Annotated in this window: 87 protein-coding genes (1 of these 87 running past the window's edge); 56 read left to right on the top strand and 31 right to left on the bottom strand. The window is 73.6% G+C overall.

Annotation, left to right across the window (positions count from 1 at the left end):
- Both ACWDXC_RS15815 and ACWDXC_RS15810 read left to right on the top strand, forming a co-directional pair.
- The coding region (locus ACWDXC_RS15815; protein ID WP_449982023.1) for a DNA-directed RNA polymerase subunit beta at positions 1–852 on the top strand (852 nt) is incomplete at its 5' end.
- A gap of 63 nt (positions 853–915) precedes the next feature.
- A complete protein-coding gene (locus ACWDXC_RS15810; protein WP_375073093.1) occupies positions 916–1,260 on the top strand; it encodes a VOC family protein in 345 nt (114 codons plus the stop codon).
- 4 nt (positions 1,261–1,264) lie between these two features.
- Here the strand turns inward: ACWDXC_RS15810 and ACWDXC_RS15805 are convergent, their stop codons facing one another.
- The 3 genes from ACWDXC_RS15805 to ACWDXC_RS15795 are packed head-to-tail and all read right to left on the bottom strand — an operon-like array spanning position 1,265 to position 2,775.
- Entirely contained in the window at positions 1,265–1,879 is a 615-nt protein-coding gene (locus ACWDXC_RS15805; RefSeq protein WP_449982021.1) for a dihydrofolate reductase family protein, read from the bottom strand.
- A gap of 3 nt (positions 1,880–1,882) precedes the next feature.
- Positions 1,883–2,176, bottom strand: a complete 294-nt coding sequence (locus ACWDXC_RS15800) for a hypothetical protein (protein WP_449982019.1) — start codon at positions 2,174–2,176, stop codon at positions 1,883–1,885.
- Entirely contained in the window at positions 2,173–2,775 is a 603-nt protein-coding gene (locus ACWDXC_RS15795; protein ID WP_449982017.1) for a TetR/AcrR family transcriptional regulator, read from the bottom strand. The genes ACWDXC_RS15800 and ACWDXC_RS15795 overlap by 4 nt, the downstream gene beginning before the upstream one ends.
- A 157-nt stretch (positions 2,776–2,932) precedes the next feature.
- Here ACWDXC_RS15795 and ACWDXC_RS15790 point away from each other — a divergent pair, with 157 nt between their 5' ends.
- From ACWDXC_RS15790 to ACWDXC_RS15770, 5 genes are all read left to right on the top strand, one after another.
- Entirely contained in the window at positions 2,933–3,823 is an 891-nt protein-coding gene (locus ACWDXC_RS15790; protein ID WP_449982015.1) for an alpha/beta hydrolase family protein, read from the top strand.
- 35 nt (positions 3,824–3,858) lie between these two features.
- Positions 3,859–4,710, top strand: a complete 852-nt coding sequence (locus ACWDXC_RS15785) for an LLM class flavin-dependent oxidoreductase (protein ID WP_449982013.1) — start codon at positions 3,859–3,861, stop codon at positions 4,708–4,710.
- Between the two features lie 114 nt (positions 4,711–4,824).
- On the top strand, positions 4,825–5,277 hold the full coding sequence (locus tag ACWDXC_RS15780) for a cupin (protein WP_449982011.1): 453 nt from the start codon (positions 4,825–4,827) through the stop codon (positions 5,275–5,277).
- Positions 5,278–5,287: 10 nt separating this feature from the next.
- Complete coding sequence (locus tag ACWDXC_RS15775; RefSeq protein WP_449982009.1) at positions 5,288–6,079, top strand: integrase; 792 nt, start codon at positions 5,288–5,290, stop codon at positions 6,077–6,079.
- A 506-nt stretch (positions 6,080–6,585) separates the two neighbouring features.
- Positions 6,586–7,065, top strand: a complete 480-nt coding sequence (locus ACWDXC_RS15770) for a carboxymuconolactone decarboxylase family protein (RefSeq protein ID WP_449982007.1) — start codon at positions 6,586–6,588, stop codon at positions 7,063–7,065.
- A gap of 4 nt (positions 7,066–7,069) precedes the next feature.
- Here the strand turns inward: ACWDXC_RS15770 and ACWDXC_RS15765 are convergent, their stop codons facing one another.
- Positions 7,070–8,113: a PucR family transcriptional regulator gene (locus tag ACWDXC_RS15765; protein WP_449982005.1), complete on the bottom strand. Its 1,044-nt coding sequence runs from the start codon at positions 8,111–8,113 to the stop codon at positions 7,070–7,072.
- 95 nt (positions 8,114–8,208) lie between these two features.
- Here ACWDXC_RS15765 and ACWDXC_RS15760 point away from each other — a divergent pair, with 95 nt between their 5' ends.
- Genes ACWDXC_RS15760 through ACWDXC_RS15750 form a run of 3 tightly spaced genes read left to right on the top strand, consistent with a single transcriptional unit; the run spans position 8,209 to position 12,660 of the window.
- On the top strand, positions 8,209–9,105 hold the full coding sequence (locus ACWDXC_RS15760; protein WP_449982003.1) for an alpha/beta hydrolase: 897 nt from the start codon (positions 8,209–8,211) through the stop codon (positions 9,103–9,105).
- A gap of 31 nt (positions 9,106–9,136) precedes the next feature.
- Entirely contained in the window at positions 9,137–10,942 is a 1,806-nt protein-coding gene (locus ACWDXC_RS15755) for an ABC transporter ATP-binding protein (RefSeq protein WP_449982001.1), read from the top strand.
- Positions 10,939–12,660 (top strand): ABC transporter ATP-binding protein, encoded by a 1,722-nt coding sequence (locus ACWDXC_RS15750; protein ID WP_449981999.1) that lies wholly within the window; start codon positions 10,939–10,941, stop codon positions 12,658–12,660. The genes ACWDXC_RS15755 and ACWDXC_RS15750 overlap by 4 nt, the downstream gene beginning before the upstream one ends.
- Positions 12,661–12,664: 4 nt before the next feature.
- Here the strand turns inward: ACWDXC_RS15750 and ACWDXC_RS15745 are convergent, their stop codons facing one another.
- Positions 12,665–13,246, bottom strand: a complete 582-nt coding sequence (locus ACWDXC_RS15745; RefSeq protein ID WP_364183846.1) for a GrpB family protein — start codon at positions 13,244–13,246, stop codon at positions 12,665–12,667.
- Positions 13,247–13,338: 92 nt separating this feature from the next.
- On the opposite strand from ACWDXC_RS15745, the gene ACWDXC_RS15740 reads away from it, so the two are divergent.
- Both ACWDXC_RS15740 and ACWDXC_RS15735 read left to right on the top strand, forming a co-directional pair.
- Positions 13,339–13,977, top strand: a complete 639-nt coding sequence (locus ACWDXC_RS15740; protein WP_449981997.1) for a TetR/AcrR family transcriptional regulator — start codon at positions 13,339–13,341, stop codon at positions 13,975–13,977.
- Positions 13,978–13,980: 3 nt separating this feature from the next.
- A complete protein-coding gene (locus ACWDXC_RS15735; RefSeq protein WP_219517702.1) occupies positions 13,981–14,265 on the top strand; it encodes a DUF6204 family protein in 285 nt (94 codons plus the stop codon).
- A gap of 23 nt (positions 14,266–14,288) precedes the next feature.
- Here the strand turns inward: ACWDXC_RS15735 and ACWDXC_RS15730 are convergent, their stop codons facing one another.
- The gene (locus tag ACWDXC_RS15730; RefSeq protein ID WP_219517703.1) at positions 14,289–14,786 is read right to left on the bottom strand and encodes an FBP domain-containing protein; all 498 of its coding nucleotides are present in this window, start codon (positions 14,784–14,786) and stop codon (positions 14,289–14,291) included.
- Between the two features lie 58 nt (positions 14,787–14,844).
- On the opposite strand from ACWDXC_RS15730, the gene ACWDXC_RS15725 reads away from it, so the two are divergent.
- The 3 genes from ACWDXC_RS15725 to ACWDXC_RS15715 all read left to right on the top strand — a co-directional run bounded on the left by ACWDXC_RS15725 (position 14,845) and on the right by ACWDXC_RS15715 (position 17,213).
- Entirely contained in the window at positions 14,845–15,414 is a 570-nt protein-coding gene (locus ACWDXC_RS15725) for a WHG domain-containing protein (protein ID WP_449981994.1), read from the top strand.
- 75 nt (positions 15,415–15,489) lie between these two features.
- The gene (locus ACWDXC_RS15720; RefSeq protein ID WP_449981992.1) at positions 15,490–16,428 is read left to right on the top strand and encodes an ATP-binding cassette domain-containing protein; all 939 of its coding nucleotides are present in this window, start codon (positions 15,490–15,492) and stop codon (positions 16,426–16,428) included.
- Complete coding sequence (locus ACWDXC_RS15715; protein ID WP_219517705.1) at positions 16,425–17,213, top strand: ABC transporter permease; 789 nt, start codon at positions 16,425–16,427, stop codon at positions 17,211–17,213. The genes ACWDXC_RS15720 and ACWDXC_RS15715 overlap by 4 nt, the downstream gene beginning before the upstream one ends.
- Here ACWDXC_RS15715 and ACWDXC_RS15710 read toward each other — a convergent pair.
- Genes ACWDXC_RS15710 through ACWDXC_RS15695 form a run of 4 tightly spaced genes read right to left on the bottom strand, consistent with a single transcriptional unit; the run spans position 17,203 to position 20,253 of the window.
- Positions 17,203–17,817, bottom strand: a complete 615-nt coding sequence (locus ACWDXC_RS15710; protein WP_449981990.1) for a PadR family transcriptional regulator — start codon at positions 17,815–17,817, stop codon at positions 17,203–17,205. The two genes, ACWDXC_RS15715 and ACWDXC_RS15710, sit on opposite strands and share 11 nt — an antisense overlap.
- 28 nt (positions 17,818–17,845) lie before the next feature.
- On the bottom strand, positions 17,846–19,033 hold the full coding sequence (locus ACWDXC_RS15705; protein ID WP_364183830.1) for an RNA polymerase sigma factor: 1,188 nt from the start codon (positions 19,031–19,033) through the stop codon (positions 17,846–17,848).
- Positions 19,030–19,368, bottom strand: a complete 339-nt coding sequence (locus ACWDXC_RS15700; protein WP_449981988.1) for a YciI family protein — start codon at positions 19,366–19,368, stop codon at positions 19,030–19,032. Before ACWDXC_RS15700 ends, ACWDXC_RS15705 begins: the two co-directional genes overlap by 4 nt.
- A gap of 60 nt (positions 19,369–19,428) precedes the next feature.
- Positions 19,429–20,253 (bottom strand): alpha/beta fold hydrolase, encoded by an 825-nt coding sequence (locus ACWDXC_RS15695; protein WP_449981986.1) that lies wholly within the window; start codon positions 20,251–20,253, stop codon positions 19,429–19,431.
- Positions 20,254–20,309: 56 nt separating this feature from the next.
- Between ACWDXC_RS15695 and ACWDXC_RS15690 the strand changes: the two genes are divergently transcribed.
- Complete coding sequence (locus ACWDXC_RS15690; RefSeq protein ID WP_449981984.1) at positions 20,310–20,876, top strand: hypothetical protein; 567 nt, start codon at positions 20,310–20,312, stop codon at positions 20,874–20,876.
- Positions 20,877–20,976: 100 nt separating this feature from the next.
- Positions 20,977–21,372, top strand: coding sequence for a hypothetical protein (locus ACWDXC_RS15685; RefSeq protein ID WP_449981982.1), 396 nt, complete (start codon positions 20,977–20,979; stop codon positions 21,370–21,372).
- A gap of 20 nt (positions 21,373–21,392) precedes the next feature.
- Here ACWDXC_RS15685 and ACWDXC_RS15680 read toward each other — a convergent pair whose 3' ends face one another.
- A complete protein-coding gene (locus tag ACWDXC_RS15680) occupies positions 21,393–23,114 on the bottom strand; it encodes a right-handed parallel beta-helix repeat-containing protein (RefSeq protein ID WP_449981980.1) in 1,722 nt (573 codons plus the stop codon).
- A gap of 18 nt (positions 23,115–23,132) precedes the next feature.
- Between ACWDXC_RS15680 and ACWDXC_RS15675 the strand changes: the two genes are divergently transcribed.
- Positions 23,133–23,966 carry a TetR/AcrR family transcriptional regulator gene (locus ACWDXC_RS15675; RefSeq protein WP_449981978.1) on the top strand — a complete coding sequence of 278 codons (834 nt, stop codon included), beginning with the start codon at positions 23,133–23,135 and terminating at the stop codon, positions 23,964–23,966.
- Here ACWDXC_RS15675 and ACWDXC_RS15670 read toward each other — a convergent pair.
- Positions 23,963–24,583: a TetR/AcrR family transcriptional regulator gene (locus ACWDXC_RS15670; RefSeq protein WP_449981976.1), complete on the bottom strand. Its 621-nt coding sequence runs from the start codon at positions 24,581–24,583 to the stop codon at positions 23,963–23,965. The genes ACWDXC_RS15675 and ACWDXC_RS15670 overlap by 4 nt on opposite strands.
- A 69-nt stretch (positions 24,584–24,652) precedes the next feature.
- Here ACWDXC_RS15670 and ACWDXC_RS15665 point away from each other — a divergent pair, with 69 nt between their 5' ends.
- The 4 genes from ACWDXC_RS15665 (at position 24,653) to ACWDXC_RS15650 (ending at position 29,353) form a co-directional block, all read left to right on the top strand.
- Complete coding sequence (locus ACWDXC_RS15665; RefSeq protein WP_449982051.1) at positions 24,653–25,609, top strand: NAD(P)-dependent alcohol dehydrogenase; 957 nt, start codon at positions 24,653–24,655, stop codon at positions 25,607–25,609.
- 186 nt (positions 25,610–25,795) lie between these two features.
- Entirely contained in the window at positions 25,796–27,010 is a 1,215-nt protein-coding gene (locus ACWDXC_RS15660) for a PP2C family protein-serine/threonine phosphatase (RefSeq protein ID WP_449981974.1), read from the top strand.
- A 52-nt stretch (positions 27,011–27,062) separates the two neighbouring features.
- Positions 27,063–28,133 (top strand): MerR family transcriptional regulator, encoded by a 1,071-nt coding sequence (locus tag ACWDXC_RS15655; RefSeq protein WP_449981972.1) that lies wholly within the window; start codon positions 27,063–27,065, stop codon positions 28,131–28,133.
- Complete coding sequence (locus ACWDXC_RS15650) at positions 28,130–29,353, top strand: MFS transporter (RefSeq protein WP_449981970.1); 1,224 nt, start codon at positions 28,130–28,132, stop codon at positions 29,351–29,353. Before ACWDXC_RS15655 ends, ACWDXC_RS15650 begins: the two co-directional genes overlap by 4 nt.
- Here ACWDXC_RS15650 and ACWDXC_RS15645 read toward each other — a convergent pair whose 3' ends face one another.
- Entirely contained in the window at positions 29,354–30,175 is an 822-nt protein-coding gene (locus ACWDXC_RS15645) for a nitroreductase/quinone reductase family protein (protein WP_449981968.1), read from the bottom strand.
- A gap of 239 nt (positions 30,176–30,414) precedes the next feature.
- Between ACWDXC_RS15645 and ACWDXC_RS15640 the strand changes: the two genes are divergently transcribed.
- From ACWDXC_RS15640 to ACWDXC_RS15615, 6 genes are all read left to right on the top strand, one after another.
- The gene (locus ACWDXC_RS15640) at positions 30,415–31,038 is read left to right on the top strand and encodes a helix-turn-helix domain-containing protein (protein ID WP_219514496.1); all 624 of its coding nucleotides are present in this window, start codon (positions 30,415–30,417) and stop codon (positions 31,036–31,038) included.
- Positions 31,031–32,458, top strand: coding sequence for a pyridoxal phosphate-dependent decarboxylase family protein (locus ACWDXC_RS15635; RefSeq protein ID WP_449981966.1), 1,428 nt, complete (start codon positions 31,031–31,033; stop codon positions 32,456–32,458). Before ACWDXC_RS15640 ends, ACWDXC_RS15635 begins: the two co-directional genes overlap by 8 nt.
- Before the next feature lie 126 nt (positions 32,459–32,584).
- On the top strand, positions 32,585–33,355 hold the full coding sequence (locus ACWDXC_RS15630) for a putative protein N(5)-glutamine methyltransferase (RefSeq protein WP_449981964.1): 771 nt from the start codon (positions 32,585–32,587) through the stop codon (positions 33,353–33,355).
- 178 nt (positions 33,356–33,533) lie between these two features.
- A complete protein-coding gene (locus tag ACWDXC_RS15625) occupies positions 33,534–33,917 on the top strand; it encodes an ArsR/SmtB family transcription factor (RefSeq protein WP_219514564.1) in 384 nt (127 codons plus the stop codon).
- Positions 33,914–34,525 (top strand): SRPBCC family protein, encoded by a 612-nt coding sequence (locus ACWDXC_RS15620; RefSeq protein WP_357592895.1) that lies wholly within the window; start codon positions 33,914–33,916, stop codon positions 34,523–34,525. The genes ACWDXC_RS15625 and ACWDXC_RS15620 overlap by 4 nt, the downstream gene beginning before the upstream one ends.
- Before the next feature lie 3 nt (positions 34,526–34,528).
- Entirely contained in the window at positions 34,529–34,924 is a 396-nt protein-coding gene (locus ACWDXC_RS15615; RefSeq protein WP_449981961.1) for a VOC family protein, read from the top strand.
- A gap of 5 nt (positions 34,925–34,929) precedes the next feature.
- On the opposite strand, the gene ACWDXC_RS15610 is transcribed toward ACWDXC_RS15615, so the two are convergent.
- Positions 34,930–35,715, bottom strand: a complete 786-nt coding sequence (locus ACWDXC_RS15610) for an SDR family NAD(P)-dependent oxidoreductase (RefSeq protein ID WP_449981960.1) — start codon at positions 35,713–35,715, stop codon at positions 34,930–34,932.
- A gap of 89 nt (positions 35,716–35,804) precedes the next feature.
- Here ACWDXC_RS15610 and ACWDXC_RS15605 point away from each other — a divergent pair, with 89 nt between their 5' ends.
- The 4 genes from ACWDXC_RS15605 to ACWDXC_RS15590 all read left to right on the top strand — a co-directional run bounded on the left by ACWDXC_RS15605 (position 35,805) and on the right by ACWDXC_RS15590 (position 38,553).
- Positions 35,805–36,377 (top strand): TetR family transcriptional regulator, encoded by a 573-nt coding sequence (locus tag ACWDXC_RS15605; protein ID WP_449981958.1) that lies wholly within the window; start codon positions 35,805–35,807, stop codon positions 36,375–36,377.
- A 79-nt stretch (positions 36,378–36,456) separates the two neighbouring features.
- Positions 36,457–36,828: a hydrophobin family protein gene (locus ACWDXC_RS15600; protein WP_449981956.1), complete on the top strand. Its 372-nt coding sequence runs from the start codon at positions 36,457–36,459 to the stop codon at positions 36,826–36,828.
- Between the two features lie 58 nt (positions 36,829–36,886).
- Positions 36,887–37,387 carry a SigE family RNA polymerase sigma factor gene (locus tag ACWDXC_RS15595; RefSeq protein WP_449981954.1) on the top strand — a complete coding sequence of 167 codons (501 nt, stop codon included), beginning with the start codon at positions 36,887–36,889 and terminating at the stop codon, positions 37,385–37,387.
- Positions 37,384–38,553, top strand: coding sequence for a hypothetical protein (locus tag ACWDXC_RS15590; protein ID WP_449981952.1), 1,170 nt, complete (start codon positions 37,384–37,386; stop codon positions 38,551–38,553). Before ACWDXC_RS15595 ends, ACWDXC_RS15590 begins: the two co-directional genes overlap by 4 nt.
- Here the strand turns inward: ACWDXC_RS15590 and ACWDXC_RS15585 are convergent.
- Both ACWDXC_RS15585 and ACWDXC_RS15580 read right to left on the bottom strand, forming a co-directional pair.
- Entirely contained in the window at positions 38,546–39,649 is a 1,104-nt protein-coding gene (locus tag ACWDXC_RS15585) for an SWIM zinc finger family protein (RefSeq protein ID WP_449981950.1), read from the bottom strand. The genes ACWDXC_RS15590 and ACWDXC_RS15585 overlap by 8 nt on opposite strands.
- A complete protein-coding gene (locus ACWDXC_RS15580) occupies positions 39,646–42,408 on the bottom strand; it encodes a DEAD/DEAH box helicase (protein WP_449981948.1) in 2,763 nt (920 codons plus the stop codon). The genes ACWDXC_RS15585 and ACWDXC_RS15580 overlap by 4 nt, the downstream gene beginning before the upstream one ends.
- Positions 42,409–42,508: 100 nt before the next feature.
- Here ACWDXC_RS15580 and ACWDXC_RS15575 point away from each other — a divergent pair, with 100 nt between their 5' ends.
- The 6 genes from ACWDXC_RS15575 (at position 42,509) to ACWDXC_RS15550 (ending at position 46,277) form a co-directional block, all read left to right on the top strand.
- Complete coding sequence (locus tag ACWDXC_RS15575; protein ID WP_449981946.1) at positions 42,509–43,126, top strand: DedA family protein; 618 nt, start codon at positions 42,509–42,511, stop codon at positions 43,124–43,126.
- A complete protein-coding gene (locus ACWDXC_RS15570) occupies positions 43,110–44,207 on the top strand; it encodes a sensor histidine kinase (RefSeq protein ID WP_449981944.1) in 1,098 nt (365 codons plus the stop codon). Before ACWDXC_RS15575 ends, ACWDXC_RS15570 begins: the two co-directional genes overlap by 17 nt.
- Positions 44,198–44,842, top strand: a complete 645-nt coding sequence (locus ACWDXC_RS15565; RefSeq protein WP_219514606.1) for a response regulator — start codon at positions 44,198–44,200, stop codon at positions 44,840–44,842. The genes ACWDXC_RS15570 and ACWDXC_RS15565 overlap by 10 nt, the downstream gene beginning before the upstream one ends.
- 97 nt (positions 44,843–44,939) lie before the next feature.
- Positions 44,940–45,476, top strand: a complete 537-nt coding sequence (locus ACWDXC_RS15560; protein WP_449981942.1) for a dihydrofolate reductase family protein — start codon at positions 44,940–44,942, stop codon at positions 45,474–45,476.
- A gap of 1 nt (position 45,477) precedes the next feature.
- Complete coding sequence (locus tag ACWDXC_RS15555) at positions 45,478–45,879, top strand: hypothetical protein (RefSeq protein ID WP_449981940.1); 402 nt, start codon at positions 45,478–45,480, stop codon at positions 45,877–45,879.
- Positions 45,880–45,893: 14 nt separating this feature from the next.
- Positions 45,894–46,277, top strand: coding sequence for a hypothetical protein (locus ACWDXC_RS15550; RefSeq protein ID WP_449981938.1), 384 nt, complete (start codon positions 45,894–45,896; stop codon positions 46,275–46,277).
- A gap of 18 nt (positions 46,278–46,295) precedes the next feature.
- Here the strand turns inward: ACWDXC_RS15550 and ACWDXC_RS15545 are convergent, their stop codons facing one another.
- Together ACWDXC_RS15545 and ACWDXC_RS15540 are read right to left on the bottom strand one after the other, a co-directional pair.
- Complete coding sequence (locus ACWDXC_RS15545) at positions 46,296–47,402, bottom strand: ABC transporter substrate-binding protein (protein ID WP_449981936.1); 1,107 nt, start codon at positions 47,400–47,402, stop codon at positions 46,296–46,298.
- 124 nt (positions 47,403–47,526) lie between these two features.
- Entirely contained in the window at positions 47,527–48,216 is a 690-nt protein-coding gene (locus ACWDXC_RS15540; RefSeq protein WP_449981934.1) for a MerR family transcriptional regulator, read from the bottom strand.
- Between the two features lie 100 nt (positions 48,217–48,316).
- On the opposite strand from ACWDXC_RS15540, the gene ACWDXC_RS15535 reads away from it, so the two are divergent.
- From ACWDXC_RS15535 to ACWDXC_RS15525, 3 genes are all read left to right on the top strand, one after another.
- On the top strand, positions 48,317–50,608 hold the full coding sequence (locus tag ACWDXC_RS15535) for an ATP-binding cassette domain-containing protein (protein ID WP_219514629.1): 2,292 nt from the start codon (positions 48,317–48,319) through the stop codon (positions 50,606–50,608).
- Between the two features lie 162 nt (positions 50,609–50,770).
- Positions 50,771–50,971, top strand: coding sequence for a hypothetical protein (locus ACWDXC_RS15530; RefSeq protein WP_449981932.1), 201 nt, complete (start codon positions 50,771–50,773; stop codon positions 50,969–50,971).
- A gap of 27 nt (positions 50,972–50,998) precedes the next feature.
- Positions 50,999–51,688 (top strand): phosphotransferase, encoded by a 690-nt coding sequence (locus ACWDXC_RS15525; RefSeq protein WP_449981930.1) that lies wholly within the window; start codon positions 50,999–51,001, stop codon positions 51,686–51,688.
- Between the two features lie 7 nt (positions 51,689–51,695).
- On the opposite strand, the gene ACWDXC_RS15520 is transcribed toward ACWDXC_RS15525, so the two are convergent.
- Positions 51,696–53,273, bottom strand: a complete 1,578-nt coding sequence (locus ACWDXC_RS15520; RefSeq protein ID WP_449981928.1) for an ATP-binding cassette domain-containing protein — start codon at positions 53,271–53,273, stop codon at positions 51,696–51,698.
- A gap of 55 nt (positions 53,274–53,328) precedes the next feature.
- On the opposite strand from ACWDXC_RS15520, the gene ACWDXC_RS15515 reads away from it, so the two are divergent.
- A complete protein-coding gene (locus tag ACWDXC_RS15515) occupies positions 53,329–53,967 on the top strand; it encodes a TetR/AcrR family transcriptional regulator (protein WP_449981926.1) in 639 nt (212 codons plus the stop codon).
- The gene (locus ACWDXC_RS15510; protein ID WP_449981924.1) at positions 53,964–55,034 is read left to right on the top strand and encodes a winged helix DNA-binding domain-containing protein; all 1,071 of its coding nucleotides are present in this window, start codon (positions 53,964–53,966) and stop codon (positions 55,032–55,034) included. Before ACWDXC_RS15515 ends, ACWDXC_RS15510 begins: the two co-directional genes overlap by 4 nt.
- A gap of 50 nt (positions 55,035–55,084) precedes the next feature.
- On the opposite strand, the gene ACWDXC_RS15505 is transcribed toward ACWDXC_RS15510, so the two are convergent.
- A complete protein-coding gene (locus tag ACWDXC_RS15505) occupies positions 55,085–55,930 on the bottom strand; it encodes an alpha/beta fold hydrolase (protein WP_449981922.1) in 846 nt (281 codons plus the stop codon).
- Positions 55,931–56,068: 138 nt separating this feature from the next.
- Here ACWDXC_RS15505 and ACWDXC_RS15500 point away from each other — a divergent pair, with 138 nt between their 5' ends.
- Positions 56,069–56,962, top strand: coding sequence for a sigma-70 family RNA polymerase sigma factor (locus tag ACWDXC_RS15500; RefSeq protein ID WP_449981920.1), 894 nt, complete (start codon positions 56,069–56,071; stop codon positions 56,960–56,962).
- Positions 56,963–57,034: 72 nt separating this feature from the next.
- On the opposite strand, the gene ACWDXC_RS15495 is transcribed toward ACWDXC_RS15500, so the two are convergent.
- Genes ACWDXC_RS15495 through ACWDXC_RS15480 form a run of 4 tightly spaced genes read right to left on the bottom strand, consistent with a single transcriptional unit; the run spans position 57,035 to position 60,678 of the window.
- Positions 57,035–58,012, bottom strand: coding sequence for a glycine betaine ABC transporter substrate-binding protein (locus tag ACWDXC_RS15495; protein WP_449981918.1), 978 nt, complete (start codon positions 58,010–58,012; stop codon positions 57,035–57,037).
- On the bottom strand, positions 58,009–58,785 hold the full coding sequence (locus ACWDXC_RS15490; RefSeq protein ID WP_449981916.1) for an ABC transporter permease: 777 nt from the start codon (positions 58,783–58,785) through the stop codon (positions 58,009–58,011). Before ACWDXC_RS15490 ends, ACWDXC_RS15495 begins: the two co-directional genes overlap by 4 nt.
- Complete coding sequence (locus ACWDXC_RS15485) at positions 58,782–60,038, bottom strand: betaine/proline/choline family ABC transporter ATP-binding protein (RefSeq protein WP_449981914.1); 1,257 nt, start codon at positions 60,036–60,038, stop codon at positions 58,782–58,784. Before ACWDXC_RS15485 ends, ACWDXC_RS15490 begins: the two co-directional genes overlap by 4 nt.
- Positions 60,031–60,678: an ABC transporter permease gene (locus ACWDXC_RS15480; protein WP_449981912.1), complete on the bottom strand. Its 648-nt coding sequence runs from the start codon at positions 60,676–60,678 to the stop codon at positions 60,031–60,033. The genes ACWDXC_RS15485 and ACWDXC_RS15480 overlap by 8 nt, the downstream gene beginning before the upstream one ends.
- Positions 60,679–60,739: 61 nt before the next feature.
- Here ACWDXC_RS15480 and ACWDXC_RS15475 point away from each other — a divergent pair, with 61 nt between their 5' ends.
- Positions 60,740–61,906: a sensor histidine kinase gene (locus ACWDXC_RS15475; RefSeq protein ID WP_449981910.1), complete on the top strand. Its 1,167-nt coding sequence runs from the start codon at positions 60,740–60,742 to the stop codon at positions 61,904–61,906.
- Positions 61,907–61,913: 7 nt separating this feature from the next.
- On the opposite strand, the gene ACWDXC_RS15470 is transcribed toward ACWDXC_RS15475, so the two are convergent.
- Positions 61,914–62,642: a CTP synthase C-terminal region-related (seleno)protein gene (locus ACWDXC_RS15470; protein WP_449981908.1), complete on the bottom strand. Its 729-nt coding sequence runs from the start codon at positions 62,640–62,642 to the stop codon at positions 61,914–61,916.
- A gap of 71 nt (positions 62,643–62,713) precedes the next feature.
- On the opposite strand from ACWDXC_RS15470, the gene ACWDXC_RS15465 reads away from it, so the two are divergent.
- Complete coding sequence (locus tag ACWDXC_RS15465; RefSeq protein WP_449981906.1) at positions 62,714–63,571, top strand: LysR family transcriptional regulator; 858 nt, start codon at positions 62,714–62,716, stop codon at positions 63,569–63,571.
- 80 nt (positions 63,572–63,651) lie between these two features.
- On the opposite strand, the gene ACWDXC_RS15460 is transcribed toward ACWDXC_RS15465, so the two are convergent.
- From ACWDXC_RS15460 to ACWDXC_RS15450, 3 genes are read right to left on the bottom strand one after another with little or no spacing between them, the layout of a single operon-like run.
- Complete coding sequence (locus ACWDXC_RS15460) at positions 63,652–64,986, bottom strand: serine hydrolase domain-containing protein (protein ID WP_449981904.1); 1,335 nt, start codon at positions 64,984–64,986, stop codon at positions 63,652–63,654.
- Positions 64,987–65,019: 33 nt separating this feature from the next.
- Positions 65,020–65,979, bottom strand: a complete 960-nt coding sequence (locus tag ACWDXC_RS15455; RefSeq protein WP_449981902.1) for an alpha/beta hydrolase family esterase — start codon at positions 65,977–65,979, stop codon at positions 65,020–65,022.
- Positions 65,980–66,007: 28 nt separating this feature from the next.
- Positions 66,008–66,334: an ArsR/SmtB family transcription factor gene (locus ACWDXC_RS15450; protein ID WP_449981900.1), complete on the bottom strand. Its 327-nt coding sequence runs from the start codon at positions 66,332–66,334 to the stop codon at positions 66,008–66,010.
- A gap of 64 nt (positions 66,335–66,398) precedes the next feature.
- On the opposite strand from ACWDXC_RS15450, the gene ACWDXC_RS15445 reads away from it, so the two are divergent.
- Positions 66,399–67,532: an NADH:flavin oxidoreductase/NADH oxidase gene (locus tag ACWDXC_RS15445; RefSeq protein WP_449981898.1), complete on the top strand. Its 1,134-nt coding sequence runs from the start codon at positions 66,399–66,401 to the stop codon at positions 67,530–67,532.
- Between the two features lie 27 nt (positions 67,533–67,559).
- Here the strand turns inward: ACWDXC_RS15445 and ACWDXC_RS15440 are convergent, their stop codons facing one another.
- Entirely contained in the window at positions 67,560–68,948 is a 1,389-nt protein-coding gene (locus ACWDXC_RS15440; RefSeq protein ID WP_449981896.1) for a cytochrome b, read from the bottom strand.
- A gap of 130 nt (positions 68,949–69,078) precedes the next feature.
- Here ACWDXC_RS15440 and recD2 point away from each other — a divergent pair, with 130 nt between their 5' ends.
- Together recD2 and ACWDXC_RS15430 are read left to right on the top strand one after the other, a co-directional pair.
- Positions 69,079–71,310, top strand: coding sequence for an SF1B family DNA helicase RecD2 (gene recD2 / locus ACWDXC_RS15435; protein WP_449981894.1), 2,232 nt, complete (start codon positions 69,079–69,081; stop codon positions 71,308–71,310).
- Between the two features lie 170 nt (positions 71,311–71,480).
- The gene (locus ACWDXC_RS15430; RefSeq protein ID WP_449981892.1) at positions 71,481–72,626 is read left to right on the top strand and encodes an Ig-like domain-containing protein; all 1,146 of its coding nucleotides are present in this window, start codon (positions 71,481–71,483) and stop codon (positions 72,624–72,626) included.
- 102 nt (positions 72,627–72,728) lie between these two features.
- Here the strand turns inward: ACWDXC_RS15430 and ACWDXC_RS15425 are convergent, their stop codons facing one another.
- Positions 72,729–73,718, bottom strand: coding sequence for a radical SAM protein (locus ACWDXC_RS15425; protein ID WP_246646704.1), 990 nt, complete (start codon positions 73,716–73,718; stop codon positions 72,729–72,731).
- A gap of 17 nt (positions 73,719–73,735) precedes the next feature.
- On the opposite strand from ACWDXC_RS15425, the gene ACWDXC_RS15420 reads away from it, so the two are divergent.
- The 3 genes from ACWDXC_RS15420 (at position 73,736) to ACWDXC_RS15410 (ending at position 75,666) form a co-directional block, all read left to right on the top strand.
- Complete coding sequence (locus ACWDXC_RS15420) at positions 73,736–74,290, top strand: GNAT family N-acetyltransferase (protein WP_449981890.1); 555 nt, start codon at positions 73,736–73,738, stop codon at positions 74,288–74,290.
- A complete protein-coding gene (locus ACWDXC_RS15415) occupies positions 74,287–74,598 on the top strand; it encodes a DUF952 domain-containing protein (protein ID WP_449981888.1) in 312 nt (103 codons plus the stop codon). The genes ACWDXC_RS15420 and ACWDXC_RS15415 overlap by 4 nt, the downstream gene beginning before the upstream one ends.
- Positions 74,599–75,411: 813 nt before the next feature.
- Complete coding sequence (locus ACWDXC_RS15410) at positions 75,412–75,666, top strand: hypothetical protein (protein WP_449981886.1); 255 nt, start codon at positions 75,412–75,414, stop codon at positions 75,664–75,666.
- A 325-nt stretch (positions 75,667–75,991) separates the two neighbouring features.
- Here ACWDXC_RS15410 and ACWDXC_RS15405 read toward each other — a convergent pair whose 3' ends face one another.
- Positions 75,992–76,771 (bottom strand): TetR/AcrR family transcriptional regulator, encoded by a 780-nt coding sequence (locus ACWDXC_RS15405; RefSeq protein WP_449981884.1) that lies wholly within the window; start codon positions 76,769–76,771, stop codon positions 75,992–75,994.
- A gap of 160 nt (positions 76,772–76,931) precedes the next feature.
- Here ACWDXC_RS15405 and ACWDXC_RS15400 point away from each other — a divergent pair, with 160 nt between their 5' ends.
- From ACWDXC_RS15400 to ACWDXC_RS15385, 4 genes are all read left to right on the top strand, one after another.
- A complete protein-coding gene (locus ACWDXC_RS15400) occupies positions 76,932–77,663 on the top strand; it encodes a CPBP family intramembrane glutamic endopeptidase (protein ID WP_449982049.1) in 732 nt (243 codons plus the stop codon).
- A 261-nt stretch (positions 77,664–77,924) separates the two neighbouring features.
- Positions 77,925–79,619 (top strand): enoyl-CoA hydratase-related protein, encoded by a 1,695-nt coding sequence (locus ACWDXC_RS15395; RefSeq protein ID WP_449981882.1) that lies wholly within the window; start codon positions 77,925–77,927, stop codon positions 79,617–79,619.
- 16 nt (positions 79,620–79,635) lie between these two features.
- A complete protein-coding gene (locus tag ACWDXC_RS15390) occupies positions 79,636–81,165 on the top strand; it encodes a helix-turn-helix domain-containing protein (RefSeq protein ID WP_308126251.1) in 1,530 nt (509 codons plus the stop codon).
- A 67-nt stretch (positions 81,166–81,232) separates the two neighbouring features.
- Positions 81,233–82,162, top strand: the 5' portion of a protein-coding gene (locus ACWDXC_RS15385) for a tyrosine-type recombinase/integrase (RefSeq protein WP_219519098.1). 90 nt of this gene lie beyond the right edge of the window; the window shows 930 of its 1,020 coding nt (coding positions 1–930); its start codon is at positions 81,233–81,235; its stop codon lies off the right edge, out of view.

The raw sequence follows: 82,162 nt of genomic DNA, 5'->3' as shown, positions 1-82,162 counted from the left end.
GGCGTCATCTCCAAGATCCTGCCGGTCGAGGACATGCCGTTCCTGGAGGACGGCACCCCGGTCGACATCATCCTCAACCCGCTGGGCGTGCCCGGACGGATGAACATCGGCCAGGTCCTGGAGACCCATCTCGGCTGGATCGCGGCCCAGGGCTGGGACATCTCCGGCATCGAGGACGCCTGGGCCGAGCGGCTGCGCGACAAGGGTCTCGAACGGGTCGAACCGCGGACCAAGATGGCGACACCGGTGTTCGACGGGGCCGGCGAGCGGGAGATCATCGGCCTGCTCGGCAGCACGATCGCCAACCGCGACGGCGACCGGCTGGTGGAGCGCAGCGGCAAGGCGCGGCTGTTCGACGGCCGCAGCGGCGAGCCGTTCCCCTATCCCATCGCCGTGGGCTACATCTACATCCTCAAACTGAACCACCTGGTCGACGACAAGATCCACGCACGTTCGACCGGCCCGTACTCCATGATCACCCAGCAGCCGCTCGGCGGTAAGGCCCAGTTCGGCGGCCAGCGCTTCGGTGAGATGGAGGTGTGGGCGCTGGAGGCGTACGGCGCCGCCTACGCCCTGCAGGAGCTCCTGACGATCAAGTCCGACGACGTCGCCGGCCGCGTGAAGGTCTACGAGGCCGTCGTCAAGGGCGAGAACATCCCCGAGCCCGGCATCCCCGAGTCCTTCAAGGTGCTGATGAAGGAGATGCAGTCGCTCTGCCTGAACGTCGAGGTGCTCTCCAGCGACGGCATGTCCATCGAGATGCGCGACGCCGACGAGGACGTCTTCCGCGCCGCGGAGGAGCTCGGCATCGACCTGTCCCGGCGCGAGCCGAGCAGTGTGGAGGAAGTCTGAGGCGATGAGTTTCCGGCGCGGGGCGGGTCTCACCCCGCGAACGGACGGAAGGAGCTGGTTCCCGTGGACCTGCACAGCGTGGTGTGCGTCAGCGACCTGGAGAGATCGCGGAAGTGGTTCGAGGCGTTCTTCGGGCGGCCCGCGGACGAGATCATCGGTGACGAGCTGCTGTGGCAGGTCGGCGAGAACGCGTGGGTCGTCCTCGACGACCGGCCGGTCCGGGCCTCACGGGTGGGCGGCACGATGATCACGTTCGGGGTGACCGACCTCGACGACATCCTGGCCCGGCTGGCCGCGCACGGCATCGGGCACGAGCCCGTGGAGACCTACGGCAACGGCGTGCGCCACGTGGAGATCATCGACCCGGACGGCAACAGCCTGTCGCTCGCCCAGGCGCCCGCCCCGTGACCCGTCAGCCGACCTCATAGGTCAGGTGCGTCGCCGTCGAGGTCACGGTGACGCTCCGCCTCACCAGCGGGCGCGGCGGCCCGCCGGCGAACAGCGGCGTCCCCGAGCCCAGCATCACGGGCGCGAGGTGCAGCGTCAGCACGTCGACCAGCCCGGCGGCGAGCGCCGAGCCGACCGTGGCGCCGCCGCCCATGAGGAAGACGTCGAGGTCCGCGCCGCCGGCCGCCGACGCCGCCTCGGCGCGCTCGCGGGCGGCGTCGACGGCGTCGGCCAGGCCGGTGGTGACGAACGTCCAGTCGAGCTCGTCGAGCCGCACTCGCTCCGGCGGCGAGCTCGTCACCACCACGAACGCCGGCTTGCCGACCTCGCCGGCGCCGTAGCCGGAGGTGTCGTCCCAGCCGTGCGGCCCGTCCACCACGTCGAAGAGCCGGCGGCCGAGCACGACGGCGCCCGAGCGGGCGGTCGTCTCGCGCAGGATTCGGCGGTCGTCGGGGTCGTCGGAGAACGCCCAGGTGTGCAGGGCCTCGCCGCCGTCACCCAGCCCGTTGTCGGGGCCGGGGCGCGGTCCGGTGACGAAGCCGTCGATGGAGACCGAGATGTCGGCGATGATGCGCGTCATGCCTCAACAGACTAGGCCGCCACCCGCTGTCAGGGGCGGCCCGTAAGGTGATCGGCCATGGGCGTTCTGGTCGACTACTTCACCACGGACTCCGAGCAGGTGGCCCGCCAGGCCCTGACCGGCGGGCCGGCGGGCCGGCGGGCCGGCGGGCGCGAGGCTGCCGTATGCCAGGAAACCGGTGAAGCGGAGGCCGGAGAGGTCCACGTTCGACAGCCGGGCCCGGTCGAAGATCACGCCGCGGGAGTCGCCGGGGAAGCGCTGGTCGCGCAGCTCTCCGCGGATGACCTGGTCGGTCATGATGGCCGGCCCGGGGGAAGGCGGAGGCCGGCGAGGAGGAGGGCGACCAGGCGGCGGGCGTCGTAGCGGGGGTCCTTGCCGGCGCCGATGCACAGGTTGCCGACGCCGCGCATCAGCTCCAGGGCCTCGATGTCGGCGCGGATCTCGCCGGCTCGGGCGGCGGCGGCGAGCAGGTCGGCGCAGACCGGGACGAGCCGGTCGAGGAAGTAGGCGTGCAGGGCCGCGAACGTGGTGTCGTCGGACTGCAGCGCCTCGGCGAGGCCGTGCTTGGTGACCAGGAAGTCGACGAACAGGTCGATCCAGCGGGTCAGCGCGGCGTGCGGGGAGTCGCTGCCGGCGAGCAGGGCGGGGCCCGCCTCGGCGCAGGCTTCGACCTGGTGGCGGTAGACGGCGACGATGAGCTCGGCCCGCGTGGGGAAGTGGCGGTAGATCGTGCCGACGCCCACCCCGGCCCGGGCCGCGATGTCGCGTACGGGCACGTCGACGCCGGAGGCGATGAACGCCTCGGCGGCCGCCTCCAGGAGCGTCTGCTCGTTGCGCCGGGCGTCGGCCCGTTTGCGGGGGGCTGTCGACTTCGATCCGTTGCCTGTGCCGGCCACTGCGCTGCTGCCTCCATCACCCATGTTGCTAAACGGAACGCTGATCCGTATATTCATAAGCGGAACGCCGATCCGCTTGGCTCATGATGCCAGATCAGGCGCTCTTTCGCCAGGCCACACCCGTGCCGGCGACCTTCAGCCTCCCCAGGAGAGACCCATGTCCCGACCCGTTCCCGTCCTCTCGCTGCGCCCCGTGCCGCTGCCCGCCCCGCATCGGGGCGACGACCTGCACGTACGGGTGTCGGCCCCGCTGACCGGCGGCGACCTGCCGGTGATCGTCTTCTCGCACGGCTTCGGCGAGTCGCTGGACGGCTACGCCCCGCTCGCCGACCACTGGGCGGCGCACGGCTTCGTCGTCGTCCAGCCCACTCACCTCGACTCGCGGAGGCTCGGCGTGACGCCGGACGACCCGCGCCACCCGGAGATCTGGCGCCTGCGTGTCGGGGACCTGCAGCTCGTCCTCGACCGGCTCGACGTCCTCGAAGCCGCCGTCCCCGGCCTGGCGGGCCGCCTCGACCACGGCCGCGTCGCCGTCGCCGGCCACTCCTGGGGCGCCCAGAGCGCCAGCATGCTGCTGGGCGCCCGGGTCCTCGACGCCGGCGGCGTCCCGGGCGAGGACCTGACCGACCCCAGGGTCAAGGCCGGGGTGCTGCTCGCCCTGCCGGGCACCGGCGGCGCCGACCTGACGCCGTTCGCCGCCGAGCACTTCCCGTTCATGAACCCGGACTTCACCGGGATGACCACGCCCGCCCTGGTGGTCGCGGGCGACAAGGACCAGTCGGCGCTGACCGTACGGGGACCGGAGTGGTTCACCGACGCCTACGCGCTGAGCCCGGCGCCCAAGAGCCTGCTCACCCTGCACGGGGCGGAGCACTCGCTGGGCGGGATCTCCGGCTACGCCGTCACCGAGACGACCGACGAGAACCCGGAACGGGTCGCCCTGATCCAGCGGCTCACCACGGCCTACCTGCGCGGCGCGCTGCACCCGGGCGACCCCGCCTGGCAGGCGGCGAGCGCGGGCCCGCTCGGCCGGATCACCTCCAAGTGACGGAAGCCCCCGCCGCCATGACCAGTTTCGGGATCATGACCGCGCCCATGCAGGTCGGCTACGACGACGTCCTGCGGGTCTGGCGGGAGGCCGACGCCGTCCCGGAGATCGAGCACGCGTGGCTGTTCGACCACCTCCTGCCGATCGGCGGCCCCCTGACCGGGCCCGCCTTCGAGGGCTGGACGCTGCTCGCGGCGCTCGCCGCGCAGACCCGGCGGCTGCGCGTGGGCGTGCTGGTGACCAGCAACCGCTTCCGGCCGCCCGCGATGCTGGCCAAGATCGCCGCGACGGTCGACGTCGTCTCGGGCGGGCGGCTCGACTTCGGCCTCGGCGCGGGCTCGCGTCCCTCCCACCCGCTGGCCCGGCGCGAGTACGAGGCGCACGGCCTGCCGTTCCACGACTTCGCCCACTCGATGGAGAGCCTCGCCGAGGCGTGCGCCGTCATCCGGCGGCTGTGGACCGAACCGGAGCCGTTCGACTTCGACGGCCGCCACGTCCGGCTCACGGGGGCCTTCTGCAACCCCAAGCCGGTCCAGCGGCCCGGCCCGCCGATCGTGCTCGGCGGGCGCTCGTCCGCGCTGCTGCGCGTGGCCGCCGAGCACGCCGACGTGTGGAACATTCCGGGCGGCGACCTCGGCGACGCCGTCCGGCGCGGCGCGCTGCTGGACCGCTACTGCGCCGAGCTGGGCCGCGACCCCGCCTCGATCACCCGCTCGATCCACCTGCCGGTCTCCTACGACCGGCCCGGGGAGACCCGGGAGGCGATCGGCGCGGCGGTCGCCGCCGGGTTCGGGCACGTCGTGCTGGGGCTGCCCGCCCCGTACCCGGACGGCGTCGCGCGGTGGGTCGCCGACGAGCTCGTCACCGCGACGACCGGCCGCGTCTAACCGGCAAGTAGCCGACAAGGGCAGGGATCGCGTCGCCGAACGGCGCGCGTTCCCGGCGAGATGCCCGACGGATGGCGGATGTCCCGGCGGGCGGCGGCGGTGAGGATGGGCCGCATGGACCCCGACTCGCCGCCGCCCCGCCCGGACGGGCGGCAAGCACGCTCCGGCCCGACGATCACCCCGATCGACCTGTACGCCTCCGCCGTCCACCTCGGACAGGGTGGTGAGATCCACGCCGGCGATCCGGACGCGGACCCCGGCCGGGACTGGTGGCGCCTCACCGCCACCTACGCCAGGTCCGGCGACGACCGGCTCGGCCGCTGGACCGTCCACCCCGAGGCCGAGACCGTCGTCTCCTGCCTCATCGGGAAGATCCGCCTGTACGTGCGCCCGGAACGGCCGGGGGAGAGCGAGGAGGTGGTCAGGCTGGTGGCCGGCACGGCCGCCATCGTCCCGCGCGGGCGGCGGCACCGCGTCGAGCCCGACATCCCCAGCGACGTCCTGACCGTCACGCTCCCGCATGGCAGTCTGTGGGAGAACCAGGCCGGACCGGTCGCGAAGGGGTGACGAGCGCGGCATGCGGGTGACGATGGCGACCGACCCCCACGCGGGCCGGGCGAACGAGGACTTCACCGGCGCCGTCCCGGCCGCGGCGGTGCTGGTCGACGGCGCGGGCATCCCCGGCGCCGGATCGCTCTGCCGCCACGGCGTCGCCTGGTACGCCGCCCGGCTGGGCGGCGGCCTGCTCACCCTGCTCCGGCACGCGCCGGGGCGCGGCCTGGCGGACCTGCTCGGCGAGGCCATCGAGCAGGTGACCGGCGAGCACCGCGACACCTGCGACGTCACCTCCCCGATCAGCCCGTCGGCGGCCGTGGCCGTCCTGCGCCTGACCGGCGGCCGGGCCGAGCACCTGGTGCTCGGTGACGCGACCGTCGTGCTCGACCGCGCCGGCAGCGCGCCGCTCGTCGTCACCGACCGGCGCGAGGTGGTCATCAGCAGCCGGTACGAGACCGCGCTGCGTGACGTTCCCCAGGGAAGCGACGAACACCGGCGCATCCTGGGCGACCTGCGCGCCCACCGCAACCGGCCGGGCGGCTTCTGGGTGGCCAAGGACGACCCCCGGGCGGCGGCCGAGGCGGTCACCGGCTCCTGCCCGGTCGCCGGACTGACCGGCGCGGCGCTGCTCAGCAACGGCGCGAGCCGCATCGTGGACCGCTTCGCCCTCACCGGCTGGCCGGAGGTCATGGCCGCCCTCGCGTCGGACGGCCCCGGCGCGATCATCGGCCGCGTCCGGCAGGCCGAGGCACGCCACGCCGTGGCGGCCGACGACGCGACCATCGCCTACTGCACCGGCCTGGACGCTCCCTGACCGCCACCCGTGCACGAAAACCTGGGGGGGAAGCTTCGGCCCACAGTCGCAGACGGCTGGGAGCAGGCTCCCACAGCCCGACCCTTCTTGGTGCTGAGGAAACCCGGCGGAAGGGCAGGGAGGCTGGGAAGCATGATCGCCAAGACCTTGGGGCCGGCCCTCGCCGCGGCCCTGCTGCCCCGCCCCCTCCGACCGGCCTGCATGAGTGCGCGACCGCGACCACACGCTGCGACGGCAGCATCGAGGTCCCCCTCGACAAGGTCAGCGGCCGGATCGCCTTCACCCCGGACGGCCACGCCACCGCCACCCTCACGGCCGAGACCGTCGGACGCGCGCACGAGGTGACGCTGTCCTGGACGGCGTTCTCCACACGGCAATCCGTGTCCGGCACCTTCGACGGCGCCCCCTTCGCGTAGGGCCCACACCGGTCACGCCCGACCGGACCTCACATCCCGCGCCGCCGTCCCGTCGGGTGAGAGACAGCCTGGAACGGCAAGGAGACTCACATGGAAGCCAGATTCGACTACCTCGGCAACCCGGTCGGGGCGAAGTTCGCCAAGTACATCGTCTCGGCGGGCAAGGCCGCGCTCGAGTCGTCGCTGCCCGCCACGACGCAGGAGCTGGTCAAGATCCGCGTCAGCCAGATCAACGGCTGCGCGTTCTGCGTCGACATGCACACCAAGGAGGCGACGGCCGCGGGGGAGAGCCCGGTGCGGCTCCACCTCGTGGCGGCCTGGCGGGAGGCGACGGTGTTCACCGACGCCGAGCGCGCCGCGCTGGAGCTGGCCGAGCAGGGCACCCGCATCGCCGACGGGGCCGGCGGGGTCGGCGACGACGTCTGGGCGAACGCCGCCAAGCACTACGACGAGGACCAGCTCGCGGCCCTGGTGTCGCTGATCGCCCTGATGAACGCCTTCAACCGGATGAACGTGATCGTCCAGCAGCCCGCCGGCGACTACCAGCCGGGCCAGTTCGGTCACGCCTAGCCCGTCAGGCGTCGAGCAGCCGCCAGGCGGTGAGGGCGAGGCTGGCCCTGGTCAGCCCGGTCGGCTCGGTGAGGTCGATGCCCAAAGTCCGGCCGAGCTGCTCGATGCGGCGGGCGACGCTGCTGTGGTGCAGGTGCAGCAGGTCGGCGGCGCGGCGCAGGGAGCCGGTGGCGCAGTAGGCGTCCAGCGTCTCCAGGTCCTCCGGGGTCTCGGCCACGCGGATGATCGCGCTCACGTCGGCGTTGCCGCGGGCCGAGTCCCGGGAGATCTCGGCCAGCAGCGCCAGCGCGCCCAGGTCGTCGTGGTGGACGACGGGCCGGCGCGGCGTGGTGAAGCGCAGGGCGGTGCGGGCCTGCTGCCAGGACCGGTCGAGGCTCTCGGCGGCGCCGATGCCCGCGCGCACGCCCTCGGGGACCCGGGCCGGGTTGACGGTGGTGGCCAGGATGACGCCCACGTCGGCCAGCGGCGCGGCCTTGACCGGGCGGGCCGGGCAGATCGCGCCGCCGACCTTGTCCAGCGGGAGGTGTGAGCGCACGGCGAGCACGTGCACGGGCTGCCCGGCGGCGAACCCCAGCAGGCGCAGCGCCCTGGCCCTGGCGGCCTCGTCGCTGTCGGGGCTGATCGCCAGCTCGACGAGCGCCGGGTCGGCCATCGTGGTGCGGGCCGGGCCGTACCTCTCGACGACGGCCATGACCGCGATGCCGAGCCGGTCGAGCAGCAGGTCGTCGAGCGAGCCCGGCAGGCCGGGCGGGCCGGGACGCTCCAGCCACACCGCGCCGATCTCCTCCTCGTCGAGGACGAGCGGCGAGGTGGTGGACGCGGGGGCGGGCGGGCCGGACGCCGGCCTGCCGTCGGGGCCGAAGCGGATCACCCGGCCCGTGTCGTGCAGCCGGATGCCGACCACGCACTCGGCCAGGCCGGCCGAGGCGCGGGCGAGCGCGGGGAGATCCACCCGGCGGCGCATCAGCGTGTCGTAGAACATGACGACCCGGATCGCCCCTCCGGCTTCCGCGTCGAGCTGCGACAGTCGTACGGCCAGTGCCTCCATGCCCCAAGCGTATGCGCCGATCGGCGGGCGATTCGGAGGAGATGCCCGACAGATGGCGGATGAGGGCAGGGGTCACCGGCTGTGAGGATGACGGCATGGATCCGGAACTTGAAGCGTTCATCCCGTTGATTCCCGACGCTGACCTGACCGACCCGGTCGCCGAGCGGGAGAACCTGGCCGCGCTGGCCGCGTCGGTGCCGCCGCCGGACACCTCGGAGATGGAGATCGAGGACCTCGCAGTGCCCGCCGATCCTGACGTGCCGGTGCGGATCTACCGTCCTCGCCATGCCGAGGGCGCCGTCCTCTGGATGCACGGCGGCGGCTGGGTCATGGGCAGCGTGGACACCGAGCATCCGTGGGCGGCACGGCTCGCGGACGCCTCCGGCGCGGTGGTGATCTCGGTGGGCTACCGGCTGGCGCCGGAGAATCCGTTCCCGGCGGCGCTGGACGACGTGTACGCGGTGCTGAAGTGGACGGCCGAGCACGCGGCCGAGCTGGGCGTCGACCCGGACCGGATCGCGGTCGGCGGGCACAGCGCCGGCGGCGGGCTCGCGGCCGGGGTGGCGCTGCGCTCGCGTGACGAGCAGGGGCCGCCGATCCGGTTCCAGCTTCTCAACCAGCCGGGGCTCGACGACCGGCAGCAGACGTGGTCGCAGCGCAACTTCACCGACACGCCCTGGATGAACCGCGACAAGGTCGCCATCGCGTGGCGGCACTACCTGGGCTCGGCCCCCGCCACCCCGTACGCGGCCCCGGCCCGGGCGGACGACCTGTCCGGGCTGCCGCCGGCCTACATCGCCAGCGCCGAGCTGTGCCCGAACCGCGACGAGAACATCGAGTACGCCTCGCGCCTGCTCCAGGCGGGCGTCTCGGTCGAGCTGCACCAGTGGTCGGGCACCTTCCACGGATCCCAGGCGATCGTGTCGGCCGAGGTGTCGCAGCGGCAGATCACCGAGCTGGGCGACGCGCTGCGCCGCGCGCTGGCCGGCTGACCCGCTGGAAGCGTACGAGGACGGGAGAAAGATGACGATCACCGGTCTCGCCCGGGAGAGCGAGCGGCCGGAGCCGCTGCTGCGCCCGCACGCGGGGAGCTTCGCCGCCGTCGTCCTGTTGCAGGTCGTCGGCGCCCTCGCGGGGCTGGCGCCGCTGCTGGCGGTCGCCGAGCTGGGCCGGGTCCTGCTGTCGCCGGGCCCGGTCGACAGCGGTCACGTGTGGTTCGTGGTGTTCGCGGGGGCGGCCGGCCTGTTGGTGCGGCTGCTGTTCACGGCCGCCTCGTCCGGGCTCGGGCACGTCCTGGACGGCCGGGTGCAGCTCACGCTGCGCCGCAGGCTGGCCGAGCGGCTGGGCCGGGTGCCGATCGGCTGGTTCTCCCGCCGCCGCACCGGCGAGCTGGCGAAGGTCGTGGGCGAGGACGTGGCCGCCGTGCACCCGTTCATCGCGCACGCCCCGGGCGAGCTGGTCTCCGCGTTCGTGGTGCCGCTGGTGTCGCTGGTCTACCTGTTCACCGTCGACTGGCGGCTGACGCTGATCACGCTGATCCCGGTGGTGCTGGCGATAGCGCTGGTGCCGCTGCTGATGCTGCCCGCGCGCACGCGCGAGCAGGAGGAGTACGACGCGGCGATGGGCCGGATCGCGAACTCCGTCGTGGAGTTCGTGCAGGGGATCGCGGTGGTCAAGGCGTTCGGCGGGGCCGAGCGCGCGCACCGCAGGTTCCTGACGGCCGCCGACGACTTCGTCGCCACCTTCAACCGGTGGGTACGCGGCATGTCCGCGGTCGCCGCCGGGATGCAGGTGGCGCTGTCTCCGCCGTTCGTGCTGCTGGTCGTGCTGACCGGCGGCGCGGCGCTGATCGCGTCCGGGAGCATGGCGCCGGCGGATCTGCTGCCGTTCCTGCTGCTCGGGCTGGGGCTGACCGCGCCTGTCGCGGCGCTCGGCCACGGCTTCGACGACCTCCAGGCCGCCGGGCGGGCGGTCGCCAGGATCAGGGACGTGCTCGGCGTGCCGCCCCTGCCGGAGCCCGCCCGCCCGGTCGTGCCGCAGGGGCACCGGGTGGAGCTGCGGGACGTGCGGTTCGGGTACGAGGACGGGCGGGAGGTGCTGCGCGGTGTTGACCTGGTGCTGGAGCCCGGCACGGTCACCGCGGTCGTCGGGCCGTCGGGCAGCGGGAAGTCCACGCTGGTGCGGCTGCTGCCGCGCTTCTTCGATCCGGCGCACGGGTCGGTGCTGCTCGGAGGGGCCGATCTGCGCGACATCGGCAGCGGGGAGCTCTACCGGCGGGTCTCGTTCGTCTTCCAGGACGTCCGCCTGCTGCGCGCCTCGGTCGCGGACAACATCGCGCTGGCGGTGCCGCAGGCCGCGCACGAGGACGTGGTCCGCGCCGCCCGGCTGGCCGGCATCCACGAGCGCGTCCTGGAGCTGCCGCGCGGCTATGACACGGTGCTCGGCGAGGAGGCCGAGCTGTCGGGCGGCGAGGCGCAGCGGATCTCGATCGCCCGCGCGCTGCTGGCCGACGCGCCCGTGCTGGTGCTCGACGAGGCGACCGCCTTCGCCGACCCGCAGACCGAGCAGGCGGTGCGCCGGGCCCTGGCCGGGACGGCGGGCGGGCGCACGGTGCTGGTCATCGCCCACCGGCTGGAGACCGTCGCCGACGCCGACACCGTCGTGATGCTGGAGGACGGCGTGATCGTCGAGCGGGGCAGCCCGGCCGAGCTGCTGGCGAGCGGCGGCAGGTTCGCCGCGTTCTGGCAGGCCAACCGCACGAACCCGCACCTCGCCGGACCCGATCTCGTCGGACCCGGCCTCATCGGACAAGGAGACGAGCCCGCATGATCCGCATGCTGCTGCGCGTGCTGGGACCCGAGTACGCGCGGGCGATGCGCCGCACGGTCGCCCTGATGACGATCACCGCGGTGGTCGAGGGGCTGTCCTACGCGCTGCTGGTGCCGGTGCTGGCGGCCCTGCTCGGCGGCTCGCCCTCGGACGCCTGGCCGTGGCTGGCCGCGTTCGGCGCCGCGGTCGCGGCCTACGCCGGGCTGCGCTACACCAGCGACCTGGCCGGCATGCGCGTCGGGACGACGATGCTGCGCGGCATGTACCACCGGCTGGGCGAGCACCTGGCCAGGCTGCCGATCGGCTGGTACGGCGCGGGCCGCGTCGGCGAGGTGTCGGTCCTGGCCAGCCGGGGCCTGCTGCAGGCGATGGGGGTGTCGGCGCACCTGCTGGCGCCGTTCGTCTCGGCCCTGGTGACGCCGGTGACGATCGTGGTGGTGATCCTGGCGTTCAACTGGCAGCTCGGGCTGGCGGCGCTGGCCGCGGCCCCGGTCGTGGCGGCCATCCAGGCGTGGACGGCGCGTTCGACCGCCGCCGCCGACGCCGACCGGCACGAGCGCGACAAGGAGGCCGCCGGCCGCGTCATCGAGTACCTCCAGGCCCAGCCGGTGCTGCGGACCGGCGGCCGGACCGGCGAGCGCTTCGAGGCGCTCGACGCCGCGCTGCGCGAGGTGCAGGGGGCCTCGCGGCGCACCGTGCTGGCGACGCTGCCCGGCGCGGTCGGGCTGACTCTGACCGTGCAGGCGATCTTCACGGCGGTGCTGGTCCTCGGCGCGTACCTGGCGCTGGGCGGGGGTGTCGGCGCGGCCGAGGTCCTGACGATCCTGGTGCTGGCCGCGCGCTGCGCCGACCCGTTGCTGTCGCTGTCGGACATCGGCGGCAAGCTGCGCGGCGCGCGGGCCGAGCTGGTCAGGCTCGACGCGGTGCTGCGTACGGAGCCGCTGCCGGAGCCCGCCGAGCCGGTGCTGCCCGAACGCCACGACCTGGAGTTCGACGCCGTCACCTTCCGGCACGGCGGCCGTACGGTGATCGACGGCCTGTCGCTGAAGGTGCCGCAGGGGCAGCGGCTCGCGGTCGTGGGCCCGTCGGGGGCGGGCAAGAGCACGCTGCTTCAGCTTCTCGCCCGGTTCCACGACGTGGACGCGGGCGCGGTGCGCCTGGGCGGCGTGGACGTGCGCGAGGTCAGCACGGAGGCGCTGATGGCGCGGATCGCCATCGTCTTCCAGGACGTCTACCTCTTCGACGGCACGATCGAGGAGAACGTCCGGCTCGGCCGTCCCGGCGCGAGCGAGGCCGAGGTGCGGGCGGCGGCGACGGCGGCGCGGCTGGACGAGGTGATCGAGCGGCTGCCCGGCGGCTGGGCGGCGCACGTCGGCGAGGGCGGCGCGCTGCTGTCGGGGGGCGAGCGCCAGCGGGTGTCGATCGCGCGGGCGCTGCTCAAGGACGCGCCCGTGGTGCTGCTGGACGAGGTGACCTCCGCGCTGGACCCGGTGAACGAGGCGGCCGTGCACGAGGGGATCGAGCGCCTGATGGCGGGCCGGACGGTGGTGATGGTGGCGCACCGGATGCGGACCGTCCAGCGCGCCGACCGGGTCGCCTTCCTGGACGGCGGCCGCATCGTGGAGGAGGGCGGCCACGACGAGCTGCTGGGCCGGGGCGGCCGGTACGCGGCCTTCTGGGAGATCGCCGCCGCCCTGCCCGGTCCGGCGCGGGGCTAGCCGGTCACAGGCCCGCGCGGGCGATGATCGCCTCCACGACCTCGCTCTTGGCGTCGGCGTAGTTCTGCACGTACTTCCAGGTGCGCCGGGCGAGGTCGCGCTTGGTGCGGGCGTACAGGTCGCGGTCGTCGTCGTGCTCGCGCAGCCAGTCGCGGAAGCCGAGCATGCGGCGCGTCTCGGGGCAGTCGTCGGGCAGCACGTGCAGGTTGACCGGCATCTCGCCCTCGTGCAGCTTCAGCACGCGGTGCTCGAACCAGTCGGGCTCGCGGATCGTCAGCACGTAGCCGATCGACTCCAGCGGCGGGACGTACGCGGCCTCGTCCGCCGGGTCGGCCACGATCAGCAGCAGGTCGAGGATGGGCTTGGCGGGCAGGCCGGGCACCGAGGTGGAGCCGACGTGCTCCAGCAGCAGGACGGCGTCGCCGAGCGCGGCGCGGATCGCCGCGGCGGTCCGCTCGTAGCGGGCCGGCCAGGCGGGGTCGGGGTCGTCCAGCTGGATCGTCGCGTTGTGCAGGGCCGGGGTCGTGACGTGGGCGCGGGCGATGTCCTCGTCGGACTGCGCCCCCTCGGGCGGAAGATCGTTCACGGGCGTCCATTCTTCCGCACCCCGGCCTGGATCCGATCCCGGAGAAAAATGGAGTGCACTCCAAGTTTGGCGTTCGGTTAAACTTCCTCGGCATGACCGAAGGGTTGCGGGAGCGCAAGAAGCGGCAGACGCGGCAGCGGATCTCCGAGGTGGCGATCGGCCTGTTCGTGGCGCGCGGCTTCGACCACGTGACGGTGGCCGACGTCGCGGCGGCGGCCGAGGTGTCGGTCAACACCGTCTACAACTACTTCCCGGTCAAAGAGGACCTGGTGCTGCCGCCCGACCAGGCGTCGCCGCGGCGGCTGGCCGACATCGTGCGCGAGCGGCCCCCGGGCACGGGCGCGGCCGGGGCGATTCTCGGCCGCCTGCGCCAGGAGGTGCGCGACCGTGACCGCAAGCTGGGCCTGACGGGCGGGTTCGGGCGCGTCTTCGAGATGATGCGGGCCGCGCCGACGCTCACCGCGCGGCTGGAGGACCTCGGCCGCCGGATGACCGACGAGCTGGCCGCCACGCTGGCCGAGGAGACCGGCGCCGCGCCGGGCGACCCGCTGCCGCGTGTGGTGGCCTGGCAGCTCGGGTCGTTCCACGCGATGGTCTTCGCCGAGATCGGCCGGCGCACGGCCGGGGGAGAGGGCCCCGACGCGATCGCCGGGGCGGTGCTGGAGCTGCTGGACGCGATCGAGGACGTGCTCGGCGAGCGCGTCCTCGGTTACGCCGTGAGAAAGGACTGATCCATGTTCCGGGTGACGATCTCCGGGAAGTTCGGCGAGCTGGACGAGGCCGGCCGGGCCGCCGTGCTGGGGGCGGCCGACCTCGCCTTCACCGAGGCGGGCACGTTCAGCCATGACGCCGGGCTGACGGCGTTCACGTTCCGCTGCCAGGTGCCCGCCGGGCCGGACGACGGCGAGCCGGAGGCGGTCGCGGCCGCCGTGGCCGCCCTCGACGCGTACGCGGTGCCGTACCGGGTGCTGCGGGTGGCCGCGACCGACATGCGCGACATCAAGGTGCGCCGCCGCTGAGGCGTCCGGCCGGCTCCCGGGGCTCAGGCGGTCACCTTCTCGATGAAGGCCGCCAGGTTGCCGCGGGTGCGGGCGATCTTCTCGGTGACGGTCAGCGTCTCGTCGAAGTCGCCGCCCACCGCCTGCTTCCTGCCCCGCGTGTAGAGGGAGCAGGCGAGGTCGCCGCAGAGATACTGGCCGACCGTGTTGCCCAGGCGCCCGGCCTCGCCGGTGCGGCGGGCGGTCATCAGCGCCACGTTGCCACCGGCGAGGGTGGTCAGGCAGAGCGAGCACATGCTGCGGGAGGTGAAGCCGCGCCCGGTGGCGGGGGTGGCCCGCAGCGCGATGCCGACGAGGCCGCCATCGTCGCGTTCGGCGACCAGATAGCCGCGGTCGGGGGCGCCGGGATCTCGCCAGCCGAGGAAGTCGAGGTCGTCCCACGGCTGTTCGGCCAGGTCGCGGGGGATGCCGAGGCGCTGGGCCTCGCCCTTGGAGCAGTTGACGAACGACCTGCGGATGTCGCGTTCGGTGATGGGTTTCATGGCTTCCAGGCTAATATAATTAGGCAAATCGTTAATTTGCTTAGTTGATGGAGGACGCATGGCCCGCGCGATCATCACCGCCGAACGGCTCGCCCTGGCGGCGGCGGAGGTGGCCGACGAGATCGGCTTCGAGCACGTGACCGGGTCGGCGGTCGCGCGCAGGCTGGGCGTCAAGGAGCCAAGCCTGTACGCGCACATCGCCAACGCCCGCGAGCTGAAGGTGCGGGTGGCGCTGCTGGCGCTGGAGGAGCTGGCCGCGCGGGCCGCCGGCGCGCTCGCCGGGCGGGCGGGCAGGGACGCGCTGGTGGCGTTCGCCGACGCCTACCGCCGTTACGCCAGGGAGCATCCGGGCCGCTACGCCGCCGCCCGGTTCGAGCTCGACCCCGAGACCGCGGCGCGCAGCGCGGGGCCCCGGCACTCGGAGATGATCCGGGCGCTGCTGCGCGGCTACGACCTGCCGGAGCCGGACCAGACCGACGCGGTGCGCTTCCTGGGCGGGGCGATCCACGGCTATGTGAGCCTGGAGCTGGCGAGCGGCTTCCGGCACACGCCGAGGGACGCCGACGCCTCCTGGGCCTGGGCGCTGGACACGCTCGACCTCGCGCTGAGGTGCCGGTCCATCGGCTAATCAAGTTTGACTAATGAAGGAGGCCGCGGCTACGCTCCGTCCGATTAGTCAAACTTGACTAGCGAAGGAGGGGACGTGCCTGCGATCGTCGCGGAAGGGCTGCGGAAGACGTACGGCGAGAAGAAGGCCCTCGACGGACTGACCATGACCGTGCCGAGCGGCACCGTGCACGGGGTGCTCGGCCCCAACGGGGCCGGCAAGACCACGTTCGTCCGCACGCTGGCCACGCTGCTGCGCGTGGAGGAGGGCAGGGCGCGCGTCGCCGGGATCGACGTGGCCGAGCGCCCGGCCGAGGTGCGGCGGCGGATCGGGCTGCTCGGGCAGAGCGCGGCGGTGGACGAGGACCTGTCCGGGCGGCAGAACCTCGAGCTGTTCGGCCGCCTTTACCACCTGGGGGCGCGCCGGGCGGCGGCGCGGGCGGCCGAGCTGCTGGAGCGGTTCGGGCTGGCCGACACCGGCCGCAAACCCGTCCAGGCCTACAGCGGCGGCATGCGGCGCCGCCTGGACCTGGCGGCCTCGCTCATCGTCGAGCCGAGCGTGCTGTTCCTGGACGAGCCGACCACCGGCCTCGACCCGCGCGGCAGGACCGAGGTGTGGAACGCGGTCCGCTCACTGGTCGGCGGCGGCACCACCGTGCTGCTGACCACCCAGTACCTGGAGGAGGCCGACCAGCTCGCCGACCGGATCTCGGTCATCGACCACGGCCGGGTGATCGCCGACGGCACCGCCGACGAGCTCAAGGCCAAGGTCGGCGGCGACCGCGTCGACGTGGTCGTGCACGACGCCGCCCTGCTGCCGGCCGTCGCCGGTGTCCTGGCCGGGGTGCCCGGCGCGGGCGCGGCCGAGCTCGACGAGGACCGGCGCAGGGCCAGCGCGCCGGTCGCCGACCGGATGGCGGCCCTCAGCCACCTGGTACGGGCCCTGCACGAGGCCGGCATCGAGGCCGAGGACCTGGCGGTGCGCCGCCCCACGCTGGACGAGGTGTTCATGCATCTGACGGGAGAGCGCTCATGAGCCTGCGCTGGTGGCTGATCGACTCCTGGACCATGACGCGGCGCGAGCTGGCCCGCTGGGCGCGCCACCCGTGGGGGGCGGTGATCTCGCTGACCTTCCCGGTGATGATGCTGGTGATGTTCGCCTTCTTCATCGGCGGCGGCATGCAGGTCGCGGGCGGCGGCGACTACAAGGAGTTCCTGGTCCCGGGCATGCTGGTGCTCACCATGGCCTTCGGGCTCGAGAGCACGATGACCGCGATCGCCCAGGACCTCGGCAAGGGCGTCCTCGACCGCTTCCGGTCGATGCCCATGGCGCCGTCGGCGGTGCTGGTCGGCCGGGGCGTCGCCGACATGCTCGAGTCGATCGCCGGTCTGGCCGTCATGATCGGCGCCGGCCTGGCCATCGGCTGGCGCTGGCACGGCACGCCCTCCCAGGCGGTCGCCGCGATCGGGCTGCTGCTCCTGCTGCGGTTCGCGATGCTGTGGTGCGGCATCTGGCTCGGGCTGATCGTCGGCAGGCCGGACCTGGTCATGGCCGTGCAGATCCTGGTGTGGCCGGTCGCGTTCAGCTCCAGCGCGTTCGCCTCGCCGGAGACCATGCCCGGCTGGCTCGGCACCATCGCCGACTGGAACCCGATGACGGCCAGCGCCACCGCGGTGCGCGACCTGTTCGGCAACCCGGGCGTGGCCGGCACCTCGTGGGCCGCCGAGAACGCCCACCTGCTGGCCGTGCTGTGGCCGCTCGTCCTGCTGGCGATCGCCTGCCCGATGGCGGCGGCCCGCTTCCGCGGCCTCAGCAGGTGACCTCGCCGGGGCCCTCCTGCGAGAGGGTCCCGGCGAACGGGTCGCCCTCCTCCCCGGCGAAGGCGTACGCGCCGCCCTCGACGCGGGCGATCAGGTCACCGGTCCAGCGCACGCCGTCGTCGGCGGCGGTCACCCACAGGTGCATGATCTCGCCGATGTGCCCGTGCTGGCCGGGGCCGTCCTCGGGCGTGTAGTGGGCGGTGACGGAGCCGCGCCACTCCTCCAGGGCGGCGATCCGCTGCCGCAGCAGCGCGACGACCTCCTCCCGGGGCAGGTCGACCATGAACCCGACCCCGGCGGCCAGCAGGTCGTTCTCACCGGGCGTGGTCAGCGACCGGCGCAGCAGCGAGAAGTATTCGGCGGCGCCCTTCTCGGTCACCTCGTACTCGGTGCGGGGCGGCCCGCCGGCGGTGCTCGGCGCCGTCTCGTACGCGTGCAGCAGCCCCTGCTTGGCCATCTGCTTGAGCGCGTGGTAGATGGAGCCCGGTTTCGTGTGGGCCCACCGGTCTGCGCCCCAGAACTCCAGGTCGTTGCGCACCTGATAGCCGTGGGCGCGCCCGCGCAGCCGCACCGCGCCCAGCACCAGCAGCCGGATCGCCGACATCGCCGAACCCTCCTCTAATCAACTTTGACTAGTCTAGAGGGTCGCGGGCCCGGCGCAGGAAGGCGCGTTCGGCCTCGTTGCCCGTGCCGGCGAGAGCCGCGTCGTACTCCCGTGCCGCCTCCGCGTCCCGGCCCAGGCGGCGCAGCAGGTCGGCCCGTACGGCGTGGAAGACGTGGTAGCCGTCCAGGTCCAGGTCGTCCACCAGGGCGAGCGCCGCCCCCGGCCCGGCGACCTCGGCCACCGCGACGGCCCGGTTGAGCGCCACGACGGGGCTCGGCGCGAGCGCCATGAGCTGGTCGTACAGCGCCACCACCTGCCGCCAGTCCGTCGGCGGCTCGCTGTGCACGGCGTTGATCGCCGCCTGGATCTGGTACGGCCCCGGCCGCCCCCGGCGCAGGCACCGCCGGACCAGCTCCCGGCCCTCGGCCACCAGGGCGCGGTCCCACAGGCCGGGATCCTGGTCGGCCAGGCGGACCGGCGTCCCGCCGGGCGCGGTGCGGGCCGGGCGGCGCGACTCCAGCAGCAGCATGAGCGCCAGCAGCCCGATCGCCTCCGGCTCGTCCGGCATGAGCTCGGCCAACAGCCGGCCGAGCCGGATCGCCTCGGCGCACAGCTCCTCGCGCACCAGCCGGTCGCCGGACCGGGGCAGGTAGCCCTCGTTGAAGATCAGGTAGATGACCGCCAGCACGGGCTCCAGCCGTTCCGGCAGGTCGGCCTCGCGCGGGATCCGGTACGGGATCCGCGCGTCACGGATCTTGCCCTTGGCGCGGACCAGGCGCTGGGCCATCGTCGGCTCCGGCACCAGGAACGCCCGGGCGATCTCGGCCGTGCTGAGCCCGCCCAGCAGCCGCAGCGTGAGCGCGACCTGGGCGGGCCTGGCCAGCGCGGGATGGCAGCAGGTGAAGATCAGCCGAAGCCGGTCGTCGGGCACGGGTCCCTCCTCCGCCGGCGCGTCACCGGCGTGCAGCAGCGCGGCCTGGGCGTGCTTGTCCTGCCGCGCGGCCTCGCGGCGCAGCCGGTCGACCGCGCGGTTGCGGGCCGTGGTGATGATCCATCCGGCCGGGCTCGGCGGCGTCCCTTCGGCGGGCCAGCGCCGCACCGCGACCGTGAAGGCGTCCTGGACCGCGTCCTCGGCGATGTCGATGTCGCCGAAGACGCGGACCAGGACGGCGACCGCGCGCCCGTACTCCTGGGCGAACACCCGCTCCACGCTCACTGGAACGGACGCACCTCGACCGGCAGCGTGGTGACGGCGGCGAGCCTGCGCCCCCAGGCGAGGGCGGCGTCCAGGTCGGGCGCCTGGATGACGGTGAACCCGCCGAGGTGCTCCTTGCCCTCGGTGTAGGGGCCGTCGGTCATGAGCACGTCGCCGCCCTTGGGCCGCAGCACGGTGGCGGTGCCCGGCGGGTGCAGCCCGGCGGCGAACACCCACGCCCCGGCGGCGCGCATCTCGTCGTTGAGCGCCTCGAGGTCGCGGACGATCGGCTCCAGGACCTCCGGCGGGGGCGGGTCGCCGTCGGGCTGGTAGATGCTGAGCAGGTACTTCTGCATGTTGTCCTCCTTCACCCCTTATACGAATGACTCCCGCCCGGATCGACACCCCGCGCCGGGTCAGCGCAGGAAAGCCGCGACCACCTCGGCGAACCGGGCGGGGTCGTCCACCCACGGGTAGTGGCCGGCCCCGGCCTGGACGACGTGCGAGGCGGCGGGGAACAGGCGGGCGTACTCGGCCGTCGCCCGCGGCGGGCTGTTCAGGTCGTGCTCGCCGGCCAGCACCAGCACCGGGCCGCGCCGGGCGGCGAGCGCGGCCCGGGTGCGCGGCGGGTCGAAGGCGCCCTCGGCCGCGAAGGCGGCGGCGATCGCCGGGTCGGGCGGCCGGGAAGCGGGGTGCTCGCGCGCGGCGGCGTCCCAGCGGCCCCACAGGAAGGGCGTGATGGCGTCGCGTTCGCCGCCCCGGCCCTCGATGATCGCCTCCAGGGCGGCGAACGCGGCGGGGAACCACGGCTCGGCCTTCCTGCGCAGGGCGAGCTCGCGCCGCGTCGCGCCGGTGACGGTGATGCCGGCGGCGGCGCAGCCGGGGGTGATCAGGGCCAGCCTGCCGACGTTCGCGGGGTGGCGGACCGCGTAGGTCACGGCGAGGTTGGCGCCGCCGGAGTGGCCGAGCAGGTCGATCCGGTCGAGCCCGAGGTGCTCGCGCAGGGCCTCGACGTCACCGCTCTGGCGGTCGCAGCGGTAGGAGGCGGGGTCGGCGGGCCGGGCGGAGCGGCCGGTGCCGCGCGGGTCCAGCAGGACGAGCCGCCGGTGCGCGGACAGGCCGCCGAGGTCGCCGAGGTAGCCGGCGTCCGTGGGGCCTCCCGGGACGCACACGAGCGGGTCGCCGGTCCCGGAGGTGCGGTAGGCCAGCCGGGTGCCGTCCGGCGCGGTGAAAGTGGGCATGACCCAGGACTCTGACGCATATAACCGATTTATACAACCAGGTTATGATCTGTGGCATGACGCTGACCGAGGAGCAGGCCGGGCGGATGATCGCCGACATGAACGACGTCATCCGCGCGGGCGACGACATGCGCAGGCTCCGCGCCGAGATGATCGTGACCCTGGCCGGCCTCGGCTGGACCCAGGACCGGATCGCCCAGCTCACCGGCATGAGCCAGCCCGCCGTGAGCAAGCACGTCACCAAGCTGCGGGCCGCCGAGCCGCGTCCGCCGCTGGACCTGACGCTCGACCAGCACGACGTGCCCTGGCTCGAAGGCCGCCTGTGGGGCCTGGCCGAGCACATCGCCGAGACGTGCGACGGCGCCCGCTGCGCCCGCCACGTCCATGCCGTCGCGCGTGGCAGGAAGCGCTTCACCCCCCAGCACGTCGACGAGCTGCGCCGCCTCGTCGAGGAGGACCTGCGCCTGCACCGGGAGCGGCTGCCCGCGGGCTGCCGGGCCGCCTACGACCGGATCAGCCGCGGCCTCGACCTGCCCGCGCGCATCACCGCCCCCGCCCCCGCGTCGGTGCGGCGCGCGCTGGCCCGCGAGGTGCAGCGCAGCCGGCTGCGCGGCGAATCCTGAGCCAACGGCCGGCGAACATCCGCGATCACCCCTTGGCCGGCCCGGCCGCGTGTTCCATCGTCCTTGCTGAGCGAACGTCCTGCATCGGAAGAGAGGGAACATGCGCATCGCACGGGCACTTCTCGCGATCGGAACGGCGGCCGTCCTCACGGCCGGAGCCACCTCGGCGGCCCGGGCCGCCGACTACCCGCAAACGCGCTACGACGTCCAGTACGGCAACTCCTACGTCAAGGGCAACCTCATCTGGTACAACCGCTCGGTCCGGGTCGGCGGCGAGCTGCGGGCCGCCTCCGGCTGCCGTGACGTCGTCTACACCGCCTACGTGAACGACGCGATCGTGTCGCGCGAGGTCAGGAGCGCCTGCAACGGCACCGTCGGGCACGGCTTCACCCTGGAGGCCGACGTCCGGGGCGGCGCCACCGCGGTCTTCGTCGACCTGTGGGAGAACGGCCAGCTGCGCGCCTGGTCCATCTGCGGACGCGGCGGCTGCAGCTGACCCTTCGTCCCCTGGTGTGGTCAGCCGCGGGGCCGCAGCAGCCCCGCCCGGGCCTGGATGTCGGCCGTGGCCGCGTCCAGGCCCTCCGCCAGCGTGGTGTTGCCCTCGTAGGTGACCCCGGCCGGGACGGCGTCGCTGCCGGCGGGGTCGGCGTCCCAGAAGTTGCCCCGGTAGACGACGTTCTCCAGCGGCGGCGACACCTGCAGCACGGCGGTGCTGTCGGCGCCGGTGACGACGTTCTCCTCGACGGTGACCCAGGCGGCGCCGTAGTCGGTGTAGAGGCCGAAGTTGTACGGGGTGCGGGTGTCCTTGACGACGTTGCCCCGGATCTGGGCGCCGTCGTCGTGCGAGCTGCCCTGCGGGCCGGACAGGTAGAGGCCGCCGCCGTCGGCCAGGACGCTCATCGTGCCGGTGGTGAGGTTGCGCAGGAGCCGGGTGCCACGGCCCGGCCCGGCGACGATGCCGCAGTGCGGGACCTCGCGGACGTGGTTGTGGGCGACGGTGCAGCGTTCGGTGCCGAGCAGGGCGATGCCGGGGGAGCCGGAGTGGTCGAGGCCGGCGTGCTCGACCAGGTTGTCCTCGATGAGGGTGTCGTGGCCGCCGGTGACGTTGACAGCGGAGGCGGACAGGGTGTCGAAGTCGCAGCCGCGCACGACGTGCCGTTCGCCGCCGGTCAGGCCGAGCGCGGTGGCGCCCAGCCGGGTGAAGCGGCACCGCTCGAAGCGGACGTCGGCGCCGCCGTCGACGGTCACGCAGGCGGGGATCGTCGCCGAGCGGGACGGCACCGTGACCCACGCCTGCCCTTCGACGAGCACGACCTTCTCGACCGGGCCGCCGTCGTAGTGGCCGTTGCCGTGGTAGTGCAGGAAGCCTTCCGGGCCGCTGGGGCGCAGCCAGGTGGCGTCGGCGAAGGTCAGGCCGCGGAAGGTGACGTCGCGGGAGCCGGTGACGCGTAGCAGGGTCTCCAGGGCGGGAGCGACGATCCTGGGCCGCTCGCCGGGGCGGGGCAGGTAGCGCAGCACGTGGTGGCCGGGGCGGGAGCGGTCGAGGACGAACGTGCCGGGCTCGGTGAGGAAGGCGGCGTCGTTCTCGATCCTGGTGGGCAGCGGGGGGCCTTCCTGGGTGTGCTCCTCCCAGGTGAAGTTGTACAGCTCGACGGCGCGGGCGAAGGCGGGCTGCGCCATCGTGACGTGGGTGCGTTCGCCGTCGGAGGTGACTTCGGCGACGCCGATGCGGGCCTCGGTCCACGGGTAGACGCCCCGGTAGACGAACTCGACGTCGGCGGGGCTGTGCCAGTCGAGCGGGCTGTCCGTGACGTAACCCGTGACGGTTCTGGCGGCGTCGCCGGGCAGGGCGTCGATGCCGGCGCGTTCGGCCCGGCGGAGGACGCCGCCGGTCTCGACGTAGAGCTGCCGGGTGTCGAGGTCGCCGACGTCGGCCGTCCAGACGCCGCCGGCCACCTGACCGGTGATCTCCCGGCCGCCGCTGATGACGGCCTGCTCCTGCTCGGCGGTGCCGTAGCCGTGGGGCTGGACGGTGAGGCGGGCGTCGTCCTCGGTGAGTTCGAGCGGGGCGGCGAGGGTGTGGGTGCCGGCGCGCAGGCTGATGACGACGTCACCGGCGAGCGCGCGGGCCGCGCCGACGGCCCGGCCGAGGGTGGCGAAGGGACGCTCCAGGGTGCCGGGGGCGGCGTCGTCGCCGTGCGGGGAAACGTACAGGATTTCGTTGTTTATGGCGTACACGGGTATATACCCTAAACCATGAGCGAAGCAGTTGATCCGGACCGCGGGGTGGAGCTCCTGTGGGACGAGGGGCCGGGGGCCGGGCTGAGCCTGGGCCGGATCGTCCGCGCCGCCGTCGAGGTCGCCGACGCCGAGGGGCTGGCCGGGCTGTCGATGCGCAAGGTCGCCGAGCGCCTCGGCTTCACCACCATGTCCCTCTACCGGCACGTCCCCGGCCGCGCCCACCTGGTGGACCTGATGCGCGACGCGGTGATGGCCGGGCTGCCGGCGCCCGAGGGCGAGGGCTGGCGGGCCCGGCTGGAGTCGTGCGCCCGGCAGGGCTGGGAGCTGCGCAGACGCCATCCCTGGCTGGCGGAGATCCGGGGCGGCAGGCATGTGCCCGGGCCCAACGCGGTGGCCTACTACGAGGCGATGCTGAGCACGGTCGCCGGCACCGGGCTCACCCCGGCCGAGATGATCGCCGCGGTGGGGCTGGTGGGCCGGTTCGTGGACGCCGAGGCGCTGGTGCTGGCCGAGACCGCGCACGCCGAGCGCAGCAGCGGCGTGAGCGAGGAGGAGTGGTGGGGCTCGCGCGACACGCTCTTCGCCCGGCTGGACCGCTATCCGACGCTCACCCGGCTGTGGGAGGAGGGCGGCTACGACCACCCGGAGGACCCGTTCGAGTTCGGGCTGGCCCGGGTGCTCGACGGCATCGAGCTGCTCATCACCGCCAAGCGTGACGAAAGCCGTGACGAAACTCGGTGCCAGGTGTGCGGTGAACCGGTGGAGCAGCCGGAATCGGGGCGGCCGCGCGCGTACTGCTCCCGGGCCTGCCGCCAGCGCGCCTACCGGCAGCGCAAGAGCGGCACCTAACCCACGTACCGCAGCTCCGCCGGCGGCGGCGGCAGCGGCCCGGCGTGCCCCGCCTCCAGCGACTGCAGGAAGTAGGCGACGAGCCGCCGCGACGCCGCCGCGGCGGCGTCCCCGGCCCCGGCGACCACCGCGCCGTTGGCCATGAGCAGCAGCATGAGGTCCGCCAGGACGAAATCGGCGCGCAGCCGGCCGGCGGCCTTGGCCCGCCGGATGAGCTCGGCCAGCTCGTCCTCGGCCTCCGCGCGCTTGCGCTCCAGGTCGAACGCGCCCGGGAAGGCCGTCAGGAACGCGGCGGTGAACCCCCGGTCGACGACCTGCATCGCGCACACCTTCTCCACGGCCGTGCGGAAGCCGCGCCACGGGTCGTCGTCGGCCAGCGCGTCGCTCAGCGCCCCCACGCACATCGCGAGCTGGTCGGCGAACACCTCGGTGACCAGCGACTCCCGCGTGGGGAAACGCCGGTAGAGCGTGGCCGTGCCGACCCCGGCCCGGCGGGCGATCGCCGCCATCGGCACGTCGATGCCGCGCGTGGCGAACAGGTGGCGGGCGGCCCGCAGGATCCGGCCGCGGTTGCGCGAGGCGTCGGCGCGCAGCATCCGAGACGAACGGTCGGACATGTCTCTCACATTACCCGTAAGTGGGCGGTACCGTCCGGTTAGCTGGCTAGCCTCCCAGCCATGACGAACATGCGCGCCGCTCTTTTCGACCGTTACGGGCCCCCCGAGGTGCTCTACGAGGGCACGCTGCCCCGCCCCGAACCAGGCCCCGGCGAGGTGCTGGTGCGGGTGCACGCCGCCAGCGTCAACGGCGGCGAGTCGTACGGCCGGGCCGGGCGGGTCAGGCTGGTGACCGACCTGATCGAGCCCGGATTCCCCAAACGCGTCGGGCTCGACTTCGCCGGCGAGGTCGCCGCCCTCGGCCCCGGCGTCTCCGGGCTCGCACCGGGCACCCGCGTGTGGGGCGGGCTGCCGCGCACCTTCGGCAGCGCCGCCGAGTACGTCGCCGTCCGTCCCCGCCAGCTCGCGCTCGCGCCCGCCGGGCTGGACCTGGTCGAGGCCGCCGCCCTGCCCGGCGTGGGCACGACCGCGATCACCGCGCTGCGCGACAAGGCCCGCCTGCGGGCGGGGGAGCGGCTGCTGGTCCGGGGCGGGAGCGGCGGGGTCGGCAGCGTCGCAGTCCAGCTCGGCCGGGCGCTCGGCGCGCACGTCACCGCGCTCGCCGGGGCCCGCAGCCTGGACCTCGTCCGCGAGCTCGGCGCCGACGAGGCCCTGGACTACGCGACCACCGAGCCCGCCGCGCTCGGCCCCTTCGACGTGATCCTCGACACCGCCAGCACCCGCCTGCCCGACTTCCGGCGGCTGCTCGCGCCGGGCGGGCGGATGGTGGCCATCGCCTTCGACCTCGACCGCCCGCTCGCGTCGCTGGCCGCGATCGCCGCCTCCACCGTGTACGGGCCGCGCCGGATGCGGTTCTTCAGCGGCAACCCCAAGCACCGGCTGTTCGCCGATCTCACCCGTTACGTGGAGACCGGGGCGATCCGCCCGGTCGTGGACACGGTCTACCCGCTCTCCGGCATCGCGGCCGCCCACCGGGCCCTGGAGACGGGCGGCGTACGCGGCAAGATCGTCATCCGCGTCGTGTGACCGGCCGGGCATCCCCCGCGACATCAGCTCCCGCCCCGGGCGGAGGGCCCGGCCCCCTGCTTTTCTCCGTCGCGGGGCGGCGGCATGGAAGGCTCCGCGTCCCGGGCCCAGGCGGGGGCTCCCGGGGGAGGCCGGTGCAGGATCGCCCGCGTGCGGGTAAGAGCCCGTCGGAGGGGAGGCGGCACGGTGCTGAGCGACGGCGAGCGCATGCTGGGCGGGCTCCTGCGTGCCAGCCACACGGCCACGCTGGAGGACACCGTCCCCCTGATCGCCGGCCACGCGGCCCTGTCCGGCTTCACCCACACCAAGGTGTACGTGAGCGACCTGCGGCAGCTGATGCTGGTGCCGCTGCCGGGCCAGGTGGACGCCCGGGGCGTCCCGCTGACGCCGGTGTCGATCGACACCACGATGCCGGGGCGGGCCTTTCGCGACGTGGAGGTCGTGCGGGCCAAGGCCGAGGAGGAACCGGCGGCCGTGCAGCTGTGGGTGCCGCTGATCGACGGCACCGAACGGATCGGCGTGCTCGGCGCCACGGTCCAGACCGTCGACGAGACCGTCGAGTGGCGGGCCAGGCAGCTCGCCTCACTGGTCGCGCTCATCCTGGTGAGCAAGCGGGGCGCCAGCGACTCGTGGGCGGCTCTGGTGCGCAGCGAGCCGATGCTGCTGTCGGCCGAGGTGCTGTGGAACCTGCTGCCGCACGGCAGCTTCGCCAACGACCGGGTGGTGTTCAGCGCCGCGCTGGAGCCGGCCTACGAGGTGGGCGGCGACGCCTACGACTACGGCATCGCGGGCGACAACCTGCACGTGTCGATCTTCGACGCGATGGGGCACGACCTGTCGGCGACGCTGACGGCGACGATGGCGATCGGCGCCTGCCGCAACAGCCGGCTCGCCGGCAGGGACCTGCTGGCCACGAGCGAGGGGATCGACGCGGCGATCGGCGAGCAGTTCGGCCGCACCCGGTTCGCCACGGGCATCCTGGCCGACCTGGACATGGACACCGGCGAGCTCACCTGGATCAACCGCGGTCACCATCCGCCGCTGGTGCTGCGTGACGGCCGGCTGGTCGCCAGCCTGGACAGCGAGCTGCCGTCGCCGCCGATGGGGTTCGGGCTGGGTCTGTCGTCGGGGCTGGAGCGCTATCAGCTGCAGCGCGGCGACCGGCTGCTCCTCTACACCGACGGGATCATCGAGGCGCAGAACCCCGCCGGGGAGGAGTTCGGGCTGGAGCGGTTCGTCGACTTCATCGTGCGCCACGAGGCGGGCGGGCTGTCGGCTCCCGAGACGCTGCGCCGCCTGATCAACTCGATCCTGGACCACCAGCGCGGCCGGCTCCAGGACGACGCCACGGTGGTGACGGTCGAGTGGCAGGCCGACCGGCAGGCCACGATGACCATCTGAGCGCCCCGGCCCGCTGGACTTTGCCCCTGGGGGAAGGTCCAGCATGTCCGATGTGGAACTACTGACGATCGGCGCGTTCGCGCGTGCCGTGCGCCTGTCGCCGAAGGCGTTGCGGCTGTACGACGAGCTCGGGCTGCTGCGGCCCGCCCTGGTCGACGGGGAGTCGGGATACCGCTTCTACGATCCGGCCCAGGTGGAGCGGGCCCGGCTCATCGCCTGGCTGCGGCGGCTGGGCATGCCGCTGGCCCGCATCCGCGAGGTGTGCGACCTGGAGCCGGGCGCCGCCGCCGAGGCGGTCGCCGATTACTGGGCGCGGGTGGAGGCCGAGACGGCGGCCCGGGGCAGGCTGGCGACGTTCCTCGTCGACCACCTGTCCGGCGGGGGCGCCGCCGCCGACCACACCGTGGGCGTCCGTTACGCGGCCAGGACCGCGTCCGGGCTGGTGCGCACCAGCAACGAGGACGCCGCCTACGCGGGCGCCCGCCTGCTGGCGGTGGCCGACGGGGTGCGCGGGCCGGGCGGCGAGCTGGCCAGCGCGGCGGCGATCGAGGCGCTCAAGCCGCTGGAGACGCTGGCCGTACCGGAAGGGGATCTGCTCGGCGCGCTCGCCGACGCGGTCGCCAGGGCCGGTGAGGCGATCAAGGAGCTCGCGGGGCCGGGTGAGGCGTCCGCGCGCGGGCCGGCGACCACGCTGACGGCGCTGCTGCGCTCGGGGTCGCGGCTGGCGCTGGTGCACGTCGGCGACACGCGCGCGTACGTGCTGCGCGGCGGCGAGATGTTCCGCATCACCCACGATCACACGCTGGTGCAGGCGATGGTCGACGAGGGCAGGCTGACGCCGGAGGAGGCGGCCTCGCACCCGAGCCGGTCGATGCTGGCCCGCGCGCTGACGGGGGAGGGCGGGGCGGAGCCGGACCTGTCGCTGCACGCGGCCGAGGCCGGCGACCGCTACCTGCTGTGCTCCGACGGGCTGTCGGCCGTCGTCGCGCCCGATTCCCTGCACGCGGCGCTGGCGGGCGCCGACGGCCCGGAGGCGGCCCTGGACGCGCTGCTCGCCCTGGCGTACGCGGCGGGCGCGCCCGACAACATCGCGTGCGTCGTGGCCGACGTGGTGGCGTTGTGAGCCGCTTCACGCTGGACCGCCGGCCGCTGGCCGTCCCGGCGTTCCGGCGGCTGTGGACGGCCTCGGCGGTGTGCGCGGTCGGCGGGTCGTTCAGCGTGGTGGCGGTGCCGGCGCAGCTGTTCGCGATGACGGGCTCGTCTGCGGCGGTGGGCGCGGCGGCCGGGGTGTCGTTCGGCGCGCTGGTGACGGCGTCGCTGTGGGCGGGGGCGCGGGCTGATGCGATGGACCGGCGGCGGCTGCTGCTGGCGGCGCACTGCGGGCTGGCGCTGACGTACGCGGGGCTGTGGGCCCAGCAGGCCGCCGGGCTTGGATCGGTCGCGGTGCTGCTGGCGCTGGTGGCCTGCCAGGGCGCCACGTTCGGGACGATCATGGTGACGACGGGCGCGGTGGTGCCCCGGCTGGTGCCCGCCGGGCTGCTGGCCGCCGCGAACAGCCTGAGCTCGCTGGCCCGCTACTCCGGCTCGGTGATCGGGCCGCTGCTGGCGGGCGTGCTGATCCCGGTGACGGGGCTGGGCTCGCTCTACCTGTTCGACTCGCTCGCGCTGCTGGCCGTGGTGTGGGCGGTGTTCCGGCTGCCGCCGATCCCGCCTCCGGAGGGCGGCCGGGGCTCCACGCCCGCCCAGGTGCTGGCCGGGTTCCGCTACCTGGCGGGCAACCGGGTGCTGGTGGCGGTGCTGGCGGTGGACCTGGCCGCGATGGTGTTCGGGATGCCGTCGGCGGTCCTGCCCGAGCTGGCCGGCACGGTGTACGGCGGCCCCGCGGGCGGCGGCGTGGAGCTGGGGCTGCTGTACGCGGCCTACCCGGCGGGGGTGTTCGCGGCGGGGCTGCTGTCGGGGACGTTCACCCGGGCGCGGCGGCAGGGCGCGCTGATGGCGTGGGCCGCCGCCGTGTGGGGAGTGACGGTGGTGCTGCTCGGCCTGGCCGGGCAGCTGTGGCAGGCGCTGGCGGCGCTGCTGCTCGGCGGCGCCGCCAACTTCCTGCTCAGCACGTTCCGCAACGCCATCACCCAGGCGCACACCGACGACGCCGTGCGCGGCCGGGTCCAGGGCTCGCTCACGGTCGTGCTCGTCGGCGGCCCGCAGATCGGCAACCTGCTGCACGGGACCGCCGCGGCCGCGTACGGGCCGCAGGTGACGATCTGCGCCGGCGGGCTGCTCACGGTGGCGGCGGTGGCCCTGATCGCGCGGGCCGCGCCGGGGCTGCGGCGTTACGCGGGCTGATCAGCCGCCGTTCAGCACGGGGACGAGGTGTTCCTCCTCGTAGTCGAGGTGGGCCTCCAGCTCGGCGGTGAGGCGTTCGACCTCGGCGAGCACGTCGCCGCCGCCGCTCGCGACGACCTTCTGCAGCTCGTCGACGAGCTCCTGGATGACGCGGTGCTCCTCGCGGAGCCGGGCCAGCACGGGGGCGAGGTCGGGGCGGGCGCCGTCGAGATGGGGGAACATGCGCGTGTCCTCCATCGTGTGATGGAAGTGCAGCCCCTGGCACAGGTTGAGGCAGTTGATGCGCAGTTGCGCGCCCAGGCCGGCGCCCGACCCGGCCACTTCCTCGCGGATCAGCGCGAGCTCGCGGCGGAAGGCGTCGTGGACGACCTTGAGGAAGTCGCCGCCGCGCAGGTCGGGCGGGCCGCCGGCGGTCCGGGTGAGGGCGACGACGGGCAGCGTGCGCCCGGACTTCGTCTCGTAGTCGGCCCAGGCGGGGTCGGTCTCGACGGCGCGGGCGAAGATCTCGTCGCGTTCGGCGCCGTCCAGGACGGCCGCGGTGGCCTCGTACGTGAACGCGCCGTCCTCGACGGTGACGCGCGGGTCGGCCAGGATGTTGTGGAACCAGGCGGGGTGGCGGGGCGAGCCGCCGGCCGAGGCGATGACGAAGATCCGGCTGTTGCCCTCGTCGGCGAGGTAGCCGAGCGGGGTGGTGTGGCGGGCGCCGCTCCTGGCCCCGGTGGTGGTGAGCAGGATGAGGCGGGCGCCTTCGAAGGGCGGGCCGACCCTGCCGTTGCCGGCGCGGAACTGGTCGATGATGGACTGGTTGAAGCCGTTGGGCATGCTGAAGCTCTCTGTCAGGCGTGCGGGAATGCCGGTGATGAGGGGGCGCGCGGGCGCGGTCGGATCAGGCGCTGCCTGTGAGCTGAGTCGTCACGGTATCGTCCCCCTGCTGTCACGGCCTCCATGCCCCCGCCGTCCACCGGGCGACGACACGCGACCTGCCGGATCATTACACGCGGCCTCACCTCAGCTGTCAACATCACCACTATCGCGGACAAACCACCCCTATAGTGGACAACATGGATGGCGTTCTCTCCACCGGCCTGTCGATGGCCGAGCTCGGCGCCCGCGTCCGCGCCGAGCGCCGGGCCCGCGGGCTGTCCATCGACCGGCTGGCCGAGCTCAGCGGCATCAGCCGCAGCATGGTCTCCGAGGTCGAACGGGGCGCCAAGACCCCCAGCGTGCTCGTCCTGGACCGGCTGGCCACCGCCCTCGGCACGTCGATCGCGCGGCTGCTCGACGAGCCGGTCCGCGAGGTGCCGGCCGTGCTGCGGCACGCCGAGCAGCGCGTGGTGCGCGACCCGTCCGGATGGGAGCGCCGGGTGCTGTCACCGGTGCTGCCGAACGTGGAGTTCGAGTTCATGCGCACCACGATCGGGCCGGGCGTCGACGCGGGGGAGTTCGCCGCGCACGCGCCAGGCTCGCGCGAGTACGTCGCCGTCGAGTCCGGCAGCCTGCGCCTGACCGTCGACGACCGGGCCCACGTGCTGCGCGCCGGCGACTCGGCCTACTATCCGGGCGACCGCCGCCACGCCTTCGCCAACGACGACGACGCCACCGACTGCGTGTACTACCTGGCCATGGAGCTGGGCGGGCCCGCCGTCACGCACCACGACCAGCGAACGGAGACCCACCTTGGATGAGCTGCGCCACGCCGCGGGCCGGGCCGCCGGCCTCGCCGCCGACCACCTCGGCGGCCTGCGCGAGGAGCCCGTCTGGCGGCCCGTCGCCGACGCCGACCGCCTCTGGCTCACCGGCCAGGACCTGCCCGAGGCCGGGCGCGGCCTCGACGAGCTGCTCGACGACGTCCGCGCCCGGGTGCTGCCCTACCCGATGGGCAACGGGCACCCGCGCTTCTTCGGCTGGGTCAACTCGCCGCCCAACCCGGCCGGCGTGCTCGTCGAGCCGCTGGCCGCCGCGCTCAACCCGAGCTGCGCGGGCGGCGACCACGCCGGCCCGCTGCTGGAACGCACGGTCGTGCGCTGGCTGGCCGGCCTCGTCGGCTTCCCGCACCGGCCCGGCGGCGGGCTGCTGACCAGCGGCGCCTCCATGGCGACGATCATCTGCCTGGCCACCGCCCGGCAGCGCGCCGCCCTCGCCGACGGCTGGGACGTGCGCGAGGAGGGCCTGTCCGGCCGCCCGCCGATGGTCGTGTACGTGTCCGCCGAGGGGCACAGCTGCCTGCGCAAGGCCGCCGAACTGCTCGGCATCGGCTCCCGGCGCATCCGCACCGTCCCGGTCGACGCCGCCTACCGGATGGACGTGGCCGCGCTGCGCTCGATGGTCGCCGAGGACGTGGCGGCCGGGCTGCGGCCGTTCTGCGTGGCGGCGAGCGCGGGCACCGTCAACAGCGGCGCCGTCGACCCGCTCGCCGACATCGCGGCCGTCGCCGCCGAGCACGGGCTCTGGTTCCACGTCGACGGCGCCTACGGGGCGCTCGGCGTGCTGGCCGACCCGTCCGCCTTCGCCGGTCTGGAGCTGGCCGACTCGCTCGCCCTCGACCCGCACAAGTGGCTCGGCGTCCCCGTCGGCTGCGGCTGCGCGCTGCTGCGCGACCCTGCCGAGGCGCGTGCCGCCTTCAGCCTCGTCCCGTCGTACCTGGTGGACGAGAACGCCGACGAGCTGGGCTGGTTCGCCGAGTACGGGCCCGAGCAGACGCGGCCGTTCCGCGCGCTGAAGACGTGGGCGACGATGTCGCACCTCGGCCGCGACGGCATCGAGCGCCTGGTCGGCCACACCACCCGGCTGGCCCGCACGCTCGGCGCGATGGTCGAGGAAGCCGCCGACTTCGAGCTGATGGCGCCCGTCGTCACCTCCATCGCCGCCTTCCGCTACCGCCCGGACTCAGGCGATCCCGACCTGGTGAACCGGGCCCTCCCGGCGGCCGTGCAGCGGCGCGGCGTCACGTTCCTCACCGGCACCCGGCTGGGCGGCGCCGACGCGCTGCGCGCCTGCATCCTGAGCCCCGCCACCACCGAGGACGACCTGGCGGTGCTGCTGCACGAGATCCGCACCGCCGCCAAGGAGCTGACCGGTTTGCCGGGCTCCGCGGGGCTCCGATAGTGTCGCAGCCGAAATTCGAGGAGGTGAGACCCATTCCCGCTTGTTCCGTCCGGGTGCTCTCACCTCACGCGGCCCGCCGTTCCTGAGGCGACCGGGAGAGCGCCCCGTTCATCCCGAAAGGCGCTCATGTCACTCTCTCCGCCCGCCGTCGTCGCCCGCCTCCGTGCCGCGGGCTGCGTCTTCGCCGAAGACGAGGCCCGCCTGCTCGCCGGCGCGGCCCGCACTCCCGCCGCGCTCGACGCCCTCGTCGAGCGCCGCGCCGCCGGCGAGCCACTCGAACACGTCCTCGGCTGGGCCGAGTTCAGCGGCCTGCGCGTCGCCGTCGACGCCGGTGTCTTCGTGCCGCGCCCGCGCACCGAGTTCCTCGTCGAGCAGGCGATCGCGCTCGCCGCACCCGGCACGGTGGCCGTCGACCTGTGCTGCGGCACCGGCGCGCTCGGCGCCGCCCTGGTCGCCGCCGTCCCGGGCGCCGAGCTGCACGCCGCCGACCTCGACCCGGCCGCCGTCGCCTGCGCCCGCCGCAACCTGCCCGCCGGCCGCGTCCACGAGGGCGACCTGTACGAGCCCCTGCCCCCGGAGCTGCGCGGGCGGATCGGGCTGCTGCTGGCCAACGTGCCGTACGTGCCCACCGGGGAGATCGGGCTGCTGCCCGCCGAGGCGCGGCTGCACGAGGCGCGGCTCGCGCTCGACGGCGGCGCCGACGGGCTGGACGTGCTGCGCCGGGTGGCCGCCGGGGCGCCCGGCTGGCTCGCCCCGGGCGGGCACCTGCTGTTCGAGACCAGCGACCGCCAGGTCCCGCCCGCCCTGGAGGCCGTCGCCCGCCACGGCCTGGTGCCGCGCGTCTCCCGCTCCGACGAGTGGGCCGCCACCGTGATCATCGCCACCCGCCCCCGCTGACCCCTACGGCACCGGCCCTTCCACCGGCCACCGACCCGGCGGCGTCGCACTGGTGGGCGATGCCAGGCCGTTCGAACGCCCGGGTGACGGCCTCCTCGACGTCCTGCACGCTCCGACCCTGGCCCGCCGCCTTATACCGGGTTTGACTTATATAAGCTGTGGCTGAAACAGTGGGGTCGTGCATGCATTCGACGTACTCGGTGACCCGGTCCGGCGCCGGATCCTGGAGCTGCTCGCCGACGGTGAGCGCAGCTCCGGCGAGGTCACCGCCGTCATCCAGCGCGAGCACGGCATCTCCCAGCCGGCCGTCTCGCAGCATCTCAAGGTGCTGCGCGACAACGGCTTCGCCACCGTGCGCGCCGAGGGCACCCGGCGGCTCTACGCCGTCGACCCGGAGCCGCTGCGCGAGGTCGACCGGTGGCTGGAGCGCTTCCGCGGTTTCTGGAGCCAGCGCCTCGACGCCCTGGCGACGGAGCTGGCCCGCGGCAAGCGCGCCCGCCGCGCCGCCGGCCCGCCCGAGCCGACCACGCCCGGGCCCACCACGAAGGAAGAGTCCGCATGAACATCATCGACGAGGTCACCCGCGCCCACCGCGCGGTGACCGAGAAGGGCGAGACCAAGTCCGTCGTCCTGTCCCGTCACTACGACGCCGCGGCCGAGGACGTGTGGGACGCCCTCACGACGGCCGAGCGGATCAGCCGCTGGCTGCTGCCGATCAGCGGCGACCTGCGCCTGGGCGGCACGTATCAGCTTGAGGGCAACGCCGGCGGGGAGATCCTGGCCTGCGAGCCGCCCGAGCTGCTGAGGGTGACGTGGGTCTTCGGTGACGCGCCCGCCTCGGAGGTCGAGGTGACGCTGGCGCCCGACGGCGACGGCACCCGTTTCGAGTTGACGCACACCGCCGTCGTGGCGGCGGAGTTCTGGTCGCGGTACGGCCCCGGCGCGGTGGGGGTGGGCTGGGACCTGTCCGTGCTCGGCCTCGCCATGCACCTGGCGGGCCTGCCGATCCCCGACCACGAGCACTTCCACGAGACCGAACAGGGGCGCGCCGCCATCGTCGCCAGCAGCCGGGCCTGGGGCGAGGCGTACCTCGCCTCGGGCGCGGACGCCGGGCTCGTCGCGGCGGCCACCGAGGCGACGACCGCCTTCTACGCACCGGAACCGGAGTAGTCGATGTCCCAGAAAATCACCACCTTTCTTATGTTCGAGGGCAAGGCCGAGGAGGCCATGACCTTCTACGTGTCGCTGTTCGACGACGCGGAGATCGTCGCCGTCACCCGCTACGGCCCGGGCGGGCCGGGCGCGGAGGGCAGCGTGCTGCACGCCACGTTCCGGCTGGCGGGGCAGGAGTACATGGCCATCGACAGCGCGGTGCGCCACGACTTCACGTTCACGCCGTCGATGTCGCTGTACGTGCAGTGCGAGTCGGCGGACGAGATCGAGCGGCTGTACGCGGCCCTGTCGGAGGGCGGCGCGGCGCTGATGCCGCTGGGCGACCACGGCTTCAGCAAGCGCTTCGGCTGGGTCAACGACAGGTTCGGCGTGTCCTGGCAGCTCAACCTGGCCTGAGGGGGTCAGACGAGGCTCTGGCCGCCGTCGACGGGGATGACGGCGCCGGAGACGTAGTTGTCCGACATCAGGAAGATCGGGGCGGCGGCCGCCTCGGCGGGGGTGCCCAGGCGGCCGGGCAGGAAGGCGCGGCCCGCCTCGGCGACGGCCTCGTCGGTGGCCGCGCCCAGCGCGCCGCGGGCCAGCGGCGTGTCGAACACGCCGTAGCGGACGGCGTTCACGCGCACCCGGCGCGGGGCCAGCTCGACGGCCAGCGCCTTGGTGAGAGCCTCGACGGCGCCGATCGCGGCGACGGCGGCGGCCATGCCGGGCAGCGGGCGGGTCGCGTACAGGCCGGAGGTGAACGTGATGGAGCCGCCGGCGGGCAGGCGGGGGGCGGCGGCGCGGGCGACGGCGTAGGCGCCCCAGAGCCGGCTGTCGACAGCGTCCTGCACGTCGGCGCGCGGGGTGGCGTCGAGCGGGCCGACCTGGAAGCCGCCTGCCGTCACCAGCACGTGGTCGATGGGGCCGGCCTGCTGGAAGACGCGGTCCAGCTCAAGCTCGTCGCCGGCGTCGGCGGCGATCCCGAGCACGGGGTCGTCATGCGTGGCGCCGGGCACGGCCAGGCAGCGGGCGACGGCGGCGTCCAGGCGGGCCTTGTCGCGGGCCACGAGGACGACGCGGGCGCCGAGCGAGCGCAGCAGCTCGCCGGCGGCCAGGCCGATGCCGGAGCTGCCGCCGATGACGAGCACGGTGCGGCCGGCGAGCGCGGCGGGCAGCGGGGTGCTGACGGGCATGGGGGCGACGGACATGGTGGTCTCCTTCAGCAATAAACCATCTGGTTGGTTTAGATCGTGGCGTGATTCGGCCCGCATGTCAACCGGATGGTTTAATTCCTTCCATGACGTATGACGCCGAGGCGACCAGGCAGCGGATCTTCGCCGCGGCCAGCGCGGAGTTCGCCGAGCACGGCCTGGCCGGGGCCAGGATCGAGCGCATCGCGACCGCCGCGCGCGCCAACAAGCAGGCGATCTACCTCTACTTCGGCAACAAGGAGAAGCTGTTCGGCGCCGTGGTGGCCGCGCAGTTGCAGGAGATCTGCCACACGCTCGACCTCGACCCGCGCAAGCTGCCCGAGATCGCCGGCCAGCTGTTCGACCGCTACCAGGAGAGCCCGGACCTGGTCAGGCTGCTGCTGTGGGAGGCGCTGGAGTCGGGCGACGGCCCGGTGCCGGGCGAGGAGGAGCGCGTCGAGGGCTACCGCGCCAACGTGCGCGCCCTGATGGAGGCCGGCCTGCCCGACGAGCGGCGGGCTCGCGACTGGCTGTTCACCCTCATCGGCCTGGTCGCCTGGAACTTCTCGGTGCCGCAACTGCGCCGCCTGATCCTCGACGAGCCCGACCCCGCCGAGGCGCTGGCCCGCCGCCGCGCCGCCGTCATCGAGCTGGCCACCGCGATAGCCGACCGGCTTTGACCAGTTCTGTTGATGCGTAACACATTGTCGGGGGTACGTGGCTGATCGTAATGATCGTCCCTTACGTACGGAGCTCTTGATGCGCATCCGCAGGACCCTGGCCGCCGCCGCGGCCACCACCGCAGCCGCGGCGGGCCTCGTCCTGGCCGCCCCGGCGGCCCACGCCGACCCCGCGCCGCAGTGCTGCGTGATCACGACCACGGCCACCGCGCCCAACACGGCCCTGCTCCTCAGCCTGCTCGGCCTGCCCGCGGCGGCCCTGCCCCAGGGACAGATCGGCCTGACCTGCAACCCGATCCGCGTCATCGCCGCCACGATCGCCGCCACCTGCGCGACCGTCGCGGTGATGTGCGAGAACAACTCCTTCAGCGGCGTGATCGCGCTCGGCTGCCGCGCCCTGACCCCCGAGGAGATCGCCCAGCTCCCCAACCCGCCGAGACCGGCGCCCTGACGGTGCAACACCTGGCGCCCTCTCGCCGTCTCAGTCGGGATGACCATGACAGGAGGGCGTGGGCGTGCAGGATGAGGAGCTGTTCGAGCGGTTCGTCGCCGACCGGGTGGACGTGCTGCTCCGCTACGGCTACGTGCTGACCGGCAATCCGCACGACGCGGCCGATCTGGTGCAGGAGGCCCTGGTGCGGTTACGCGGAGCGTGGGAGCGGGTGCGGCGCAAGCACGACCCGGAGGCGTACGTCAAGACGACGATGAGCCGGCTGCACGTCAACGCCTGGCGGCTGCGGCGGCGCGAGCACGTCACGGCCGAGCCGCCCGACCGGGCCTGGCGGGACCGGCCGTACGAGGGGTCGCCGCTGTGGGACACGCTGGCGCGGCTGCCGCGCCGCCAGCGGGCGGTGCTGGTGCTGCGCTACTACGAGCAGCTGAGCGACGCCGAGATCGCCGTCGTCCTCGGCATCTCGCGCGGCACGGTGCGCAGCCAGGCGTCGCGGGCCCTGGACAAGCTGCGCGGTGACGTCCCCGCGATCGTCGAGAGCCTGGGGAGCGTGACGTGAGCGCCGAGCTGGAACGGCGGCTGCGCGAGGAGTTCGCGCGGGCGGCCGGGCACGCGCCGCGGCCGGCGGCCGACCTGCGGACCCGGATCGAGACGGGGCACCGGCGGCGACGGCGCAGGGGGTCCGTGCTGTCGGCGGCGGCCACGGTCGCGGTGCTGTCGGCGGTCGCCGCGGTGATGGTCCCGCCGGACGAGCGCGTCGTGGCGGCGCGGCCCTCGCCGACGTTCGCGCCTGCCACCCCGGCCACGCCTCGGGCCCACCCGGTGCCGCCGCCCATCGAGAAGGTGTGGCCGGGCGTGGTCCGCACCGTTCCCGAGAAGCTGCCGAACGGGCAGCCCATGCGGCCGGAACGGTACCTGGACGACCGGTCGCTGCTGGTGCGGACGGAGGACGGCGACAGGATCGACGCGCTGTGGGCCTACGACGTCAGGAAGCGGACCGCCCGCCGGCTGGTGGACGTGCGCTCGCCGCGCGGCACCGTGGTGTCGGCGCCGTTCGTCGCGGTCGGTGAGGGGCTGCTGGCCTGGTGGACGCTGCGCCGCCACGCGGGCGTGCGCGTGGTGGAGATCTGGACGGCCCCGGTCACCGGCGGCACGCAGCGCCAGGTCGCCACGCTGAAGAACGCCCCGCAGGGCATCGACCTGGAGATCGCGGGCGGCCGGCTGGTGTGGTCGCCGTGGGGCCGCGAAGGCGTCTACCGGATGCCGCTGACCGGCGGCAGAGCCGAGCAGGTGGCCGGCTCGGCCGGGCACACCCTGCTGGCGTGGCCGTGGGCCGCCCGCCCCAGGCCCGGCAACCGGCCGACCAAGGAGGTCGTGTTCGGCGGCCTGGTCGATCTGCGCACGGGGGAGCGCAGCCGGGCGTCCGTCGCCGGAGGGGTGTGCGCGGTCACGTGGTGCGTGCACGGCCGCACCGCCTCCCGCCGCGACGGCGGCGGCAGGCGTGAGCTGCCGGGCACGACCATGATGGCGGTGCCCGCGCTCGACCGCTTCGTGGTGGTCTCCCACGAGCGGACGAGCGAGGCGCTGTACGACCTGGCCACCGGGAAGTCGGGCGCCCTGGGGCCGACGAGGTACAACCCGGTCCTCGACTACGGGACGCCCGGTCTGCTCGTCTACGCGCGGGACGGCAAGCAGGTCGTGGTGGATCTGAAGGCGATCAGGTGAGCAGGGCCGACGGGTCGCGTTCCGGCGGCCCGTCGGGCCACCAGGCGCCGTCGCGGCGGGCGAACGGGTACCAGCGGCCGTCGCGGCCGTAGCGCAGTTGCCGGTCGCCGACGGTCCACTGGTTGCGCCAGGCCTCGACCATCGGCGGCTCCCCCTCCCAGCCGGCCTCCAGCAGCGCGCGGGCGCGGGCCAGGTCCTGCTTGGGCGGGGTCCACGGGCTCTCGAGCGCGTCCAGGCCACCGGCGCCGCCGTGCCGCCAGGCGGCCACCGCCGCGTCGAGGCCCAGGTCGAGCCCGAACTCGGCGGACAGGCGTACCCGGTCCTGGTATTCGGTGAGCGGCGTGGACGCACCGGTGAGGAGCAGTTCGCGGGCCCGGGAGGCGGCGGAGGCGGCGAGCACCTCCAGCGCGGCCACGTCGACGCCGGGGGCGGGCTCCAGGCCGAGCGGCGTGAACGTGACGTCCAGCGGCGGCGGGTCGGGCAGCGGCGGGACGCCGAGCGCGTAGGCGTCGGCGACGGGGACGCCCTGCGGGGCGGTGGCGGGCACGTCGCGGCGCTGGAGCCCCTCGATGAGCTCGCGCTCGCCGCGCCCCCGCAGGAGCAGCAGCACGAACGGGTCGTCGTCGAGCAGCCAGGACGCCTGGTAGCACAGGGCGGCGGCGTGCTTGCACGGGTGGCCCCAGTCGGGGCAGGAGCATTCGGGCTCCAGGTCGCCGACGGTGGGCAGCAGCGGCACGGCGGCGTCCTCGGCGGCCTCGACCAGGTCGTGCGGCATGTCGCGGTCGAGCAGGGCGGCGATGTGCCCGGCCTTGGCGGCGACCTGGTCGAGGAAGCGTTCCCAGGCGGCGTCGGTGAGCTGTTCGACGCGGACGACGGTGTCGTACTCGTGCTCGGTGACGGCGGCGAGCCGGCCGGGGCTGACGGTGATGGGGCCGACCTGGCCGGTCTTGGCGTAGGCGCGGCCGTTCTTCAGCAGCGTGTGGTCGAGGGAGGTGTCCTCCAGCGCCTTGATCCAGGCGCGGCCCCACCAGGAGGTGGCGAAGCGGGCGCCGGTCCGCTGCGGGGGGAAGGCGGCGAAGCCGCGGGCGTCGGTCATCTCAGCTCCACGAGGGCGGCGAGTTCGGCGTCGGTCAGCTCGGTGAAGGCGGCCTCGCCGGAGGCGAGCACGGCGTCGGCCAGGGAGCGCTTGGCGACGAGCATCTGGGCGATGCGGTCCTCGATGGTGCCTTCGGCGATGAGCCGGTGCACCTGGACGGGCCGGGTCTGGCCGATGCGGTAGGCGCGGTCGGTGGCCTGGTCCTCGACGGCGGGGTTCCACCAGCGGTCGTAGTGGATGACGTGGTCGGCGCGGGTGAGGTTGAGCCCGGTGCCGGCGGCCTTGAGCGACAGCAGGAACACCGGGGCGGCGCCGTCCTGGAAGCGCCGGACCATCTCCTCGCGGCGGGCGACGGGGGTGCCGCCGTGCAGGAGCTGGGTGCCGACGCCGCGCGCGGACAGGTGCTTGTCGAGCAGGCGGGCCATCTGGACGTACTGGGTGAACACCAGGACGGCGCCATCCTCGGCGACGATGGTGTCGACGAGCTCGTCGAGCAGCTCCAGCTTGCCGGAGCGGCCGGGCAGGCGCGGGTCGGCCTCGTGCAGATACTGGGCGGGGTGGTTGCAGATCTGCTTGAGCCCGGTGAGCAGCTTGACGATGAGGCCGCGCCTGGCCATGCCCTGGGCGCTCTCGATCTGCGTCATGATCTCGCGCACGACGGCCTCGTACAGGCCGGCCTGTTCGGTGGTGAGCGGGACGGGGCGGTCGGTCTCGGTCTTGGGCGGCAGCTCGGGCGCGATGCCGGGGTCGGACTTGCGGCGGCGCAGCAGGAACGGGCCGACGAGGCGGGCCAGCCGTTCGGCGGTGGCCTTGTCGCCGGACTCGACCGGCTTGGCCCACCGGGACCGGAAGCGGGTGAGGGGGCCGAGCAGGCCGGGCGTGGTCCAGTCGAGGATGGCCCACAACTCCGACAGGTTGTTCTCCACCGGGGTGCCGGTGAGGGCGACGCGGGCGGCGGCGGGGATCTCGCGCAGCGCCTTGGCGGTGCCGGAGGCGGGGTTCTTGACGTGCTGGGCCTCGTCGGCGACGAGCAGCCCCCAGGGGTGCTCGCCGAGCCGGGCGGCGTCCAGCCGCATGGTGCCGTACGTGGTCAGGACGAAGCCGTCGTCGGCCAGGGTGCGCTGGGCGCCGTGGTAGCGGCGTACCGGGACGCCGGGGGCGAACCTGGAGATCTCGCGCTCCCAGTTGCCCATCAGCGAGGCCGGGCAGACGACGAGCGTGGGTCCGGTGCCCTGGCGGGTGAGGTGCAGGGCGATGAGCGTGATGGTCTTGCCCAGACCCATGTCGTCGGCCAGGCAGCCGCCGAGGCCGAGCGAGGTCATCCTGGCCAGCCAGCGCAGCCCTTGGAGCTGGTAGTCGCGCAGCGTGGCGGCCAGGCCGGGCGGCGGGCCGACGTCGGCGGGCTCGGCGAGGCGGTCGCGCAGCTCGCTCAGCCAGGCGCTCGGCTCGACGGGCACGTGCTCGCCGTCGACCTCGACGGTGCCGGTCAGCGCGGCGCCGAGGGCGTCGAGCGCGGTCATCGGCTTGAGGTGGCTGCGGACCTTGCGGGCCACGCCGGGGTCGATGAGGACCCACTGGTCGCGCAGCCGGACGACGGGCCGGTGCGTCTCGGCCAGGTGGTCCATCTCGGCGGCGGTCAGCCGTTCGCCGCCGAGGGCGAGCTGCCAGTCGAAGCTGGTCAGGTGGTGTCCGCCGAGGAAGGAGGGCAGGTCGGAGGGGGCGGTGTCACGCAGGCCGACGGCGGCGCGCGCGGTCAGGCCGCTGACCAGGGACTTGGGCCAGTGGACCTCGACCCCGGCGGCGTCCAGGCGGGTGGCGGCGCCGGCGAGCAGCTCTTCGAGGTCGGCGTCGCTCAGCGGGAGCTCGTCGGGGACGGCGCTTTCCAGCAGGCGTTCGAGGCGGGGCCAGGCGCGGGCGGCGCGGCGGATGGCCAGGGTGGCCTCGATCCTGGCGCGTCCGCCGAGGCCGGGGTCGCGGCCTTCCCACAGGTCGGCGGCGTCGACCACGAGCGAGGGGTCGGCGAGGCTGTGGAGCTGCATGACGGCGCGGAACTCGCCGCGTGCGGGGTCGTCGGCCTCCAGGCGCAGCGACAGCCGCACGCCGGAGTCGAGCCCGGCCGACACCTCCTCGGCCCAGGGGCGCAGGCGGGGCACCTTGACGGGGCGGGCGGCGGCGTAGGCGGTGGTGCCGGTGGCCCGGACGGCTCCGGGGGAACGCGGCATGGCGTCGGCGACCGCGTCCAGGAACGCCCGCACGTGGCTTTCGGCGTCGGGCAGGCGCGGCTCGGCGCCCGCCCCCGCGCCCGCGTCCGTCTCCGTCCCTGCCTCTTCCCCCGTGTCCGCGTCGCCGGTCGCGGGCAGGGGGACGGCGCGGGCTTCGGCGGGCATGGCGTCGGCGAGCTCGCGGATGCGGCGGGCGTCGGCGGCGTCGAACGGGCCCGCGCGCCAGGAGTCGTGGTCCTGGCCGGTGACGCCGGGCAGGACGCGGCCGCGGGCGACGAGCTGCAGCGCCACCAGGGCGGCGGCTCCCCAGAACCGGGCGGCGGGGTGGGCGGATTCGTCGGCGCGGGCCCTGGCCAGCGCGGCGACGGCGTCGGCCACGGGGACGCGGGTGGCCGCGACCTCGTGGGTCCCGTCCGGGCGGGCGACGGTTAGGGTGGTGTCGCCGCCGGGGTCGAGGAAGGCCATCCGCCCGCTCCTGGGGGGATCGCCGGGCTCGAAGACGACCGCGTGCCGTACCGAATCCTGTGGAAGACTCACGACCGTACAGTGTACGGTACGTATGGGTGTGGTTTTCCGCACCCAACCTCGGCAGCGATCCTCATCCCAGGTAGAGTTGATCTTCCGTACCCTTATGCGCATGGTTGATTGGGTAGTGGAGTTGATGGACGCCCTCGGAGCGCCGGGGGCCGGAATCGCGATCGCGCTGGAGAACCTCTTCCCGCCGTTGCCGAGCGAAGTGATCCTGCCGCTGTCGGGGTTCACGGCCAGCAAGGGGTCGATGGGTCTGGTCGACGCTCTGATCTGGACGACGCTCGGCTCGGTGGTGGGGGCGCTGGCGCTCTACGGGGTGGGAGCTGCGCTGGGCCGGGAGCGGACGCTGGCGATCGCGGGCAAGCTTCCGCTGGTGAAGATCTCCGACATCGAGAAGACGGAGGCGTGGTTTCTCAAGCACGGCAAGAAGGCGGTGTTCTTCGGGCGGATGATCCCGATCTTCCGCAGCCTCATCTCGATCCCGGCCGGGGTCGAGCGGATGCCGCTGATGCAGTTCACGCTGCTGACGCTGATCGGCAGCGCGATCTGGAACACGGCGTTCGTGATGGCCGGCTACCTGCTGGGCGAGAACTGGCACCTGGTGGAGACGTACGCGGGCATCGGGTCGAAGATCGTGCTCGGCGTCGTGGCGCTGGCGGTGCTGGTCTTCATCGGCGTACGGCTGAGCGAGCGCCGCAAGGGACGGCATGCGGCCGGTCGTTGAGGGCGCGCGGGTCGCCGGCAGGGTGGCTCTGGGCGCGCTCACCGCGCCGGTGGAGCTGATCTTCCTGCTGGTGGCGCCGTTGCTGGGAGGACGGGCGGACGGGGCCGCCCGCCGGCTGGCCGCGCTGGAGGCCAGGCGGCTGCGGCTGGAGATCTCGGAGCTGGACGCGCTGGTCCAGGGCGACCGGGACCGGCTGCGGCGTTATCTGGCCGCCCGGGCGCCCGTGGGGGTGCTGGGCGGGCTGGTGCTGTTCCTGGTGGGTTTCGGCGTCAAGAGCGTCGTGGCGCTGCTGTGGAGCTGGGGGCACGGGGAGCCGTTCGACGGGATGGCGCCGTCGTGGACGATCGGCGGCTACTTCCTCCTCGTCGGACTTGTCGCACTTTTTTCGCTCTTGTCGGGCCTGGTGGGCGTGCACGTCCTCGAACGCTGGCTGGCAAGCCGGCTGCTGGCCGGCGACCGCACGCTCGCGCTGGAGCGCCGCATCGCCGAGCTGGCCGAGAGCCGGGCGGGCATCGTCGCGGCCGTCGACTCCGAACGGCGGCGGATCGAGCGTGACCTGCACGACGGCCTGCAGCAGCGGCTGGTGGCGCTGTCGATGCTGATCGGACGTTCCCGCCGGGGCCGCCTTGAGCTGCTGGACCAGGCGCACGACGAGGCGCAGCGGGCGCTGGCCGAGCTACGTGAGGTGGCCTGGCGGGTCTACCCGAGCGGGCTCGACACGTTCGGGCTGGGTGAGGCGCTGGCCGGGGTGTCCGAACGGGCCGGGGTGCCGGTGCGGGTGTCGTGCGAGCTGGCGGAGCGTCCGCCGATGGCGGTGGAGACGGCGGCGTACTTCGTGGTGAGCGAGGCCGTCACCAACGCGGCCAAGCACGCGTCGGCGACCCTGGTCGAGGTGGACGTGCGCCGCGATGGCGGCATGCTCGTCGTGCGCGTGCGAGATGACGGGACGGGCGGCGCGAGCGCCGCCGGCGGCGGCCTGTCGGGGCTGGGACGGCGGGTGGCGGCGCTGGACGGCGTCTTCGAGGTCGACAGCCCGCCGGGCGGGCCGACGCTGGTGACGGCGGTGCTGCCGTGCGGGTGATCCTGGCCGAGGACTCGACGCTGCTGCGCGAGGGCCTGGTGCGGCTGCTGCTGGAGGAGGGCCACGAGGTGCCCGCGGCCGTCGGCGACGGCGAGGCGCTGGTGGCGGCCGTGGCGGCGCACGTGCCGGACATCGTGGTGGTGGACGTGCGGATGCCGCCCACGCACACCGACGAGGGGCTGCGCGCGGCCCTGGAGATCAGGCGGCGCTGGCCGGGCGTGCGGGTGCTGGTGCTGTCGCAGTACGTGGAGAAGAAGTACGCCACCGAGCTGATGAGCGCGGACGTGGCGGGGGTCGGCTACCTGCTGAAGGATCGCGTGGCGCAGGTGGGCGACTTCCTGGACGCGCTGGAGCGGGTGGGCGCGGGGGGCGCGGCGTTCGATCCCGAGGTGGTGCGGCAGTTGCTGGCGCGCACGACGCAGGTGGATCCGCTGGCGCGGCTGACCGCGCGTGAGCGCGAGGTGCTGGAGCGGATGGCGCAGGGGCTGACCAACGCCTCGATCGCGCAGGCGCTGCACGTGTCGCAGAGCGCCGTGGAGAAGCACGTGAACTCGCTGTTCGACAAGCTGAACCTGTCGCACGCCACCGGCTACAGCCGCCGCGTGCTGGCCATCCTGCACTTCCTGGAGTCCTAGACCCTCCCCGGAGCCGCCTCCGGGGAGTGCTTCGGCCGCCTTGACAAATTTTTTTGTCGGCTGGAGGATGGGGGCCACCCGAGAAGGAGGTTCCTCCATGAGGAAGATCATCGCCGGCCTGTTCGTGTCGCTCGACGGCGTCGTCGAAGCGCCTCAGACCTGGCATTTCCCCTACTATGACGAGGACATGGGCCGGTCCGTCGGCGCGCTCATGGACCGGGGCGAGGCCCTGCTCCTGGGCCGCGGCACCTACGAGGAGTTCGCCGCGCACTGGCCGCATCAGAACCCGGACGAGGATCCGATGGCCAAGCTGCTCAACGACATCCCCAAGTACGTGGTCTCCACCACCCTGGCCGACCCCGCCTGGCACAACACCACGGTCGTCGGCTACGACCAGGTGGCCGCGCTCAAGCGGGAGCCGGGCGGCGACATCGGCATGAGCGGCAGCCCCGCGCTGGTGCGCTCGCTGCTGCGTGACGGGCTGCTGGACGAGCTGCACCTGCTCGTGCACCCGCTCGTCGTCGGCGGCGGCCAGAAGCTGTTCGACGACGCGACCGGGCGGGTCCCGCTGCGGCTGACCTCCTCCACCACGTTCGGCACCGGCGTGCTGGACCTGACCTACGAAAGGGCCTGACATGGCCGGCAAGACCGTCTGCGAGAAGCTGCTGATCAAGCCCGGCGTCTCGGTGTGGGTCTCCCACGCCGAGCACCGGCCGCTGCTGGACCCGCTGCCCGAGGACGTGACCCTGGCCGCCGGGCCCGGCGAGGCTGGGGTCGCGGTGCTGTTCGCCTCCGGCGCGGACGAGGCGCGCCGGCTGCTCGACGAGCACCGCGACGGGCTCACCCGGCCCGCGGTGCTGTGGGTGGCCTACCCGAAGGGCAACAAGGCCGACGTCAACCGGGACACGCTCTGGCCCATCGTGGGCGAGTACGGGCTGCGTCCCAACGGGCAGGTGGCGGTGGACGAGGTGTGGTCGGCGCTGCGCTTCCGGCCGCTGAAGGAGGGCGAGCCGCCGTTCACGGGCGGGCGCTCGTGAACGGTGACTCGCACGTGCCCGGCCCTGACCTGGCCCTGGAGATCATCGTCAGGATCCTGGTGTGGCTGGCCCGTGACGGCGAGCGGCAGGCGGCCATGCTCGAACGCGGCCGGCTCCCGGTCGACGAGCTCGCGCTGGAGTACGACGGCGCGCTGGCGACGCTCTGGGTCCTGAAGGAGGCCCGGACCCTGAGCCCGGGCGTCATCGGCGAGCTGGAGCGCCTCGACCGCCGCCTGGAGGCGATGGGCGGGGAGGAGAACGCGCGCCTGTGGACCCCCGCCGCCCTGGGCGAGGCGGCGGAGTGGGCGGCGGTGAGGGAGCTGGCCCGGGAGGTCCTGGCCGACGTGGAGCGCGAGACGGGGATCTCCGGCGAGGCCGTGGCCCGGGAGTCGATCTGACCCTGCCCGCGCTCCTTGTCAGCCGGTGTGCAGGATCCGGAAGCGGCCGGGGTGTCCGGGGTCGCGGTCGGCGACCTGGACGGGCGGCCACGCCCACTGCCGGACGTTGATGCCCGGCACGTCGGAGAACCGGATCGGCCCCCGGGTGCCCTCGACGTCCACGTGCGGCCAGGCGTCGGCGATGCGCGCCCGGTCGGCGCCGTGGGAGCGCAGCACGCCGGCCAGCACGGTGATCGTGTCGTAGCCCTCGAAGGCGACGAAGGACGGCGTTTCGGCCAGCCGTTCGCGCAGGGCGGTCTCGACGCGGGCGCCGAGCGGGGTCAGCCGCTCGGGCAGGTAGCGCAGGAACGGGATCGCAGCGCCGTCGCCGCCCAGCGCGGCGGCCCAGCCGGCGAACTCCGGCTGCCCGGCCGGGGCGCCGATCAGGAGGCCGGCCAGGCGCGGGTCGCGGCGGACGGCCCGGACGATCGGCACGGCGGGCTCGGGGGTGCCGACCAGGAGCAGCAGGGCGGTGGCGCCCTGGGCGGCGAGTTCGTCGCACGCGGCGGCGGGGGTGAGCGCGCGCATGTCGAGCTCGGCGAGCGTGCCGCCGCGCGGTGTGAGGTGCTCGCGGAGGATGCGGGCGCCGGAGGCCCAGTACAGGCTCGGCTCGGTGGCCACGGCGACGCGGCGGTGGCCGGCGTTGAGCAGGAAGTCCGCGTAGATCCGCCAGCCGTGGGACTGGGCGGGCGCCAGGCGCGCGACCGTTTTCGCGGGGTGTTCGGTGAGCGCGTCGAGGACCGCCGACGAGCAGAGGAACGGCAGGCCGAGGGCGTCGGCCCGGGTGGCGGCGGCGCGCGCGACGACGCTGTGGTACTCGCCCGCCACGGCGGCGACGCCGAGACCGGCCAGCTCCTCCACGGCGGCCTCGGCCTTGCCCGGGTCGGCGGCGGTGTCGCGGACGAGCAGTTCGAGCGGCCGTCCGGCGATGCCGCCGTCGTCGTTGACGTGGCGGGCGGCCAGTTCGAGCCCGGCGAGCAGGTGGCGGCCCGCCTCGGCCCAGCCGGGCCGGGTCAGCGGGACGAGCGCGCCGATCCGGACGGCTGATCCGTCGGTCCGCTCCGCCGGCGATGGTGGCGTGTCCATGCGTGGTGTCTCCCGTGTGCAGATTGTCTGCATTATGCCGGGATCTCCGGTCCAGCATCGGCCCGGCACCGCCTCCGCGCCTCCGTGAAGGCCGCCTCCGTGAAGGCCGCCTGGTCGTGGCCGTCTAGTCGTGGCCGTTGAGGTAGGCGTGCAGGCGGGCGGCGGCTTCGAGCATGGCGGTGGCCCGTTCGGTGAGCTCGGCCTGGCGGTGGGTGATGGCGGCGCGCAGCGCGGCGCTGCCCCCGGTGCGGCGCAGCCCGTCCAGCACGAGCCTGATCTGCGGGAACGGGTAGCGGCCCTGGCGCAGGATGGCGACCATGCGGGCGTCGCGGACGTCGGCCGGGCCGTAGGTGCGGTAGCGGGTGCCGTGCTCGCGGCGGGGTTTGAGCAGCCCGGCCGACTCCCACAGCCGCAGGGCCGAGGCGCGCACGCCGAGGTGGGCGGCGACCTCGCCGATGCGCAGGCCGGAGCGGGGCGCCTGGGTGGTGTCCTGCCCGGCGACGGCTTCCAGGGCCTCGCCGGTGGCGCGCAGGGCCAGGCGCTGCTCGTGCAGCTCGGCGTGGCCGGCGTCGATGAGCGTGAGGGCGACGGGCACCTGACCGTCGTGGACGGCCTGCATGATGGCCCGGGCCAGGTCGCGGCCGAACCCGGCGGCCAGCGCCTGGTAGGCGAGCAGGGCGCGGCGGTGGCGGGCGTCGAAGCTGCGGTAGCCGGCCGGGGTGCGGGGCGTGGGCGGCAGGATGCCCTCGTCGGCATAGTTGCGGATCTGCTGCGTCGACACGCCCGCCAGCCGGGCCAGGTCGATGGGCCGCACCGCACCTCCAGGGTTACGTCAGATTTTAAGGTTTGCCGGTGGAAGCCCAGGAAATCTCGCCAAAAGTCTATATCAGCAGTTTAATGGCAAACTTGAAGCCATGAATGGCGGAAGCTCACCTGCTCACGATCACACCGCGGCCGACAGCCACGACCACATCCAGGTCCGGGGCGCGCGCGAGAACAATCTCACCGGCGTCTCCCTCGACATCCCCAAGCGGCGGCTCACCGTCTTCACCGGGGTCTCCGGCTCCGGCAAATCCTCGCTGGTCTTCGAGACGATCGCGGCGGAGTCACGCCGGCTGATCAACGAGACCTATACGGCGTTCCTGCAGGGGTTCATGCCGAGCCTGGCGCGCCCGGACGTCGACGCCCTGCACAACCTGAGCGCGGCGATCATCGTCGACCAGGAGCGGATGGGCTCCAACGCCCGCTCGACCGTCGGCACCGCGACCGACGCGTACACGATGCTGCGCATCGTCTTCAGCCGGATCGCCACCCCGCACGTCGGCCCGCCGATGGCCTTCAGCTTCAACCTGCCGGCCGGGATGTGCCCGGCGTGCGAGGGCCTGGGCAAGATCACCGACATCGAGGTGGACGAGCTCGTCGACCGGTCGCTGTCGCTGAAGGAGGGCGCGATCAAGGTGCCCGGCTACGGCGTCGACACCTGGCCGTGGCAGATCATCGTCGGCTCCGGCTTCTTCGACCCCGACCGCAAGCTGGCCGACTACACCGAGACCGAGTGGGCCGACTTCCTGCACAAGGAGCCGGTCAAGGTCAAGGTGGGCGCCAACAACTTCACCTACGAGGGCCTGGTCCCCAAGGTGCGGCGCAGCTTCCTGGGCAAGGACCGCGAGTCGATGAAGGGGCAGACGCGGGCGTTCGCCGACCGGGCGGTGCAGCTGACCACCTGCCCCGACTGCAAGGGCACCCGGCTCAACGAGGCGGCCCGCTCGGCGACGATCGACGGCGTCGACATCGCGGCGTGCTCGTCGATGCAGATCAGCGACCTGGCGGCGTTCGTCGCGGGCATCTCCGACCCGACGGTGGGGCCGGTGGTGCAGGGGCTGCGTGACACGCTGGAGTCGCTGGTGGAGATCGGGCTGGGCTATCTGAGCCTGGACCGGGAGTCCTCGACGCTGTCGGGCGGCGAGGCGCAGCGGGTGAAGATGGTGCGTCATCTCAACTCCAGCCTGACGGACGTCACGTACGTGTTCGACGAGCCGACGGCGGGCCTGCACCCGCACGACATCCAGCGGATGAACGACCTGCTGCTGCAGTTGCGCGACAAGGGCAACACGGTGCTGGTGGTCGAGCACAAGCCGGAGACGATCAGGATCGCCGACCACGTGGTCGACCTGGGACCGGGCGCGGGCGCGGCCGGCGGCACGCTGTGTTACGCGGGCGACCTGGCGGGGCTGCGCGCCTCGGGGTCGCTGACCGGCCGCTACCTGGACCACCGGGTCACGCTGCGCGAGTCGGTGCGGCAGCCGTCGGGCTGGCTGCCGATCCGCGGCGCCACCCAGCACAACCTGCGTGACGTGAGCGTGGACCTGCCGGCGGGCGTGCTCACGGTCGTCACCGGGGTGGCGGGGTCGGGCAAGAGCTCGCTCATCCACGGCAACCTGGCGGGCCGTGACGGCGTGATCGTGGCCGACCAGTCGCCGATCCGCGGCTCGCGGCGCAGCAACCCGGCCACCTACACCGGCGTGCTCGACCCCATCCGGGCGGCGTTCGCGAAAGCCAACGGGGTCAAGCCGGGCCTGTTCAGCGCCAACTCCGAGGGGGCCTGCCCGGCGTGCAAGGGCATCGGGCTGATCTACACCGATCTGGCGATGATGGCCGACGTGGCGACCGTGTGCGAGGAGTGCGACGGCAAGCGGTTCACGCCGCAGGTGCTGTCCTACACGCTGCGCGGCAAGAACATCAGCGACGTGCTGGGCATGTCGGTGTCGCAGGCGCGCGAGTTCTTCACCTCGGGGCCGGCGCGGGCGATCCTGGACCGGCTGGAGGCGGTGGGGCTGGGGTACGTGGCGCTGGGCCAGCCGCTGACGACGCTGTCGGGCGGTGAGCGGCAGCGGCTGAAGCTGGCCATCCACATGGCCAAGAACGGCACCACGTACATCCTGGACGAGCCCACCACGGGCCTGCACCTGGCGGACGTGGACCGGCTGCTGGCGCTGCTGGACCGGCTGGTCGACGACGGCAACACGGTGATCGTGATCGAGCATCACCAGGCGGTGATGGCGCACGCGGACTGGATCGTGGACCTGGGGCCGGGCGCGGGTCACGACGGCGGCCAGGTGGTCTTCACGGGCACGCCGGGCGAGCTCGTCGCCTCCGGCACGTCGCTGACGGCCCGGCACCTGCGCCTGTACGTGGACGGCGAGTAGCGGGCGGTCACCGCCGCCGCCGTGGTGCGGGCGGCGGCGGTCCCTGCCGTGCTCAGCGCGCGCAGAACTCCGTCAGGACCGGGGCCGGGGCGGCGCGCCGGCTGGCCGGCGGCGTCCCGGCGGAGTGGTCGTTGAAGGCCCCGGCGACCAGCACGAGTGCCGGTGCTGTGGCAGGCGATGGGGGTGCCGTCGCGGGAGATGACGGTGTTCATGCCCTACGACGAACGGCGGGCCCGCCCACCGACACCCCGCCGGGAAAGCCGGTCAGGGGAGGGGCGCTTCCTGAAGGGGCCGGATCTCGATGCCGCCGCAGCGGGCGATGGCGTGACCGTGTCCTCGTCGAATCCGATCATCAGCACGTGACGCATGGTCCGAGCCTAGATTGGGGTCATGATGCTGGGGGATCTGCTGGCCAGGGGCCGCACCGCCGACGTGTACGAGGCGGGCGAGGGCCGGGTGCTGCGCCGCTACCGCGACGGTGACGACGCGGGCGGGGAGCTGGCGACGATGACGCTCGTGGCGGCGGCGGGGTTCCCGGTGCCGAAGGTCTTCCCGGAGCGGCCGCGGCCCACGGACCTGGTGATGGAGCGGGTGGCGGGCGCGACGATGCTGGTGGCGCTGGTGGACGGCTCGATGGCGCCCGAGGAGGGTGGCCGGATGCTGGCGGAGCTGCTGCGCCGCCTGCACGCGGTGCCGCCGGGCGCGCAGGCGGGGCCGGGTGAGCGGGTGCTGCATCTGGATCTGCATCCGGACAACGTGCTGCTGTCGCCGCGCGGCCCGGTGGTGATCGACTGGCAGAACGCCGAGCTGGGGCCGCCGGCCCTGGACTGGGCGACGTCGGCGCTGATCCTGGCGCAGGCGGCGGTGACCCGGATGGTGGAGCCGGTGGAGCTGACGCGGCTGCTGCTGGCGTCGCTGCTGTCGTGCCGCGACCCCGAGGAGGAGGAGGAGGAGGGGGGTGAGCTGTTCGGCGGGCAGCTCGCCGAGGCGTGCGCGCGGCGGGCGGCCAACCCGACGATGTCGGCGGAGGAGACGGCGGCGCTGGGCGAGGCGGTGGAGCTGGTCCACGCGCTGGCCTGACGGGCGGCTACCGGTCCCATACGGGTTCGGCGCTCTCGCTGACGTGGCCGTCGGCGGCGCAGATGAGGTAGCGGTCGAAGTCGGCGGCGAACCACCGGTCGTGGGTGACGGCCAGCACCGTCCCCCGGTAGGCGGCCAGGCCCTGCTGGAGGGCTTCGGCGCCGGCCAGGTCCAGGTTGTCGGTGGGCTCGTCGAGCAGCAGCAGGGTGGCGCCGGACAGCTCCAGCAGCAGGATCTGCAGCCGGGCCTGCTGGCCGCCGGACAGCGTCTCGAAGGGCCGCCTCCAGGCGGGGGCGAGCTCGTAGCGGGCCAGCGCGGCCATGGCCTCGTCGCGCTCGAGCGGGCGGCCGGTGGCGGTCCCGGTCGTGACGAGGTCGGCGATGGGCTGCCCGGCCAGGTCGGGCCGCTGGTGGGTCTGGGCGAACAGGCCGGGCCGCACGCGGGCGCCGAGGGTGAAGGCGCCGGTGTGGGCGACGGGATGGCCGGCGAGCAGGCGCAGCAGGTGGGACTTGCCGGTGCCGTTGAGGCCGAGGACGGCGACGCGCTCGCCGTACCAGATCTCGGTGTCGAACGGTTTCAGCAGGCCGGGCAGGGCGAGCTGTTCGCAGGTGAGGGCGCGTTTGCCGGTGCGGCCGCCGCGCAGGCGCATGCGCACGTTCTGCGGCTTGGGGGCGCGTTCGGGCGGGCCGGCTTCCTCGAAGCGGGCCAGGCGGGTGAGCGCGGCCTGGTAGGAGGTGGCCAGGCCGTCGTTGCGGGTGGCGCCTCGGCGCAGGGTGTCGGCGATGCCGCGCAGCCGGGCGTGTTCGCGCTCCCACTGGCGGCGCAGGTCGTGCAGGCGTTCGGCGCGTTCGCGGCGGGCGCGGGCGTAGCCGCCGTAGCCGCCGCCGTGCACCCACACGCGGCCGGCTTCGACGGTGACGACGCGGTCGGCGGTCTCGGCCAGCAGGTGGCGGTCGTGGGAGACGAGCAGCACGGTCTTGGGGGTCTCGCGCAGCCGCCGTTCCAGCCACTGTTTGGCGGGCACGTCCAGGTAGTTGTCCGGTTCGTCGAGCATCAGGACGCGGTCGGGGCCGCGCAGCAGCGCCTCCAGCATGAGCCGTTTGCGTTCGCCGCCGGACAGCGTCTCGACCGGGCGTTCGCGTACGGCGTCGAAGGGGCGGCCGAGGGCGAGCGTGGTGCAGGTGTCCCAGACCACTTCGAGCTCGTAGCCGCCGGTGTCGGCGTAGTCGGCCAAGGCCTGGGCGTAGCGGAGCTGGGCGGGCTCGCCGTCCAGGTCGCGGCCGGCTTCGGCGAGTTCGGCGGACGCGGCGGCGATCGGCGCGGGGGCGACGGCGAGCAGCAGTTCGGCGACGGTGCCGGGGCCGGGGAACTGGCGCAGCACGCCGATCCCGCCGGAGGCGGCGACGCGGCCGGCGGCCGGCTGCAGCTCGCCGGCGATCAGGCGCAGCAGGGTGGTCTTGCCGGCGCCGTTGGGGCCGACGAGCGCCGCGACGACGCCGTCGCCGACGCGGAACGACACGTCCCGCAGCAGGGACCGCCCGTCCGGCAGCCGGTAGGTCAGCTCGCTCACCTCGACATGGCTCATTGTTCCATTACTAGACCATCGATCCGGTCCTCGTACAGCGTATTATCGTCGGGTGGTGAACGAGAGCGTGTGGCTGCGGCCCGCCCGGCGCGAGCGCCGGCCCCTCACCCTGGACCGGATCGTCGCCGAGGCCGTCGCCCTGCTCGACGAGGAGGGCGAGGCCCGGCTGACGATGCGCCGGCTGGCCGAGCGGCTCGGCACCGGCTCCACCACCCTCTACTGGCACGTCAAGACCAAGGACGACGTGCTCGACCTGGCGCTGGACGCCGTGTTCGGCCAGGTGCCGCTGCCCGAGGGCGGCACCTGGCGGCAGCGGGCGGCGGCGCTGGTCACCGGCTGGCGGGCCGCCCTGCTGCGCCACCCGTGGTCGACCGGCCTGCTGGACCGCCCGCTGATGGGTCCCAACGCGCTGGAGCGCACCGAGTTCCTGTACGCGACGCTGGCCGAGGCCGGGTTCACCGGCCCCGACCTGACCGCCGCGGCCTTCAGCCTGTCGACGTTCGTCACCGGCTCGGCCACCATGCAGGCCCGCGACCCGGCCGGCAGCGGCCCCGGCCTGGCCCGGCACCTGCAGCAGCACCGCGACGCCTACCCGACCCTGGCCGCGCACGGCCTCGACCCCGACTGGGACGCCGCCTTCACCCGCGGCCTGGCCTACCTCCTCGACGGCATGATCCCCGGAGCCACCCCGTGATCACCCTGCGTGACCTCAACCGCGCCACGCTGGCCCGCCAGCTCCTGCTGCGCCGCCACGCCATGCCCGCGCTGGAGGCCGTCGAGCACCTGGTGGGCCTGCAGGCCCAGGCGCCGTTCCCGCCGTACTTCGGCCTGTGGTCGCGGCTGTCCGGCTTCGAGCCCGGCGAGCTGGCGCGGCTGCTGGAGGAGCGCCACGTGGTCAGGCTCGTGCTCATGCGCGGCACCGTCCACCTGGTCAGCGCCGCCGACAGCCTCACGCTGCGCCCGCTGACGCAGCCGCAGCTCACCCGCTACCTGCACAGCGCGTACGGCAGCCGCATCGCCGCCCTCGACCTGGACGCGGTGGTCGCGGCGGGCCGCCGGGCGCTGGACGGCGGCCCGCTGACCGGGGCGGCGCTCGGCGCCCGGCTGGCCGGCGAGTTCCCCGGCGTCAAGGCGGCCGACCTGGCGCAGATCATGCGCATCCTCGTCCCGCTCGTGCAAGTGCCGCCGCGCGCCGTGTGGGGCCGCTCGGGGCAGACCGCGTACGCGACGGCCGAGTCGTGGCTGGGCCGCGACCCGGACCCGCGTCCCTCGCCCGAGACGCTGGTGCGCCGCTACCTGGCGGCGTTCGGGCCCGCCACGGTGGCCGACGCGCAGGCGTGGTCGGGGCTGACCGGGCTGCGCGAGGTGGTCGAGCGGCTGCGCCCGGAGCTGGTCACGCTGACGGGCCCGGACGGCAGGGAGCTGTTCGACCTGCCCGGCGCGCCCCGGCCGGGCGGTGAGGCGCCCGCGCCGGTGCGGCTGCTGGCGCCGTTCGACAACCTGCTGCTCAGCCACGCCGACCGCACCCGGGTGATCGCCGACGCCGACCGGCCGCGGGTGATCACCGTCAACGGCCAGGTGCTCGGCACGGTGCTGGTCGACGGGTTCGTGCGCGGCACCTGGAAGCGGGACAAGGCCGTGGTGAGCGTCGAGCTGTTCGCGCCCGTCACCGGCGCGCAGGCCGAGGAGATCCGCGCGGAGGCCGCCGCGCTGCTCGCCTTCGCCGCGCCCGGGAGCGCGCACGACGTCCGGGGCGTCTGATTCGGCCGGCGGGCCCTGTGCCGCCCGGTCAGCCGCCCGTCGGCCGCCCGTCAGCCGAGCGCCGCCAGCACGTCGGCCAGCCGTCCCGGCATCGACAGGAACGGCGAGTGGGAGGCGTCCAGCTCGACCACGGACACCGGATCGCCCGGGAAGGCGGCGTCGGCCTCGGCCACGAACCTCGCCTGCAACGCCGGCACGATCGCCCGGTCGGCCGTGCACATGACGTACGTGCGCGGCACCGAGCCCCAGCCGTCGCGGGTCAGGGTGGTGGCGCCGAGCATGATGCCGATGGGGCCGTCGGGGGTCAGCAGGGCGGTGGCGGCGCCGGCGAGCCCCGGTTCCACGTCGCCGTAGAACGCCTCGTACAGCGCACGCCGGTAGGCGGCGTCGCTGGTGGCCAGGTCGAGCCGGAGCGCCCCGGTGCGGGCGGGGTCGCCGCGCAGCAGCGGCGCGACCTGGTCGGCCGCCGCCTCGGGCAGCCGCGTGCAGGCGGCGGCCGACAGGCCGGAGGCCGGCAGGTACGCGGTCAGGTAGACGGCGTGCGCGACCAGGGCGGGCCTGCGCTCGGTGACGCGCATCAGCACGGGGCCGGCCGCGCTGTGGGCGACCACGGTCACCGGCCGGCCGCCGCCGATGCGTTCGAGCTGCGCCGTCAGCAGCGCGGCGGCCTCCTCCAGGCTCACGCCGCCCACCGGCGACACCTCCGCGCGCACGGCCTCGGGGTCGTACGGGCGCGCGGTGAGCCAGCGCGGCCTGCGGGCGCGCAGCCCGTGCCCGGCCAGGTCGACGGCGACGGCGGCGCGACCGGCGGCGGCCAGGTGGGGGATGACCTCGCTCCAGCACCAGGAGCCGTGCCAGAAGCCGTGCACGAGCACCAGCGTGGAGGTGGCGGGCATGGGCGCTCCTTCGCGGCCGGGGAGACGATCAACGCCATCTTCGGCGCTTTCGCCACGTCGGGCCACCCCTGTCCCGCTTCGCCGGGAGGGTCCGGTTAGGGTGTGCGCACGCCATCGCGGGAAGGGACGAGGACCAGGGTGAACGAGCGCGTCGCAGATGACCGGCTGGCCGGGCTGTTCGAGGAGCACCGGGGCGGGCTGCGGGCCGTGGCCTACCGGATGCTCGGCTCGGTGAGCGAGGCCGACGACGCCGTCCAGGAGGCGTGGCTGCGGCTGAGCCGCTCCGACGTCTCCGGCGTGGACAACCTGGGCGCGTGGCTGACGACCGTGGTGGCGCGGCTGTGCCTGAACATGCTGCGCGCGCGCCGGACCCGCCGCGAGGACCCGCTGGAGGCCCAGAGCGGGCCTGACGGCGGGCCGGCGGTCGGGGCGGCGGGCGGGGCGGACCCGGAGGAGGAGGCGGTGCTGGCCGACTCGGTCGGGGTGGCGCTGCTGGTGGTGCTGGACCGGCTCAGCCCGGCCGAGCGGCTGGCGTTCGTGCTGCATGACCTGTTCGCGGTGCCGTTCGAGGACATCGCCGTCATGCTGGAGCGGACGCCGCAGGCGGTCAGGCAGCTGGCCAGCCGGGCGCGCCGCCGCGTCAGGGGCGGCGCCGCGCCGCGCCCGGACGCGCCGCAGCGGCGGCGGGTGGTGGAGGCGTTCCTGGCGGCCACCCGGGGCGGGGACTTCGAGGCGCTGGTCAAGCTGCTGCATCCGGACGTCGTCCTGCACGCCGACCGGCGGGTCGTGCCGACGCCGGAGCCGATCGTGGTGCGCGGCGCCCGCCGGGTGGCCGAGGGCGCGATGGCCGCCACCGGCCGGGCCCGCTTCACCGGCGTGGCGCTCGTCGACGGCGTCCCGGCGCTGGCGATGGCGCCGTACGGCCGCCTGTCGGTCGTGCTGACCTTCACCTTCGACGGGGATCTGATCACCGGCGTCGACGTGGTCGCCGAGCCGGACCGGCTGCGCGCCCTGGAGGTGGCCGTCGCCTGAGGCGCGTTCAGAAGGGCGTGTCGACCTCGAGCACGTCGTCGAGTGTGAACACGGGCACGATCCTGGGCCCGCTCAGGTGATGAAGCCCTGCGAGCGCAGCCAGTCGCGGGCGACGAGCACCGGCACGTCACCGTCCACGTCGACCTGGGCGTTCAGCTTGCGGATGACCTCGTCGGTGAGCTTGGCGCTGATCGGCGCGAAGACGCGGGCGATCTCGGGGTGCTCGCGGGCGACCGGGCCGCGGATGGTGACCGACGGGTGGTAGAGGGGGAAGAAGTGGCGGTCGTCCTCCAGCAGCGCCAGCTGGAGCGCTTCGAGCCGGCCGTCGGTGGTGGTGACCATGCCGAGCGTGCACTGGCCGCTGGCGATCGAGTCGTACAGCACGCCGGTGGAGACGCGGCGCACCTTCGACGGCTGCACGTCGGCGCCGTAGCGCAGGCCGTAGGCGCGCAGCATGCCGAGGAACCCGTCGGAGCGGCCGAACGTCTCGTGGTCGACGCAGAACGTGCGCCGCTCGGGCGGCACCCGGGTGATGTCGGAGATCGTGCGCATGCCGTAGCGGGTGGCGGTGGCGCGGGTGACGGCCATGGAGTAGCTGTTGTTCAGCGGCGCGGGGGGCAGCCACACGATGTCGTTGCGGCGCAGGTCCAGCTCGCGCACGGCCTCGTACTGGCGGGCCGCGTCGGTGATCGGGTCGCTCCTGCCGAGGTAGGTGATCCAGCCGGTGCCGGTGTACTCCCACATGAGGTCGGCGTCGCCCCGGGTCAGGGAGCGGCGGGCGTTGACGCTGCCCTGCACGTTGGTGCGGTCGGCGACGTCGGCGCCGGCGACGGTGAGCGCGAGCACGGCGATCTTGCCGAGGATGAGCTGTTCGGTGAACTCCTTCGACGTCACCTGCAGCCGTACGCCTTCCAGCGCGGGGACGGGTTTGATGCTGCCGGGCCCGACCGGCGGGATGAACGCCGAGGCCGGCCGCAGCCCGCACCCGGCCGCCGCCACGAGCACCGCCGTGAGCGCCGCCGTGAGCACCAGCAGGAGCGCGGGTCTCATGTGAGCCCCTTGGGCGACAGCAGCCGCTGGGCGACGCCGCCGGCCCAGTCGATGAGCATGGCCAGCACGGCGATGAGCACGCATCCGGTGATCAGCACGAGGTTGCGCTGGGTGCTGACCCCGGCGGTGATCAGGTCGCCGAGGCCGCCCGCGCCGATGAACGCGGCGATGCCGGCGGTGCCGACGTTCAGCACGAGCGTGGTGCGCACCCCTGACAGGATGACGGGGACGGCCATGGGCAGTTCGACGCGCCACAGCACGCCGAACGCCGACATGCCGATGCCGCGCCCGGCGTCGATCAGCCGGGGGTCGACCTGTTCCAGGCCCACCATCGTGTTGCGCAGCGTCGGCAGCAGGCTGTAGGCGAACAGCGCGACGACCGCCGTCCAGAACCCGATCCGGAACACCACGGCCAGCAGCACGATCAGGCCGACGGCCGGGGTGGCCTGCCCGACGTTGACCACGGCCAGCACCACGGGGGTGGCCTTGCGCAGGGCGCGCCGGGTCAGCAGCACCCCGAGCGGCAGCGCGACCACGAGCACGAGCACGGTGGAGTAGAACACCAGCCGGATGTGCTCCCAGGTGCGCCGGGCCAGGAACGGCAGCCGCAGCGCGCTGCGCTCGATGTCGTCCAGCGGCACCAGCTGGGTGTAGGCGACCATCGCGGCGGCCACGGCCAGGTAGATGAGCGGCGCGAGCAGCATGTGCCAGGAGCGGCCGACGTCCGGTTCGGGGATGGCGGCCTGCTGCGCGGCCGACCCGCTGACGGTCACGCCCCACCCCCCGGCCCGGACCCGCCGTCCCCGGGCCCGCCGTCCCCGGATCCGCCGTCTCCGCTGTCCCCGGTGAGGCCGGACAGGCGCCGGCGGCGGCGCTCCCGCTCGCGCGCCTTGATCGCCTGGATCGCGTTCTGCACCGTGCTCAGCGACAGCACCCCCGCGTACGCCTGCCCGCGGCCGACGACCGGCACCACGTCGCTGTCGGCGTTCAGCAGCGCCTCCAGCGCGTCCTGCAACGTCATCCGGTGCCCGATCGGCGGCCCCGTCTCCTCGCCCAGCTCGCCGACGGGCCCGCGCGCGGCGGCCAGGTCGGCGGCGCTCACCCACCGGCGCGGCCGGCCCGCCTCGTCGACGACGAGCGCGAAGTCGCGGCCCTCCTCCTCGGCCTGGGCCAGCAGGGCACGCGCGTCGGCGCCGGCGGTGGCGTGCGGCACCGAGTCGAGCCGGATGTCGCCCACCTTCGTCAGCCGCAGCAGCCGCATCGACGACCCGCCGCCCAGGTACTGCTCGACGTACTCGCCCGCGGGCGCGGTCAGGATCTCGGCCGGCCGCGCGTACTGGACGATCCGCGCCCCCCGCTCCATGATCGCGATCCGGTCGCCGATCTTCAGCGCCTCGTCGACGTCGTGCGTCACGAACACGATCGTCTTGGCCAGCTCGTCCTGCAGCCGCAGCAGCTCGTCCTGCAGCCGTTCGCGGGTGATCGGGTCCAGGGCGCCGAACGGCTCGTCCATCAGCATCACCGGCGGGTCGGCGGCCAGCGCCCTGGCCACCCCCACCCGCTGCTGCTGGCCGCCCGACAGCGCTCTGGGGTAGCGCTGGGCGAACGTCGCCGGGTCCAGCCCGACCAGCGTCAGCAGCTCCTCCACGCGGCGTGCGATCCGGCCGGAGTCCCACTTCAGCAGGCGCGGCACCTGCGCGATGTTGGCCGCCACCGTCAGGTGCGGGAACAGCCCGGCCTGCTGGATCACGTACCCGATGTTGCGCCGCAGCCGGTCGGGGTCGATGTCGCGGGCGCTGCGCCCGCCGATGAAAATATCTCCGGACGTGGGCTCGTCCAGCCGGTTGATCATCCGCATCGTCGTCGTCTTGCCGCACCCCGACGGCCCGAGCAGCACCACGATCTCCCCGGCGGCGATCGTCAGATCCAGCTCGTTCACCGCGGGCGCCGCCGCGCCGGGGAAGCGCTTGGTCACCGCGCGCAGCTCGATCGGCACCCCGCCGCCGCCCGCCCCCGTCTCAGGCACGGCGGCCTCCCGGCCTGGTCAGCCGCCCCAGCAGCACGAAACACGCGTCGAACGCAAGCGCCAGCAGCGCCACGCCGAGCGTGCCGGTGAGCGTGGAGTTCACCGCGTTCGCGCCGCCCAGCCGGGCCAGCCCGGAGAAGATCTGCTCGCCCAATCCCGGCCCCGACACGTACGCGGCCACCGCGCCGATGCCCATCGCCAGCTGCGTCGAGACCCGGATGCCGGTCAGGATCACCGGCCAGGCCAGCGGCAGCTCGACCCGCGTCAGCGCCCGCAGCCGGCTCATCCCGATCCCGCGCGCCGCGTCCACCAGCATCGGGTCCACCCCCCGCAGCCCCACCACCGTGTTCCGGATGATCGGCAGCAGCGCGTACAGCACGATCGCCGTCACGCTCGGCGCCACCCCCAGCCCCAGCACCGGGATGAGCAGGCCGAGCATCGCCAGCGACGGCACCGTGAACAGCACCCCGGCCGTGCCGGTGGCCAGCGCCGCCCCGCGCGGCCGCCGGTAGGTGACGACGCCCACCGCCACGCCGATCACGGCGGCCACCAGCACGCACTGCGCCACCATGCTGGCGTGCTGCGCCGTCTCGAAGAGCAGCAGATCCCGCCGGTCGGCGATGTACTCCCACAGATTCACGCAGATCCCCCGATCACCGTGTTACTTACCGTGATCGGACATCCGTCTAACGTGGGAGGCGATGACCACCGACCCCGCCCGCGCGCCCGGCGGCCGCCCCTACGGGCCGCCGTCCGGCGCCGGGTTCCTCGCCTTCGCCCTGATCGGCGTCGCCGCCGCGTGGGACACCGCGGCCGGCGACAGCCGCCCCGCCTGGCTGGCCTGGCCGGGCCTGGCCGCCGTCATCCTCCTGTACGCGGCGGCGGTCCTGCTGGCCTTCCGCTCACGCACCGTGGCTGCCACGGTGGCCGCCACGGTGGCGCTGGCCCTGCTGGGGGTGGCGGTGACGGGCCTGGCGGCGCTGTTCGCCGGCGGCTGGCTGTACCTGTTCCCGCTGGCGGGCATCGCGTGCGGGCTGGTGCTGGCCGGACGCGCGGTGCGGGCCGCCCTGCTGGCGCCGCTGCTGGCGCTGACGGCCGCGGCCGCGCTGGTCACGCTGTTCACCGGCGGCGGGCTGGAGCCGGTGATGGCGCTGGCGTGGGGGACGTTCAGCGCCGGGCTGGTGGTGGCGTTCATCATGCACCTGCACGCGCTCATCGCCGAGCTGGCCGGCACCCGCCGCCGCCTGGCCGAGACGGCCGTCGAACGCGAACGGCTGCGCTTCGCCCGCGACCTGCACGACCTGCTCGGGCACACGCTGTCGGTCATCGTCGTCAAGGCCGAGGCGGTGCGCCGCCTGGCCGCGCGCGACCCCGAGCAGGCCGGACGGCACGCCGCCGACATCGAGACGGTCGGCCGCCAGGCGCTGGCCGAGGTCCGCGAGGCCGTCACCGGCTACCGCGAGGGCTCGCTGAACGGGGAGCTGGCGCGCGCCGGTGACGTGCTGAGCGCCGCGGGCCTCACCCCGGACGTGCGCCGCACCGGCGCCCCGCCGCCGCCGTGGGCGCAGGACCTGCTGGGCTGGGTGGTGCGCGAGGGCGTCACCAACGTCCTGCGGCACAGCGCCGCCACCCGTGTCACCATCACCGTGGCCTCGCACTCGGTCACCGTCCACGACGACGGCCCCGCCACCCGGAAAGAGGCAGGCGGGGTGGCGGGCAGCGGGCTGCGGGGGCTGGCCGAGCGGGTGGCGCAGGCCGGGGGCAGGGTCGAGGCCGGGCCCGCGCCGGAGGGCGGGTGGCGCCTGCGGGCCGTCCTGCCCGCCGAGCCCCCCGGTCCCCCCGGCGGCGAGCTCCCGTACGGCGAGTGACCCCGCGCTATCCGGCGGCCGGCTGCCGGGCGGCGGCGTGGCGGGCGACGGCGGCGGCGAAGGCCGCGATGACCGGGTGCGCGCGGCTGCCGTCACCGGCCAGCTCCGGCTGGAACAGCGTGCCGAGGAAGAACGGATGCCCCGGCAGCTCGGCCACCCGCACCGCCTCACCGGCCCCGCTCTCGTCGCTGCCCTCGTCGCCGGCGCCGTGGCCGGAGAACACCAGCCCGTGCTCCTCCAGCGTCCGCCGGTAGCCGTCGTTGAGCCCGTAGGAGCAGTTGTAGGCCTCCACGGTCTGGCGCGCCCCCATGATCTGCTCGATCAGCGACCCGGCGGCCAGCCGTACCGGGGCCTCGTGCCCAGCGAGCGTGCACGCCAGCGGGGTGAGCAGGTAGTCGTGCCCGGGGCCGTTCTCGGCGTGGGCGACGTCGAGCCCGCACACGCCGCGCGCGTACTCCAGCAGCATGTGCTGGAAGCCGCCGCACGTGCCCAGGAAGGGGATGCGCCGCTCGCGCGCGGTGCGCACGGCGGCGACGGCGCCTTCCTCGCTGGCGTACGGGCTGCCGGGCACCACCCAGATGCCGTCGAAGCCGTCCAGCCCGCCGGTGTCGGTGGTGGGGATCCAGTACGGGTCGAGCGCGAGGCCGTCGCGTTCACGCAACGCCTCCAGCAGCAGGGGGATGCGCGTGTGGGCGCGCACGCCGGGGGAGCGGTCTCCGACCAGGGCGATTCTCATGCTCGCCATCGTGGCCCCCGGCGCCGGGTAAGCGCCAACGATAATGACTGCATGTGCTATAAGCGTTCCTGATGGATCCTCATCTGGTGCGGACGTTCGTGACGGTGGCGCGGCTGGGCTCGTTCTCGGCGGCGGCCGCCGAGCTCGGCTACACGCAGTCGGCCGTCTCCCAGCAGGTGGCGGCGCTGGAGGCCGATCTGGGCGCGCCGCTGCTGTCGCGCCGGCCGGTGGCGCCGACGGAGGCGGGGGAGCGGCTGCTGGAGCACGCCGGGCCGCTGCTGCTGCGCATCCGGGCGGCGCGGGCCGACGTGCGGCGGGTGGCGGCGGCGCCGGTGCACCGGCTGACGCTGGCCGTGGGCCCGCTGGCGCTCGGCCCCGTCCTGGCCGGGCGGCTGGCGGCGGCGCGGGCGCGGCTGCCGCGGCTGACGGTGACCGTGCGGGCGTGCCCGGCTGACGAGGCGGCCCGGCTGGTGGCGGGCGGCGAGGCGGAGCTGGCGCTGGTGGCGGGCATCGCCGCGCCCAGCGATCCCCTGCGCCTGCCGGACGCGGGCCCGCTCACGGCGACGCGGGCGGGGGAGGAGCCGCTGGTGGTGGCGCTGCCGGCCGATCATCCGCTGGCGGGCCGGGCGGGGCTGCGGCTGGCCGATCTGGTGGACGCCCGCTGGCTGCGCACGCCGCTGTGCCCGCTGGAGCGGCTGCGTGACCTGGCGGGCGACGGGTTCCGCGCCGGGCTGCACTACACCGGCGACGATCCGCGCACGGTGATGAGCCTGGTCGCGGCCGGGCACGGGCTGACGCTGCTGCCCGCCTCGGCCGCGACGGGGGTGCCGCTGGTGGCGCCCCGGCTGGTGCACCGGGTGGAGCTGGTGCACGCCGCGCTGCCGCCCGGCCCGGCCGCCGACCTGGCCGCCACCCTCGCCAGCCCCTGAGCGGGCCCGCGAAGGAGCCCGCCCCAGAAGCCCGCGAGGGCGCCCGCCCAGAAGCCCGCGCGAGTGCCCGCCCGTGCGGGTCAGGCCCGCCAGGTCTCGACGCCGCCCGGCACCGGCGCGCCCGGGTCGTACGGCTCGCGGGTGAAGACGAACGTGTTGACGTCCAGGTGGTCGGCGGCCACGCGCAGCGTCTCGCCCGCGTAGTAGCCGTCGAGCCCCAGCCACGTCCCGTCGTCCTGCGGCACGAACCGGGAGGCCCGGCCGCCGCCGCGGGCGGGCTCCAGAGCCAGCCCGCGCCCGGGCAGCAGCCGCAGCACGTACGGGGTCGGCCCCCAGTGCCACACGCCGGTCAGCGCCAGCAGGTCGGCGTCGGCCTCGGCAGGCTCCCACTCGCGCGGCAGGCTGGGCTCGTGCTCGTCGAGGATGCGCAGCAGGTCGGTCGGCAGGGTGCGGCTCATCCCGGAGGTGGTGTTGGCCAGGAACAGCACGCCGACCCGGTCGGCCGGGTCGGCCCACACGGTGGCCAGGAAGCCCGGCATCGACCCGGTGTGCCCGGCCAGCCGCCGCCCGGCGTAGCGGGTGAGCTGCAGGCCGAGCCCGTAGCCGGCGCTCCAAGCGTCGCCGTCGTCGACGATCGCCGGCTCGCGCATCTCCTCCAGCGTGGCGGCGTCGATCACGCCCCGGGTGTCACCGGCGACGAAGGCCGCCCAGCGCGCCAGGTCGGCGGTCGTCGACCACAGCTGCCCGGCGGGCGCCATCGCGACGGCGTCGTGCTCGGGCTCGGGCAGCAGCACGTCGGCGTACGGGTGGACGGCGTAGCCGGAGGCGTGCGGGGCGCGCGGCCGGGCGGTGGTGTCGCTCATGCCGAGCGGCTCCAGCACCTCCTGGCGCACCACGTCCAGCCACGGCCTGCCGCGCAGCCGCGCCACCAGCTCGCCCAGCAGCGCGAACCCGACGTTGGAGTAGTGGAAGCGGCGGCCGGGCCGGTGCTTGACGTGGCCGGGCCCGACCCGGGCGAGCAGTTCGCCCGCCTCCACGCCGGGGGTGCGCTCCCACCAGAGGGTGGGCGGCTCGGCGGTCAGCCCGCTGGTGTGGGAGAGCAGCTGGGCGACGGTCGCCTCGCCGAACCGGGCGCCGGGCAGGTGCTTGCCGATGGGATCCAGCAGGTCGAGCAGCCCTTCGTCGCGCAGCCGCATGACGGCGACGGCGACCACGCTCTTGGTGATCGAGCCGAGCCGGTACTGGGTGCGCGTCGTGGGCGGCTCGCCGCCGACGCGGCCGCGCCCGGCCGCCCATGCGATGTGCCCGTCGCGCACGACCGCCGCCATGATCGACGGGATGCGGCACTCGGCCTGTTCGGCCGCGAGGCGGCGCAGCAGCGCGGCCGCCGTCTGGTGTCCCACCTGGTGACTCATGGCCGCCAAGCCTAACGCCCGCTGCCTGCGCCTTCAGGACCGGTCCGGCGCCCGGTCGAACACGTCCAGCAGCAGCCGGGTGGCGTCCAGCCCGGTCTCGGTGCGGCCCAGCCGGGGCACCTCGACGGGGCCGGGCCAGGTGTGCCCGCCGTCCTTGACCGTGTACAGCCGGACGGCGGCGCCGCCGGCGCACGACGTCCACGCCGACAGCCGTACCCGGGAGGCGGGGGAGGAGGCGGCGGCGGGCCCGCACCGGTAGGCGGCGGCCCACCGGCGGCTCACGGCGGGGACGGGCGGCAGCGTCACGAGGTCGGCCAGCGCCCGCAGGTCGCCGGTGGCCTCGCGCAGCGGGTGCCCGCCCTGGTAGGGGACGACGCGGTCGGCGGTGCCGTGCACGGCGACGACGGTGGCGGGCGGCGGCCGCTCGCAGGGCGGCGCCAGGCTGACGCCGCCGACGGCGGCGGCTCCGGCCAGCCGGCCGCGCAGGCCGCACACGAGGGCGACGGCCATCGCGCCGCCGTAGGACAGCCCGGCGGCGAACGCGCGCCGCCGGTCGGCGCACAGGCCGTCCTCCAGGTGGTCGAGCAGCGCGCCGAGGAACGCGGTGTCGTCGGGGCCGTAGGTGTGCGGCAGTGTCCAGGCCAGCCGCCCGTCGGCGGCCTGCGGGGTGGCGACGATGTAGCCGCGGGCGGCGCCTTCGCGGGGCAGGCGCGTGTAGGCGGCCTGCTGGCGGGCGTCGGAGCCGAGGCCGTGCAGGTTGAGCAGCACCGGGTGCGGGCCGCGCCCGGCCGGGACGCTCAGCAGGAAGGTGCGGGTGAGGCCGCCGTGCTCGAAGGTGTGCCGCCCGCCGGGCAGCCGCCGCTCGCCGCACCCCGTCTCCGCGCGCGTGGGCGCCGTTCGCGGAGAGGCGTCCGCCCGGGGTGGCGGTGGGGGAGCGGCCGTGCAGGAGGCCGTGGCCAGCAGTGCCGTCACGGCGGCGGCCCGTGCGATCATCCGGCCTCCCGGGCTGGGCGCGAGCCGGTCAGACGCGGACGCGCCGGGCGGCCGCGGTGACGACGCTGTCGAGCAGGCCGGGGAAGAGCGCGTCGAGGTCGTCGCGCCGCAGCGAGTTGATCTTCGCGGTGCCGCGGTAGACCTGGGTGATGACCCCGGCCTCGCGCAGCACCCGGTAGTGGTGGGTGCCGGTGGACTTGCTCACGGCCAGGTCGATCTCGGCGCAGCCGGCCTCACCGCCGTGGGCGGCCAGGAAGCACACCACCTCCAGCCGCATGGGGTCGGCCAGCGCGTGCAGCACGGCCTCCAGCCGGATCTCGGCGGCGTCGGGGTGCTGCAGAACCCTCGTGGACATCGGCCCTCCCTCAACCGCCACCATTGTACGGCAACCATCGTAATACGATAACTCTCGTAGTACGATGATTGACGTACAAGCCGTCCTCCCGGGAGAGGTGCCCCCCGTGCTGTTCGACCCGATCACCCTGCGCTCACTGACGATCCCCAACCGCGCCTGGATGTCGCCGATGTGCATGTACTCCGCCGCCCCCGACGGCCCCGACACGGGCGTGCCGCACGACTGGCACTACTCCCACCTGGCCGCCCGCGCCGCCGGCGGCGCCGGCCTCATCCTCACCGAGGCCACCGCCGTCTGCGCCGAAGGCCGCATCACCCCCTGGGACCTCGGCCTGTGGAACGACCGCCAGGAGCGGGCCTTCGCCCACATCAGCCACCTGCTCACCCTGCACGGCGCCGTCCCCGGCATCCAGCTCGGCCACGCCGGCCGCAAAGCCTCCACCGACCGCCCCTGGCACGGCGGCGGCCCCGTCGCCCCCGCCGACGGCGGCTGGCCCGTCATCGGCCCCAGCCCGCTGGCCTTCGACGACGGCCACCCCGTCCCGCACGAGCTCACCACCGAGGAGATCCAGCGCGTCGTCGCCGACTTCGCCGCCGCCGCCGGACGCGCCCTGCGCGCCGGCTTCCGCGTCGCCGAGATCCACGGCGCCCACGGCTACCTGATCGGCGCATTCCTCTCCCCGCACAGCAACCACCGCACCGACGCCTACGGCGGCTCCTTCGCCAACCGCATCCGCCTCGCCCTGCAGATCGCCGACGCCGTCCGCGCCGTCTGGCCCGACGACCTGCCCGTCCTGTTCCGCGTCTCGGCCACCGACTGGCTCACCGAGAACCCCGCCGACGAGCGCGACGGCTGGACCGCCGACGACACCGTACGGCTGGCCAAGGAACTGCACGCCCACGGCATCGACCTGCTCGACACCTCCAGCGGCGGCAACGCGCCCCGCGCCCGCATCGTCTCCACGCCCGGCTACCAGGTGCCCTTCGCCGCCCGAGTGCGCGCCGAGACCGGCATGCCCGTCGCCGCCGTCGGCAAGATCACCGACCCGCGGCAGGCCGAGGACATCCTCACCTCCGGCCACGCCGACGCCGTCCTGCTCGGCCGCGAACTGCTGCGCGACCCGTACTGGCCGCACCGGGCCGCCCGCGAGCTGGGCGCCCGCCCGGCCTGGCCCGACCAGTACGCCTACGCCCTGTGACCACCAGCCCGTGACCCACCAGCCGGCCTAGCCGTGGCGTCCGGCGCCGATCGCCTCCCGCCCCGGCCGCTCCGGCATCGGCCGCTCGTGGAACCCGCCACCGGGGGAGCGCACGATGACCCCGCTCTCCACCCCATGAGCCTCCGCCTGACGCAACCCCAGGCAGATCCACCGCGTCACCACGAACGCGACCACCGGCCCCGCCACCACCGCGCACCTGAAGAAGATCGTCACCGCCTCCAGGGACAGGTGGAACTGGTGGGCGAGCTGGTCGTTGGCCGCCGCCGCCCACAGCAGCCCGTAGAACGTGATCCCGGCCACCGCCAGCGCCGTCTTCACCGGCGTGTCCCTCGGCCGGTCCAGCACGTCACCCACGGCCCGCTCCCGCGCCATCCGGCTCGCGCTCTTGGGCCGCCCCAGCCCGTCACGCCGCCCCCGCCGCGCCAGCACGAACCGCTCGGCCACCGGATAGGCCGCCAGCACCGTGAAGAACACCCCCGGCACCACCAGCGTCGGCACCAGCACCGCCAAGCTCAGCGTGTAACCGCCCAGCGTCAGCTCCCACGCCGGCATGATCCGCAACGCCCCGTCGAGGAACCCCATGTACCAGTCCGGCACCGAACCGGCCGAGATCTGCGTCGGACTGGCCGGCCCGTACAGCCACACCGGAGCGATCTGCACCCCGTACCCCAAAATGATCAGCATGCCGGCCGTCGCCGCCGCCATCATCGGCCGGGCACCGCGCCGCACCGGCAGCGACGCGACGAACCGCGAATGCCCCCGCCGCCGCACCAGCAGCTCCCGCCAGACCAGCAGCCCCGCCATCACGGCCGAGACCCCAAGATGCCCGCCGTACATGACCGGAATGATCTGATCACCCGGGAACCCCGCCCCGAACAGCAGCCCCGCCACCCACGTCCCCACCAGCGGGATCGACTGCACCACCGACACGATCAGCCACAGGCTCCCGCCCGACAGCCCGTCGTCCGGCAGCGCGTTGCCGGTCTCGCCCGCGGCCATGCCCAGCGCCAGCAGCGTCACCCAGATCAGCCACTGACCCGTGCGCGGCCGCCGGAACGCCCCCGTCAGGAACATCCGCAGCAGCTGCAACGCCACCGCCGCCACGAACACCAGCGCGGCCCAGTGATGCGCCTGCCGCACCAGCAGCCCCCCGCGCACCTCCAGCGAAAGCCGCATGGTCGAATCGAACGCCTCGCTGACCCACAGCCCCCGCAGCGGCCCGTACGGGCCGTCATAACGCACCCGCGCCATGCCGGGCTCGTAGAACAGCATCAGCACGGCCCCCGTCACCACCAGCACCGCGAACGACCAGATCGCGATCTGCGCGAACATGAACGACCAGTGCGAGAACTGGAACGACCCCCGCCTGGCCCCCGAACGTACGGGCGAACGCATGATGAAACCTCCTGACCTCGCCTGCACACAAGACGCCGCCCGCCCCGCCCCTGTGACGCCCCCACCGCCCACCGTGACCAACGTCACGCCGCGATCACCGCCGCCCCGCCCGTACGGCAGAATGCTGGCCATGACCGAGGAACGACCCGCCGGCGCCGTGCTGGAGGCCGTCCTCGAACGCATCACCTACGCCAACGAGGAGACCGGCTACACCATCGCCCGGGTCGCCACCGCCCGTACCGGCGCCGACCTCCTCACCGTCGTCGGCCCCCTGCTCGGCGCCCAGGTCGGCGAATCCCTGCGCCTGACCGGCCGCTGGACCTCACACCCCCGCTACGGCCGCCAGTTCGAGGTGTGGTCCTACACCACCGTGCTCCCCGCCACCGTGCAGGGCATCCGCCGCTACCTCGGCTCCGGCCTCATCAAGGGCATCGGCCCCAAGATGGCCGAACGCATCACCGACCACTTCGGCACCGCCACCCTCGACATCATCGAGAACGACCCCGGCCGCCTCACCGAAGTCCCCGGCCTCGGCCCCAAACGCACCAAACTCATCGCCGCCGCCTGGGAAGAACAGAAAATCATCAAAGAAGTGATGATCTTCCTGCAGGGCGTCGGCGTCTCCACCTCCATCGCCGTCCGCATCTTCAAGCAGTACGGCGACAAATCCGTCGACGTCGTCCGCACCCACCCCTACCGGCTCGCCGACGACGTGTGGGGGATCGGCTTCAAGACCGCCGACACCATCGCCCAGGCCGTCGGCATCCCCCACGACAGCCCCGAACGCGTCAAAGCCGGCCTGCGCTACACCCTGTCCCAGGCCGCCGACGACGGCCACTGCTACCTGCCCGCCCCCAACCTCGCCGCCGACGCCGTCAAGATCCTCGACGTGCCCGCGCCCCTGGTCACCACCTGCCTCGACGACCTCGTCACCGCCGAAGGCGCCGTCCGCGAACCCGTCCCCGCCGGCGACAACGTCGTGCCCGCCGTCTACCTGCCGCCCTTCCACCGCGCCGAACTCTCCCTCGCCGGCAACCTGCTCACCCTCCTGCGCAACGGCCACGACCGGCTCAAGAGCTTCACCGACGTCGACTGGAACGCCGCCGAAGCCTGGCTGCGCGAGCGCACCGGCGCCGACCTCGCCCCCGAGCAACGCCAGGCCGTCCGCCTCGCCCTCACCCACAAGGTCGCCGTCCTGACCGGCGGCCCTGGCTGCGGCAAGAGCTTCACCGTCCGCTCCATCGTCACCCTGGCCCGCGCCAAACACGCCAAGGTCATCCTCGCCGCCCCCACCGGCCGCGCCGCCAAACGCCTGGCCGAACTCACCGGCCACCAGGCCACCACCGTCCACCGCCTGCTCCAGCTGCGCCCCGGCGGCGAAGCCACCTTCGACCGCGACAACCCCCTCGACGCCGACCTCGTCGTCGTCGACGAAGCCTCCATGCTCGACCTGCTCCTGGCCAACAAACTCGTCAAGGCCGTCGCCCCCGGCGCCCACCTGCTGTTCGTCGGCGACGTCGACCAGCTCCCCTCCGTCGGCGCCGGCGAGGTGCTCAAAGACCTCCTGGCCGCCCCCGACATCCCGCGCGTCCGCCTCACCCAGATCTTCCGCCAGGCCCAGGAGTCCGGCGTCGTCGTCAACGCCCACCGCGTCAACACCGGCCACCACCCCCAGCTCGCCGGCATGACCGACTTCTTCCTGTTCCCCTGCGAGGAAGGCGAGGAGATCGCCGCCCTCACCGTCGACGTCGTCGCCCGCCGCATCCCGCGCCGCTTCCGCCTCGACCCCCGCCGCGACATCCAGGTCCTGGCCCCCATGCACCGCGGCGCCGCCGGAGCCGCCGCCCTCAACACCGCCCTGCAGGAAGCCCTCACCCCCGCCCGCGAAGGCATGCCCGAACGCCGCTACGGCGGCCGCGTCTTCCGCGTCGGCGACAAGGTCACCCAGCTGCGCAACAACTACGACAAGGGCGCCGCCGGCGTCTTCAACGGCACCGTCGGCATCGTCACCGACATCCGCCCCGACGACAGCGCCCTGACCGTCCTGACCGACGAGGACGAACACGTCGACTACGCCTTCGACGAGCTCGACGAGCTCGCCCACGCCTACGCCGTCTCCATCCACCGCTCCCAGGGCAGCGAATACCCCGCCGTCGTCATCCCGCTGGCCACCAGCGCCTGGATGATGCTGCAGCGCAACCTCCTCTACACCGCCATCACCCGCGCCAAGAAGCTCGTCGTCATCGTCGGCTCCCGCCGCGCCCTGGCCCAGGCCGTGCGCACCAGGGGAGCGGGCCGCCGGCACACCGGCCTCACCCACCGCCTGTCGGGCCCGCTTTCCGGCCGTCCTGACCCGTCTTGACCAGCGGCGACACCCCCAGAAGTGATCGAAATGTGACCGAACTCTCCCAAACTCATCCGCGTCTTACATGCAGGAGCATTAAGGTTTTTTAGTGCGCAGATGAGCAAGTGGGGGAGAGGTACGGAGTGAACGTCGCAACCGGCTGGAGAAAGACCGCCGCAGGAGTGGCCATGGCCACCACGGCAGCCTTGACCGCCTCATGCTCCGGCGGAGGAACGGCCAACGGCCCCTCCGCCTCCGAGGCGACCACCTCCGCCACCACCCAACCCCCCACCATCCAGATCAGCCCCGCCGACGGCGGCGCCAAGGTCGACCCCGCCAAGAAGGTCATCGTCACCGCCGCCGGCGGCACCCTCGACGACGTCATCGTCGAGGCGAAGGGCGAACAGCTCGAGGGCAAATACAACAGCGACAAGACCCGCTGGATCTCCACCACCCCCCTCAAACCCTCCAGCAGCTACACCGTCACCGCCCGCGCCGGAGCCACCACCGCCGACGGCACCTTCACCACACTCAAACCCGAACGCATCCTGCAGATCGCCGACGTCACCCCCAACGTCAAGGGCGAAACCGTAGGCGTCGGCATGCCCATCCGGGTCACCTTCAACCAGGCCGTCACCAACAAGGCCGCCGTCGAACGCAACCTCCACGTCGAATCCGAAGAACCCCACAAGGGCGCCTGGCGCTGGATCGACGACACCGTCGCCATCTACCGCCCCGCCAAATACTGGACCGCCCACCAGAAAGTCACCTTCTCCGCCGACCTCACCGGCGTCAAAGCCGGCAAGGGCCTCTACGGCATGAAGGACTACGACTACAGCATGAAGATCGGCGCCAAGGTCATCAGCAAGATCAACGTCGACAAGCACATGATGTACGTCTACAAGGACGGCAAACGCGTCAAGACCATGGCCATCAGCGCCGGCATGGCCACCACCCGCGAATACACCACCACCTCCGGCATCCACCTCACCATGGAACGCGCCCACCCCGTCCGCATGATCTCCCCAGGACGCAAAAAGGGCGACCCCGGCTACTACGACGTCATGATCGACCACGCCGTCCGCATCTCCAACAGCGGCGAATACGTCCACGCCAAGAACAACACCTGGGCCCAAGGCCGCCGCAACGTCAGCCACGGCTGCATCAACGCCCGCCCCGACCAGGCCAAATGGTTCTACGACACCTTCCAGCGCGGCGACATCGTCGACATCACCGGCACCGACCGCCAACTCGAATGGAACAACGGCTGGGGCTACTGGCAGATGTCCTTCACCCAATGGAAGAAGGGCAGCGCCCTCAAGAACGACGCCTGACCACCACACACGTAAGGGCCGCACCTGCACCCAGGTGCGGCCCTTCACGCATCTACAGTGCCAGCGGCACGGGGGAGAAGCCCCCTGACACCCAACGAGGGATCACACCAACGCCAACTGCCCGAACCGCGGCTCACGCCGCTCCGCCACCCCCGCACCACACGCCAGACCATACGCCCGGCACAACTGCCCGATCTGCCCCACGATCCGCTCCTCATAACCAGCCGAAGGCAACCCCGACCGGTCATACAACTCCTCATACCGGCCCACCAACTCCGGATGAGCACCCCCCAGCCACTCCAAATACCACTCCCGCGTCCCCGGCGGCAGCCGCAACACCACCGGCTCCACCGCCACCGCACCCGCCGCCGCGATCCGCCGCACCGTCGCCCCCAACTGATCCGCCGCATCACTCAACAACGGCAACACCGGCCCCATCCGCACCCGGCACGCCACCCCCGCCTCCACCAACGCCGACACCAGCTCCAACCGCGCCTGCGCCCCCACCGCCCCCGGCTCCACCCCACGCCGGATCCGCTCATCCACGAACGCGATCGACACCGCCACCGAAGCCCCCGCCTCCGCCAGCACCCCCGCATCACGCAACACCAGCGGACTCTTCGTATACACCGTGAACGGCACCCCCGCCTCCGCCAACGCCGCCACCACCCCCGGCATCAACCGATACGTCCGCTCCGCCACCTGATACACATCACCACTCACCCCCACCGCCACCGGCTCACCACCCCACCGAGCCAGCTCCGCCCGCAACCGCACCACCACATTCGGCCGCACCACCACCCGCGTCTCGAAATCACGACCCGCGTCCAACCCCAACCGGCCATGCCCCGACCGCGCCCCGCACCCCACACACGCGTGCGCACACCCCCGATACGGCGACACCCCCCACCCCTCGGAGACCCCCGCCCACACCGGCACCCGCTCGATCACCGAACGAGCCTGCATCTCATAGAAACCACCACGCAGCACCGCCCGCCGCTCGATCAGCGGACGATCGTCAGCGGCCTCCACCAACGGCAGCGCATCCCAACCCACCACCCAAGTGGAACACGCATTCGACTCCCAGAGCAAGCCACTACACTGCCCCCGTGCTCAAACCCCGCTACCCCGTCACCACCCCCCGCCTCACCCTGCGCCCCTTCACCACCGACGACCTCGACGCCCTCCACGCCTACGAATCCCGCCCCGACGTCGCCCGCTACCTCTACTGGACCCCCCGCGACCGCGACACCGTCCGCGAACACCTCGACAAGAAAATCACCCGCACCCAGCTCCACGACGAAGGCGACGCCCTCGACGTCGCCATCACCCGCAACGACACCGGCGCCCTCATCGGCAACACCCTGCTCATCTGGACCAGCCGCACCCACCGCCAAGGCGAAATCGGCTACATCCTCCACCCCGACCACCACGGCCACGCCTACGCCGCCGAAGCCGCCCGCGAAATGCTCCGCCTCGGCTTCGACCACCTCGGCCTCCACCGCATCGTCGGCCGCCTCGACGCCCGCAACACCGCCTCCGCCCGCGTCCTGCAGAAACTCGGCATGCGCCAGGAAGCCCACCTCATCGACAACGAACACGTCAAAGGCGAATGGGTCTCAGAAATGATCTACGCCATCCTCGAAACCGAATGGACACCATGACCACCCACCCCACCATCCACCACCTCGCCCTGCGCACCGACTGGACCCACGCCCAGACCACGGGGGAGTACCTCATCTCCACCCTCGGCCGCACCCTCGCCCAAGAGGGCTACATCCACTGCAGCCGCGACCACACCCAACTCCGCACCGTCCACGACACCTACTACCACCACATCCCCGACACCGACCTCGTCATCCTCGACATCGACCCCACCGGCCTCGACATCCGCACCGAGAACGGCTACCCCCACCTCTACGGCCCCCTGCCCACCACAGCCGTCACCGCCACCCGCCCCTACACCCCCTGAAAACGGAAAACGGCCAGCCCGTCACACCGTGACAGCCTGGCCGCAACCGCGAAAACCTAGCGGCGAACCCCCGGACCCACCGCAACCGGCACCTGAGCCGGCGCATACAACGGAGCCTGCACCGGCTCCTGCCCAAACCCATACGCCTGCCCCTGCGGATGACCCTGCACCTGCCCCTGAACCGGACCCGGCGCCGCAACCGGACGCGCCACCTGCTGCGTCCGCTCCCGATCAACCCCACGCCGATCGGCGCAGTCACCCCCGCAATACCCATTCGTCAGAATCAGCCGCCCCCGCAGCGGCGTGTACGCATCCCGCCCCGAAGCCGGAACAACCCCCTGACACACCGGACATAACACAGACTCGTTCCCCACGTGCTGCTCCTCTCGCGGCGCGATAGCAGAAGACCACCCTAAACGCCACATCAACCCAGCGGCAGCCAATCAACGAGAAGTCACCCCAACTGTCAACCACCCACCCCACCCCGCCACCCAACCGCACCACCGGGGGAGAAGCACCCCAAACCACCACTCCACCAGCCACAACACCCGCACACCACCACCCCCGCCGCCCCACCCCACCTCCCGCCCCGCACCCACCCCACCACGTAACGCATCTCACACCCGCCAATCCGGCGAACCCAAACCCCTAACCGAAACCGGCAGGGGAGAGCCCCCACGAGCCGCCAACAACGCCTACTTGACATAATGTCCATTATCAAGCAACCAGACAAACCCCAGAAGCCCGCCGCCAGAGCCCCCGGCGCACCCCCACACCCTTCGTGCCGCACGACCGACCGCGTACGATCGAATCATGCCCAGCCTGGCGATCTCCACCGGCGGTCTCGTCGCGATCACCGCGGTCGTCACGATCGTGATCATCTACCTGATCATCCTCGCCGCGCGCCTGACCCGCCGCCCCCGCAACCGCCCAGCCCCCAACCCCGACCTGGTCGAGCAGGCCCGCGAGATGAAGACGATGGGCCAGATCCAGGAGGCGGTGTTCCTCGTACGCGGCGAGACGGGCATGAGCCACCGCGCCGCCACCCGCTTCGTCAACCGGCTCTAATCCGACAAAATAGGCCATACCAGACAGAAGCTGGATTCTGTTTGGTATGACCAGTCAGTCGTTCCGCCGCCTCCGCACGCCGCCTCCGCACGCTCCGACGCGGCGCGCGGCCTCCTTACACGCGCGCTCCCCTCTCGATGCCGGCTTGATCACTCCAGGGAGCCGGTCCCGCAGGGGCCGACCGCCACGAGGGTCCGACCGCCTGCTGAATGGGCGTGAGCCCCCTCCCCTCGCGCGTCCGTGCGCCACGGGTGGGCGTCTGCCCACTCCCCCCTCGGCGGGTGTGACCACTGCGGTGCCCGCCCTCGTCGGCCTGGCGTCGCTGTCAGGTTTCCCGCCATTGCCCCGTGCGGAGGGCGTGCTCGGCCGCGCGTTCGTGTTCGTCGGTCCAGGTGAGGTCGGGGTCGGGTTCGAGGAGGCCGACCACGACGGTGGCGATCGCGAGCGCGGGTTCGGTCCATTCGGCGGGTTCGGGGGCGCCGAAGGGGTTGGCGGGGAATCGGTGGGTGGTGAGTTCGGGGTTGGCGGGGGTCATGAGGATGAGTCCGCGCAGGGTGGCGACGGCGAGGCGGGCGATGGTCTCGTACGTGATGCCGGGGTGTGGGCGCAGGCCGAGGAGCCGGGTCATGCGGGTGTAGGTGGTGGCGAGGCCGGTGATCATGGTGTGTTCGGCCTCGGTGAGGGCTTGCTGGACGTCGGTGCGGAGGTCGCCGTCGGGGAGGCTGCGGAAGGTGGCTTGCAGGGCGAGGTAGGTGCGCCAGGCGGGTGAGCGGTGGAAGAGGTCGTATTCGCCGAGTGCGCCGGTGCGGAGTGCTTCGGCGGCCAGGGCGCGGCGTTGGTGGGGGTTGCGGGCCCAGGTGAGTGAGGCGAGGAGGGTGTGGGTGGCTGTCCGGGTGGCGGTGGGGTCGGTGGCGGTGGTGGTGGGGTTGGTGGCTTTGGCGAGTTCGCGGAGGAGGTCGCTGAAGAAGAGGTCTTTGTAGGGCCAGCGGCGGTAGACGGCGCTGCGGGCGACGCCGGCGTCTCGGATGATCTGTTCGAGGCTGAGGTGGTCGAGGCTGACGGTGAGGCCGGTGTGTTCGACGGTGTGGGTGGCGGTGTCGAGCATGCGGCGGGCGGTTTCTTCGTCGGTGAGGCGGGTGCGGCGTCGGGTTGGGCCGGTTTGCGGTGGTTGTGGGGTCACTCTCGTAGTTTATGGTACTTGGGATATCGTGTCTCAACGGGTGCGGGGGTGGTGGGCCGTGGTGGGTCGGCCGGGGTTGTTCCTGGTGCTGGTCGCTGTGCTGTCGGTGCCGTTCTACGTGGTGGGGGCGCTGTCCCCCACGGTGCGGGTGGGGGCGGTCGACATGCCGGCGAGTGCGGCGATGTTCGTGGTGCCGCTGGTGGCGGCGGTGGTGCTGGTGTGGCGGGATGCGGGGCGGGCGGGGGTCGTGGCGTTGCTGGCGGGGGTGGTGGATCGGCCGGCGGGGCGGGCTCGGTGGTATGCGGTGGCGGTGGCGTTGCCGGTCGTGGTGGGGGCCGGGGTGGTGCTGGCGGGTGCGGCGCCGGTGGGGTTGGCGACGTCGCTGGTGGTGTTGCCGTTGGTGTTCGGGGCGTCGGTGGTGGCGGCGGCGTTCGAGGAGGTGGGGTGGACGGGGTATGCGGCCGATCCGTTGCGGGGGCGGTTCGGGGTGGTGGGTGCGGGGGTGGTTCTCGGGGTGTTCTGGGGGGTGTGGCATCTGCTGCCGTTGGTGCAGGCGGGGCATGGTGCGGTGTGGGTCGGGGGTTGGTTCGTGGGGACGGTGGCGGCTCGGGTGGTCATGGTGGGGTTGCGTGCGGTGACGGGTGGGGTGTCGGCGGCGGTGTTGATGCACGCGATGTTGAACGTGACGGCGGCGTACGTGCCGGGGTATGACGCGGCGGTGGTGCCGGTGGTGTCGGGTGTGCTGACGGTGGTGGCGGCCGTGGTGGTGGTGTGGGTGGTGTCGCGGTCGCGGGCGGGGGTGGCCGGGGGCGGGTGATCCTGGCGGTGGCTTGTCCTCTCCCCCGGCGGCGGTGTGTGCGGGGTGTGGGACGGAGGGTGGGGGGTTTCGGTCGGCGGGGGTGGGTGGGGGTTGGGCCTCCAACCGAAGAAAAATCCCGACATATGGAGAGAAACCACCTCCCCCGCTGTGGTGTTCTGCTGGGATTTGTCATCATTGCTTGCCGGACCATGTCAGCATCGATGCACGAACGTCCCATATGGGGCCGCCTTAAAACGACATCGTCCGGAGGATCCCCCCTTGCGCATCCTGCTGCTGTGCTCCTCGTTCAACGGCCTGACCCAGCGTGCCTGGCTGGAGCTGCGCCGGGCCGGTCATGACGTCAGCGTGGAGCTGGCGTTGTCGCCGGAGGTGATGCTGGAGGCCGTCCAGCTGGCCAAGCCGGATCTGGTGATCTGCCCGTTCCTGAAGGAGAAGGTGCCGGCCGAGCTGTGGCGGGGGCAGCGCACGGTCATCATCCATCCGGGTCCGCCCGGGGACCGGGGGCCGTCGTCGCTGGACTGGGCGATCCTCGAGGGGGCCGCCGAGTGGGGTGTGACGGCGTTGCAGGCGGTCGAGGAGATGGACGCGGGCCCGATCTGGGCGTACCGGATGTTCCCGGTGCCGGCGGGGCCGCCGCGCAAGTCGGCGCTGTACAACGGGCCGGTGGCGGACGCGGCGGTGGAGCTGGTGCTGGAGGTGGCGGCGAAGGCGGGTGACCCGGCGTTCGTGCCGGAGCCGCTGGACTACGCGCGGCCGGAGGTGGTCGGCAGGCTGCGGCCGGCGATGCGGCGGGCGGACCGGGAGGTGTCGTGGGCGGAGCCGACGGCGGAGGTGGTGCGGCGGGTGCGGGCGGCCGACGGGTCGCCGGGCGGCCTGGCGGAGCTGTGCGGGATGCGGGTGCGGGTGTTCGACGTGTATCCGGGTCCGGCGCTGGCGGGGACTCCGGGGACGGTCGCGGGCCGGCGTGAGGGGGCGGTGCTCGTGCACACCGGCGACGGGTCGGTGTGGGTGGGGCATCTGCGCGCGGATGAGGCGGGCGCGGTCAAGCTGCCGGCAGTGTCGGTGCTGGGTGAGCGGGTGGCGGAGGCGCAGGAGCGTCCGGGCTACAGCGAGATCACCTATGACCGGGGCGACGGGGTCGGGGTGGTGAGCTTCGACTTCTACAACGGGGCGATGTCGACCGACCAGTGCCGGCGGCTGGCCGCGGCGCTGCGGTACGCGGCGGCGCAGGACACGCGGGTGCTGGTGCTGCGTGGTGGTGAGGTGTTCTCCAACGGCATCCATCTGAACGTGATCGAGGCGGCGCCGCATCCGGAGCTGGAGGCGTGGACGAACATCAACGCGATCAACCAGGTGTGCCGTGAGCTGGTGTGGTGCACGGGTCAGCTGGTGGTGACGTCGGTGGGCGGCAACGCGGGCGCGGGCGGGGTGATGATGGGGCTGGGCGCCGACCGGGTGATCGTGCGTGAGGGGGTGGTGCTCAATCCGCATTACCGGACGATGGGGTTGTTCGGCAGCGAGTTGTGGACGTACACGCTGGTGCGGCGGGTGGGTGCGCGGGAGGCGGCGCGGCTGACGGGTGAGGCGTTGCCGATCGGGGCGCGGGAGGCGGTGGAGCTGGGGCTGGCCGACCGGGCGGTGGCGGGGTCGCGGCAGGCGTTCGAGCGGGCGGTGCTGGAGTACGCGGAGAGACTCGCGGCCGATCCCGGGTATGGACGGTTGCTGGCGGCCAAACAGGCGGCCAGGGATGCCGACGAGCGGCGCAGGCCGCTGGAGGCCTACCGGGTGGAGGAGCTGGCGGAGATGAGCCGGGACATGTTCGACGACAGGTCGGGGTTCCGGCAGGCGCGGGAGGCTTTCGTGCACAAGCGGAAGGCTGACCGCACACCACCGCATCTGGCGGTTCATCGTGAACTGTCCGGCACGTCGCTCCCGGGGGCATCTCATATGTGAGATAGGTTGTGGGGTTGTGGCAGACGATTACCTTGTGCGGATCGGCCGGCTGATCCGGGATGCTCGCCAGCATCGTGGTTGGACACAGCTGCAGCTGGCCGATGCGCTGGCGACGAGCCAGAGCGCGGTCAACCGGATCGAGCGCGGCAACCAGAACATCAGTCTTGAGATGATCGCGCGGATCGGCGAGGCGCTCGACAGCGAGATCGTGTCGCTCGGCTACGCCGGGCCGATGCATCTGCGGGTCGTGGGCGGGCGCCGCCTGTCGGGCAGCATCGAGGTGAAGACGTCCAAGAACGCGTGCGTGGCGCTGCTGTGCGCGTCGCTGCTCAACTCGGGCCGCACCATCTTGCGCAAGGTGGCGCGGATCGAGGAGGTCTACCGGATCCTGGAGGTGCTCGCCTCGATCGGGGTGCGGGCGCGGTGGATCAACGAGGGCAGCGACCTGGAGATCGTCCCTCCGGCCCGGCTGGAGCTGGAGTCGATGGACACCGAGGCGGCGCGGCGCACGCGCAGCGTCATCATGTTCCTCGGGCCGCTCATGCACCGCACCGACCAGTTCCGCATCCCGTACGCGGGCGGCTGTGACCTGGGCACGCGCACGGTGCAGCCGCACATGTCGGCGCTGCGGCACTTCGGCCTCGACATCACCGCGACCGGCGGCTTCTACCACGCGCGGGTGGACCGGGGGGTGTCGCCGTCGCGGGCGATCGTGCTGACCGAGCGCGGCGACACGGTGACGGAGAACGCGCTGCTGGCGGCGGCGCGGCACGACGGGGTGACGGTGATCCGCAACGCCTCGTCCAACTACATGGTGCAGGATCTGTGCTTCTTCCTGGAGCAGCTCGGCGTGCGGGTGGAGGGCATCGGCACGACGACGCTGACGGTGCACGGGGTCGCCTCGATCGAGCGTGACGTCGACTACTCGCCGTCGGAGGACCCGGTCGAGGCGATGAGCCTGCTGGCGGCGGCGGTGGTGACGTCGTCGGAGCTGACGATCTGCCGGGTGCCGGTGGAGTTCCTGGAGATCGAGCTGGCGGTCCTGGAGGAGATGGGGCTCGACCACGACCGGGGGGCGGAGTACCCGGCGGCCAACGGCCGCACCCGGCTGGTGGATCTGACGGTGCGGCCGTCCAAGCTCGTCTCCCCCATCGACAAGATCCACCCGATGCCGTTCCCGGGGCTGAACATCGACAACGTGCCGTTCTTCGCGGCGATCGCCGCCTCGGCGCAGGGTTCGACGCTCATCCACGACTGGGTCTACGACAACCGGGCGATCTACCTGACGGAGCTGACGCGGCTGGGCGCGTCGGTCAAGCTGCTGGACCCGCACAGGGTGCTGGTGGAGGGGCCGACGCGGTGGCGGTCGGCGGAGATGATGTGCCCGCCGGCGCTGCGGCCGGCGGTGGTGGTGCTGCTGGCGATGATGGCGGCCGAGGGCACGTCGGTGCTGCGCAACGTGTACGTGATCAACCGTGGTTACGAGGATCTGGCCGAGCGGCTGAACGCGCTGGGGGCGCGGATCGAGACGTTCCGCGACATCTGATTTCGTCGGTGGCGGCCGCTACCGTCTCTCCTTGGATGGATCTTTCCCGAAGGGGTGAGGGGGGACGGTGCGGCCTGCGGAGCTCGACCGGGTCACGGTGGCGGAGGCGGCTGATCGCTATGTGGAGCTGGTGCGGGCGCGGACGCTGACGGGGGCGCTTTCGGCCTCGACGGCGGAGGTGTACGCGCGTGACGTGGCGACGCTGGTGGAGCTGGCCGGCGCGCGGACGGTGCTCGACGATCTGACGGGTGAGGACGTCGACGCGATCCTGCTGGCGTTCGCGCGCAAGCCTGACGGGCGGCGCAGCGCGCCGGAGCCGGGAGCCCGCCAGTCGGCCTCGTCGCAGGCGCGGTTTCGCCGGTCGGTGTCGGCGTTGTTCAAGCACGCGGCGCGGGCCGGGTGGGTGCAGCTGGATCCGATGGCGTCGGCGACGGTGACGGCGCGGGAGCGGGGCGGGCTGCGGCCCGAGCGGCGGGCGCTGACGCGTGAGCAGGCGCAGGGGCTGATCGGGGCGGCGCGGGAGCTGGGCGAGGCGGCGCCCCGGCCGGGCCGGCGGCGTGATCAGCGCACGGAGGTGCGTGACGCGCTGATCGTGCTGCTGCTGACGACGCTGGGGCCGCGCGTGTCGGAGCTGGTGGGCGCCAACGTGGAGGATTTCTTCACCAACGACGGGGTGCGCTACTGGCGGATCTTCGGCAAGGGCGGCCGCACCAGGGACGTGCCGCTCCCCCGTGACGTGGCGCACGTGCTGGAGGTCTATCTGGAGCGGGGGCGGCCGGAGTCGGCCGACAAGGCGCTGCTGCTGTCGTGGCGGGGGCGGCGGCTGGCGCGTGGCGATGTGCAGGCGGTGATCGACCGGGTGCGGCGGCAGGTCGACCCGGACCGGGCGCGGTCGGTGACGCCGCACGGGCTGCGGCACACCACGGCGACGCATCTGCTGGCCGACGCGGTCGACATGGACGCGGTGCGGCGGGTGCTGGGGCACAGTGATCTGTCC

It is taken from the genome of Nonomuraea sp. NPDC003214, assembly GCF_053590035.1.
Note: the sequence above shows the minus strand (reverse complement) of the source record. Positions and strands in the feature narration are given on the sequence as shown.

Excerpts from the sequence above, each read along its gene's own strand:
- ACWDXC_RS15805 (WP_449982021.1), bottom strand. The coding sequence starts at position 1,879 with ATGACGCGCATCATCGCCGACATCTCGGTCTCCATCGACGGCTTCGTC.
- ACWDXC_RS15800 (WP_449982019.1), bottom strand. The coding sequence starts at position 2,176 with ATGACCGACCAGGTCATCCGCGGAGAGCTGCGCGACCAGCGCTTCCCC.
- ACWDXC_RS15790 (WP_449982015.1), top strand. The coding sequence starts at position 2,933 with ATGTCCCGACCCGTTCCCGTCCTCTCGCTGCGCCCCGTGCCGCTGCCC.
- ACWDXC_RS15785 (WP_449982013.1), top strand. The coding sequence starts at position 3,859 with ATGACCGCGCCCATGCAGGTCGGCTACGACGACGTCCTGCGGGTCTGG.
- ACWDXC_RS15780 (WP_449982011.1), top strand. The coding sequence starts at position 4,825 with ATGGACCCCGACTCGCCGCCGCCCCGCCCGGACGGGCGGCAAGCACGC.
- ACWDXC_RS15775 (WP_449982009.1), top strand. The coding sequence starts at position 5,288 with ATGCGGGTGACGATGGCGACCGACCCCCACGCGGGCCGGGCGAACGAG.
- ACWDXC_RS15770 (WP_449982007.1), top strand. The coding sequence starts at position 6,586 with ATGGAAGCCAGATTCGACTACCTCGGCAACCCGGTCGGGGCGAAGTTC.
- ACWDXC_RS15765 (WP_449982005.1), bottom strand. The coding sequence starts at position 8,113 with ATGGAGGCACTGGCCGTACGACTGTCGCAGCTCGACGCGGAAGCCGGA.
- ACWDXC_RS15760 (WP_449982003.1), top strand. The coding sequence starts at position 8,209 with ATGGATCCGGAACTTGAAGCGTTCATCCCGTTGATTCCCGACGCTGAC.
- ACWDXC_RS15755 (WP_449982001.1), top strand. The coding sequence starts at position 9,137 with ATGACGATCACCGGTCTCGCCCGGGAGAGCGAGCGGCCGGAGCCGCTG.
- ACWDXC_RS15750 (WP_449981999.1), top strand. The coding sequence starts at position 10,939 with ATGATCCGCATGCTGCTGCGCGTGCTGGGACCCGAGTACGCGCGGGCG.
- ACWDXC_RS15740 (WP_449981997.1), top strand. The coding sequence starts at position 13,339 with ATGACCGAAGGGTTGCGGGAGCGCAAGAAGCGGCAGACGCGGCAGCGG.
- ACWDXC_RS15735 (WP_219517702.1), top strand. The coding sequence starts at position 13,981 with ATGTTCCGGGTGACGATCTCCGGGAAGTTCGGCGAGCTGGACGAGGCC.
- ACWDXC_RS15730 (WP_219517703.1), bottom strand. The coding sequence starts at position 14,786 with ATGAAACCCATCACCGAACGCGACATCCGCAGGTCGTTCGTCAACTGC.
- ACWDXC_RS15725 (WP_449981994.1), top strand. The coding sequence starts at position 14,845 with ATGGCCCGCGCGATCATCACCGCCGAACGGCTCGCCCTGGCGGCGGCG.
- ACWDXC_RS15715 (WP_219517705.1), top strand. The coding sequence starts at position 16,425 with ATGAGCCTGCGCTGGTGGCTGATCGACTCCTGGACCATGACGCGGCGC.
- ACWDXC_RS15710 (WP_449981990.1), bottom strand. The coding sequence starts at position 17,817 with ATGTCGGCGATCCGGCTGCTGGTGCTGGGCGCGGTGCGGCTGCGCGGG.
- ACWDXC_RS15700 (WP_449981988.1), bottom strand. The coding sequence starts at position 19,368 with ATGCAGAAGTACCTGCTCAGCATCTACCAGCCCGACGGCGACCCGCCC.
- ACWDXC_RS15695 (WP_449981986.1), bottom strand. The coding sequence starts at position 20,253 with ATGCCCACTTTCACCGCGCCGGACGGCACCCGGCTGGCCTACCGCACC.
- ACWDXC_RS15690 (WP_449981984.1), top strand. The coding sequence starts at position 20,310 with ATGACGCTGACCGAGGAGCAGGCCGGGCGGATGATCGCCGACATGAAC.
- ACWDXC_RS15685 (WP_449981982.1), top strand. The coding sequence starts at position 20,977 with ATGCGCATCGCACGGGCACTTCTCGCGATCGGAACGGCGGCCGTCCTC.
- ACWDXC_RS15675 (WP_449981978.1), top strand. The coding sequence starts at position 23,133 with ATGAGCGAAGCAGTTGATCCGGACCGCGGGGTGGAGCTCCTGTGGGAC.
- ACWDXC_RS15670 (WP_449981976.1), bottom strand. The coding sequence starts at position 24,583 with ATGTCCGACCGTTCGTCTCGGATGCTGCGCGCCGACGCCTCGCGCAAC.
- ACWDXC_RS15665 (WP_449982051.1), top strand. The coding sequence starts at position 24,653 with ATGCGCGCCGCTCTTTTCGACCGTTACGGGCCCCCCGAGGTGCTCTAC.
- ACWDXC_RS15645 (WP_449981968.1), bottom strand. The coding sequence starts at position 30,175 with ATGCCCAACGGCTTCAACCAGTCCATCATCGACCAGTTCCGCGCCGGC.
- ACWDXC_RS15640 (WP_219514496.1), top strand. The coding sequence starts at position 30,415 with ATGGATGGCGTTCTCTCCACCGGCCTGTCGATGGCCGAGCTCGGCGCC.
- ACWDXC_RS15630 (WP_449981964.1), top strand. The coding sequence starts at position 32,585 with ATGTCACTCTCTCCGCCCGCCGTCGTCGCCCGCCTCCGTGCCGCGGGC.
- ACWDXC_RS15620 (WP_357592895.1), top strand. The coding sequence starts at position 33,914 with ATGAACATCATCGACGAGGTCACCCGCGCCCACCGCGCGGTGACCGAG.
- ACWDXC_RS15615 (WP_449981961.1), top strand. The coding sequence starts at position 34,529 with ATGTCCCAGAAAATCACCACCTTTCTTATGTTCGAGGGCAAGGCCGAG.
- ACWDXC_RS15610 (WP_449981960.1), bottom strand. The coding sequence starts at position 35,715 with ATGTCCGTCGCCCCCATGCCCGTCAGCACCCCGCTGCCCGCCGCGCTC.
- ACWDXC_RS15605 (WP_449981958.1), top strand. The coding sequence starts at position 35,805 with ATGACGTATGACGCCGAGGCGACCAGGCAGCGGATCTTCGCCGCGGCC.
- ACWDXC_RS15600 (WP_449981956.1), top strand. The coding sequence starts at position 36,457 with ATGCGCATCCGCAGGACCCTGGCCGCCGCCGCGGCCACCACCGCAGCC.
- ACWDXC_RS15585 (WP_449981950.1), bottom strand. The coding sequence starts at position 39,649 with ATGACCGACGCCCGCGGCTTCGCCGCCTTCCCCCCGCAGCGGACCGGC.
- ACWDXC_RS15575 (WP_449981946.1), top strand. The coding sequence starts at position 42,509 with ATGGTTGATTGGGTAGTGGAGTTGATGGACGCCCTCGGAGCGCCGGGG.
- ACWDXC_RS15570 (WP_449981944.1), top strand. The coding sequence starts at position 43,110 with ATGCGGCCGGTCGTTGAGGGCGCGCGGGTCGCCGGCAGGGTGGCTCTG.
- ACWDXC_RS15560 (WP_449981942.1), top strand. The coding sequence starts at position 44,940 with ATGAGGAAGATCATCGCCGGCCTGTTCGTGTCGCTCGACGGCGTCGTC.
- ACWDXC_RS15555 (WP_449981940.1), top strand. The coding sequence starts at position 45,478 with ATGGCCGGCAAGACCGTCTGCGAGAAGCTGCTGATCAAGCCCGGCGTC.
- ACWDXC_RS15545 (WP_449981936.1), bottom strand. The coding sequence starts at position 47,402 with ATGGACACGCCACCATCGCCGGCGGAGCGGACCGACGGATCAGCCGTC.
- ACWDXC_RS15535 (WP_219514629.1), top strand. The coding sequence starts at position 48,317 with ATGAATGGCGGAAGCTCACCTGCTCACGATCACACCGCGGCCGACAGC.
- ACWDXC_RS15525 (WP_449981930.1), top strand. The coding sequence starts at position 50,999 with ATGATGCTGGGGGATCTGCTGGCCAGGGGCCGCACCGCCGACGTGTAC.
- ACWDXC_RS15520 (WP_449981928.1), bottom strand. The coding sequence starts at position 53,273 with ATGAGCCATGTCGAGGTGAGCGAGCTGACCTACCGGCTGCCGGACGGG.
- ACWDXC_RS15505 (WP_449981922.1), bottom strand. The coding sequence starts at position 55,930 with ATGCCCGCCACCTCCACGCTGGTGCTCGTGCACGGCTTCTGGCACGGC.
- ACWDXC_RS15495 (WP_449981918.1), bottom strand. The coding sequence starts at position 58,012 with ATGAGACCCGCGCTCCTGCTGGTGCTCACGGCGGCGCTCACGGCGGTG.
- ACWDXC_RS15475 (WP_449981910.1), top strand. The coding sequence starts at position 60,740 with ATGACCACCGACCCCGCCCGCGCGCCCGGCGGCCGCCCCTACGGGCCG.
- ACWDXC_RS15470 (WP_449981908.1), bottom strand. The coding sequence starts at position 62,642 with ATGAGAATCGCCCTGGTCGGAGACCGCTCCCCCGGCGTGCGCGCCCAC.
- ACWDXC_RS15465 (WP_449981906.1), top strand. The coding sequence starts at position 62,714 with ATGGATCCTCATCTGGTGCGGACGTTCGTGACGGTGGCGCGGCTGGGC.
- ACWDXC_RS15460 (WP_449981904.1), bottom strand. The coding sequence starts at position 64,986 with ATGAGTCACCAGGTGGGACACCAGACGGCGGCCGCGCTGCTGCGCCGC.
- ACWDXC_RS15455 (WP_449981902.1), bottom strand. The coding sequence starts at position 65,979 with ATGATCGCACGGGCCGCCGCCGTGACGGCACTGCTGGCCACGGCCTCC.
- ACWDXC_RS15450 (WP_449981900.1), bottom strand. The coding sequence starts at position 66,334 with ATGTCCACGAGGGTTCTGCAGCACCCCGACGCCGCCGAGATCCGGCTG.
- ACWDXC_RS15445 (WP_449981898.1), top strand. The coding sequence starts at position 66,399 with ATGATTGACGTACAAGCCGTCCTCCCGGGAGAGGTGCCCCCCGTGCTG.
- ACWDXC_RS15440 (WP_449981896.1), bottom strand. The coding sequence starts at position 68,948 with ATGCGTTCGCCCGTACGTTCGGGGGCCAGGCGGGGGTCGTTCCAGTTC.
- recD2 (WP_449981894.1), top strand. The coding sequence starts at position 69,079 with ATGACCGAGGAACGACCCGCCGGCGCCGTGCTGGAGGCCGTCCTCGAA.
- ACWDXC_RS15430 (WP_449981892.1), top strand. The coding sequence starts at position 71,481 with ATGGCCACCACGGCAGCCTTGACCGCCTCATGCTCCGGCGGAGGAACG.
- ACWDXC_RS15415 (WP_449981888.1), top strand. The coding sequence starts at position 74,287 with ATGACCACCCACCCCACCATCCACCACCTCGCCCTGCGCACCGACTGG.
- ACWDXC_RS15410 (WP_449981886.1), top strand. The coding sequence starts at position 75,412 with ATGCCCAGCCTGGCGATCTCCACCGGCGGTCTCGTCGCGATCACCGCG.
- ACWDXC_RS15405 (WP_449981884.1), bottom strand. The coding sequence starts at position 76,771 with ATGCTCGACACCGCCACCCACACCGTCGAACACACCGGCCTCACCGTC.